100 protein-coding genes and 1 tRNA gene (2 of these 101 running past the window's edge) are annotated in these 113,838 nt (G+C 67.5%); 42 read left to right on the top strand and 59 right to left on the bottom strand.

The window, feature by feature from the left end:
- From purH to DACI_RS07840, 4 genes are all read right to left on the bottom strand, one after another.
- Positions 1-1,129 carry the 5' portion of a bifunctional phosphoribosylaminoimidazolecarboxamide formyltransferase/IMP cyclohydrolase gene (purH, locus tag DACI_RS07855; RefSeq protein WP_012203494.1) on the bottom strand. 470 nt of this gene lie to the left of the window's left edge, so only the first 1,129 of its 1,599 coding nucleotides appear in the window; its start codon is at positions 1,127-1,129; its stop codon lies off the left edge, out of view.
- Positions 1,130-1,173: 44 nt separating this feature from the next.
- A complete protein-coding gene (locus DACI_RS07850; RefSeq protein WP_013804037.1) occupies positions 1,174-1,407 on the bottom strand; it encodes a Fis family transcriptional regulator in 234 nt (77 codons plus the stop codon).
- Positions 1,404-2,474 (bottom strand): tRNA dihydrouridine synthase DusB, encoded by a 1,071-nt coding sequence (dusB, locus tag DACI_RS07845; RefSeq protein ID WP_012203493.1) that lies wholly within the window; start codon positions 2,472-2,474, stop codon positions 1,404-1,406. Before dusB ends, DACI_RS07850 begins: the two co-directional genes overlap by 4 nt.
- A gap of 143 nt (positions 2,475-2,617) precedes the next feature.
- Positions 2,618-3,232: a hypothetical protein gene (locus tag DACI_RS07840; RefSeq protein ID WP_012203492.1), complete on the bottom strand. Its 615-nt coding sequence runs from the start codon at positions 3,230-3,232 to the stop codon at positions 2,618-2,620.
- A 105-nt stretch (positions 3,233-3,337) separates the two neighbouring features.
- Between DACI_RS07840 and DACI_RS07835 the strand changes: the two genes are divergently transcribed.
- A complete protein-coding gene (locus DACI_RS07835; RefSeq protein WP_043780881.1) occupies positions 3,338-3,862 on the top strand; it encodes a YqaA family protein in 525 nt (174 codons plus the stop codon).
- A 41-nt stretch (positions 3,863-3,903) separates the two neighbouring features.
- Here DACI_RS07835 and DACI_RS07830 read toward each other — a convergent pair whose 3' ends face one another.
- Positions 3,904-4,827 carry a LysR family transcriptional regulator gene (locus DACI_RS07830; RefSeq protein WP_012203490.1) on the bottom strand — a complete coding sequence of 308 codons (924 nt, stop codon included), beginning with the start codon at positions 4,825-4,827 and terminating at the stop codon, positions 3,904-3,906.
- Positions 4,828-4,929: 102 nt separating this feature from the next.
- Between DACI_RS07830 and DACI_RS07825 the strand changes: the two genes are divergently transcribed.
- From DACI_RS07825 to DACI_RS07800, 6 genes are all read left to right on the top strand, one after another.
- A complete protein-coding gene (locus DACI_RS07825) occupies positions 4,930-5,634 on the top strand; it encodes a pirin family protein (RefSeq protein ID WP_012203489.1) in 705 nt (234 codons plus the stop codon).
- Positions 5,635-5,703: 69 nt separating this feature from the next.
- Positions 5,704-6,402: a hydrolase gene (locus DACI_RS07820; RefSeq protein ID WP_012203488.1), complete on the top strand. Its 699-nt coding sequence runs from the start codon at positions 5,704-5,706 to the stop codon at positions 6,400-6,402.
- A gap of 39 nt (positions 6,403-6,441) precedes the next feature.
- The gene (locus tag DACI_RS07815; RefSeq protein WP_012203487.1) at positions 6,442-6,714 is read left to right on the top strand and encodes a XapX domain-containing protein; all 273 of its coding nucleotides are present in this window, start codon (positions 6,442-6,444) and stop codon (positions 6,712-6,714) included.
- A 123-nt stretch (positions 6,715-6,837) separates the two neighbouring features.
- Complete coding sequence (locus DACI_RS07810) at positions 6,838-8,736, top strand: amidohydrolase (RefSeq protein ID WP_012203486.1); 1,899 nt, start codon at positions 6,838-6,840, stop codon at positions 8,734-8,736.
- 23 nt (positions 8,737-8,759) lie between these two features.
- Positions 8,760-9,203: a DoxX family protein gene (locus DACI_RS07805; RefSeq protein ID WP_174549386.1), complete on the top strand. Its 444-nt coding sequence runs from the start codon at positions 8,760-8,762 to the stop codon at positions 9,201-9,203.
- Complete coding sequence (locus DACI_RS07800; protein ID WP_012203484.1) at positions 9,193-10,854, top strand: MFS transporter; 1,662 nt, start codon at positions 9,193-9,195, stop codon at positions 10,852-10,854. The genes DACI_RS07805 and DACI_RS07800 overlap by 11 nt, the downstream gene beginning before the upstream one ends.
- Before the next feature lie 61 nt (positions 10,855-10,915).
- Here DACI_RS07800 and DACI_RS07795 read toward each other — a convergent pair whose 3' ends face one another.
- From DACI_RS07795 to mdlC, 9 genes are all read right to left on the bottom strand, one after another.
- Complete coding sequence (locus tag DACI_RS07795; protein ID WP_012203483.1) at positions 10,916-11,554, bottom strand: response regulator transcription factor; 639 nt, start codon at positions 11,552-11,554, stop codon at positions 10,916-10,918.
- Positions 11,547-12,647 carry a sensor histidine kinase gene (locus DACI_RS07790; protein WP_050771880.1) on the bottom strand — a complete coding sequence of 367 codons (1,101 nt, stop codon included), beginning with the start codon at positions 12,645-12,647 and terminating at the stop codon, positions 11,547-11,549. Before DACI_RS07790 ends, DACI_RS07795 begins: the two co-directional genes overlap by 8 nt.
- Positions 12,648-12,880: 233 nt before the next feature.
- Positions 12,881-14,200: a TolC family protein gene (locus DACI_RS07785; protein WP_043780878.1), complete on the bottom strand. Its 1,320-nt coding sequence runs from the start codon at positions 14,198-14,200 to the stop codon at positions 12,881-12,883.
- An 11-nt stretch (positions 14,201-14,211) separates the two neighbouring features.
- Positions 14,212-17,385, bottom strand: coding sequence for an efflux RND transporter permease subunit (locus tag DACI_RS07780; RefSeq protein WP_012203480.1), 3,174 nt, complete (start codon positions 17,383-17,385; stop codon positions 14,212-14,214).
- Positions 17,382-18,590, bottom strand: a complete 1,209-nt coding sequence (locus DACI_RS07775; protein ID WP_012203479.1) for an efflux RND transporter periplasmic adaptor subunit — start codon at positions 18,588-18,590, stop codon at positions 17,382-17,384. The genes DACI_RS07780 and DACI_RS07775 overlap by 4 nt, the downstream gene beginning before the upstream one ends.
- Before the next feature lie 447 nt (positions 18,591-19,037).
- Positions 19,038-20,036, bottom strand: coding sequence for a Bug family tripartite tricarboxylate transporter substrate binding protein (locus tag DACI_RS07770; protein ID WP_012203478.1), 999 nt, complete (start codon positions 20,034-20,036; stop codon positions 19,038-19,040).
- Positions 20,037-20,106: 70 nt separating this feature from the next.
- Entirely contained in the window at positions 20,107-21,081 is a 975-nt protein-coding gene (locus tag DACI_RS07765) for a Bug family tripartite tricarboxylate transporter substrate binding protein (RefSeq protein ID WP_012203477.1), read from the bottom strand.
- A 42-nt stretch (positions 21,082-21,123) separates the two neighbouring features.
- A complete protein-coding gene (locus DACI_RS07760; RefSeq protein WP_012203476.1) occupies positions 21,124-22,062 on the bottom strand; it encodes a ketopantoate reductase family protein in 939 nt (312 codons plus the stop codon).
- Between the two features lie 28 nt (positions 22,063-22,090).
- Entirely contained in the window at positions 22,091-23,737 is a 1,647-nt protein-coding gene (mdlC, locus tag DACI_RS07755) for a benzoylformate decarboxylase (protein ID WP_012203475.1), read from the bottom strand.
- A gap of 130 nt (positions 23,738-23,867) precedes the next feature.
- On the opposite strand from mdlC, the gene DACI_RS07750 reads away from it, so the two are divergent.
- Together DACI_RS07750 and DACI_RS07745 are read left to right on the top strand one after the other, a co-directional pair.
- Complete coding sequence (locus tag DACI_RS07750; RefSeq protein ID WP_012203474.1) at positions 23,868-24,797, top strand: LysR family transcriptional regulator; 930 nt, start codon at positions 23,868-23,870, stop codon at positions 24,795-24,797.
- Positions 24,798-25,233: 436 nt separating this feature from the next.
- Positions 25,234-26,016, top strand: a complete 783-nt coding sequence (locus DACI_RS07745; protein ID WP_012203473.1) for a 3-hydroxybutyrate dehydrogenase — start codon at positions 25,234-25,236, stop codon at positions 26,014-26,016.
- A gap of 27 nt (positions 26,017-26,043) precedes the next feature.
- On the opposite strand, the gene DACI_RS07740 is transcribed toward DACI_RS07745, so the two are convergent.
- The 10 genes from DACI_RS07740 to DACI_RS07695 all read right to left on the bottom strand — a co-directional run bounded on the left by DACI_RS07740 (position 26,044) and on the right by DACI_RS07695 (position 34,984).
- Positions 26,044-27,039, bottom strand: a complete 996-nt coding sequence (locus tag DACI_RS07740; RefSeq protein ID WP_012203472.1) for a tripartite tricarboxylate transporter substrate-binding protein — start codon at positions 27,037-27,039, stop codon at positions 26,044-26,046.
- A gap of 10 nt (positions 27,040-27,049) precedes the next feature.
- Positions 27,050-27,931: a carboxylating nicotinate-nucleotide diphosphorylase gene (gene nadC, locus DACI_RS07735; protein WP_012203471.1), complete on the bottom strand. Its 882-nt coding sequence runs from the start codon at positions 27,929-27,931 to the stop codon at positions 27,050-27,052.
- A gap of 124 nt (positions 27,932-28,055) precedes the next feature.
- The gene (locus DACI_RS07730) at positions 28,056-29,006 is read right to left on the bottom strand and encodes an NUDIX hydrolase (protein WP_013804059.1); all 951 of its coding nucleotides are present in this window, start codon (positions 29,004-29,006) and stop codon (positions 28,056-28,058) included.
- A 198-nt stretch (positions 29,007-29,204) separates the two neighbouring features.
- Positions 29,205-30,353 carry a PDDEXK nuclease domain-containing protein gene (locus tag DACI_RS07725; protein ID WP_012203469.1) on the bottom strand — a complete coding sequence of 383 codons (1,149 nt, stop codon included), beginning with the start codon at positions 30,351-30,353 and terminating at the stop codon, positions 29,205-29,207.
- Positions 30,354-30,784: 431 nt separating this feature from the next.
- Entirely contained in the window at positions 30,785-31,663 is an 879-nt protein-coding gene (locus DACI_RS07720; protein ID WP_012203468.1) for an SMI1/KNR4 family protein, read from the bottom strand.
- Positions 31,664-31,668: 5 nt separating this feature from the next.
- Complete coding sequence (locus DACI_RS07715) at positions 31,669-32,013, bottom strand: CbrC family protein (RefSeq protein WP_012203467.1); 345 nt, start codon at positions 32,011-32,013, stop codon at positions 31,669-31,671.
- Between the two features lie 33 nt (positions 32,014-32,046).
- Positions 32,047-32,364, bottom strand: coding sequence for a helix-turn-helix domain-containing protein (locus DACI_RS07710; RefSeq protein WP_012203466.1), 318 nt, complete (start codon positions 32,362-32,364; stop codon positions 32,047-32,049).
- Positions 32,342-32,731, bottom strand: a complete 390-nt coding sequence (locus tag DACI_RS07705) for a type II toxin-antitoxin system RelE/ParE family toxin (RefSeq protein WP_043780869.1) — start codon at positions 32,729-32,731, stop codon at positions 32,342-32,344. Before DACI_RS07705 ends, DACI_RS07710 begins: the two co-directional genes overlap by 23 nt.
- Before the next feature lie 222 nt (positions 32,732-32,953).
- Complete coding sequence (gene ychF, locus DACI_RS07700) at positions 32,954-34,048, bottom strand: redox-regulated ATPase YchF (protein ID WP_012203464.1); 1,095 nt, start codon at positions 34,046-34,048, stop codon at positions 32,954-32,956.
- Between the two features lie 69 nt (positions 34,049-34,117).
- Positions 34,118-34,984 (bottom strand): MOSC domain-containing protein, encoded by an 867-nt coding sequence (locus DACI_RS07695; protein ID WP_012203463.1) that lies wholly within the window; start codon positions 34,982-34,984, stop codon positions 34,118-34,120.
- Positions 34,985-35,157: 173 nt separating this feature from the next.
- Between DACI_RS07695 and DACI_RS07690 the strand changes: the two genes are divergently transcribed.
- The 5 genes from DACI_RS07690 to DACI_RS07670 all read left to right on the top strand — a co-directional run bounded on the left by DACI_RS07690 (position 35,158) and on the right by DACI_RS07670 (position 40,281).
- Positions 35,158-36,303 carry an FAD-dependent monooxygenase gene (locus DACI_RS07690; protein WP_170962085.1) on the top strand — a complete coding sequence of 382 codons (1,146 nt, stop codon included), beginning with the start codon at positions 35,158-35,160 and terminating at the stop codon, positions 36,301-36,303.
- 146 nt (positions 36,304-36,449) lie between these two features.
- Positions 36,450-37,166, top strand: coding sequence for a DsbC family protein (locus DACI_RS07685; protein WP_034390564.1), 717 nt, complete (start codon positions 36,450-36,452; stop codon positions 37,164-37,166).
- 129 nt (positions 37,167-37,295) lie between these two features.
- Positions 37,296-39,221, top strand: a complete 1,926-nt coding sequence (locus DACI_RS07680) for a M61 family metallopeptidase (protein ID WP_012203460.1) — start codon at positions 37,296-37,298, stop codon at positions 39,219-39,221.
- A gap of 74 nt (positions 39,222-39,295) precedes the next feature.
- Positions 39,296-40,075 carry an enoyl-CoA hydratase gene (locus DACI_RS07675; protein ID WP_012203459.1) on the top strand — a complete coding sequence of 260 codons (780 nt, stop codon included), beginning with the start codon at positions 39,296-39,298 and terminating at the stop codon, positions 40,073-40,075.
- A gap of 129 nt (positions 40,076-40,204) precedes the next feature.
- Positions 40,205-40,281: transfer RNA gene (locus tag DACI_RS07670), tRNA-Met, on the top strand.
- Positions 40,282-40,375: 94 nt separating this feature from the next.
- Here DACI_RS07670 and DACI_RS07665 read toward each other — a convergent pair.
- From DACI_RS07665 to DACI_RS07650, 4 genes are all read right to left on the bottom strand, one after another.
- Positions 40,376-41,578, bottom strand: coding sequence for a DUF1513 domain-containing protein (locus tag DACI_RS07665; RefSeq protein ID WP_012203458.1), 1,203 nt, complete (start codon positions 41,576-41,578; stop codon positions 40,376-40,378).
- Entirely contained in the window at positions 41,562-42,647 is a 1,086-nt protein-coding gene (locus DACI_RS07660) for an imelysin family protein (protein ID WP_012203457.1), read from the bottom strand. Before DACI_RS07660 ends, DACI_RS07665 begins: the two co-directional genes overlap by 17 nt.
- On the bottom strand, positions 42,647-44,158 hold the full coding sequence (locus DACI_RS07655; protein ID WP_012203456.1) for a di-heme oxidoreductase family protein: 1,512 nt from the start codon (positions 44,156-44,158) through the stop codon (positions 42,647-42,649). Before DACI_RS07655 ends, DACI_RS07660 begins: the two co-directional genes overlap by 1 nt.
- A gap of 104 nt (positions 44,159-44,262) precedes the next feature.
- Positions 44,263-45,459 (bottom strand): imelysin family protein, encoded by a 1,197-nt coding sequence (locus DACI_RS07650; RefSeq protein ID WP_043780863.1) that lies wholly within the window; start codon positions 45,457-45,459, stop codon positions 44,263-44,265.
- A gap of 727 nt (positions 45,460-46,186) precedes the next feature.
- On the opposite strand from DACI_RS07650, the gene DACI_RS07645 reads away from it, so the two are divergent.
- On the top strand, positions 46,187-47,344 hold the full coding sequence (locus DACI_RS07645) for an MFS transporter (RefSeq protein WP_224986381.1): 1,158 nt from the start codon (positions 46,187-46,189) through the stop codon (positions 47,342-47,344).
- A gap of 94 nt (positions 47,345-47,438) precedes the next feature.
- On the opposite strand, the gene DACI_RS07640 is transcribed toward DACI_RS07645, so the two are convergent.
- From DACI_RS07640 to DACI_RS07630, 3 genes are all read right to left on the bottom strand, one after another.
- A complete protein-coding gene (locus DACI_RS07640; protein ID WP_043783239.1) occupies positions 47,439-47,849 on the bottom strand; it encodes a hypothetical protein in 411 nt (136 codons plus the stop codon).
- A gap of 98 nt (positions 47,850-47,947) precedes the next feature.
- Positions 47,948-48,223 (bottom strand): hypothetical protein, encoded by a 276-nt coding sequence (locus DACI_RS07635; protein WP_012203452.1) that lies wholly within the window; start codon positions 48,221-48,223, stop codon positions 47,948-47,950.
- Positions 48,224-48,422: 199 nt separating this feature from the next.
- Positions 48,423-49,250, bottom strand: coding sequence for a TOBE domain-containing protein (locus tag DACI_RS07630; RefSeq protein WP_043780860.1), 828 nt, complete (start codon positions 49,248-49,250; stop codon positions 48,423-48,425).
- 103 nt (positions 49,251-49,353) lie between these two features.
- Between DACI_RS07630 and modA the strand changes: the two genes are divergently transcribed.
- From modA to DACI_RS07585, 9 genes are all read left to right on the top strand, one after another.
- Positions 49,354-50,115, top strand: a complete 762-nt coding sequence (modA, locus tag DACI_RS07625) for a molybdate ABC transporter substrate-binding protein (RefSeq protein WP_043780858.1) — start codon at positions 49,354-49,356, stop codon at positions 50,113-50,115.
- A gap of 151 nt (positions 50,116-50,266) precedes the next feature.
- Positions 50,267-50,947, top strand: coding sequence for a molybdate ABC transporter permease subunit (gene modB / locus DACI_RS07620; RefSeq protein WP_012203449.1), 681 nt, complete (start codon positions 50,267-50,269; stop codon positions 50,945-50,947).
- Complete coding sequence (modC, locus tag DACI_RS07615) at positions 50,944-52,074, top strand: molybdenum ABC transporter ATP-binding protein (RefSeq protein WP_012203448.1); 1,131 nt, start codon at positions 50,944-50,946, stop codon at positions 52,072-52,074. Before modB ends, modC begins: the two co-directional genes overlap by 4 nt.
- A 52-nt stretch (positions 52,075-52,126) precedes the next feature.
- Positions 52,127-53,059, top strand: a complete 933-nt coding sequence (gene fdhD, locus DACI_RS07610; protein WP_012203447.1) for a formate dehydrogenase accessory sulfurtransferase FdhD — start codon at positions 52,127-52,129, stop codon at positions 53,057-53,059.
- A gap of 73 nt (positions 53,060-53,132) precedes the next feature.
- Positions 53,133-53,531 carry a hypothetical protein gene (locus DACI_RS07605; RefSeq protein ID WP_043783237.1) on the top strand — a complete coding sequence of 133 codons (399 nt, stop codon included), beginning with the start codon at positions 53,133-53,135 and terminating at the stop codon, positions 53,529-53,531.
- Positions 53,532-53,698: 167 nt separating this feature from the next.
- Positions 53,699-55,027, top strand: coding sequence for a tRNA (N6-isopentenyl adenosine(37)-C2)-methylthiotransferase MiaB (gene miaB / locus DACI_RS07600; protein ID WP_012203445.1), 1,329 nt, complete (start codon positions 53,699-53,701; stop codon positions 55,025-55,027).
- Positions 55,028-55,230: 203 nt separating this feature from the next.
- Complete coding sequence (locus tag DACI_RS07595) at positions 55,231-57,519, top strand: tetratricopeptide repeat protein (RefSeq protein WP_043780855.1); 2,289 nt, start codon at positions 55,231-55,233, stop codon at positions 57,517-57,519.
- Complete coding sequence (locus DACI_RS07590) at positions 57,516-58,784, top strand: hypothetical protein (protein WP_043780853.1); 1,269 nt, start codon at positions 57,516-57,518, stop codon at positions 58,782-58,784. The genes DACI_RS07595 and DACI_RS07590 overlap by 4 nt, the downstream gene beginning before the upstream one ends.
- Positions 58,781-59,455 (top strand): DUF1266 domain-containing protein, encoded by a 675-nt coding sequence (locus DACI_RS07585; protein WP_012203442.1) that lies wholly within the window; start codon positions 58,781-58,783, stop codon positions 59,453-59,455. Before DACI_RS07590 ends, DACI_RS07585 begins: the two co-directional genes overlap by 4 nt.
- A gap of 48 nt (positions 59,456-59,503) precedes the next feature.
- On the opposite strand, the gene DACI_RS07580 is transcribed toward DACI_RS07585, so the two are convergent.
- From DACI_RS07580 to ffh, 3 genes are all read right to left on the bottom strand, one after another.
- Positions 59,504-59,908 (bottom strand): helix-turn-helix domain-containing protein, encoded by a 405-nt coding sequence (locus DACI_RS07580; RefSeq protein WP_012203441.1) that lies wholly within the window; start codon positions 59,906-59,908, stop codon positions 59,504-59,506.
- Between the two features lie 80 nt (positions 59,909-59,988).
- On the bottom strand, positions 59,989-60,543 hold the full coding sequence (locus DACI_RS07575; protein ID WP_012203440.1) for a C40 family peptidase: 555 nt from the start codon (positions 60,541-60,543) through the stop codon (positions 59,989-59,991).
- A gap of 106 nt (positions 60,544-60,649) precedes the next feature.
- Complete coding sequence (gene ffh, locus DACI_RS07570; protein ID WP_012203439.1) at positions 60,650-62,044, bottom strand: signal recognition particle protein; 1,395 nt, start codon at positions 62,042-62,044, stop codon at positions 60,650-60,652.
- A gap of 257 nt (positions 62,045-62,301) precedes the next feature.
- Here ffh and DACI_RS07565 point away from each other — a divergent pair, with 257 nt between their 5' ends.
- The 10 genes from DACI_RS07565 (at position 62,302) to DACI_RS31870 (ending at position 78,101) form a co-directional block, all read left to right on the top strand.
- The gene (locus tag DACI_RS07565) at positions 62,302-66,213 is read left to right on the top strand and encodes a response regulator (RefSeq protein ID WP_012203438.1); all 3,912 of its coding nucleotides are present in this window, start codon (positions 62,302-62,304) and stop codon (positions 66,211-66,213) included.
- The gene (locus DACI_RS07560; RefSeq protein WP_012203437.1) at positions 66,206-67,132 is read left to right on the top strand and encodes a GGDEF domain-containing response regulator; all 927 of its coding nucleotides are present in this window, start codon (positions 66,206-66,208) and stop codon (positions 67,130-67,132) included. The genes DACI_RS07565 and DACI_RS07560 overlap by 8 nt, the downstream gene beginning before the upstream one ends.
- A gap of 83 nt (positions 67,133-67,215) precedes the next feature.
- On the top strand, positions 67,216-68,031 hold the full coding sequence (locus DACI_RS07555; RefSeq protein WP_012203436.1) for a cytochrome C assembly family protein: 816 nt from the start codon (positions 67,216-67,218) through the stop codon (positions 68,029-68,031).
- The gene (locus DACI_RS07550; protein WP_012203435.1) at positions 68,028-68,288 is read left to right on the top strand and encodes a PP0621 family protein; all 261 of its coding nucleotides are present in this window, start codon (positions 68,028-68,030) and stop codon (positions 68,286-68,288) included. The genes DACI_RS07555 and DACI_RS07550 overlap by 4 nt, the downstream gene beginning before the upstream one ends.
- Before the next feature lie 2 nt (positions 68,289-68,290).
- Entirely contained in the window at positions 68,291-70,054 is a 1,764-nt protein-coding gene (locus DACI_RS07545) for a sensor histidine kinase (RefSeq protein WP_012203434.1), read from the top strand.
- The gene (locus DACI_RS07540) at positions 70,054-71,595 is read left to right on the top strand and encodes a sigma-54-dependent transcriptional regulator (protein ID WP_012203433.1); all 1,542 of its coding nucleotides are present in this window, start codon (positions 70,054-70,056) and stop codon (positions 71,593-71,595) included. The genes DACI_RS07545 and DACI_RS07540 overlap by 1 nt, the downstream gene beginning before the upstream one ends.
- On the top strand, positions 71,582-72,217 hold the full coding sequence (ampD, locus tag DACI_RS07535; protein ID WP_012203432.1) for a 1,6-anhydro-N-acetylmuramyl-L-alanine amidase AmpD: 636 nt from the start codon (positions 71,582-71,584) through the stop codon (positions 72,215-72,217). Before DACI_RS07540 ends, ampD begins: the two co-directional genes overlap by 14 nt.
- Before the next feature lie 530 nt (positions 72,218-72,747).
- Entirely contained in the window at positions 72,748-75,669 is a 2,922-nt protein-coding gene (locus DACI_RS07530) for a ribonucleoside-diphosphate reductase subunit alpha (RefSeq protein ID WP_012203431.1), read from the top strand.
- Between the two features lie 206 nt (positions 75,670-75,875).
- Positions 75,876-76,967, top strand: a complete 1,092-nt coding sequence (locus tag DACI_RS07525) for a ribonucleotide-diphosphate reductase subunit beta (RefSeq protein ID WP_012203430.1) — start codon at positions 75,876-75,878, stop codon at positions 76,965-76,967.
- A 177-nt stretch (positions 76,968-77,144) separates the two neighbouring features.
- Positions 77,145-78,101 (top strand): hypothetical protein, encoded by a 957-nt coding sequence (locus tag DACI_RS31870; RefSeq protein WP_012203429.1) that lies wholly within the window; start codon positions 77,145-77,147, stop codon positions 78,099-78,101.
- A gap of 97 nt (positions 78,102-78,198) precedes the next feature.
- Here the strand turns inward: DACI_RS31870 and DACI_RS07515 are convergent, their stop codons facing one another.
- The 7 genes from DACI_RS07515 to DACI_RS07485 all read right to left on the bottom strand — a co-directional run bounded on the left by DACI_RS07515 (position 78,199) and on the right by DACI_RS07485 (position 84,877).
- The gene (locus tag DACI_RS07515; RefSeq protein WP_012203428.1) at positions 78,199-79,101 is read right to left on the bottom strand and encodes a carbohydrate kinase family protein; all 903 of its coding nucleotides are present in this window, start codon (positions 79,099-79,101) and stop codon (positions 78,199-78,201) included.
- A 35-nt stretch (positions 79,102-79,136) separates the two neighbouring features.
- On the bottom strand, positions 79,137-80,564 hold the full coding sequence (locus DACI_RS07510) for a zinc-ribbon and DUF3426 domain-containing protein (protein WP_012203427.1): 1,428 nt from the start codon (positions 80,562-80,564) through the stop codon (positions 79,137-79,139).
- Between the two features lie 75 nt (positions 80,565-80,639).
- On the bottom strand, positions 80,640-81,530 hold the full coding sequence (gene prmA / locus DACI_RS07505) for a 50S ribosomal protein L11 methyltransferase (protein WP_012203426.1): 891 nt from the start codon (positions 81,528-81,530) through the stop codon (positions 80,640-80,642).
- An 84-nt stretch (positions 81,531-81,614) separates the two neighbouring features.
- Positions 81,615-82,979 carry an acetyl-CoA carboxylase biotin carboxylase subunit gene (gene accC / locus DACI_RS07500; protein WP_012203425.1) on the bottom strand — a complete coding sequence of 455 codons (1,365 nt, stop codon included), beginning with the start codon at positions 82,977-82,979 and terminating at the stop codon, positions 81,615-81,617.
- A 132-nt stretch (positions 82,980-83,111) separates the two neighbouring features.
- Positions 83,112-83,576, bottom strand: coding sequence for an acetyl-CoA carboxylase biotin carboxyl carrier protein (accB, locus tag DACI_RS07495; protein WP_012203424.1), 465 nt, complete (start codon positions 83,574-83,576; stop codon positions 83,112-83,114).
- Positions 83,577-83,721: 145 nt separating this feature from the next.
- On the bottom strand, positions 83,722-84,222 hold the full coding sequence (locus DACI_RS07490; RefSeq protein WP_034390512.1) for a TlpA family protein disulfide reductase: 501 nt from the start codon (positions 84,220-84,222) through the stop codon (positions 83,722-83,724).
- Between the two features lie 46 nt (positions 84,223-84,268).
- Positions 84,269-84,877: a hypothetical protein gene (locus DACI_RS07485; RefSeq protein ID WP_013804096.1), complete on the bottom strand. Its 609-nt coding sequence runs from the start codon at positions 84,875-84,877 to the stop codon at positions 84,269-84,271.
- Positions 84,878-85,121: 244 nt separating this feature from the next.
- On the opposite strand from DACI_RS07485, the gene mpl reads away from it, so the two are divergent.
- Positions 85,122-86,561 carry a UDP-N-acetylmuramate:L-alanyl-gamma-D-glutamyl-meso-diaminopimelate ligase gene (gene mpl / locus DACI_RS07480; RefSeq protein ID WP_012203421.1) on the top strand — a complete coding sequence of 480 codons (1,440 nt, stop codon included), beginning with the start codon at positions 85,122-85,124 and terminating at the stop codon, positions 86,559-86,561.
- Between the two features lie 74 nt (positions 86,562-86,635).
- Here mpl and DACI_RS07475 read toward each other — a convergent pair whose 3' ends face one another.
- Positions 86,636-86,953, bottom strand: a complete 318-nt coding sequence (locus DACI_RS07475; protein ID WP_012203420.1) for a hypothetical protein — start codon at positions 86,951-86,953, stop codon at positions 86,636-86,638.
- A gap of 259 nt (positions 86,954-87,212) precedes the next feature.
- Between DACI_RS07475 and DACI_RS07470 the strand changes: the two genes are divergently transcribed.
- Entirely contained in the window at positions 87,213-87,581 is a 369-nt protein-coding gene (locus tag DACI_RS07470) for a YqcC family protein (protein ID WP_034390510.1), read from the top strand.
- Positions 87,582-87,639: 58 nt separating this feature from the next.
- On the opposite strand, the gene DACI_RS07465 is transcribed toward DACI_RS07470, so the two are convergent.
- From DACI_RS07465 to rodA, 4 genes are all read right to left on the bottom strand, one after another.
- Positions 87,640-88,797, bottom strand: coding sequence for a 3-deoxy-7-phosphoheptulonate synthase (locus tag DACI_RS07465; protein ID WP_012203418.1), 1,158 nt, complete (start codon positions 88,795-88,797; stop codon positions 87,640-87,642).
- Positions 88,798-89,237: 440 nt separating this feature from the next.
- The gene (locus tag DACI_RS07460) at positions 89,238-89,858 is read right to left on the bottom strand and encodes a hypothetical protein (RefSeq protein ID WP_043780846.1); all 621 of its coding nucleotides are present in this window, start codon (positions 89,856-89,858) and stop codon (positions 89,238-89,240) included.
- Positions 89,859-89,951: 93 nt separating this feature from the next.
- The gene (gene tldD / locus DACI_RS07455; RefSeq protein ID WP_012203417.1) at positions 89,952-91,412 is read right to left on the bottom strand and encodes a metalloprotease TldD; all 1,461 of its coding nucleotides are present in this window, start codon (positions 91,410-91,412) and stop codon (positions 89,952-89,954) included.
- Positions 91,413-91,764: 352 nt separating this feature from the next.
- A complete protein-coding gene (gene rodA / locus DACI_RS07450; RefSeq protein WP_012203416.1) occupies positions 91,765-92,934 on the bottom strand; it encodes a rod shape-determining protein RodA in 1,170 nt (389 codons plus the stop codon).
- A 212-nt stretch (positions 92,935-93,146) separates the two neighbouring features.
- On the opposite strand from rodA, the gene DACI_RS07445 reads away from it, so the two are divergent.
- The 6 genes from DACI_RS07445 to ruvC are packed head-to-tail and all read left to right on the top strand — an operon-like array spanning position 93,147 to position 98,951.
- On the top strand, positions 93,147-93,731 hold the full coding sequence (locus tag DACI_RS07445) for a YqiA/YcfP family alpha/beta fold hydrolase (RefSeq protein ID WP_012203415.1): 585 nt from the start codon (positions 93,147-93,149) through the stop codon (positions 93,729-93,731).
- A 55-nt stretch (positions 93,732-93,786) separates the two neighbouring features.
- A complete protein-coding gene (locus tag DACI_RS07440; protein WP_012203414.1) occupies positions 93,787-95,865 on the top strand; it encodes a ribonuclease catalytic domain-containing protein in 2,079 nt (692 codons plus the stop codon).
- A 36-nt stretch (positions 95,866-95,901) separates the two neighbouring features.
- A complete protein-coding gene (locus DACI_RS07435; RefSeq protein WP_012203413.1) occupies positions 95,902-96,765 on the top strand; it encodes an energy transducer TonB in 864 nt (287 codons plus the stop codon).
- Positions 96,766-96,803: 38 nt separating this feature from the next.
- On the top strand, positions 96,804-97,661 hold the full coding sequence (gene aroE / locus DACI_RS07430) for a shikimate dehydrogenase (protein WP_012203412.1): 858 nt from the start codon (positions 96,804-96,806) through the stop codon (positions 97,659-97,661).
- A gap of 7 nt (positions 97,662-97,668) precedes the next feature.
- The gene (gene mtgA, locus DACI_RS07425) at positions 97,669-98,385 is read left to right on the top strand and encodes a monofunctional biosynthetic peptidoglycan transglycosylase (protein WP_012203411.1); all 717 of its coding nucleotides are present in this window, start codon (positions 97,669-97,671) and stop codon (positions 98,383-98,385) included.
- Positions 98,386-98,402: 17 nt separating this feature from the next.
- A complete protein-coding gene (gene ruvC, locus DACI_RS07420; RefSeq protein WP_012203410.1) occupies positions 98,403-98,951 on the top strand; it encodes a crossover junction endodeoxyribonuclease RuvC in 549 nt (182 codons plus the stop codon).
- Here the strand turns inward: ruvC and DACI_RS07415 are convergent.
- The 13 genes from DACI_RS07415 to mraY all read right to left on the bottom strand — a co-directional run.
- Positions 98,927-99,856: an alpha/beta fold hydrolase gene (locus DACI_RS07415; protein ID WP_012203409.1), complete on the bottom strand. Its 930-nt coding sequence runs from the start codon at positions 99,854-99,856 to the stop codon at positions 98,927-98,929. The two genes, ruvC and DACI_RS07415, sit on opposite strands and share 25 nt — an antisense overlap.
- Before the next feature lie 6 nt (positions 99,857-99,862).
- Positions 99,863-101,170, bottom strand: coding sequence for a coproporphyrinogen-III oxidase family protein (locus DACI_RS07410; protein WP_012203408.1), 1,308 nt, complete (start codon positions 101,168-101,170; stop codon positions 99,863-99,865).
- A gap of 395 nt (positions 101,171-101,565) precedes the next feature.
- Positions 101,566-101,742, bottom strand: coding sequence for a hypothetical protein (locus tag DACI_RS32340; protein ID WP_012203407.1), 177 nt, complete (start codon positions 101,740-101,742; stop codon positions 101,566-101,568).
- A 13-nt stretch (positions 101,743-101,755) separates the two neighbouring features.
- Positions 101,756-102,679: a UDP-3-O-acyl-N-acetylglucosamine deacetylase gene (lpxC, locus tag DACI_RS07405; protein ID WP_012203406.1), complete on the bottom strand. Its 924-nt coding sequence runs from the start codon at positions 102,677-102,679 to the stop codon at positions 101,756-101,758.
- 93 nt (positions 102,680-102,772) lie between these two features.
- Positions 102,773-104,011 (bottom strand): cell division protein FtsZ, encoded by a 1,239-nt coding sequence (ftsZ, locus tag DACI_RS07400; RefSeq protein WP_012203405.1) that lies wholly within the window; start codon positions 104,009-104,011, stop codon positions 102,773-102,775.
- Positions 104,012-104,130: 119 nt separating this feature from the next.
- Positions 104,131-105,360: a cell division protein FtsA gene (ftsA, locus tag DACI_RS07395; protein ID WP_012203404.1), complete on the bottom strand. Its 1,230-nt coding sequence runs from the start codon at positions 105,358-105,360 to the stop codon at positions 104,131-104,133.
- 84 nt (positions 105,361-105,444) lie between these two features.
- Complete coding sequence (locus tag DACI_RS07390) at positions 105,445-106,245, bottom strand: cell division protein FtsQ/DivIB (RefSeq protein WP_012203403.1); 801 nt, start codon at positions 106,243-106,245, stop codon at positions 105,445-105,447.
- Positions 106,242-107,222: a D-alanine--D-alanine ligase gene (locus DACI_RS07385; protein WP_012203402.1), complete on the bottom strand. Its 981-nt coding sequence runs from the start codon at positions 107,220-107,222 to the stop codon at positions 106,242-106,244. Before DACI_RS07385 ends, DACI_RS07390 begins: the two co-directional genes overlap by 4 nt.
- Positions 107,219-108,652, bottom strand: a complete 1,434-nt coding sequence (murC, locus tag DACI_RS07380) for a UDP-N-acetylmuramate--L-alanine ligase (RefSeq protein WP_012203401.1) — start codon at positions 108,650-108,652, stop codon at positions 107,219-107,221. Before murC ends, DACI_RS07385 begins: the two co-directional genes overlap by 4 nt.
- Positions 108,649-109,743 carry an undecaprenyldiphospho-muramoylpentapeptide beta-N-acetylglucosaminyltransferase gene (gene murG / locus DACI_RS07375; protein ID WP_012203400.1) on the bottom strand — a complete coding sequence of 365 codons (1,095 nt, stop codon included), beginning with the start codon at positions 109,741-109,743 and terminating at the stop codon, positions 108,649-108,651. The genes murC and murG overlap by 4 nt, the downstream gene beginning before the upstream one ends.
- Positions 109,740-111,005: a putative lipid II flippase FtsW gene (ftsW, locus tag DACI_RS07370; protein WP_012203399.1), complete on the bottom strand. Its 1,266-nt coding sequence runs from the start codon at positions 111,003-111,005 to the stop codon at positions 109,740-109,742. The genes murG and ftsW overlap by 4 nt, the downstream gene beginning before the upstream one ends.
- Positions 111,002-112,954 (bottom strand): UDP-N-acetylmuramoyl-L-alanine--D-glutamate ligase, encoded by a 1,953-nt coding sequence (gene murD / locus DACI_RS07365; RefSeq protein ID WP_012203398.1) that lies wholly within the window; start codon positions 112,952-112,954, stop codon positions 111,002-111,004. The genes ftsW and murD overlap by 4 nt, the downstream gene beginning before the upstream one ends.
- 4 nt (positions 112,955-112,958) lie before the next feature.
- A protein-coding gene (gene mraY / locus DACI_RS07360) for a phospho-N-acetylmuramoyl-pentapeptide-transferase (protein ID WP_012203397.1) crosses the window boundary here: on the bottom strand, positions 112,959-113,838 show its 3' portion. The gene runs 299 nt beyond the window's last position; only the last 880 of its 1,179 coding nucleotides appear in the window; its start codon lies off the right edge, out of view; the stop codon is at positions 112,959-112,961.

The following is a 113,838-nucleotide window of genomic DNA, read 5'->3' as shown; positions in this document are numbered from 1 at the left end:
GGCCCTGGTCCCAGGCGCGCTCGCCGCCGGCAGGCAGGGCGATCTTCATCAGGCGCACATTGACCTTGGGCTTGAAGATTTCCAGCGCCTCGGACGTGAAGTCGGGGGCCATCAGCACCTCGACGAACTGCTTGACCACGGCCTCGGCCGCTGCCTTGTCCACCGTGCGGTTGAAGGCGATGATGCCGCCGAAGGCGCTGGTGGGGTCGGTCTGGAAGGCCTTGGCATAGGCTTCGTGCGCGTCCTTGCCCACGGCCACGCCGCAGGGGTTGGCGTGCTTGACGATCACGCAGGCCGGCTGCTCGAAGCTCTTGACGCATTCCCAGGCAGCGTCGGCGTCGGCGATGTTGTTGTACGACAGCTCCTTGCCCTGCAGCTGCTCGCCCGTGACCAGGGAGCCGGGAGCCGGATACAGGTCGCGGTACAGGGCGGCCTGCTGGTGGCTGTTTTCGCCGTAGCGCAGGTCCTGCACCTTGGTGAAGTGGCCGTTGCTCTGGCCGGGGAAGGGGCTGCGCTCGGGCACGTAGGCTTCGGAGAGCTTCTCGTCCTCGAACTTCACGCTGGACAGGTAGTCGCTGATGGCGCCGTCGTACTGGGCGATGCGGTTGAAGGCGGCCACGGACAGCGCAAAGCGCAGCTTGTCGGACAGCTTTCCGCTGGCCTTGAGTTCACCCAGCACGGCCTCGTACTGGCCGGCGTCGGTGATCACGCCCACGTCGGCCCAGTTCTTGGCGGCAGAGCGCACCATGGCCGGGCCGCCGATGTCGATGTTCTCGATGGCGTCGGCCAGCGTGCAGCCGGCCTTGGCCACGGTGGCCTCGAAGGGGTACAGGTTCACCACCAGCAGGTCGATGGTGTCGATGCCGTGCTCCTTGAGGGCCGCCATGTGGGCGGGCAGCTCGCGGCGCGCCAGCAGGCCGCCGTGGACCTTGGGGTGCAGGGTCTTGACGCGGCCGTCCAGCATTTCGGGGAACTGGGTGACTTCGGCCACCTCGGTCACGGGCAGGCCGGCCTCGGCCAGCAGCTTGGCGGTGCCGCCGGTGGACAGCAGCTTGATGCCCAGGGCGTGCAGGCCTTGGGCGAATTCGACGATACCGGTCTTGTCAGAGACGGAGAGCAGGGCGTTCATGGGCGTCAGTGCAGGGAGTTTGAAGAAATGGAGATTCGTGCCGCTCAGAGCATGTCGTGCTCGAGCAGCTTCTTGCGCAGCGTGTTGCGGTTCAGGCCCAGCCAGTCGGCAGCGCGGGACTGGTTGTTGTCGGCCTGGGTCATCACCACTTCCAGCAGCGGCTTTTCGACCAGGTGGATCAGCATGTCGTACATGCCGTTGGGCTTTTCGCCGTCGAGATCGCGGAAATACCCCTCCAGGCTTTCACGCACGCATTGTTCGATGTTCTGGTTGCTCATACTGTCATTCCTGCGGGCTCTCCGAATTCGGCGCTTGTGGCGCCGGCATCGATGGCGGCCGGTATCCGGTCCATCCGTGCGCCCAGGGCGTCCAGATAGTCGGCCACTGCCTGCCATTGCACCGCGCAGTCCTCGATGGTGTTGATGTGTTGTCTGAATGCTTCACCGCCCGGCAGGCTGCGCAGGTACCAGGCGATGTGCTTGCGCGCGCTGCGCACGCCGGTGCCCTCGCCGTACAGGCTGTAGTGGTCCTGCAGGTGGTCCAGCAGCAGCCGGCGCAGCTCGGCCACCAGCGGCGGGGCCATGTGCTCGCCCGTGGCCATGAAGTGCGCGATCTCGCGGAAGATCCACGGCCGGCCCTGGGCCGCGCGGCCGATCATCACGGCGTCGGCGCCCGTGTAGGCGAGCACGTCGCGCGCCTTCTCGGGGCTGGTGATGTCGCCATTGGCCACCACGGGCACGCGCACCGCCGCCTTGACGGCAGCGATGGTGTCGTACTCGGCAAAGCCCTTGTAACCCTGCTCGCGCGTGCGGCCGTGCACGGTGAGCATCTGTATGCCCACCTCCTCGAAGCGGCGGGCCAGCACCACGGCGTTCCTGTGCGCGTCGCACCAGCCGGTGCGCATCTTCAGCGTGACGGGCACGCCGTGCGGGGCGCAGGCCTCTACAACAGCCTGGGCAATCTCCACGGCCAGGGCCTCGTTCTGCATCAGGGCCGAGCCGGCCCACTTGTTGCAGACCTTCTTGGCCGGGCAGCCCATGTTGATGTCGATGATCTGGGCGCCGCGGTCCAGGTTGTAGCGCGCGGCCTCGGCCATCATCTCGGCGTCCGTACCCGCGATCTGCACCGCGATGGGGCCGGGCTCGCCTTCATGGTTGGCGCGGCGCGAGGTCTTGAGGCTGTTCCACAGGTCCTTGCGCGATGTCACCATCTCGCTGACCGCGTAGCCCGCGCCCAGGGCCTTGCACAGCTGGCGGAACGGCCGATCCGTCACCCCGGCCATGGGGGCGACGAACAGGCGATTGGCCAGGGCATGGGGGCCTATGGACAGGGGTGGGGAGGACATCGGAAAAGCCGGAGAAAACGCGCGCGCCGAGCACAAAACGGGCGGCAACAAAGGACCAAGATTGTACCTGCCCAAATTTTCAGCAGGGCTAAAACCGGGCCGTCAAGACGGCCAAGCAGCGAAAACAAGACAGTGCGCAGTTTTCATGGTGTGGGCACGAAGGTGCGCACCTGGCCCGGAACGGCCTGCAGCCCGTAGGCACCGAGCCGGCCCTGCCACCAGCGGCGGTTGAATTGCACGTCGGGAGAGACCTGGTCGTCGGGCATGGGGCGCAGGCCGACCTTCTGCAGCCCGGCTTTCGGCTGCCCGGCTGCCTGCAGCCCAGCTGTCTGCGGCCCAGCCTCCAGTCCCAGGTCCAGCGCCTCGCCGTCGGCCAGCGGGCCGCGCACCACGGCCATGGCCTTGCGCCCGTCGGTCACCCAGGCGTCCAGCACCAGGGCCGGGCCGGGCTCGGACCCGGCCAGGCTCACGCAGCCTTGCAGACGCGGCTCCAGGCCCAGAGGCTCCAGCTCGCGCTGCAGTTGCTCCAGCCTGTCGCCCACGGCCGGGTCCGGCAGGGTGCAGCCCTTGGCCTGCAGCGCCTTGCCCCAGGCGGAGGGCGGTGCAGCCTGGGCGGGCGGCGCCTGGGCAGCGGCCTGAGCCACCACGGTGGTGTCCTTGCCCGGCGATGGCTGCAACGCAGCGCAGCCGGCCAGGCCGGCTGCTGCCATTCCCAATGCCGCGCATCCCGCCCATCCTGCAATCCGCCCTGTCTGCATGACGCCCCCTGTGCTTGTGGTTCTGGACCAGGCCCCACGATAGCTTCAGGCCGACAAGGCGTCAGCCAGCGCAGACCTACACTTACAGCACCTATGGAAGTCTGGATGCATCAACTGCTGAGCTGGCTGGCGCTGCCGCAGTTCGGCCTCAGCACCGTGTTCATCGTGGCCCTGATTTCGGCCACGCTGCTGCCGCTGGGCTCCGAGCCTGCGGTGGTCGGCCTGCTGCAGCTCAACCCCGATCTGTTCTGGCAAACGGTCTTCGTGGCCACGGCCGGCAATACGCTGGGCGGCGCCATCAGCTGGTGGATGGGCCTGGGTGCGCACAAGGCCTGGCGCGCGGCCCGCGAGCGGCGGCGCGCCGGACTGCCGGAGGATCTGCGGGCCAAGCCGCCCCGCGCCCTGTCCCGCCACGAGCGCCGCGCCCGCGTATGGCTGCGCCGCCTGGGTGCCAAGGCCTGCCTGCTGAGCTGGCTGCCCGTGGTGGGCGATCCGCTGTGCGCCGTGGCCGGCTGGCTGCGGTTGCCGTTCTGGCCCTGCGTGTTCTACATGGCCATCGGCAAGTTCCTGCGCTATGTGGTGATGACGGTGGTGCTGCTGCAGCTGCTGCCGGCCTCCTGGGCCAGCTGAGGCCGAAGCCCCCCCACCGAAGCCCTCCCCTTTTTTGCGATCTACGCCTGCGGCTCGCGCGCCCAGGGCGCCAGCGCGAAGTGCGCGGCCAGGAAATCGATCAGCGCCTGCACGCGCGCCGGCCGGGCGCGCCCCGGCGGCGTGACGATGTGCAGGGCGATGGAGGGCACCTGCCAGTCATCCATGCAGGTCTGCAGCGCACCCGATTGCAAATCTTCCCAGGCCAGGAATTCGGGCTGCAGGGCCAGGCCCAGCCCGGCGCGCAGGGCCGGCGCCAGGCCCTCGGCATTGTTCACGCGCATGGCCGTGGGCACGACCTGGGCGAACTCGCCCCGGCGCGCATGCACGAAGCGCCAGGCCTCGCCCAGGCGGCTGTGCACATAGCGCAGCGCGCGGTGCTGCGCCAGCTCGCGCGGATGGGAGGGGCGGCCGTGGCGCTCGAAGTATTCGGGTGATCCCACCAGCAGCAGGCGCACCGTGCACAGGCGCCGCGCCAGCAGGCTGGAGTCGGGCAGCGAGGAGATGCGCAGCGCGATGTCGAAGCCCTGGGCCACGACGTCGATCAGCTCGTCGCTGAAGTGCAGGTCCAGCGTGACTTCCGGGTGCTCGGCCATGAAGGCGGGCACGGCCGGCGCCAGGTGCGAGATGCCGAACGACATGGGCGCCGCAATGCGGATGGGGCCGCGCAGGCTTTTGGACTGCTCGCTGATCTCGGCCTCCACGGCCTCGCCCTCGGCCAGGATGCGCGCGGCGCGCTCCAGCGAGGCCTGGCCGCTGGCCGTCAGCGACATGCGCCGCGAGGTGCGGTGGAACAGGCTGGTCTTGAGCCGCGTCTCCAGCCGCGTGATGGCCTTGGAGATGGTGGGCTGGGAGACGCCCAGGTCGGCGGCGGCCTTGGCGAAGGAGCCCGTCTCGGCCACCTTGGCGAAGATGGCCCAGGCTTCGAGGTCAGGAAGTCTTGGCATGAAATTTTTGGAATAGATGTCTTTGCATATTTTCTATTCTCTTCTTGATCGGCAAAACATAAAGTTCATCCATCGCAACACACAACGCAGCAGGAGAACACCATGATCGAACGCCGTCCCTTCCAAGCCCTTGGCGGTGCCAACCACGGCTGGCTCGATGCCAAGCATCACTTTTCCTTCGCCGGCTACCACGATCCGGCCCGCATGGGCTGGGGCGCGCTGCGGGTGTGGAACGACGACACCATCGCCGCCGGCACAGGCTTCCCGCCCCATGCCCACGCCAACATGGAAATCATCACCTACGTCCGTGAAGGCGCCATCACCCACCAGGACAGCCTGGGCAACAAGGGCCGCACCGAAGCGGGCGATGTGCAGGTGATGAGCGCGGGCACCGGCATCCGCCACTCGGAATACAACCAGGAAAAGGACACGACGCGGATCTTCCAGATCTGGATCATGCCCGACGAGCGCGGCCAGCAGCCCCCGTCCTGGGGTGCCAAGCCCTTCCCCAAGGGCGAGCGCTCGGGCAGCTTCGTGGCCCTGGCCAGCGGTCTGCCCGGTGACGAGGACGCCCTGCCCATCCGCACCGCCGCCCGGGTGCTGGGCGCCACGCTGAAGGCCGGCGAGAGCACGGAGTACCGCATCGGCCGTGACCGCCTGGGCTACCTGGTGCCGGCCAGCGGCTCGGTGCAGATCGACGGCGTGACGCTGCAGGAGCGCGACGGCGCCGCCATCAGCGATGTGGACAGCTTCCGTGTGACGGCCCTGGCCGACACCGAGCTGGTGCTCGTCGACACGGCGCGCTGAAGCGCCCTGCCCGCCTCTTCCCAAGAAAACATTTCCCGTACCCCGTCCAACCCCTCACAGGAGATCACCATGACCGACCGCAAGTACCTCGAAGTCCTGACGCCCGCCAACAGCCAGATCATCTTCATCGACCAGCAGCCGCAGATGGCCTTCGGCGTGCAGTCCATCGACCGCCAGGTGCTCAAGAACAACGTGGTGGGCCTGGCCAAGGCGGCCAAGGCCTTCGGCATTCCCGCCACCATCACCACGGTGGAGACGGGCAGCTTCTCCGGCCACACCTATCCCGAACTGCTGGCGGTGTTCCCCGAGCACCCACTGCTGGAGCGCAGCTCCATGAATTCCTGGGACGACCAGAACGTGCGGGACGCACTGGCCAGGAACGCCGCCCAGGGCCGCAAGAAGATCGTGGTCTCCGGCCTGTGGACCGAGGTGTGCAACACCACCTTCGCCCTGTCGGCCCTGCATGACACGGACTACGAGATCTACATGGTGGCCGACGCCTCGGGCGGCACGTCGCTGGACGCGCACAACTACGCCATGGACCGCATGGTGCAGGCCGGCGTGGTGCCCGTGACCTGGCAGCAGGTGCTGCTGGAATGGCAGCGCGACTGGGCCCGCCGCGAGACCTACGACGCGGTGATGGACATCGTGCGCGAGCATTCCGGCGCCTACGGCATGGGCGTGGACTATGCCTACACCATGGTGCACAAGGCCGCCGAGCGCGTGCAGCATGGCGAGACCATGGGCCCGAACCCCGCCAAGGCCTGAGTACCAGCGCCGCCGCCGGCCCGCCAAAGGAGTCTCGCCATGAAGCTCTATGCACTTTCCCTGGGGGCCGGCCTGCTGGTCGGCGTGGTCTACAGCCTGCTGCAGGTGCGCTCGCCCGCACCGCCGCTGGTGGCCCTGGTCGGCCTGCTGGGCATCCTGGCCGGCGAGCAGATCGTGCCCGTGGGCCGGCATCTGCTGCAGGGCATGGACCTGCGCAGCGCCTGCAGCAAGACGCAGGCCACCGAGCATGTGCTGGGCCAGTTGCCCGGCCGCAAGAACGCCGATGCCGATGCCGATCGGCACCACGGCTGATCCCTCCCCTCTCTCCAAGAAAACTGCACCATGACCACGCGCAGAAAAGTCCTGGGCTCCGCTGCCACCCTTGCCATGGGTGGACTGCTGGGTTGCACCACCAACGCTCGCCAAGGAGCCTCCATGTCCGATTCCACGCCCGAAGTCATCTTCCACAACGGCCGCTTCACCACGCTGAACAAGGCCCAGCCCACCGCCACCGCCGTGGCCGTGAAGGACGGCCGGTTCATCGCCGTTGGCTCGGACGCCGAGGTGCTGGCCCTGGCCGGCAGCGGCACGCGCCGCATCGATCTGCAGCGCCGCAGCGTGCTGCCCGGCCTGTTCGACAACCACACGCACGTGATCCGTGGCGGCCTGAACTTCAACCTGGAGCTGCGCTGGGACGGCGTGCGCTCGCTGGCCGACGCGCTGGACATGCTCAAGCGCCAGGTGGCCATCACGCCTGCGCCGCAGTGGGTGCGCGTGGTCGGGGGGTTCACCGAGCACCAGTTCGTGGAAAAGCGCCTGCCCACCATCGACGAGATCAATGCCATCGCGCCCGATACGCCGGTCTTCCTGCTGCACCTGTATGACCGCGCCCTGCTCAACGCCGCCGCCCTGCGCGCCGTGGGCTACACCCGCGACACGCCCCAGCCTGCAGGCGGCGAGATCACGCGCGATGCCAACGGCAACCCCACGGGCCTGCTGCTGGCCAAGCCCAACGCCACCATCCTCTACAGCACGCTGGCCAAGGGCCCCAAGCTGCCGCTGGACTATCAGGTCAATTCCACGCGCCACTTCATGCGCGAACTCAACCGCCTGGGCGTGACCGGCGTGATCGATGCGGGCGGGGGCTTTCAGAACTACCCCGACGACTACGACGTGATCCAGAAGCTCAGCGACGCCAACCAGATCACCGTGCGCCTGGCCTACAACCTGTTCACGCAAAAGCCCAAGGAGGAGAAGGCCGACTTCCTCAACTGGACGCAAAGCGTGAAGTACAAGCAGGGCAACGACTATTTCCGCCACAACGGCGCGGGCGAGATGCTGGTGTACTCGGCCGCCGACTTCGAGGACTTTCGCCAGCCGCGCCCCGACATGCCCCCCAGCATGGAGGGCGACCTGGAGGAAGTGGTGCGCGTGCTGGTGCAGAACCAATGGCCATGGCGCCTGCACGCCACCTATGACGAGACCATCTCGCGCGCGCTCGATGTGTTCGAGAAGGTGCACCGCGACACGCCCATCGACGGCCTGAACTGGTTCTTCGACCATGCCGAGACCATTTCGGACAAGTCCATCGACCGCATTGCGGCGCTGGGCGGCGGCGTGGCCGTGCAGCACCGCATGGCCTACCAGGGCGAATATTTCACAGAACGCTACGGCGCACGCGCCACCGAGGCCACGCCGCCCGTCAAGAAGATCCTGGAGCGCGGCGTGAAGACCTCGGCCGGCACGGACGCCACGCGCGTGGCCTCCTACAACCCCTGGGTGTCTCTGTCGTGGATGGTGACGGGCAAGACCGTGGGCGGCCTGCAGATGTACCCCCAGCGCAACCTGCTGGACCGCGAGACCGCGCTGCGCATGTGGACCGAGAACGTGGCCTGGTTCTCCAACGAGGAAGGCCTGCGCGGCCGCATCCAGGTGGGCCAGCTGGCCGACATGATCGTGCCCAGCAAGGACTACTTCGCCGTGCCCGAGGACGAGATCTCCTTTCTCACCTCCGAGCTCACCGTGGTGGGCGGCCGCGTGGTCTATGGCGCAGGCCCCTTCCAGCAGCATGACGACAACCCGCTGCCGCCGGCCATGCCTGACTGGTCGCCCGTGCGGCGCTTTGGCGGCTACGGCGCCTGGGGCGAGCCCGAGGGCGCGGGCAGGAACTCGCTCAACCCCGCGCGCTACCGCAGCCTGGCGGCGGCCTGCGGCTGCGGCACCAGTTGCGGCATGCACGGCCACAGCCATGCCGACGCATGGGCATCGAACGTGCCGACCTCGGACCCCCGAAGCTTCTTCGGCGCGCTGGGCTGCTCCTGCTGGATGGCCTGAGGACCACACGCATGACACCCGCCATGACCCAAGCCAGTACGTTCTCCGGCCGCCTTGCGGCCACCGCACGCCCGGTGTTCGGCAGCCAGGCCGTGCGCCTGGTGGCCTACCTGGGCCTGTGCGCCGCCTATCTGCAGGGCGGCCTGGTCAAGCTCACCGACTTTCCCGGTGCGCTGGGCGAGATGGCCCACTTCGGCCTGTCGCCGGCACCGCTGTTCGCGGTCCTGGTGATCGCGCTGGAGCTGGGCGCCTCGGCCATGATCATCACCGGCCGGCTGCGCTGGCTGGGCGCCCTGGCGCTGGCCGCGTTCACGCTGCTGGCCACCTTCGTCGCGCTGCGCTTCTGGGAGCTTCCCGCAGGGCAGGAGCGCTTCATGGCGGCCAATTCCTTCTTCGAGCATCTGGGCCTGGTCGGCGGCTTCCTGTTCGTCGCCTGGCATGACCTGGGAGAGCGCCATGACCGCTGATTCGACCCGGCCCGCAGCCACTGCCTCCGGCAGCTTCGCGCCGCTGCGCCAGCCCGTGTTCGCGGTGCTGTGGGCGGCCACGGTGCTGGGCAACATCGGCAGCTTCATGCGCGATGTGGCCAGCTCCTGGATGGTGACCGAGCTGTCGGCCAGCCCGGCCGCCGTGGCCCTGATCCAGACGGCGGCCACGCTGCCCATCTTCCTGCTGGCGATTCCGGCCGGCGTGCTGTCCGACATCCTGGACCGCCGCCGTTTCCTGATCGGCATCCAGATCCTGCTGGCCGCCGTCAGCGCCAGCCTGCTGCTGCTGGCACGCACCAACACGCTGACCGTGGAGTACCTGGTGGCGCTGACCTTCGTGGGCGGCATAGGCGCGGCGCTGATGGGGCCGACCTGGCAGTCCATCGTGCCCGAGCTGGTGCCGCGCAGCGACCTCAAGAACGCGGTGGCGCTGAACTCGCTGGGCATCAACATCGCACGCGCCCTCGGCCCTGCGGCCGGCGGCCTGCTGCTGGCCAGCTTCGGCGCGGCGGCGGCCTACGGCGCGGACGTGGCCAGCTATGTGTTCGTGATCGCCGCGCTGGTCTGGTGGAAGCGCCCCAAGGCCGAGGCATCGGCCCTGAACGAGCAGTTCTTCGGCGCCTTCCGCGCAGGCCTGCGCTATGCCCGCTCCAGCCGCGAGCTGCATGTGGTGCTGCTGCGCGCCGCCGTGTTCTTCCTCTTCGCCAGCTCGGTCTGGGCCCTGCTGCCGCTGGTGGCGCGGCGCATGCTGGGCGGCTCGGCAGGGTTTTACGGCGTGATGCTGGGCGCCGTGGGCGCAGGCGCCATCCTGGGTGCGCTGGTGCTGCCGCGCCTGCGCAAAAGGCTGGATGCCGATGGCCTGGTGCTGCTGTCCTCCGTGCTCAGCGCCGCCGTGATGGCTGCGCTGTCCACCGCGCCGCCGCAATGGGCCGCCGTGCTGCTGATGCTGGTGCTGGGCCTGGGCTGGATCATTGCGCTGACCACGCTCAACGGCGTGGCCCAGGCGGTGCTGCCCAACTGGGTGCGCGGCCGGGGACTGGCCATCTACCTGATGGTGTTCAACGGCGCCATGGCGGGCGGCAGCCTGGCCTGGGGGCTGTTCGCGCAGGGCGTGGGCATTCCCACGGCGCTGCTGATCGGCGCGGCAGGCCTGGTGGCCATCTCGCTGGTGTTCCACCGCATCAAGCTGCCCACGGGCGAGGCGGACCTGCAGGCCTCCAACCACTGGCCCGAGCCGCTGCTGGCCGAGCCCGTGGCCCATGACCGTGGCCCGGTGATGATCCAGGTGGAGTACCAGGTGCGCCGCGACGACCTGCCAGCCTTCATCGAGGCCATGCAGCATGTCGCACGCGAACGCCGCCGCGATGGCGCCTATGCCTGGGGCATTGCCGAGCACACGGGCGAGCCGGGCCGGGTGATCGAGTGGTTCCTGGTGGAGTCCTGGGCCGAGCATCTGCGCCAGCACCAGCGCGTGTCCAGGGCCGATGCCGATCTGCAGGCCCAGGCGCTGCGCTTTCACATCGGCCCCGGGCGGCCCGTGGTCCACCACTTCCTGGCGCTGGATGCCGCCAGTGCCGCCAGTGCCGCGAGCGGGCATGCGCAGGTACCGGCGCACGGCCACGCCCACTGAAGCGTTGCGGCAGGCCTGCCCCTGCCCTGCGCCCGGCCTGCGCCCGGCCTGCCAGGACACCTCAGCGGATATCCAGCCGCTCCAGTGCACGCACCAGGTCGGCCAGCGTGCGCACCTGCATCTTGCGCATGGCCTGGCCACGCCGCACCTTCACCGTGATCTCGCTCACGCCCAGGTCCGCCGCGATCTGCTTGTTCAGCAGGCCGCGCACCACGCCCACGACCACGTCCTGCTCGCCCGGCGACAGCGATTGCCAGCAGGCGCGCAGCGCCTGTTCACCGGCCTCCAGCGCGCGGCGCTGGCGGTCCAGGGCAATGCCCTGCTGGATGGCGTCCAGCAGGTCCTGGTCGCGGAAGGGCTTGGTCAGGAACTCGATGGCGCCGGTCTTCATGGCCTCCACGCTCATGGGAATGTCGCCATGGCCGGTGATGAAGATGGTGGGCAGCTTCAGGCCCATCTCCAGCATCTGGCGCCGGAAATCCATGCCGCTTTGGCCCGGCATGCGGATGTCCAGCACCAGGCATGCAGGCCCCGCGGGCGGCTGCCGCTGCCAGTGGTCCAGAAACTCGCGCGTGGCGCCGAAGGCGCGCACGCACAGGCCCACCGAGGCCAGCAGGTCCTCGATGGCGGCACGCACCGAGGCGTCGTCATCGACGATGTAGACAAGTGCCTCGGCCTCGGCCGTGGAGGGTTCAACCATGGCGCAATCCCGTGGAAGACCTGTCGCCCGTGGCCGGGGCGCAGGCAATGGTGATGTGAAAGACCGTGCCGCCGCGCATGTCCTCGCGGTCCGTGGCCCAGATGCGGCCGCCGTTGGCCTCGGCCATGTGGCGGCAGATGTTCAGGCCCAGGCCCATGCCGTCGGGCTTGGTGGTCCAGAAGGCATCGAACAGGTGGGTGCGGGCCAGGGGCGACAGGCCTTCGCCCGCATCGGCCACGGTCAGCACCAGTTGCTGGCCCAGGGCCTGGGTGGTGACGGTGATGCGCCGCTGCGCGGCGGGCGTGCCCTGCATGGCATCCATGGCGTTGAGCAGCAGGTTGGCCAGCACCTGCTGGATATGCACGCGGTCGGCCCAGGCCGGCTGCAGCGCGGGCGCCAGTTGCAGGTCCAGGGCCACGCCGCGCCGGTCCAGCTCGGCATCCGACAGGCGCGCCATCTCGCGCACGGCGTCGTTGAGGTCGAAGGACTGGCGGCTGGGCGCCTCGCCGCGCGCCATGCTGCGGATGCGGGCAATGACATCGCTGGCGCGCTGCGCATCGCCCAGGATGCGCTCCAGCGCCTGGCCGGCCTTGGCCAGATTGGGCGGGTCCTGGGCCAGCCAGCGCTGGCAGGCATTGCCGCTGGTGACGATGGCCGCCAGCGGCTGGTTGACCTCATGGGCGATGGAGGCCGTCAACTGCCCCAGGCTGGTGGTCTGGGTGATGCGCATCAGCTGGGTGCGCGCCTCATGGGCCGCGTTCTGGGCCGCCACCATCTTCAGGCCCAGATAGGCCGTGATGGCAATGGCCAGGATGCTGATCACCATGTTGATCAGTCCGGTGCGATAGGCACCGGCAGGCGTGAGCGCGAAGCTGGCCAGGGTCAGCACGATGCACAGCGCCGTGAGGCCGATGACCACGCGCGGGCTGAACCAGCGCACCGCCACCAGGATGATGGCGGTATGGAACACGGCGGCCGCCACGGCGTAGTCGGTCAGCGTGTCCAGCGCGAAGATCGCGGCCATGGCGGCCGCCATGGCCGCCAGGATCAGGGCGCGGGGCCAATGGGGAAAGCGGCGCAGAGCGGTGGTCATGGCGTGCAGGGAAAAGGAATGGACTGTCAGCTGCCAATTCTCATTCAAGAAGGCTCTGCACCTGAATGCAGGCTATACCCGAACCGTACGATACTGGCGCGACCCAAAACAAGGGACACCGAGGAAGGGCCTGGGCCGGCCGCGCCGCCCCGCACCGAAGGTGTCGTCCCCCTCCCGCGTAGCGAGAGAGGGCGCCGTGCATACGGGGGAAGCCGCGCAGCGGCTCAGGGGGTTCACAACACTGGTCGCCGGCCCACGCTCAGTTGGAGCTCCACCGTGGCCTTGGCCAGCTCGGTCTCTGCTTCCAGCGATCCCAGGTAGGCGTCGTCGGCCGAGCGCTGGGCGGACAGCAGCTCCAGCAGCGAAGCCTCGCCATGCCGGTAGGACAGGCGTATGCCCTCGAGCACGCGCTGTGCATCGCGCAGCACGCCGTCGCGGTAGCGCTGCACGTTCTCGCGCGCGGCGGTCAGGCGAAAGCGTGCGCCGCGCACATCGGCCTCGGCCCGGTTCTGGGCCTGCTGCAGGGCCAGCATGGCCTGGGTCACGGCCGCCTCGGCCTGCACCAGATCGCCCCGGTCCAGGCGCGACAGCGGCAGCGGCACGCTGACCGAGACCGACAGCGTGCGCGAGCGCCCGCCGCCATCGAAGGGATTGCCCTGGGCATCGGTGCCGGCCGCCGTGGACGGCACGGCGGCCATGCCCACGGCCAGCGTGGGATTGACCCAGCGGTTGGCCCGGGCCAGGCCCGCGTTGTCGCGCGCATGCTCGAGCGCCGCCTGGGCGATGCGCACCTCGGCGCGCGACTGCAGCGCCTGGGCGACCAGGGCATCGGCATCCTCCAGCCCCGAGTCTTCGGCCAATTCCATGAAGCCGCATTGCAGCGTGTCGCTGGCAAAGACTTCGGACAGGCGGCGCCCCAGCGGGACGGACAGTGCCAGCCGCGCGGTCTGCGCCTCGGCGCGCGCCTGCACCACCTCGGCCTGGAAGCGGTCGCGCTCCACGCGCGACTGCAGCCATTCCACGCCGCCGATGTCGCCGGCCTTGCGCCGCAGCTCGTTGGCCTGCACCACATCGCCCAGCGCCTTCAGCGTCTGCTGCTTGCGCTCCAGCGCCAGCGAGTCGCGGCAGGCCTGGGTGTAGTCCTGGGCGGCATCGGAGAACAGCTGGCTGCGCACGCCTTCAAGGCCGGCCTCGGACAGGCGCACCTGGCTGCGTGCGGACTGGATGCGCGCGGCGCGCTTGCCGCCTGTCTCCAGCTCCATGCTGATCTCGTAGTTGCGCGTGGTGGGCCGGGGCTGGCCGGTGCGCACCTGCTCGCGCGAGGCGCCCAGCGTGAGGCTGGGGTCGGGGCGTATGCCGGCGATGCCGATGCCGGCACGCGCGGATTCCACGCCCTGCTCCTCCGAGCGCAGCAGGGGGCTGTGCTGCTCCACGGCGTTGAGGTAGTCGGAAAAGCGCAGGCCGGCGGACGGCGCCGTCTGCGCCTGGGCTGCGGCGCCAAGGCACAGCAGCAGGGCCAGGGCCTGCCTGGGGAAGAAAGGGGTCGTTTGCATGGCGACTCGCATCAATGGGGTTGGCTCGTTGCGGTGCGATGCCCGCCCTCGTCCTCGGCGGCATCCAGATCGCCGCTCTCACTGCGTTCAGCGGCGCGGCGCTGGCGGCGCTCGGCCGCGCGGGCGGCACGGGCCTCGATCACGTAGTAGAGGTTGGGCAGCAGCAGCAGGGTCAGCAAGGTGGCGCTGAACAGGCCGCAGACCACGACCGTGGCCAGGGGCCGCTGCACGTCGCTGCCCAGGCCCGTGGCCAGCATGGCCGGCGTGAGGCCGAAGGCGGCGACGGTGGCCGTCATCAGCACGGGGCGCATGCGGCTGGAGGCGCCTTCGAGCACGGCTTCGCGCAGGCCCAGGCCGTCCTCGCGGCGCAGGCGGTTGATCTGCGAGACCATGAGCACGCCCGAGAGCACGGCCACGCCGAACAGCGCGATGAAGCCCACGGCGCTGGAGACGTTGAGCGTCATGCCGCGCAGGTGCAGGCCCGCAAAGCCGCCGATCATGGCCAGCGGCACCACGCCCAGCACCAGCAGCGGCTGGCGCATGTTGCCGAACTCGCCGAACAGCAGCACCAGCATGATGCCCAGCGTCAGCGGCAGGATCATGAGCAGCCGCGCCTCGGCACGCTGCAGGTTCTCGAACTGGCCGCCCCACTCGATGTGCAGCTTCTGGCGGTCGTAGTCCAGGTGCTGGTCGATGGCGGTGTGCGCATCCTTGAGGAAGCCCGCCAGGTCGCGGCCGCGCACATTGAGCTTGACGAGGATGTGGCGCTCCCCGCCCTCGCGCACGATGACGCTCTGGCCCACGGTGGTGGTGATGCGCGCCACGTCGGCCAGCGGCACCTGGGCGCCATTGGCGGCCGACAGGCGCAGCGCGCCGATGGCCTCGGGGCTGCTGCGCGTGTCGGGCGTGAAGCGCACGGCCATGTCGTAGCTGCGCTCGCCCACGTAGAGCTGGCCGATGGAGGCCCCGCCCACGCCGGTGGAGATGAGCTGCGCCACGTCGGAGGCATTGATGCCGTAGCGCGCGGCAGCGGCGCGGTCCAGCGCAATGCGCAGGTTCGGCAGCGGCGGCTCCACGTCCACGGCCACGTCGGCCGCGCCGGGCACTTTCTCCAGCACAGCCACCAGTGCATCGGCCACGCGCCGGTCCTCGGCCAGATCCTGGCCGAAGACCTTCACCGTGAGATCGCTGTGCGCGCCCGACAGCTTGTCCTGCACGCCGTCGATCATGGGCTGCATGAAGCCCACGGAATAACCGGGCAGCTGGTCGAAGCGCGCGGCCATCTTCGCGATCAGCTGCTGCTTGGTCAGGCCCGACTTCCATTCGCCATAGGGATGCAGGCCCACGCTGGCCTCGATGTGCGAGGGCGTCCAGTAGTCCGTGCCGTCATCGTTGCGCCCGGTCTGGGTGACGATGTAGGAGACCTCGGGGAACTCCAGCGCGGCGCTGCGCAGCGCGTCGGCCATGTCGCGCGCCTTGTCCAGCGTGATGCCGGGCGGCATCTGCACCTGCAGCCAGATGGAGCCTTCGTCCAGGTACGGCAGGAAGTCGCGGCCCATGGTGCCGGCCAGCACGCCCAGCGCCAGCAGCGAGGCCACCACCGCCCCCGCCAGCCAGCGCACGCGGCCCACGGCCACGCCCAGGAAGCGGTCATAGGCCGTACCCAGCCGGTGCAGCACGGGGTTGTGGAAGATCTTGCGCGGCCTGCGGAAGGCCAGCCAGGCCAGGGCTGGCGTGAGCAGCAGGGCCACGGCCAGCGCCCCCACCAGGGCCGCGCCCACCGCGCTGGCCATGGGCGAGAACAGCTTGTACTCGATGCGCTCGAAGGCGAACAGCGGCAGGTAGGCGGCCGCGATCACGCACATGCCGAAGAAGATGGGCCGCGCCACCTGAAGCGTGGCCGTGATGGCGTCCCTGGGCGTGAGCGGCCGGTTCTGGTCGGCCTCACGGCGCCGCAGGATGTTCTCGACCACGACCACGGCGCCGTCCACCAGGATGCCGAAGTCGATGGCGCCCAGCGACAGCAGGTTGGCCGGAATCTTCGCATGGTGCATGAAGATGAAGGCCAGCAGCAGCGCCATGGGAATGGTCAGCGCCACGATCAGCGCCGCGCGCGGACTGCCCAGGAAGACCAGCAGCACCAGGGTGACGACGATCAGCCCTTCGGCCAGGGTCTTGCCCACGGTGTGGGTGGTGCGCTCGATCAGCGTGGTGCGGTCCAGGTAGGGCACGACCTTCACGTCGGGCGGCAGCAGCTTGCCGTTGAGCTCCTCCACGGCGGCATGGATGCCCTCCAGTGCCTGCGAGGGGTTGGAGCCCTTGAGCAGCAGCACGATGCCCTGCAGGGTGTCGGAGTTGCCGTCCTTGCCCAGGATGCCGCGCCGCTCCACGTTGCCGTAGGTCAGCCGCCCCAGGTCCTTGACCAGCACGGGCGTGCCGCTGTCCGTGGTCTTGACGACCACGTTGCCCATGTCGTCCAGCGAGCCCAGCAGGCCCACGCCGCGCACCACATAGGAGACATCGCCCCGGTCGATGACGCTGCCGCCGCCGCTGGCGTTGTTGGCATTGATGGCCTCGATCACCTGGGACAGCGCCAGCCCGTACTGCAGCAGCCGCGCCGGGTCCAGCTCCAGCATGAACTGCGTGGTCAGGCCGCCGAAGTTGGTCACGTCCACCACGGACTGGGCCTTCTTCAGGCGCGGGATCACCACCCATTGCTGCAGCTCGGACAGCTCGCGCAGGCTGCGCACGGGGCTTTCCAGCGTGTAGCGGTAGACCTCGCCCGTGGGCGAGCTGTAGGGGTCCAGCCCGGCGCGGGCGCCATAGGGCAGCGTGACCTCGTCGATGCGCTCCTTCAGGCGCTGGCGCGCCCAGTAGCCGTCCACGCCGTCCTCGAAGACCACGGTGATCAGCGACAGCGCGAACAGGCTGCGCGAGCGCAGCACGTGCATGCCGGGCGTGGCCAGCAGGGCACGCTCCAGCGGGATGGTGATCTGCTGCTCTATCTCCTCGGCCGCCAGGCCTGGCACCTGGGTGACGATCTGCGAGGTCACGTCGGCAATGTCGGGATAGGCCTCCAGCGGCAGCTGCTTCCAGCTGAACACGCCATACAGGGCCGCGAAGCAAAAGACCAGCCAGACCACGCCGCGGCGCGAAAAGCCGATGTTGACGATGCGCTCGATCATTGCAGCAGCACTCCCCCGTTGACCACCACGCGCTCGCCGGCCGCCAGGCCCGAGAGGATCTCGGCCTGGCCGTCCTGCTGCGCGCCGACCTGCACGTCGCGCGGCTCGAAGCGCCAGCCGCCCTTGTCCACGAAGACGCGCGTGCTGACCTGGCCCTGCAGCAGGGCTGCGGCCGGCACCATCACGGCCTGGCGCGCCGGGGCGTCGAATCCCACGCGCGCAAACATGCCGGGGCGCAGCCGCCCTTCGGGGTTGTCCACGGCCACGCGCACCTTGACGCTGCGCGTGGCGGTGTCCACCAGCTCGCCCACGTACTGCACGCGGCCCTGCAGCTGCAGGTCGGGATAGGCGGCCAGCGCGATGTGGGCCTGCTGGCCCACGTCCACATGGGCCAGGTCGCGCTCGCTGACGCTGGCGCTGAGCCAGACCTTGCGCAGGTCGGCCACGGTCATGACGGAGGCATTCACATCGTTCCAGTAGCCCCCCTGCGACCCCGCCATCTCGACCACGCGCCCGCTGATGGGCGACTTGACCACGTAGCTGCCGCGCGAGCCTTCCTGCACGGCCGCACCCAGCTGGGACAGGTGGTCGGAGGCGGCGCGCGCATCGGCACCTGCTGCGGCCAGCGACTGCTGCGCGGCCTCGTAGTCCTTGCGCGCGGCGATCTCGGCATCGAACAGCAGCTTCTGGCGGTCGAATTCCTGGCGCGCGTGCAGCAGCGCGGCCTGGGACTTGGCGTGCTCGGCACGCACGCTGGAGATCTCGGAGGAGTCCATGGTGATCAGCGCATCGCCGGCCTTCACCGCATCGCCCAGCTGGTGGTGCAGGCGCACCAGGCGGCCCGCCACGGGCGGCGTGATGCGGACCAGCTTTTCAGGCTCGGCCTCGATGGTGGCGGGGGCCGACAGGCGGGTCTGCAGCGGCTGCAGCGCGATCTCGGCCACCTGCAGGCGCTCGCGCAGCGGCGAGCCTTCGGGCACCACGATGAGGTTGCCTTCGCGGCGCACGGGGGCCGGCTGCGGGGCGGCGGTGGCTGCATGGGTGGCTGCCGTGGGCTCGGCCGGCCCGTTGCAGGCGGCCATGGCCACGCTGATCAGCAGCCCGCCCACAGGCCAGGCGGCCGCCAGCAAGGGATGGCGCTGGTGCAGGCCATGGGGTTGACCATGGGGTCGGCCTGATCGTTCAGAAGCGAGAAAGCGGGTCATCCTGAGGTCTCCGGGTGCCACGGACCCGCGCAGACCTCTCGCCCCTTCAGGCGATCACAGGCCTCCGCCCGGGTCCGGGCAGATCAAGAAATGGAAGAAGGGAAAGACGGAAAGGGGCGGCGCGGCAGCGCCTGGCAGGATCGGGATCGGAATCAGGATCGGGGTCCATGGGGTACTCCTTTGCGTGTGGGTGGCGCAGTCCCCGTGCAGGCCGGGAGCCCTGTTTGCTGCAGTGCAATATGTGCCCGGAATTATCAAAGGCGAAAGTGCCTGCGGCCAGCCTTTGTTGGGAAGGCTGGCCTGTTCATTGGTGGATGCGGGATATACCTTCGTATAGAAGATGGCCGGCACAAGCCCCGATCGGCCCGGCCCCCTCGGCCCGGCCCGGAAAGCAAAAAGCCGCCAGCGCGGAGCGGGCGGCTTGCGGGCGATGGCCTGCGGGAAAGCTCAGTCCACTTTCAGGCCGATGGCTTTCACCAGTTCGCCAAAGCGCTCGCGCTCGGTGGCGTGGTGGTCGATGAAGGCCTTGCGGCTCAGCGGCGCGGGCGTGGCGCCCAGGGTGAGGATGACGTCGTTGACGTTCTTTTGCTCCAGCGCCTTGGCCACGGCAGTGCGAACGGCCTCGATCACCGATTCGGGCGTGCCCGTGGGCGCGTAGATGCCGAACAGCGTGTCCGCATCAAAGCCAGGCAGGCCGCTTTCGGCCAGCGTGGGCACGTTGGGGTACTGCGGCGAGCGGTGCGGGCTGCCGATGGCCAGCAGGCGCAGCTTGCCGGCCTCGACCTGCTTGAGGCCCGGACCCGGGTCGAACCAGAACTGCAGCTGCCCGCTGAGCACGTCGCTGAGCGCCGGGCCCGCGCCCTTGTAGGGGGCGTGCACGGCATCGACACCGGCCATGCGCTTGAACATCTCGCCGGCCAGGTGCGGCGAGCTGCCCTGGCCCGGCGAGCCGTAGGACAGCTTGCCGGGGTTGGCCTTCAGGTGCTTGATGAAGTCGGCCACGTTGGTGGCGGGCACGGCGGGATTGGTCTCCAGGAACACATGCACGCGCGCCACGGCAGCCACGGGCGTCAAGTCCTTTTCGGGATTGAAGGCCAGCTTGCTGTAGATCATCGGGTTGATGGTGATGGCCCCGCCCGAGCTGAGCAGCAGCGTGTAGCCATCCTTGGGCGCGCGCACGGTCTCGCTGATGCCGATGTTGCCGCCCGCGCCGGGCTTGTTGTCCACCACCACCGACTGGCCCAGCACCTGGGACATGGTGGGCGTGATGGCGCGCGCCAGCACATCGGCCGCGCCGCCGGGCGCGAAGTTCACCACCAGGCGCACGGGGCGCTCGGGCCATTTGTCGCCGGCCTTCTGCGCCAGCGCAGGGACCGAGGCCGTCGCGCCCAGCAGGGCCAGCAGGCCCAGGCGGCGCCAGCGGCTGAAGGGGGTTGTCTTGTGCATGAGCTATGTCTCCTTGGGTTATGAGTTCTTGAAAACGGTGAGGGCGCCTGAAGCAGCAGCGGCGCAACGATCAATCCAGCCGTATGCCCGCCGACTCGATGACCTGGCCCCAGCGCCGGCTTTCGCTGCGCCAGTAGTCACGCATCTGCGCAGGCGTGCCGGGCAGCGGCTCCAGCGACAGCGCCTCGAAGCGCGCCAGCACGGCAGGCGAGCGCAGCGCCTGCTGCAGCGCCACGGACCAGGCCTGTACGGTGGCGTCGTCCGTGCCTGCGGGTGCGACCAGGCCCTGCCAGGCATGGGCCTCGAAGTCCTTGACGCCCTGCTCGGCCAGCGTGGGCACGGCCGGATGGCTCTTGAGCCGCTCGGCGCTGGCCACGCCGACGACGCGCAGCTTGCCGGCCGCAATGTGCTGGGCCGCCGCCGCGCTGTCGGCCAGCATGAAGGGGATCTGGCCGCCGATCACGTCGATCAGGGCCGGCCCCGCGCCGCGATAGGGCACATGGGACATCTTCAGGCCCAGGCGCTGCGACAGCAGTTCGGTGGCCAGGTGGTGGGGCGTGCCCAACCCCGGGCTGCCGTAGCTGACGGGGCCTGGCTGGGCCTTCACCCACTGCGTGAACTCCTGCAGGTTGTGCACCGGCAGCTGGTTGCCGACCACGAGGAACAGCGGAAAGCGCGCCAGCAGGCCGATGGGCACGAAGTCCTTCTCGGCGTTGTAGGCCAGCTTGCGAAACAGGTGAGGGTTGGCCGCCAGCGTGGCGAAGTCGGCCGTGAAGACCAGGCTGCCCAGCTCGCGCGTGCGCGCCGCGTATTCGGCGGCGATGTTGGTGCCGGCCCCGGGCTTGTTCATGACGACCACGGTGCGGCCCAGGGCCTTGCCAAAGGACTCGCCCACGGTGCGCGCCACGGCGTCCGAGCCGCCGCCTGCGGCAAAGCCCACCACCCATTCGACGGGCTTGCCGGTCTGGGCGTGTGCCGTGCCCATGCCCAGCAGGGGCGGGGCGCCTATGGCCAGTGCGGCCTTGAGTGCTTGTCTGCGCAGCATCTTGTCTCCTTCTTGTAGTGGCTCGTTTTGCCTTGAGCGCGTTCAGCGCGGTGCGACGGCGCCCGCGTTCCCGGACAGGCTGACCAGTGCGTGCAGCGTGCGCGTCACGGGCACGGCAATGCCCAGGCGGTCGGCCACCTGCAGCACGGCGCCATGGATGGCGCCCGTCTCGGTGGCACGGCCGGCCAGCAGGTCCTGCAGCATCGAGGGCTGGTGGCCCCGGTGGTGGTCAAGCGCATCGCGCACCGCCGCGCCCACGCGCTCGGCGCTGGCGGCGACGCCATGGGCATGGGCGACGGACAGCACCTCGTCCAGCACGCGCTGCAGCAGGGCCTCGCCCTGCGGATTGGCCAGTCCGTCCACGGTCTGGCGCGTCACGGCGCACACGCCGTTGAAGGCGGCATTGAAGGCCAGCTTTTCCCAGATGGCTTCCTGCACCTGCGGGTCGATGCTGCAATGCATGCCTGCGCGGTTGAGGTCTTCCGCCAGCAGGTCGAAGACCGCGCTGCGCTGGCCGTCGCAAGGCATGAAGCGGATACCGCCCTGCCCCATGGAGCTGACCTCGCCCGGCGACATCACGCGCGCAGGCCAGGTGGTCACGCCCAAGGCGATGCGTTCGAGCGGCACCATTTCACGCAACACATCGGCATGGCCTATGCCGTTTTGCAGGCTCAGGAAATGCGTGTCCGGCCCGATGAGATGGGCAATGCCCTGCAGCGCGGCCCGCGTATGGGCCGACTTGGTGAAGACCAGCCACAGCGCGGGCCCTGCCGTGAGCTGCTCGGCCCGCGCGGCACGCACGCGGGCCTGCAGCAGCCCCTCATCGGTGTGGCAGCGCGCGCCATCACGGTTCAGGGCCTGCAGCAGCTCGTCGTTCACGTCGACCAGGGTCACGTCCAGGCCGATGCGGGCCAGCCGCGCACCGAACAGGGTGCCCATGGCGCCTGCGCCGAGGATGCCTATGCTTCTTGTGTTTTCCATTGCCGTGTCTCCTGCAGGGGGCTTCGCCTCAGGCGACCTCGACCTCGACCACGATGGGCTTGGGATGGGCCAGCGCGCGCTCCAGCACATCGGCCAGCTCGGCCGCGTTCTCCACATGCACGCCGTCGCAGCCCTGGCCACGGGCCAGCGCCACGAAGTCGATGTCGGGCAGTTCCGTGCCCTCGACCTTCTCGCCCTCGCGGTAGCCGAAGACATGGGCGAAGTCCTGCAGCGCCGCGTAGCGGCGGTTCTTGAGGATCACGAAGCTGATGGGCAGGCGCAGCTGGGCTGCGCTCCAGAGGGCCTGGATGGCATACATGGCCGAGCCATCGCCGATGACGGCGACCACCTTGGCCTCGGGCTTTGCCAGCGCCACGCCCACGGCGGCCGGCATGCTGTGGCCCAGGCCGCCGCTGCACATGGTGTAGAAGGTGCCCGAGTGGAAGATGGGCAGGTAGGTCTGGATGGTGGAGCGCGAGCTGGGCGCCTCTTCCACCACGATGCTGTGGCGGTCGCGCACCTGGGCCAGCGTGTGCATGGCAAAGGCCACCGACATGCGATCGCCTGCGGCGGGCGCGGCCGGCACGGGCGCTGCGGGCCGGGGTGCGGGCGCCTGGCGCGGTGCGGGCGCGGGGCGCTGCAGCAGCTCCTCCACGCCCATGCGCACATTGCCCACGGCGGCCGTGCCCACAGGGGCCCAGGCGGCAATGGCCGGGTCTTCGATCAGCTGGTAGAGCGCCGTGCCTTCGGGGATGTGCGGGCCCTCGCCTTCCACGTGGTACGTGAAGGCGGCCGCGCCCACGGCGAAGACCACGTCATGGCCGGACAGCAGCTGCACGATGCGCTCGCGCATGGCGGGCAGGAAGCCGGCGAACAGGGGATGGTCCTCGGGGAAGCTGCAGCGCCCGCTCATGGGGGCCACGAAGACGCGGGCCTGGTGGCGCTCGGCCAGCGCGACCACGGCATCCCAGCCCTGGGCCCGGTCCACGGCCGCGCCCACGACCAGGGCCGGGGCACGCGCGGCGTCCAGCGCCTGGCCGATGAGGTCCAGCGTGCGCGGATCGGGCCGCGTCTCGAAGCCCACATGGCGCAGCGTGACGGGCTCGGCCGGCTTGTCCCAGTCATCGGCGGGAATGGAGACCAGCACGGGGCCGCGCGGCTCCTGCATGGCGATGTAGTAGGCGCGCGCCAGCGCCTGGGGCACGTCTTCGGCGCGCGCGGGCTCGCAGCTCCACTTCACATAGGGCTTGGGCAGCTCGGCGGCCTGGCTGGAGTGCAGGAAGGGGTCGAACTGCAGCAGCGAGCGCGCCTGCTGACCCGCCGTGATCACCAGGGGCGTGCGGTTCTTGAAGGCCGTGAAGATGTTGGCCATGGCGTGGCCCACGCCCGCAGCCGAGTGCAGGTTCACGAAGCTGGCATTGCGCGTGGCCTGGGCATGGCCGTCGGCCATGCCCACGACGACGGTTTCCTGCAGGCCCAGCACATAGGAGAAGTCTTCGGGGTAGTCGCGGAACAGCGGCAGCTCGGTCGAGCCCGGGTTGCCGAAGATGCGCGTCATGCCCAGCTCGCGCAGCATGGCGATCACGGCATGGCGCACGGTGTAGGTCGCGGTGGAGGTCGCGGTGGAAGAGGATGCCTCGGCGGGCTGGCTGCGCGGTGTGGTGGGTGCTTGCAAGATGGGGTCTCCTGGGAAATGGGCCGGCCGCCCGGTGCGTGCCGCGCGGTGGCCATGGAAGTCGGTGCCCATGGTGCAGGCGCTTATGATTTCCAGCAATTGAATAAACTATCTAAGAGATATTCACCAAATGGATATCAAGAACCTGGACCTCAACCTGCTGCGCGTCTTTGACGCCGTGTACCGCCACTGCAGCGTCAGCCGCGCGGCCGAGGAGCTGGGCATGTCCCAGCCCGCCGCCAGCCAGGCCGTGACGCGGCTGCGCCTGCTGCTGGGCAACCCGCTGTTCGAGCGCGCGCATGCGGGCGTGCGCCCCACTCCGCGTGCCGAGCGCCTGGCGCTGGCCGTGCGCCAGGCGCTGGAGGTGCTGGAAGTCGCCATGTCCGAGGCCCAGAGCTTCGAGCCACTGCAGGCGCGCCAGCGCTTTCGCATCCACCTGAGCGACATCGGCGAGGCGCGCTTTCTGCCGCCTCTCATGCAGGCGCTGCACCAGCGCGCCCCGCATGTGCAGCTGGAGACCCTGCCCATGCCGCTGGACGGCATTGCCGATGCGCTGGACCGGGGCACGCTGGACATCGCCATCGGCTTTCTGCCGGGTGGCACGCGGACCCGGCAGACCGTGCTGCTGTCCGACCACTACGGCGTGCTGCTGCGCAGCGGCCACCCCGCGCTGGCGCACCTGCCCGAAGGCGCGCCACTGGCGCTGGCCACGCTGCGCCAGCTGGATTTCGCGGCGGTGCGCTCGCATTCGGAGACGCTGCGCATCCTGCAGGCGCTGCGGCTTGATGAGCGCATCCGCCTGTCGGCCGCGCATTTCATGGCCGTGCCCTCCATCGTGGGCAAGACCGACCTGGCGGTGATCATGCCGGCCGAGATCGCGGCCGGCTTTGTCGAGCGCGGCGGCTATGCGGTGCGCGATGCCGACCTGCCCGATCACCACTTTGACGTGTCGCTGCACTGGAGCTGGCGCTTCGAGCAGGAACCGGCCAAGCGCTGGCTGCGCGAGCTGGTCTGCGAGCTGTTCCAGCAGCCCCGGCACCGCGAGGCCGCCGCGCCCTGAAGGGCCCGCCGTCACGGCCATGACTTGCGGGCTGCCAACACTAGAGCGTGTTATGCACTTTTACGTGCCCGCGAAAGCCGGGAAAGGGGTCCGGAACGAGGCGTAGCACGCGCCGCGGTTGCCACACCGCAAGCGGGCTGCAACGAAGGGCCGGGCCCCTTTCCCGGCTTTCCCTTCGGGTTGGCTCTGCGCGCAGGCGCTCGCGGCGTTGCAGCGCTTGCCAAGGCATGAGCCTTGGCGGCGCACTGCGCCTTGCGATCACCAGCGCGCAGAGCCAACGCGGGTACTTAAAAGTGCATAACACGCTCTAGCCTGCCGACTCAGTTTCGTCTAAGAAACCGGCGCCAGACTGGTCCCTGCGCCGACAAGGGCACGCGGCCGGCCCGCCGAAGATGGGCACCGGCCTGTTTCATCCACTCTCCAGGAAAGACTCACCATGCAACTCAAGGACAAGGTCGCCTTCATCACCGGCTCGGCCAGCGGCATCGGCAAGGAGATCGCCACGCTGTTCGCCAGCGAGGGCGCGCGCATCGTCATTGCCGACCTCAACAAGGAGGCGGCCGATGCCACGGCGGCCGAGCTGCGCGCCACGGGAGCGCAGGCCATGGGCGTGGCCGTGGACGTGACCGACGAGGCCCAGGTCAACGCCTCGGTCGAGGAGGCCGCCCGGGCCTTCGGCGGCATCGACATCCTGGTCAGCAATGCCGGGATACAGATCGTGCATCCGGTGGAGGAATTCAGCTTCGCCGACTGGAAGAAGATGCTGGCCATCCACCTGGACGGCGCCTTCCTCACCACGCGCGCCTGCCTCAAGCACATGTATGCGCAGGGCCGCGGCGGCAGCGTGATCTACATGGGATCGGTGCACTCCAAGGAGGCCTCGCTGCTCAAGGCGCCCTATGTCACGGCCAAGCACGGCCTGATCGGGCTGGCCAAGACCGTGGCCAAGGAAGGAGCCAAGCACGGCGTGCGCGCCAATGTGATCTGCCCGGGCTTTGTGCGCACGCCGCTGGTGGACAAGCAGATTCCCGAGCAGGCCCGCACGCTGGGCATCAGCGAGGACGAGGTCATCAAGAACGTGATGCTCAAGGAAACCGTGGACGGCGAGTTCACCACCACCGAGGACGTGGCCCGCGTGGCCCTGCTGTTCGCGGGCTTTCCCAGCAATGCGCTGACCGGCCAGTCTCTGGTGGTCAGCCACGGCTGGTTCATGCAGTAAGTCGCCAGTCGGCCCCTCCATCGGCCCTCAATCGGCCTTCAGGCCCAGCGCACGCGTCACGGCGGCATAGCGGTCGATGTCGGCCGCGATCAGCGCCTGGAATTGGCCCGGTGTCTGCCGCGCCAGGGTGTAGCCCTGGTCGCGCAAGCCAGCGCTGACGGCGGGATCGGCCAGCGCCTGCTCCAGCGTGTCATGCAATGCCTGCACCGTGGCCCGTGGCGTGGCGGCAGGTGCCAGCAGGCCGTGCCACTGCTCCACCGCAAAGCCCGGCAGGCCGCGCTCGGCCACCGTGGGAACGCCGGCCAGCTGCGGCAGTCGCTGCGGCGCCGTGACGGCCAGGGCGCGCACGCGGCCTGCAGCGATCATGGCCGCAGCACTGCTGGCCGTGACCATGCCCGCCGCCACCTGGCCTGCCGCCACGGCCGTGATGGCCGGGCCGCAGCCCTTGTAGGGCACATGCTGCACAAAGCGCTTCGCGTCGCGGGCCAGCATCTCGCCGGCCAGGTGCTGGGGCGTGCCGTTGCCGCAGGAGGCGAACAGCAGCGGCCGTTCCTGGCGCGCCTGGGCCAGCGCATCCTCCAGCGTCTGCAGCGCGCTGTCCGCAGGCACGACCAGCACCGAGGCAATGGAGCCTGCGTTGAACACTGCCGTGAAGTCCTTGCGCGGGTCGAAATCCAGGCGTTCGTAGACACCGGGGTTGATGGCGAACGAGCTGTTGGCCATCAGCAAGGTGCTGCCGTCCGCTGCGGCCTGGGCCACGGCATGGGCGCCAATGTTGCCGCTGGCGCCGGGCCGGTTCTCCACCACCACGGGCTGGCCCAGGCGCTGCTGCAGCTGCTCGCCCAGGCGCCGCGCCAGCAGGTCCGTGCCGCCGCCCGGCGGAAACGTCACGACGATGGTGATGGGCCGCTCCAGGCGCGTGCCGGCCTTGCCCGGCGCCGCCAGCCACAGCCCCGATGCGCCAGCCAGCAGCGCGCAGGCCGCCAGCGTCCAGAGTCTCCGCCCGCGCAAAGAAAATGCCATGACCGAGTCCTCAGGTGTCGAGGCCGATGTCGAGAACCCGGGCGCTGTGCGTGATCCAGCCCACGGCGATCTGGTCCACGCCGGTCTCGGCCACGGCGCGCGCCGTCTCGGGCGTGATGCGGCCCGAGGCTTCGGTCACCGCGCGCCCGCGCGCCATGGAGACGGCCGTGCGCAGCGTGTCCAGGTCCATGTTGTCCAGCAGCACCACTTCCACGCCCAGGGACAGCGCCACCTCCAGCTGCTCCAGCGTGTCCACCTCCAGCTGGATCTGCACCATGTGGCCCACGCCTGCGCGCGCCCGGGCCAGGGCCTCGGCCACGCCGCCGGCCAGCGCGATGTGGTTGTCCTTGATCAGCACGGCATCGTCCAGGCCGAAGCGGTGGTTGCTGCCGCCGCCCACGCGCACGGCGTACTTCTGCAGCGCGCGCAGGCCCGGCATGGTCTTGCGCGTGCAGGTCACGCGTGCGCCCGTGTCGGCGATGGCCCGCGCGATCGATGCCGTGGCCGTGGCCACGCCGCTCAGGTGGCACAGGTAGTTGAGCGCCACGCGCTCGGCGGTGAGGATGGCGCGCGCGCTGCCGTGGATGCGCGCGATCTCCTGGCCGGGCGCCAGTTCGCTGCCATCGCGCAGCACCGGCTCGAAACGCGACTGCGCATCCAGCGCACGGAACGCCAGCCGCGCCATGTCCAGCCCGGCCAGCACGCCCTCCTGGCGCGCCACCAGGCGCAGTTCGGCCTGTGCGTCGGCAGGGACGATGGCATCCGTGGTCAGGTCGCCCGCGCGGCCCAGGTCTTCCAGCAGGGCCGAGCGCACCAGCGGCTCCAGCATCAGGTCGGGCAGCGGCGGCACAGGCAGGCGGGCACTGAGGGCATTGGCAGTATTAATGCTCATTTTGAGTATATGTAGGTCAAAAAAATGTGGCGCGCGGCCTTGCGGGCTTGAGCGAGGAACTTATGCTAGATACGAGCATAAGTGCTGTCAAGCCATTGTCACAATCGGGCAAGTGCCGTGCAGCTCAGGGAGAACCGTCGATGCCCTTGGCCAGGGGCAGCTTGCTGCCCGAGATGGCCCGCTCCAGCAGCACATCGCTGCGAAAGCGGAACAGCTTGGCCGGCCGGCCCGCAGAGCCCACCGTGAGCTGGCCGGTCTCCTCGACCAGATCCTGCTGCTCGATCAGGCGGCGGAAGTTCTGCTTGTGCAGCCCGCGCCCGGCCAGGGCCTCCACGGTCTGCTGCAGCTGCAGCAGCGTGAACTCGGGCGGCATCAGCTCGAACACCACGGGCCGGTACTTGATCTTGGCGCGCAGCCGCGCCATGCCCGTGGCCAGGATGCGGCGGTGGTCGTGGTGCATGGCCTCGCCAGGCAGCATGGCGGCCGCGCCATGGACGCGGTGGGCCGCCTCCTGCACCAGCCCGGCCTCGTACAGCAGCTCGTAGCGCTGCAGCACCATGTCCTCGTTCCAGGGCCCGCCGTCCAGGCCGAAGGCGATGTCCGCGCGCTGGCGCCGCAGCGCACGCTGGGCGCCGCGCGCCTCGGCCATCCAGGCATGCAGGCGCGGAGCGATGTGCGAGCGCAGCAGGGCCGGCTCGCCGCCGCGCCAGTCTTCCCAGGGAAAGTAGCGGTACCAGTCCTGCCAGACGGCCTGCCCCGCGCTGCGGTCCGCGGATTCGCGCGTCAGCCCCAGGTAGCTGACCGAGATCACGCGCGCCCCGCTGGCATCGGTGCGATCGCCATCGGCAAAGGTGTAGAGCTGCTCCATGTAGCCCAGCGGGTGATGGGTCTGCTCCTCCACCCAGGCGCGCAGGCCAGCCTGCAGCGAACGGTGTCCCACCTCGAACGGCCCCGCCGGCAGCAACTGCCCGTCCGCCGTTGTCAGCACGCGCGGCGTGCCCTGGGTCACCGCCGCCAGCACGGCGACGAGTTCGGCATGGATGGGAGAGGCTGCGGGACTGGTGGGGTGGGGCACGAAGGTGAGGGAGGTCGGTTGGCGGGATGGGTGATTATGGTGGGTTGCAGGGGCAGCTTCGAGCCCGGCACAGCAGACCGCCACAGGCCATCAGACGGTCAAATTCAACCTGTTGAGCGCTGGCGTGTTTTTCTATCGCATGACTACCCGCGGCGTTCGAGCTGTCGCAGGTACTTTTCCAGCAGCCCGGCGGTGTGCTCATTCATGCCCGCCTCCCAGCTCGCGCTCGATCTGTTCGATGCTGGGCAGGCTGCTTTGCAGGGTTTCCGGCAAGGCACGGGTGAGCTCGAAACCGGAAACGCCGATGGGCTTGTCCACGCCGCGCAGCGCATACTCGGCCAGCACGTGATTGGGTTTCTGGCACAGGATCAAACCGATGGTGGGTTGGTCGGTTGCGTGTCGCAACCTGTCGTCCACAACGTTGCAGTAGAAGTTCATCTTGCCCGCGTATTCAGGCTTGAAATCGCCCCGCTTGAGGTCGATGACCACGTAGCAACGCAGCTTGAGATGGTAGAACAGCAGGTCTATGTAGAAATCGTCTCCGGCAAGGTCCAGGTGATATTGGCGCCCCACGAAGGCGAAGCCCTGGCCCAGCTCCAGGAGAAATTTTTCCAGATGGGTGATCAGACCGGTTTCCAACTCACGCTCATGGAAACCTGATTCCAACGTCAGGAAGTCGAACAGGTAAGGGTCCTTGAGCGTTTGCTGTACCAGGTCGGAATCCGGCGGAGGCAGGCGCAAGGCGAAGTTGCTGGCAGCTCTGCCTTGTCGCAGGTGCGCGGCTGTTTCGATCTGCATCAGCAGGACACTTCGGCTCCAACCGTTTTCGATGGCTGCGCACATGTACCAATGGCGTGCGCCCGGCTCCTTGACCTTGGCGATCAGCTCGGCATGGTGGCCCCACGGCAGGGACAGCAGAACATCAGCAGCAAACACCTGTGCGCCATCTGCCGCCACCCCCGGCGCCAGGCGGCTTTGTGCCACAGCCTGTGGCACTTTTTCGCCGGGGGCAAGTTGTGCCACGGCCTGTGGCACTTTCTCCGTGCTCCCGGCTGTGGCGGCCAGAGAGGGATACTCGCGATAAAAAGCCAGCATGCGCTTGATGTTGCGCTCGGAAAAACCTTTTTCCTCCGGCAGTTCGTTGTGCAGATCCTTGGCCAGCCGAGGGATGACTGCGGCACCCCAGCCTTCCCGTTTCTGGCGCTGGTCGATCAGTGCCCCGATATCCCAATACAGGCGGATCAATTCGGCATTGACCGCCAGCATGGCATGCGTCTGGGCATGGCGGACACGCTGCTTGATATCGGCCAGCAGCGCCGGATAGTCGGCGGGCAGGTGGGTACTCATACTTCGCCCCCGCTGGTGGCCCTGAGTGCGGCCGGAGAGAGTTCTTCGCGCACCTCGGTCCGGGCGTCACATCCAGCCTTTTCCATAGCCTGCGTGATGAACTTGGTACAGATATCGCGTTCGCCAAGCGCCTGCTTATCCATAGGACGTGATTCCTTTCTTGCTGGCGTTACCTTGCTCGGGCCTGTCTTTTCACCCTGTCGGGTGACGACGGGTCATCTTACGGCGCTCGCTCCGAAACAGCCTGGGCCTCTGCAGAGCGATCCGGCACGATCGGAAGCTCAATGTCCAGGCACCCCGCGGGACATCTGCCTTGCATTCCCGCAGAAGAGTTCGGCACGGATGGGAGGGGCTGCGGAACTGGAGGGTGGAGGCGGTCGGTTGGCGGGATGGATGACTATGGTGGGTTGAAGGCGCCGGTCTGCCCCCGGTCAGGCTTGCGCGTTCACACTGCCGCCGATGTACTGGTCCACCATGGCCTTGGCCTGTCCCAGGCTGCAGCCATGCTCGCTCTGGCAGGCCCTGATGGCCGCCATCTTCTGCAGGGGATCGGCGGCGAGGGTGCGCCAGTCGATCTTTGCGGGCTCTGGCGCAAGGCCATGCCGCGCGCCTCCCTCCTCCACCGAACGCACCTCCCAGCGCGCCACGACGGGAAAGGAAAGGTCCACGGCAGGCAGCCGGCCCAGTTCGACCGCCAATTCATCCTGTGAAATCAATGAAGCCACCTGGCGAACACGCGCTCGGGGCCCGTCGCGCCAAGGCCTGATCTCCAAGGGGCGCCGGCAGAAATCCTGCAGATAGTCACCCAACTCCTGCGTCATGAAGCGCGCGGCCTGCGCGACATCGGCCCGCAACAGTTGCAAAGCCTCCGGCTGCGAGAAGTCATCCAGCTGATCGCTCAGGTCCGCAAAGGCCTGCAGAAATCCCGCGCAGACAAAGTCATCGAAGCAGGCGTGCGAAACACTGCTGGCCTCGTCATCGTGCAACACCAGCGCCACGCCCACGCCATGCGTGTCCAGCGGCGTCAGGCACCAGGCATCGCCGGCGCCCGACTGGGCGAATGGCAGAAAGCTCCGGCCGTTCTGTGCGCCAGGATGAAGCCAGCCCTCGATGATTTCCCGGCTGGCTTCGGCGTCTATCCATTCGAAGTCCTGCCAACTCATGAACAAGGGCGGGTCCTGCAGGCAGCGCTGGCGCCAGGTGGCAGCCCAATCCGGACCGTAGACGGTCTTTCCCGATGCCAGGAGGTCGCTCAACAGCGGCGGCAGCACAATGTCGGTCTGGGTGGAGAGGTTGGCGTAGGTGGTCATTGGATTCATCCCACGTCCATATGCAGCCGATGCCGGCCACAATGCACGCACTGGAAAAGGCAGCCGGAAATCATGCCGTCCGTGGACATGCGCTCCAGCATCCACTGCGCATCGTTCCTGTAGCTGCCTTCGATGTCGGGCAGGACTTCAGCGAGGAAAGGCTCGACGGCCTGCCTGTCGGCGTGACCCAGGAAGACACAGGGCGTGTTGCAGTGCGTGAGCCACACAGGCTGCTGCCAGGCCCTGTAGCCGGGCGTGCGCTGCGCGATCTCCAGCAGCAGTTCCCTGGCGATGGTGGGCTCGGGGTCTGCCGGATCAGGCGACACGCCTTCGATATCGGTTCCAGGCATGAAAAAGCCGCGCACAAGCGCGGTTCATCCCACTCAGGCAATCGCTTGGATGCCGCTCTTTTCCACAACCGTCAGCAAGCGCAAGGCAGGGCCACCGGGCTTCTTGACGCCACGTTCCCAGTCAGAGACCAGGTTCTTGCTCACATTCAGATAGAGCGCAAAAACAGGCTGGGACAGATGTTCGCGCTCGCGCAAGGCCCGGATGCGTTCGGGAGGCATGGGCACCACAGGCGTCAGGCAGGCCGCATCGAACTCGCGCATGGTCTGCCTATCGATGGCGCCAACGCTGTGCAGTGCTTCCATGGTTTCATGGATGGCTGCAGAAGCATCACTTCGGTATTTCTTTGTCATGATCATGTACCTCTGAAAAATGCCCGTTGCCGATCAACACGGTCAGTTGCTCCTCTGACAAGCCCAGCACATGGCCTGCGGCCTTCCTGAACTGCGCTTCATCGTCCTTGTCAATGTTGTCGCGGTCACTCTTGGCGAACCCATAGACGAAGAACGCTCGTTCCGCCGTGCGGTATAGAACGACGGTACGAAACCCGCCCGACTTGCCCTGCCCAGGACGCGCCACACGCTGCTTGATGACGCCACCGCCCAGGTCGGCGTCGATCAAGCCCTGCTCAGCCCGCTCTATGGCCTGCACCATCGACTTGTCCGATATGTCCTGCTTGCGGGCATACCGCGCGAACCAAGCATTCTTGAAAATGCGCATGCCGTACCCTCCACATGGATTTATATCACACCCAGTGTGATACATCAAACACCTCAGCAGGCCGCCATATCTGACAACGGCACAAGTACGTCACCATGAAAAACGGCGCTTCATGTTGTTACACGAAGCGCCGTCAGACAGCACCTGATCGATTGCCTTCAGCTCATCTTGCGCGAACCATCATGAAACAACGCGAGCAGGTGAGAACCATGACAGCAGCTATCACACGTTGAACAGGAAGTTCATCACGTCGCCATCCTTGACGACATATTCCTTGCCTTCGGCGCGCATCTTGCCCGCGTCCTTGGCGCCCTGCTCGCCCTTGAAGGCGATGAAGTCGTCGAAGGCGATGGTCTGGGCGCGGATGAAGCCGCGCTCGAAGTCGCCGTGGATGACGCCTGCGGCCTGGGGGGCGGTGTCGCCGACCTTGATGGTCCAGGCGCGCACTTCCTTGACGCCGGCCGTGAAGTAGGTCTGCAGGCCCAGCAGGCCGAAGCCGGCGCGGATCAGGCGGTTCAGGCCCGGTTCTTCCAGGCCCAGTTCCTGCAGGAACATGTCGCGGTCCTCGTCGCTCATCTCGGCCATTTCGGCTTCGATCTTGGCGCAGATGGCCACGACGGGAGCGCCCTGCGCCTCGGCATAGGCCTTGAGGCTGTCGAGCAGCGGGTTGTTCTCGAAGCCGTCTTCGCTGACGTTGCCCACGAACATGGCGGGCTTGGCGGTGATCAGGCAGAACTGCTTGAGCAGGGGCGCGTCTTCCTTGGAGACGGGCACCGTGCGTGCGGGCTTGCCCTGGTCCAGGGCAGCCTGGATGGGGGTCAGCAGCGCCACCACCTTGGCGGCTTCCTTGTCGTTGCCCGACTTGGCGGCCTTGCTGTAGCGGTTCAGCGCCTTCTCGACGGTGGCCAGGTCGGCCAGGCACAGCTCGGTCTGGATGACCTCGATGTCGGCGATGGGGTCCACCTTGTTGGCCACGTGGATGACGTTCGGGTCTTCGAAGCAGCGCACCACGTTGACGATGGCGTCGGTCTCGCGGATGTGGGCCAGGAACTGGTTGCCCAGGCCTTCACCCTTGGAGGCGCCGGCCACCAGGCCCGCGATGTCCACGAATTCGACGATGGCCGGGACGATGCGCTCGGGCGTGATGATGTCGGCCAGCTTCTGCAGGCGCGGATCGGGCACTTCCACCACGCCGGTGTTCGGCTCGATGGTGCAGAAGGGATAGTTCTCGGCGGCGATGCCGGCCTTCGTCAGCGCGTTGAAGAGAGTGGACTTGCCCACATTGGGCAGGCCCACGATGCCGCATTTGAGGCTCATGGCAGGGCTTTCTACAGGGATTCTGGGGACAAACCCCGTATTTTAGTCAACCGGGCATTTCCTGTCGTTTCAGGCGAACTGCCAGTCGCCGGCCACGGACTGGCCAACGACCAGTTCGGCTCCGTCGTGCAGACCTTCCAGCACGGCATTCATGCCGAAGGTGATGGCGCCATCGACACGGTCGTCCTGGCGGTAGGTACGGATGGCATCACCCACGGCGGTGCCCTGCACGGCCGTGACGGGGTCGATGTCGGGAATGGGGCAGCGTGTGCAGGGCTTGGCCATGCGCAGCCGCAGGCCCTGGGCATCGAGCACGTCGAGCCCGTCGACCCGGTCCTCGTCATGGGCCTCCAGGCCTTCGATCACGATGTTGGGGCGAAAGCGCCGTGCGTCCACCGCGGCGTGGCCGGCCGCCTGCAGGCGCTGGTTGAGTTCATCCACGGCCGCCTGGCTCAGTACCAGCAGCGGATAGCCGTCCGCGAAGTGCACAGGTGCGGCCTCGCCCCCGGTCCAGCGCGCGCTGGTGCGGCGCGGCGCCGCCGGGTCGAAGCGCACCAGGGAGCAGTCCGTGCCCAGGGCCTGCGTCAGCCAGCGGGCGGCTTCGGGGCCCATGTCCCAGGCCTGCACCCAGTCCGACCAGACGCGCGCCCGGCGCTCCGGCCCCGTGGCCTGCAGCGCGATGCGCAGCGGCGGCTGCTGGGGAAAGTGCAGCACCAGGTGCCCGGCCTCCAGCTCGGGGCGTATCCAGGCCATGCGCGGATGGTCGCGCTGGGTCAGGAATTCGCCCTGCGCATCGACCACCATCCAGTGGCGGTCCCAGGCCAGGCCGGTAGCGCCGACCTGCGTCTTTTGCAGCGTAATGCCCGCGCAGGATTTGACGGGATAGACCCACAACTGGGCAATGCGGCCCTGCACGTCTCGTTCTTGGTCAGACATCGGATATCTCTTTTGGGGGAATCTGGGGTGCCGGGGCACCCGGGGCACGAATGGCGCCACGCGATGGGCGGCAATATGCCAGATGGCGACGCAGGCTGCGGCAGGTCATGCCAATGCCGGAGTTTGCGCCAGTTGGAATCCCCGGCATGGCCCGGACTCCTACAATGCCGGCCATGGCGCAAACCTTTGATGTATGTATACGCGGGGCCGGCATTGCAGGCCGGACCCTGGCTCTCCTGCTGGCCCGGGAACGGCTGCGCGTGGCCCTGGTGGTGGCCGCGCCGACAGGCAACGCGCCCGATGTGCGCGCCTACGCGCTCAATGCCAGCGCACGCGGCCTGCTGGACAGCCTGCGTTGCTGGCCCGATGACCAGCACGCCACGCCCGTGACGCAAATGGAAGTCTTTGGCGACCTGGACGGCCATGTGCTGTTCGACGCAGCCAGCCAGGATGTCGAGGCCCTGACCTGGATCGTCGATGTGCCCGCGCTGGAGCAGCGCCTGGCCGAGGCCGTGCGCTACCAGCCCATGGTCGAGGTGGTGGAGCAGCCCGTGGCCGCGCCGCTGACGGCCATCTGCGAGGGCCGCGCCAGCCGCACGCGCAGCGAGTTCGGCGTGGACTTCGCCGTCACGCCCTATGCACAGCACGCCATCGCCACCCGGCTGCACTGCGAGCTGCCGCATGGACAGGTGGCGCGACAGTGGTTCACGCCCGAAGGCATCCTGGCCCTGCTGCCGCTGGACGGCCCGCAAGGCCACAGCGTGGCCGTGGTCTGGTCCATCGCCCGCGAGCTGGCCGACGGCTGGCTGGCCGCCGACACACAGGATTTCACCGCGCGGCTGGAAGCCATCAGCCAGGGCGCGCTGGGGCGGCTGGAGCTGAGCGCACCGCGCATGGCCTGGCCGCTGCAGCAGGCCGTGGCCGACCACTGGTGCGGCTCCATGCCCGACGGCGATGCACGCTCGGCCCGCAGCTGGGTGCTGGTGGGCGACGCCGCCCACAACGTGCACCCGCTGGCAGGCCAGGGCCTGAACCTGGGCCTGGGCGATGTGCAGGCGCTGGCACGCGTGCTGCAGGAGCGCGGCTACTGGCGCAGCACCGGCGATCTGCGCCTGCTGCGCCGCTATGAACGCGAGCGCAAGGCCGCGCTGGCGCCCATGGGCCTGGCCATGGACGGGCTGCAGCAGCTGTTCAGCCGCTCCGAGGTTCCGGTGCAGATGCTGCGCAACTGGGGCATGAAGGGCTTCGAGCGCTTCGGCCCGCTCAAGGACTGGATGGCGCGCCAGGCCATGGGCCTGGACCCGCGCAGCGGCGCCTGAGCCTGGAGCCAAGCCGATCCCGTGCCGTTGAACCCTTTGCCGTTTTGCGACTCGTACCCCTGCTCCGTGGCGCCCCGCGCCGCGCAATCCCCCTCAACCACGGCGCGGCCGGCCTGAACGCGGCCCCGCCCACCCACCGCATTGCCATGAAACTCTTCGCCTGCCTGCTGACGGCCGCCAGCCTGACCTGGAGCCTCGGTGTCCATGCCCAGGACGCCAACCTGCGCAAGACGCTGACCGAGCGCATTCCCCAGCTGGAAAAGATCGACGAAATCCGTCCCACGCCCATGTCCGGCCTGTTCGAAGTGCGCATCGGCACGGACCTGTTCTACACGGACGCCAAGGGCAACTACCTGATCCAGGGCGAGCTGATCGACACCAAGGCGCGCCGCAATCTCACCGAAGACCGCATGAACCAGCTGACGGCGGTGGACTTCAAGCAGCTGCCGCTCAAGGACGCCGTGACCATCGTCCACGGCAAGGGCGAGCGCAAGATGGCCGTGTTCGAAGATCCCAACTGCGGCTACTGCAAGCGTTTCGAGCGCGACCTGCAGACTGTGGACAACGTCACCATCTACCTGTTCCTGTACCCCATCCTGAGCCCCGACTCGGCCGAGAAGTCGCGCAACATCTGGTGCGCCAAGGACCAGGCCGGTGCATGGGCCGACCACATGCTGCGCGACAAGGTGCCGGCCGCCGCCCAGTGCGACACCTCGGCCGTGCAGCGCAACCTGGCCTTTGGCCGCAAGTACAAGATCACGGGAACGCCCACCGTCATCTTCACCAACAACACCCGAGTGCCTGGCGCCATCAGCGCCCAGGAAGTCGAGAAGAACCTGGCCGCAGCCGCAGCCGCGCGCTGACCGCCACCGGGCGGGCCCGGCGCCATGGACGCCGGGCCCGCCCACCTGATCCCCTCGGCCGGAGCTTCCCGGCTCCAGCCCGCCGCAGCGGGCCCGGGCAGCCTCCAGGCCACACCTGCAGGAGCCCGAATGACCTCTCCCCTCGCCGCCACCGCCGCTGCCACTGCCGCAGCGGACATCCACTACCGCGTGCAGGCCCTTGATGTGGACGCGCACCTGTTCAGCGTGCAACTGCACATCGCCCGCCCGGCCGCTGGCCAGACCCTGTCGCTGCCGGTCTGGATTCCCGGCAGCTATCTGGTGCGGGAATTCTCCAAGAACCTCCAGGGCCTGTCTGCCGAGCAGGACGGCCGCCCCGTCACGCTGACCCAGCAGGGCAAGAACCTCTGGCAGGCCGATTGCGCAGCCGGCGTGCCGCTGGTGCTCCACTACCAGTTCTGCGCCTATGACAGCTCGGTCCGCACGGCCTGGCTGGACCGCCGCCGCGGCTTTTTCAACGGCACCAGCCTGTGCCTGCGCGTGCACGGCCAGGAAGACAGGCCGCACACGCTGCAGCTGCTTGCGTCGGACGCCACCGCATCGTGGCAGGTGGCGACCGGCCTGGACGCCGTGGACACCGATGCGCGCGGCTGGGGCCTGTACCGCGCCGCCCACTACGACGAATTGGTGGACTGCCCCGTGGAGATGGGCAGCTTCTGGCGCGGCGACTTCGTGGCCGCGGGCGTGCCGCACAGCTTCATCGTGGCGGGCGCCGCGCCCAGCTTCGACGGCGCGCGCCTGATTGCCGATGCACGCAGGATCTGCGAGACCGTGCTGGCCTTCTGGCACGGTACGGGCGAGCAGGCCACGCCCGCGCCCATGCAGCGCTACGTGTTCATGCTCAACGTGGTCGATGACGGCTATGGGGGCCTGGAGCACCGCAATTCCACGGCCCTGATCTGCGGCCGGCGCGACCTGCCGCGCGTGGGCGAGCGCAAGGCCGCCGAGGGCTACACCACCTTGCTGGGCCTGATCAGCCACGAGTACTTCCACACCTGGAACGTCAAGCGCCTGCGCCCGGCCGAATTCGCACGCTACGACTACGGGCAGGAGAACTACACCGAGCTGCTGTGGTTCTTCGAAGGCTTCACCAGCTACTACGACGACCTGCTGCTGCGCCGCGCCGGCCTGATCGACAACGCCCAGTACCTCAAGCTCATCACGCGCACCATCAACCAGGTGCTGCAGACGCCGGGCCGACACCTGCAGTCCGTGGCCCAGGCCAGCTATGACGCCTGGGTCAAGTACTACCGCCAGGACGAGAACACGCCCAACCAGACCGTCAGCTACTACACCAAGGGCTGCCTTGTCGCGCTGGCCCTGGACCTGCAACTGCGCCGCGAAGGCCGCAGCACGCTGGACGACGTGATGCGCGCGCTGTGGCAGCGCTGCCAGGGCGGTCCCATGCGCGAGGCCGACGTGCTGGCCGTGCTGCAGGACCTGGGCGGGCGCAGCTTCGCGCCCGAAATCACGCAATGGGTGCACGGCACCGACGACCTGCCGCTGGCCGAACTGCTGGCCGCGCACGGCGTGCAGGCCAAGGCCGAACCGGCGCAGACTGCCCAGCGCCTGGGCCTGCGCGTGCAGGAAAGCCAAGGCATCACCATCAAGACCGTGCTGCGCGGCAGCCTGGCCGAGCGCGCAGGCTTCATGGCGGGCGACGAATGGCTGGCCATCGAGCTGCCCACCGGCGCCGAGGATTCACAGCCCGCGCGCTGGCGCATCACCCGGCTGGACGACGTAGCTCTTTATGCAGGCACGGCCCTGGACATCGTCGCCTGGGTGGCCCGCGACCGGCAGATCCTGGCCTTGACCCTGCCCTGGGGCTCGGGCCTGCTGTCCGAGGCCGCCGCCATGGTGGAGAAAACGGACAACGGCGATGCAAAAGCTGCCACATCCGGCACCCTGGCGGCGCCCGCCCCCAGCAATCTCGGACTGGAAATCACGGACGAGGAGACCGCTGGACGCTGGCTGGCCGGGCACACGGGCAGCGCGCAGGCGCCTGCCACGCCCTGAACGGCGCATGCCGCCCCGCGCCGCCGGCCGGTTATTCTTGAGGATCACGACGACAACCCCAGCAGGAGACTCCCTTGGCCTATGAAATGATTGAAGTTCGCGTCGAAGCCGACAAGGTCGGCATCATCACGCTCAACCGCCCCAAGCAGCTCAACGCGCTCAACGACCAGCTCATGGACGAGCTGGGCCAGGCCCTGCAGGCCTTCGATGCCGATGAGGCCATCGGCTGCATGATCATCACCGGCAGCGAGAAAGCCTTCGCGGCTGGCGCCGACATCGGCGCCATGGCCAAGTACAGCTTTGCCGACGCCTACAAGGGCGACTACATCACGCGCAACTGGGAAGCCATCCGCTCCATCCGCAAGCCCGTGATCGCCGCCGTCAGCGGCTTTGCCCTCGGCGGCGGCTGCGAGCTGGCCATGATGTGCGACTTCATCATCGCCGCCGACAACGCGAAGTTCGGCCAGCCGGAAATCAAGCTGGGCGTGATCCCCGGCGCCGGCGGCACGCAGCGCCTGCCGCGCGCCGTGGGCAAGTCCAAGGCCATGGACATGGCCCTCACGGCCCGCATGATGGACGCCACCGAGGCCGAGCGCGCCGGCCTGGTCAGCCGTGTCGTGCCCTTCGACAAGCTCATGGACGAAGCCCTGGGCGCCGCCATCATCATCAGCGGCTTCTCGCAGATCGCCGTCATGGCGGCCAAGGAATCGGTGAACCGTGCCTTCGAGGGCTCGCTGGCCGACGGCGTCATGTTCGAGCGCCGCCTGTTCCACGCGCTGTTCGCCACGCAGGACCAGAAGGAAGGCATGGACGCCTTCGTCAACAAGCGTCCCGCCAGCTTCAAGCATCTCTGAGCGGGCTGAAAGTCGCGCTACAATGCGCGTCTTCCGGCAAGGCGCAGCAAGCCTCTCGCAAAGAAATTTCGAGAAATTTGCACAACTTGCCGGATGGGCCGAAAATTCTGCATATAATTTAGGTCTTACGGCGCTTTAGCTCAGTCGGTTAGAGCGATGGAATCATAATCCACAGGTCCGCGGTTCGAATCCGTGAAGCGCCACCAAACAAAGAAAAGGGTCTACGTGCAAACGTAGACCCTTTTTCCGTTGGCGCTGCACTCCGCCAGAGCGCGCCGCTTGCGGCGCCGCCTCCGGCTGCTAGCTGCCGCGCTCCAACCCGATCCAGTGGTTGTCCAGCGCCATTCCAGGCACCGGCACCGTGCGCAGCACCTGGCCGCGCTGGCGCAATTGGGCCTGGCGTGCGCCGCCCATCCACAGCGCGGGCTCGGCAGGCAGGGGCCGGCCCTTGGCATCCAGCGAGACGCTTGCATTGGCCACGCAGTACACGCCCGGCATGGCATCGCCGCGCAGCCAGCGGCCACTGGCCTGGCCGCTGTCGGGCACCTGCCACCAGGTGACGGTGTTCACGCGCGGGCAGCTGACGGCAAAGAGCTGGCCGTCGCAGCCTATGTCTCCGCCATAGCCGGCCAGGGGCTCGCGCCCTTCGGGCAGGGGCACGGCATGCAAACGGTGGCCATCGAACAGGGCCAGCACGGGCGCGGCGGCGCGCGCTTCGGTGTCGCGGTGCTCGGCCTGCAGCGCAATGCCCAGCCAGCGGCGTGCGGGCGCGTGGGCGACCTGCGGGCCCCAGGCCAAGTGGCGCAGGCTCAGGCGGTTGTCGTCCAGCTTCCACAGGCCGGCACGGGCGCCGCCTTCGGCCGGCAACAGCCGCGCGATGGACGAATCCATGTGGTCCAGCTGCAGCTTGCGCCGGCCGGTTTCGGACTGCGTGGGAATGCCGCCATTGGCGACCATCAGCGTGCCGTCGGCGTCCAGCAGCAGCTGGTGCGGATCCATGCCGCCCGTGCGCCATTCGGCGATCTTCTCCAAGGTGATGGCATCGCGCACGCCGATCAGGCCCTGGGCATCTTCCAGATCGGTCTCGGTGGTGTAGAGATGGCGGCCATCGGCGCTTTCGATGACATGGCCGTTGAAGAAGCGGTCGGGCTCGATCCACTGCCACTGCGCATCCTCGGCGGCCTGTCCCGGCTTCAGGCGCACCAGCCAGTCACCGGGGCGGCGGCTGGCGAAGACCACAGAGCCGTCGCGCAGCGCGGCCATGCCATGGGCGCGCGTGGGCACGTCCAGGGCCTGCAGCACCTGCAGCGGCCTGTCCACCTGCGCACTGGCCTGCACGATGCCGACACGCATCTGCTCGCCCTGCATCCAGGCCGCAGCCAGCGACCGTGCCGGTCCAGACGGCCTGGCCGCATGGGAGGTTGCCAGCGGCATGGCAGCCAGCAGCCCCATGCCCTGCAGCCAGCGGCGGCGATTCAGCGCCTGCTCAATCCCCGTCGGCATCCGAGAACCCGATGTTGACTTCCAGCGCAGGCGCCACCTCGCCTTCCATGAGGCGCTTGAGGCGCGACAGCGGCTTGGTGGCGGCATCGACGGCCTTGGCGCTCGGCTCGGTCAGGGCGCGCATGCCGGCATCGGCCTCGTTGACGGCCTTGAGCCAGCGGTCGGCCAGCGGGTTGAGGCCACGGCCGCGCAGGTAGGACTCGATGGGCACGATGTCCACGCCGGGCTGGGGCACCTTGCGGTCCACGCTCACGGCCAGCGTGCGCAGGCCCTGCCAGTGCGCGCGCCAGATCTCCAGCGTGCTGCCGCTGGCGAGATGCTCCCAGGCGGGCGGTTTGCTGCCCGCACTGCCCGCACTGCGCAAAGGCTTTTCCATGTCCGCCCAGCGCAGGCGCTCCAGGCCGCCCACCCACTGGTTGATGAACTCGGCCATGGCTTCGGTGGTGGCATCGCCGTCCTCGGACCAATCCTGGGCCGCGAGCTTGGCAAAGCCGTTGCTGAGGATGCCCATCTCGGCGCCGATTTCCTCCGCCACCAGGGTGGCATAGGCGCAGGCCGGCGTCTGCGGCTCCACGGGCTGGGTCCACAGCAGGTTCTCGAGCGCCGGGTATCCCTTGGCGGGTGCGCCGATGCGCTCCATGGCAGCCAGATCGGCGGGGGCCGACTGTATGGCCTTCTTGAGCAGGGCCGGGCGCATGGGGCGGAAGTCCACCAGACGTGCCGAGCGGCGCTCCACCAGCGGCCCCAGGGCCACGGCCGAGAGGCTGCTCCACTGTCGCGACGATTGCACATAGGCCTGGCGCGCCGTCTGCAGCGTGGCGGCAGCCGATCCCGCAGGTGCCGTGCAGTGCGCGCGCAGCGCCTGGCTCAGCGCCTGGGCGGATGCCTGCGCGGCCTTGGCCTGGGGCGAGAACCATTGGCCGTACAGCCCCTGCACGGCGTGGGCCGTGTTGTAGAAGGGAATGGCCATGTTGGCATCCACTTCCTGGGCATGGACAGGGGCGGCGGCCAGCAGCGCCAGCGCGGCGGCACAAAGGATTTGGCGAGGGGTCATGCGCATGTCTTGCATCAGAGGGACTCCACAAATTTGACCAGGGCTTCACGGTCTTCGGCGCTGAGCTGGCGCACCTGTTCGCGCGCGGCTTCGGCCTCGCCGCCGTGCCAGAGGATGGCTTCGAGCACGCCGCGCGCACGGCCGTCGTGCAGCAGGCGCTGGTGGTTGTTGACATCGGGCAGCAGGCCTATGCCCCACAGCGGCGGCGTGCGCCACTGGCGGCCTGAGGCCTTGAAGTCGGGCCGGCCATCGGCCAGCGCATCGCCCATGTCGTGCAGCAGCAGGTCGGTGTAGGGCGCAATGGTCTGGCCCGACAACCCCTTGCTGCTGAGTGCCGGCGACAGCGCGGGAAACAGCTCCCCACCCGTCTTGTACGAGGGCCGGTGGCACTGCGCACACTGGGCCTGGTGGAACAGTGCCTCGCCACGGCGCACGGCCGGGTCGCTGGCGTTGCGCCGTGCAGGCGGCGCCAGCGTGGCCTGGTAGAAGATCACGTCGTCCAGCACGCGGTCCTCGATCTCCACGCCCTCGGCGCCGTTGCCGTTGGGCGCGGCCAGGCAGTCCTTTTGTGCGGGAGTGCAGGTCTGGTGCGGGAAACGCTTCGATGTGATGCCGATATCGCCCAGGAAGGCCGAGGCCGTCTGGTGGGCAATGGAGGCCACGTTGGCCTTCCAGCCGAAGCGGCCCAGCATCATGCGTTCGCCGTAGGCATCCCAGACATAGTTGGGCTGGCCCTTGATGGGGCCGCCCAGGGCCGCCTGGGCGGCAGCGTTGGCCAGGATCTCGGACTCCGGGATGTGCTCCAGCAGGCCCAGGCCGATGACCTGGGGCGCAATGCGCGGGCTGGTCATCAGGTTGGCGGCCAGGGGGCCGTAGTTGAGCGCAGCCAGCTCGTAGACCGGCTTTTCCAGCGTGTAGGCCGTGCCGTCGGCAAAGCGGCCATGCACCTGTTCGTAGCGGATGCGCAGCTGGCCCTCGCCCTTGACGCCCAGCACGCCCTCGGTGTTGAACTGGTCACCATAGACCGGGTCCGGCACCGGGCTGCCGTGCGGGCCTTCGCCCGGAATGGACAGCCGCATGAGCAGGCCCGCGAAGGGCTGGGGCTTGAGCGGGTTGTGGAAGTCGGGCGGCTGGGCACGGCCGTCCTGCACATGGCAGCCGCCGCAGGAGCGCGCCAGGAAGTGCGGGCCCAGGCCATCGCGCGCCGTGGTGGAGGCCGGCGCCTGCACCCAGTTGCGCTTGAAGAAGGAGTTGCCGATGACGAAGCGCGTGCGCTCTGCATCCTCCAGGTTGGCGGCGGGCAGCGAGAAGGCGTTGCGGCCCGTGGCGTGGACCGTGGTCTGGCCACCCGGGGGCAGGGGCTCGCCGGGTGCCGCGAACAAAAGAGCTGGATCGGGAGCTGGATCGGGAGCAGGCTGCGGTGCTGGCGCGCGCGCTGGCGCGGCAGCCACCGTGTCCTGCTGTTGGGCCGAGCAGCCCATCAGGACCAGGGAAGCAGCGACCAGCAGCGATGGGGAGAGATTCATGGGTGGGGACGTCCCTGGAAAAGCCAGGGCCGCCGAACCCTTTCGGGGGCGGCGGCCTTGGCACATGGGCGCAGGAATGGATGGACGCTGGCGTGGATGTTCCGTTAGTTGGCCTTGGGGTCCACCAGGTTGAGCTGGGTGATGCCGACGGCATTGGCCGCCTCCACCAGGTCCTTGCTCTGCTGGACCAGGCTGTCGATGGTGGCCTGGATCTTGGCGCGCGAGGCCGAGTCGCGTGCGCCCTGTATGGCCTGGTCGAACGGCGCGGGAATGGCCTGGGCCGCCTGCACCGACTGCGTGATCTGGCGCGTGGTCCTGTCGGCCAGCGCGCTGTCCTTGGAGGCCACCCAGTCCTTGATGCCCGGGCCTTGCAGCTCGCTGCCATCCAGGCGCTTGTAGCTGCCCTGCCAGACGTTGAGGATGCCCTGGGCATTGGTCACCGCATCGCGGTGCGTGTTGTCCGAGAAGCAGGAGTGCTCGTCTTCCTGGTCGCGGCTGGCCAGGGCCACTTCCAGGCGCTCGCCGGCCAGCTCGCCGCGCGACAGCGAACCCAGGCCCACGAAGATGCGGCGCAGCGCGTCGTCGGGCTTTTTCTCGAACTGGGCGCGGAAGTTCTTGGGCGAGCCGGGCTTCCACTGGTCGGCCACGGACTGCAGGTCCTCGATCAGCAGCGCGGTCACCACCTTCAGGTACTCGCGGCGGCGGTCGGCATTGGACTTCTTGCCATCGACGAAGTCGGTGTACGGACGCGCGCCCGGCCCCTTGTCGTTCAGGTCCTGGCCCCAGAGCATGAACTCGATGGCGTGCCAGCCGGTGGAAACATTCTCCTCGCCGTCATGCTCATTGAGCTCGGCCAGGCGCTTCTTCGTGATGGCTTCCTTGCGGTTGTTGATGATGCCGGCGTTGGGGTTGCCTTCCACATAGTCCACATAGGACTCATCCATGGGCCAGGCGTTGATCTGGCCTTCGGGGCCTTGATCGTTGTCGATGGGGCCGGCGTAGAAGCGGAAGGCCTCGGTCTGGCCGTAGTACTCCCGGGCATCCAGCCAGGCCTTGCGTGCCTGGTTCAGGCCCTGCTCGCTGGGCGCCGCCAGAAAGGCCGCAATGGCTTTCTGCATGGTCTTGGCGGAGCTGATGGAGTCCGAGTAATTGGCGTGCACCAGGGTGCCGTAATGCTTGACCACCTCCGCAACGGAGAGGCTCTTCTTCACGGGCTGTTGAACGGTGCCGGCGGCTGCGGCCTGGCTCATCGGGGCGGCCGCGCCCAGGGCCAGGGCGGCTGCAATCAGGATGGGATGCATGGCAGAAAGGATCGGAGGTTGGAGAACTCGGAATGCCAAACTGTAATGAGAATTGTTTTTATTGGCAAAACCTGCGAGATATCGCCGCACTGCGCAGCAAGGTCATAGACGGACCCGGGCAGAAATGGGGCGCGCCAGCGGCGCAATGGCCGCAGCGGGCGCCAGCCTAGCACGAGCCCCCTTGGCGCCCCGGCCAAAGACCCAGCGCCCTGGCATAAGCCCCGCAGCTTGCCTTGGCTGGCGACTTGCCTTACCATTGCGCCCGCTCGCATGGGCCGCCCTCTCCTCGCAGGGCCTGCCCACCGCCTCCAAGCCCTGATCGCCCGGCCGATTTCAGGGCTTTCGCTTTTTGCAGAAGCGGTCTTTTGGCGCTGCACCTTGCGCTCTGTCTTTGCGCGCAGCCCCTGCCATGCCCCGGCATGCCGGCCGCCCAGCTTGTTTTCCCACCAGGATTTCCCGTGCCCATCGCCACTCCAGGATGCCGCACACGCGCAGCGTGCCCGCACGCCGGCCCAGCCGGCGGCGCAGGCGTTTTGCGTGGTGCCGCTCCCCAGCGAGAGCGCGCGCCGTCCTGGCTTTCAAGGATTTTCACGTGACCACCACTTCCTCCGGGGCGCTCGCAGCCAATGCTGCCGGCGCCAGCACAGACACGCATGTCGGCACACATGCCACCCAGGTCAACGGCTACAGCTGGAAGGCCCTGGCCGGCTCGGCCGTGGGCTATGCCATGGACGGCTTCGACCTGCTGATCCTGGGCTTCATGCTGTCGGCCATTTCGGCCGACCTGCACCTCACGCCGGGCCAGGCCGGTTCGCTGGTGACCTGGACGCTGATCGGTGCCGTGTTCGGCGGCATCTTCTTCGGCCTGCTCAGCGACCGCTACGGGCGCATCCGCGTGCTGACCTGGACCATCATGCTGTTCGCAGTCTTCACGGGCCTGTGCGCCTTCGCCCAGGGCTACTGGGACCTGCTGGCCTACCGCACGATTGCGGGCATCGGCCTGGGCGGCGAGTTCGGCATCGGCATGGCACTGGCCGCCGAGGCCTGGCCCGCACGCCACCGCGCCCGCGTCTCGTCCTACGTAGCCCTGGGCTGGCAAATGGGCGTGCTGGGCGCGGCGCTGCTGACGCCGCTGCTGCTGCCCCTCATCGGCTGGCGCGGCATGTTCCTGGTGGGCGTGATACCGGCCGTGGTGGCCTGGGTGATCCGCAACAAGCTGCACGAGCCCGAAGTCTTCGTGAAGCGCCAGCAGTCCGCCACGCCCTCGGCCCGCGTGCCGGTGCTGCAAAGCCTGAAGCTGCTGGTGAAGGACCGCGCCACGACCAAGGTCAGCCTGGGCGTGATCGTGCTGACCTCGGTCCAGAACTTCGGCTACTACGGCATCATGATCTGGATGCCCAGCTTCCTGTCCAAGCAACTGGGCTTCAGCCTGACCAAGTCCTCGATATGGACTGCCGTGACCGTGGTGGGAATGATGGTCGGCATCTGGGTCTTCGGCCAGCTGGCCGACCGCATCGGACGCAAGCCCAGCTTCCTGATCTTCCAGCTGGGCTCGGTCATCATGGTCGTGCTCTATTCGCAGCTGTCCGATCCCACGGCCATGCTCTGGGCGGGGGCCCTCATGGGCCTGTTCGTCAACGGCATGATGGGCGGCTACGGCGCCGTGATGAGCGAGGCCTACCCCACCGAGGCCCGCGCCACCGCGCAGAACGTGCTGTTCAACATCGGCCGCGCCGTGGGCGGACTGGGCCCGGTGGTGATCGGTGCGCTGGCCATGAGCTATTCGTTCCAGGTGGCGATCGCCCTGCTGGCGGCCATCTATGTGCTGGACATGCTGGCCACGGCCTTCCTGATCCCCGAACTCAAGGGACGCGAGCTGTCCTGAGCGGCTCAGATTCTCCGGCTCGGAACGATGCCCCACAATGCAAAGAGCTGCCGATGGCAGCTCTTTTTTTGTCCGGCAACCGGCGTGCCCAGGCTCAACCGCCTTCGCTGCACTCCAGGTTTTCGATGCGGTCTGCCGCCTCGCGGATGTCTTCCTGGAACATCTGGTCTCCCAGCATCACGGAGACCTGGCCCTCAAAGCCGCGCAGCTTGATCAGCGCGGCCTCGTAGCCGCCGCTGCCCATGCGCTTGAGGCCGCACAGCGCATAGAGCTTGGCCACGGGAGATCGACGCGGATCGTCGATCACCGACAGCAGGACGGCATTGGCCTCGGGCCGCCTGAGCATGGCCTCCAGGTGCCGCTCCGCAGGCGAGATCTCGCCCGCGAACCCGACCAGCCCCAGGTTGAACTGCGAGGCGTCCAGCGGCGCCGGGTCCAGCGGACGGGCCATGGCCGGGGTGGACAGGAACAGGCAGATCAGGGCGGCGGACAGGGTGGTCTTCATGGCAGGGGCAAGGCCGTGGATGGCCTGGTGAGGCAGTCGAAAAGGATCTTCGATGCAAAGCGTGGCAGCAGGTTCCCACACCACCGCTTTCACCGCCTTCATCCGCCAAACAGCCACCCTGCGGCCAGCGTGCCGGCATAAAACAGCAGCAGGGTCACAGGCACCAGATGCCAGCCCCAGACCCGGAACCACCAGTGATTGAACCAGGTCACCAGCGCACCGATGACGGCGCAGATGGCCAGCGCATCCAGCCGCTGCCGAAAACTGTCAGCAACACCTTCGGACGCGAAGAAGATGAACGCCGCGATGAAGGAACACAGCAAGGCGGTGTAGACCGCCACTTTCTCTTGCCTGCGCAATTTCAGGATGCTCATGGAGGGCCAGGGAGGTTTCGATGATTCGGTCGCCAGAAAAGCCCGCGCCGCCAGAGCGCGCAGGTTTCACAGCGGCGCAATTCTTCGTATACCGCCCTGAATACGCCATCAGACCCGTCCGAATCTGCAGCCACTGCTGCGCATGCGCAACGCGCTGCTGCTCCTTCAACGCTCCATCCGCTCCATCCGTTCCACCCGCTCAATCAGCCACGGCCAGCACCACGGCGGACTCCGGCACTGTCAGCCAGACCTTGCGCCCTGCGCGCAAGGTCCAGGACTCGCCCTCTGCCGGCTCGGCCGCGTAACCCACGCCGCTACCGCCCCAGGGCAGTTGTGCCACCACTTCACGCGGCCCCGCCCTGTCGGCCCGGGCCACGCGCTGCACCTGGGCGGGCCAGGCATTGGCCTGGGCATGCACATCGGAGCGTGGCGCCGAAGGCAGCACCTGCACGGCTGCGGCCTTGCACAGCGCCATCAGGGGCAGGCCCGGCGCCAGGCCCAGCAACTGGGCGCTTTCTTCGGTGATGCGTGCGGCAATGCCTGATGCATCCCCGCCGCCGTCGGGCAGCAGCCAGACGCGGACCTGGGCGCCCTGCGCCTGCAGGGCACCAACCCGGCAAGGCCACAGATTGCGCATGCTGGTGCGCAGGCCCAGCCCCAGCCCGGGAGCCGCCGGAGAAACGCCAGCGGGCCCGCCAAAGCGCTGCAGCACCTGCGCGCGCGCCTGCTCCAGCGCATCGGCCATGGCCAGCAGGGACTGCCCGGCCTCGGTGATGCGCGCGCCACCACCGCCGGCGCCGCCCACCGAGCGCTCCACCAGGGCACGGCCCGCCAGATTGGTCAGCACATCCAGCGCCTGCCAGGCCGCCTTGTAGCTGACACCCGCCTCGCGCGCGGCCTGGGAAATCGAATGCCCTGCCGCGATATGCCGCAGGATGGCGATGCGCCGATCGGCCAGGTCATGGCCCAGCGCGGGCACCAGGTCTGAGGGAGAAGCGGGGGTTGCGGCAGTCATGCGCAGCATCATGCCCGCCAAGCGTTATTTCCCGCCAAGCAAAACGCCTGCACCCTGCATGCGCATTTTCAGGTCGTTACACTGCGCTATTCACCAACGGAATAGCGAGAGACCCATGAACGTGAACCAGCCCCTGCGTGCCACCGCCTTCGCCGCCCTTGCCCTGTTGGGCTGGGCCGCCGCGCAGGCCGCCGAAGTGTCGGTGGCCGTCGCCGCCAACTTCACGGCGCCCATGCAGAAGATCGCCGCCGAGTTCGAGAAGGACACCGGCCACAAGGCCCTGCTGTCCTTCGGCGCCACGGGCAAGTTCTATGCGCAGATCGTCAACGGCGCGCCCTTCCAGATCCTGCTGGCCGCCGACGACACCACGCCCGAGAAGATCGCCAAGGAAGGCCGCGGCCTGCCCGATTCGCGCTTCACCTACGCCATCGGCCAGCTGGTGCTGTGGAGCCCCAAGGCCGGCTATGTGGACGACAAGGGCGAAGTCCTCAAGACCGGCGACTACAAGCACATCGCCGTGGCCAATCCCAAGCTCGCGCCCTACGGCACGGCAGCCATGGAAGTGCTGAACAAGCTGGGCATCACGGCCCAGGTGCAGCCGCGCATCGTCATGGGCGAGAACATTGCCCAGACCTACCAGTTCGCGGCCACGGGCAATGCCCAGCTGGGCTTTGTGGCCCTGTCGCAGGTGATGGAAAACGGCAAGCTGCGCGAAGGCTCGGCCTGGCAGGTGCCCGGCTCCATGCACGAGCCCATCCGCCAGGACGCCATCGTGCTCAACAGCGGCAAGGACAACGAAGCCGCCGCCGAGCTGATCAAGTACCTGCGCGCCGACAAGGCCCGTGCCATCATCCGCTCCTACGGCTATAGCTTCTGACACCTGTTGAGGCGCGCTTGCGCGCCTTCCCTCTCTCCTGGGGAGGGGTCGGCCGGCACGGGCCCGTGCTCAGCGTCGCTGAGCCGGGCCGCGCCGGCTTCGTGCGTTGAGTGAGATCCAACAGCGCTGCGAACCACTGAATTCTTCCCGCATGATTCTTACCGCCGACGACTACGCCGCCATACGGCTGACGCTGAAACTTGCCAGCGTGACCACGGTGGTGCTGCTGACGCTGTGCACGCCGCTGGCCTGGTGGCTGGCGCATACGCGCTCGCGCTGGCGCGGGCCGATTGGCGCCGTGGTGGCGCTGCCCCTGGTGCTTCCGCCCACGGTGATCGGTTTTTACCTGCTGGTGACCATGGGTCCCAACGGCCCCGTGGGGCAGCTGACGCAGGCGCTGGGGCTGAGCACCCTGCCCTTCACTTTTCCGGGCCTGGTCATCGGTTCGCTGGTCTATTCCATGCCGTTCACGGTGCAGCCGCTGCAGCGCGCCTTCGAATCCCTGGGCACGCGGCCCATGGAGGCTGCGGCCAGCCTGGGCGCGGGGCCGCTGGACCGCTTCTTCACCGTGGCGCTGCCGCTGGCGCGGCCGGGCTTCATCACGGCGGCCGTGCTGACCTTTGCGCACACCGTGGGCGAGTTCGGCGTGGTGCTGATGCTGGGCGGCAATATTCCCGGCGTGACGCGCGTGGTCTCGGTACAGATCTACGACCATGTGGAGGCCATGGAGTACGCCCACGCCCACTGGCTGGCGGGCGGCATGGTGGTGTTCTCCTTCCTGGTTCTTCTGGCCCTGCACCTGTTGCAGCCGCGTGAGGAGCGCCGCGCATGATGACCGCCTTCTCTGCCTCCCGGATGTCCGACGCCGCGCACTCCCATCCCTCCTCGGAAATCATCGCAAACCTGGCGCTGGAGCGTGCCGACTTCCGCCTTGACGTGCAGCTGCAGCTGCCCGGGCGCGGCGTCACCGCCCTGTTCGGCCCCTCGGGCTGCGGCAAGACCACCTGCCTGCGCGCCTTGGCGGGGCTGGAGCGCGCGCGCGGCCGCGTCGCCGTCAACGGCGAGGTCTGGCAGGACGATGCGGCCAGCCAATGGCTGCCCACGCACCGCCGTGCGCTGGGCTATGTGTTCCAGGAAGCCAGCCTGTTCCCGCACCTGACCGTGCGGCGCAACATCGACTACGGCATGCGGCGCACGCCGGCCGCACGGCGCAAGGTATCCCAGGACCAGGCCTTGTCCCTGCTGGGCATAGGCCACCTGATGGACCGCATGCCCTCCACCCTGTCGGGCGGCGAGCGCCAGCGCGTGGCCATTGCGCGGGCGCTGGCCACCAGCCCGCGGGTGCTGCTGATGGACGAGCCCCTGGCCGCGCTGGACGCCCAGCGCAAGGCCGAGGTCCTGCCCTACCTGGACCAGCTGCGCCGCGAACTCGACATTCCCGTCCTCTACGTCAGCCACTCCATCGACGAGGTCGCGCGCCTGGCCCAGCACCTGGTGCTGCTCAAGGCAGGCGGCATCGTCGCCGCCGGCGCCACCAGCGAGCTGCTGGCACGGCTGGACCTGCCCCTGAGCATGGGCGACACGGCAGCGGCCATGGTCAGCGCACAAGTCCAGCAGCACGATCCCGATGCACACCTGAGCACGCTGTGCTTCGATGGCGGGCGCCTGCGTCTTGTCATGGCCTGCCCGCGCCCCATCGGCGAAACCGTGCAGTTGCGCGTGCAGGCACGCGATGTGAGCCTGAGCCTGCAGCACCCGCAAGACAGCAGCATCCTCAACATCCTGCCTGCCACCGTGCAGGAGCTGCGCGAGGACGGCCCGGGCCAGGTCATGGTCTCGCTGCAGCTGGGCCCGTCCCGCCTGCTGGCGCGCATCACCCTGCATTCCGCCCGGCAGCTGGGCATTGCGCCGGGCATGCATGTCTTCGCCCAGATCAAGGGCATGGCATTGCTGGACTGAGCACGCGCGGCGGCGCCGATATCATGCGGAAGCCGCCTGCGCGGCCCACGCCATGAACGCCACCACCGAACACGCCCCCGCACCCGTCCCCGCCCCAGACGCAGGCCCCGGCGCAGCAGATGCTGCATGCGCCGCCCCGCCTGCCATTGCCGCGCTGCGCACGCATGCGGTGGCGCGCCACCGGCTCGGTGAAGGCGGCGCCGTCAGCATCCAGGCCGAACCGCAGGTGCTGGCCAGCGAAGTCCCCATCGCCCTGGTGTTCAATGGCATCTCTCACGCCGTGATGATGGGCACGCCCTCGGACCTGGAAGACTTTGCGCTGGGCTTTGCGCTCACCGAAGGCATTCTGGACAGCGCTGCCGACTGCTACGGCATCGAGGTGCGCACCGTGGCTGCACAGGCCGCAGGCCTGCCGGCCGGCATGGACGGCATCGAGGTGCAGCTGGACGTGGCTTCGCGCTGCTTCGCCCGCCTCAAGGACCGGCGCCGCAGCATGAGCGGGCGCACGGGCTGCGGTGTCTGCGGCGTGGACAGCTTCGCGGCGCTGGACCTGTCCTTCGATCCGCTGCCCGCGCACGACTGGATCGCCCGTGTCGATGCCGACACCGTCTGCGCAGCCATCGCGGCACTGCCGCCGCTGCAGTTGCTCAACGCCGAAGCCGGCGCCGTGCATGCCGCAGGCTGGGCAGGGCTGGACGGGCAACTGACGGATGTGCTCGAAGACGTGGGCCGCCACAACGCACTGGACAAGCTGGTCGGCCGCCTCTCCCGCACAGGCCGCCTGGGCGAGGCCGGCTTTGTCGTGCTCTCCAGCCGCGGCAGCCATGAGCTGGTGCGCAAATGCGCCAAGGTCGGCATCGCCGCCCTGGCCACCATCTCCGCGCCCACGGCCATGGGCGTGCAGATGGCCGAACTGATCGGCCTGCGCTTCTGGGGCCTGTGCCGCCCGCCCAAGGCGGTGCTGTATGCGCCGGGCCGCACCTGAACCAATGCCCGAGTGCCGCGCCTGCGCGGCGGCAAGTTCGTAGAATCGCGGGTTCAGCCCCTGGATGTACACCATGAACCGCTGCAAGCCCCATTTCTCTCCCGTCCGCCGCCTGTGTGCCGGCGCCCTGCTCGCCGGCCTGGCCTGCGCCAGCCTGGGCGTGGCCGCGCAGGGCCTGCCGTCCAACGAGACGCGCAATTTCCCGCCGCAGGCCCAGTTCGGCGAGCTGGTCGTGACCCAGTTCCCCGAGGTGGAGATCGACGGCAAGACCATTCGCACCAGTCCGGGCTTTCGCCTGTTCAGCCCTGAACGCACGCTGGTGCAGGCCATCAATTACCAGGGCAGCAAGCTCGTGGTGGGCTATGTGATCGAGCCGCAGACGCAGTGGCTGCACCAGGCCTGGATCCTGACCAAGGCCGAGGCCGACAAGCACTACAAGCCCAAGTCGATGCTGCAGCGCATCTTCAACTGAGCACCGCGCACACCACAGCAAGCGCACAGCACGTACACGGCTGACGCGGCCCGCGCCTTGCGGGGCGCAGCGGCCCGGCCATGGGGCACGCCGCCCCCTGGCCGAGCCACCTTCATTTTTTGCAGACCGCCGCTTGCAGTGCGGCGGCTGCCTGACGGAACCCCACCATGTCCAAGAAAGTCTTTATCAAAACCTTCGGCTGCCAGATGAACGAGTACGACTCGGACAAGATGGCCGATGTGCTGGGCGCAGCCCAGGGCTACGAATCCACCGATGACCCGGAGCAGGCCGACCTGATCCTGTTCAACACCTGCTCGGTGCGCGAGAAGGCGCAGGAGAAGGTGTTCAGCGACCTGGGCCGCTACAAGCACCTGAAGGAACGCGGCGTGCTCATCGGCGTGGGCGGCTGCGTGGCCAGCCAGGAGGGCGAGGAAATCATCAAGCGCGCGCCCTATGTGGACGTGGTCTTCGGCCCGCAGACCCTGCACCGCCTGCCCGAGCTGCTCAATGCACGCGCCGCCAAGCACAAGCCCCAGGTCGATATCAGCTTTCCCGAGATCGAGAAATTCGACCACCTGCCGCCCGCGCGCGTGGAAGGCTCCTCGGCCTTCGTCTCCATCATGGAAGGCTGCTCCAAGTACTGCAGCTACTGCGTCGTGCCCTATACGCGCGGCGAGGAAGTCAGCCGCCCGTTCGAGGACGTGCTGATCGAGGTCGCCGGCCTGGCCGACCAAGGCGTGAAGGAAGTCACGCTGCTGGGCCAGAACGTCAACGCCTACCTGGGCAAGATGGGTGACACGGCCGAGATCGCCGACTTTGCCCTGCTGCTGGAGTACGTGTCCGAGATCCCCGGCATCGAGCGCATCCGCTACACCACCAGCCACCCCAACGAGTTCACGCCGCGCCTGATCGAGGCCTACGCTCGGCTGCCCAAGCTGGTCAGCCACCTGCACCTGCCCGTGCAGCATGGTAGCGACAAGATCCTCATGGCCATGAAGCGCGGCTACACGGCCATGGAATACAAGAGCACCATCCGCAAGCTGCGCGCCATCCGGCCCGAGATGGCCATGAGCAGCGACTTCATCGTGGGCTTCCCCGGCGAGACCGAGGAAGACTTCCAGAAGATGATGAAGCTCATCCACGACGTGCGCTTCGACAACAGCTTCAGCTTCATCTTCAGCCCCCGCCCCGGCACGCCGGCCGCCAACCTGCACGACGACACGCCGCACGAGGTCAAGCTGCGCCGCCTGCAGGAGCTGCAGGCCGTGATCAACAACAACATCAAGGACATCAGCGACGAGCGCGTGGGCACGGTGCAGCGCCTGCTGGTGGAAGGCCTGTCCAAGCGCGATGGCAGCGAACTCATGGGCCGCACCGAGTGCAACCGCGTGGTCAATTTCCCGGGCAACGAACGCCTGATCGGCCAGATGATCGATGTGAAGATCACCGAGGCCCGCACCTTCACGCTGCGCGGCGAAGTCGTGGTGCGCCACTGAGCCCAACCCGGCCCCGGCGGCCCAGCGACCTCCTGCGTAACCAAAGCCCGGCAATGCCGGGCTTTTTTGCATGTAACAGGACGTGAAAACAGCCCGACCACTCTGGCATGGTGCCGGCTGGCCCGCTAGCATCGCGGGGTCGCCGCCCTGAGGTCCGTCGGCCTGCATGGCTTTTCCAGCTTCGCTTGCTTGCTATCGATTCCATGAACACCTCCCAGCCCGCCACCGCCCAGGCCGTCCTTGAGGGCGAAGCCCTGCATGCCTTCATGGACCAGGCGCACGACCTGCTGCAGCAGGAGGATGATGCCAGCCCCATCGCCCCGGCCGAACGCCAGGCGGCCGTCATGGAGCTGCTCTCGCAGCAGCGCTTCGCCCCGGCCACGGTGGGCGAGCTGGAGCGTCTGCACGATCTCTGGCTGGACCTGGAACGGCCCGAAACCGCCAACGCACTGCTGCGCGAACACCGCGCTGCCACGCTGCAGCCCTTGCAGGGCGACAACCACCTGCTGGCCACGGCCAGCCTGGCGCTCAGCGACATCCAGAGCCGGCTGCGCTTTGACCGTGAAGGCGGCGTGGCCCTGCTCGCGCCCGCTGCCGATCTCATGGGCCGGCTGCCGCACACCGGCGAGCCCTACCGCTACTGGAACGGCTGGCACTACCTGGCCCGCGAAGCCCAGGCCTGGGAACTGGCCGAGCAAGGCGTGGACCTGCAGCGCAGCCACGAACGCAGCGATCCGGATGGCGAGGCCTCCCCCGCGCGCCGCGACGCGCGTGCCTGCCTGCGCAAGGCCGAGCTGGCCCGCCTGCGCGGCGATGTGCCCGCCACCGTGCGCCAGGTGCAGGCCGCCACGGCGCTGCTGACCCAGGCCGATGCAGAGCAGAACGTGGACTTCGACGACTGGCTGCACCTCGCGCGCGAGGTCCTGCCGCTGGCCCCGCAAAGCGTTCCGGCCGTGCTCATGGCGGCGGAGCAGCACCTGGCCCGCACCGAAAGCCCCGCCGCATCGCAGGCGGTGCGCACGCACCGCAAGGTCCATGCGGCCCGGCTGCAGGCCATGGCCTGCCATGCCATGGGCCAGCCCGAGGCCGCGCTGCAGCTGGCTGCGCTGGGCCGCTTCGGCCTGGTGGATGACTCCGACGATGCCTTCAGCGGCCTGGTGCTGCAGTGGCTGGAAGAGGCGGGGCGCCTGGCCGATGCGGCGGACCTGGCGCTGGAAAGCGTGCTGCACAGCCGCCCCGGATCGGCCCGTCAGGGCTATGAACTGGCCTTGCGCAGAGTGGACAGCGACACCGCCCATGCACCGGCCTGGGCGCTGATCCTGGCCTGGGCGGGACTGGATTCCGACATGCAGGAGATCCTGGAAGACAGCCCGGCTGCTCCGCGCAGCGCCGACGACTACCTGGCCCTGGCGCGCACCCAGGCGCCCGGCCACCCTCTGCTGGACCTGATCGACGGCTGGCGCCTGGCCAAGGACCGCCAATGGGAGCAGGCCCTGCCTCTGCTGGAGCGCGGCGTGACCGACCAGCCCCGGCACGCCAACTCCGAGCTGCTGCCCATGCTCTGGGCCGCGCGCTTCGCCGTGCTGCCCGCCGCGCAGGCGCTGCAGCGCCCCTTTGCGCAGGGCCATGGCGCCCACTGGTGCTATGCAGCGGGCGTGACCCTGGACGACGAGGACGACCTGGCCGCCCTCATGGGCGAAGGCCGGCAGGTGCCGGGCGACGAGGTGCGCGAGCCGCTGGTGCAGCGTTACTACGAAGAGGGCCTGGCCCGCTTCGAGGCCTTCTGGGCCACCGGCCAGGGCCGGTACAAGGACGCGCACCTGCACGTCTACTCCATGCTCTGCAACAACCTGGCCATCAAGTACCGCTCGCAGCAGCGCTATGACGAGGCGGCGGCCCTGCACCACAAGGGCCTGTCCAGCAGCCCCTTTGCCGAACACCACGACGGCCTGCTGTGGTGCGCCATCCGCCGTGACGACCGCCCCGGCATCGTCACGGCGGCCGAGCAGCTGTGGCACTTCACCCAGGACTACGGCTACAGCCGCCACTGCCCCACGGACTACTTCCCCAGCGCGGCGCTGGCGCTCTACCAGCTGGGCCGCGCAGGCGAAATCGGCATCTGGCTGGAGCGCCTGGACCAGTGGTTCGAGGAACTGGACGAGGACGACCAGCGCGAACAGCGGCGCGACTACCTGGCCTCGCTGATGTCCCTGCTCGACTTCTTCTCCGAAAACCATGGCGAACTGGTGCGCCCGCGCCTGGACGCCCTGCTGCCCGAAGTGCGCGCCCTGGGCGAGTGCTACACGCTGCGCCGCCTGGCCTGCGCCATGGAAAGCTGCGGCCCCATCGACCAGGCCGTGGCCCTGCACCGCGAGGCCATCGCCAAGCTCACGCCCGACGACGGCGAGGCCGAGCACAGGATGGCAAAGGACGGCCTCAAGCGCTGCCTCAAGCTGCGCTCGGACAGCAAGCCCTGGTGGAAGCTGTGGTGAACCCGGGCGCCGGTGCCAACGCCGCCAGTGCCTATCGGCCGCGCGACGTGGTCAATGCGCCGGCCATCAAGCAGCGCATCCGCGAGCGCAGCGCTGCACGCGGCGACAGCGAGGAGATCGCCGCCTGGCTGGCCAACCACTTCTACCGCCATGTGATCGGCAACCTCGACGCCGATCCGCCTGCCGTGCAGCCCGTGTCCACGCAGGCCGAGCTGCTGCGCCTGCACCGGCGCGCCGAGCCTGCCGCCTGGGCGCTGGAGCGCCTGCGCGAACATGCGGCCCGCCAGCCTCTATCGCCGGACAGGCCGGCGGCCGATGGCAGCGCGCCGCTGTGGTGGGTGGAGCCCGACAGCGCGCCGCTGTGGTGGGTGGAGCCCGACAGCGCCCCCCTGCTGGCGCTGGAGAGCCGGCTGCTGGAGTTCCTGTCCACCCGGCGCGGCACCGCGCTGGAGGGCAAGCTGCAGCGCATCAACTGCCCGCAGGCGCTGGCGCGCTGGACGCTGGAGCACCTGGCCTTCGCCCGGAGAAGCGACAGCGGCTGGGCCGAGCACCGGCCCGGCGCCGTGCGCCCGCTGCTGCGTGGCCAGCTGGGTGTCTTCGTCGAATTCGATGCCCAAAGCCCGGACCTGCGCGCCGAAATGGCCTATGAAAGCCAGATGATGCGCCACTGCCTGGGCCAGTTCAGCGAGCGCGGCGCACTGCGCGGCGGCTATGGCGAGCACTACGCCGAAGCCTGCGAGCAGGGCCGGCTGCGGCTGTTCAGCTACCGCACGGGCACGGCCCAGCCGCGCATCACCGTCAGCGCCCAGGTTCGGGACGACGGGCGGCTGCGCATCGACCAGATCAAGGGCAAGCAGAACCGCCCGCCGATTGCGCGCTACCTGGCTGATGTGCTGGCCCTGCTCAATCACCTCGATACCGACGGCGAGGCGCCGGCGGACGCCCTGGCCATGGGCATCGTGCGCCGACCGGCACAGCTGCTGGCCACGGGCAGCGCGGCTGCCTGGTGCGCGGCCAGCGAGCTGCACACCGAGGCCGAGCAGCTGTGGCTGCTGCAGTCCCACCCGGCACTGCTGGAGCAGTTGGACATCCGGTCGCCCCTGATGCAATGGCTGGTCGCGGCACGCCGCGACACCGTGCCCGTGCCCGCCTTCGAGCGCATGCCGCGCAGCACGGCCCTGCAGCAGTCGCTGGAGCTGGCGCGCCGCCGGGCGGGATCACCGGCAACACCGGGAACACCGGGCAGGACAGGAAATCCGCGATGAACGCCTTCACCCTTGTTGTGCTGTCTGCATTGGTCTGGTGGGCAGTGCGCGCCGGCCTGCGGCGCATGCGTGCGTCGCGCCAACGCGGCGACTTCAGCAGCTACCGCAGCGGTGACGCCGCACTGGACTGGGCCCTGGCCCTGGCCCATCCCATGGCCTTTCACGCCATTCAGGGCGGCTTTGCGGACCGGCAGCTCAACGGCGCCGACTCCGCCCTGACCACCCAGCTGCGCCCCATGGTGCTGCACCACCTGGGCCTGCGCACCGACCTGGACGATGCCCAGATCGCGCGCCAGTTGCCCGACGGCCTGCGCCAGCGCTGGTTCACGCTGGACCTGCAGCGCCTGCAGGCCGGTGACGATCCCCATGCCGCCATGGCCTTTGCCTGCGCGCGCGTGGCCTTCCATGTGCGCTGCGCCTGGCTGCTGGGCTGGGTGGACGAGGCCCTGCACCAGCAGATCCTGCACCTGAACGCATGCCGCGCGCGGGACTGCTTTGACAGCTGGCAGGCCTTCGGCCAGGCCTACGCACGCGGCCGCAGCCAGTGGCTGGCCCGTGGCCGCGCCGACGTGCTGGGGTGCAGCGTGACGCCCGAGCAAGTGCAGCAGTGGGTGGCCGATCCGCGCCACCCCTGGCATGCCATGCCCTGGCAGCAGCAGGCCGTCCGGTGACTGCCGCCAGGCGGGTGCGCCGCCTGCCCTTCCTGCCCTGCCCGGTGCTCAGCCTTCGCCATGCACCTTGGCGAAGGTGAGGATCACCTCCCGCACCACCTGGCGCTGAGGCGCGGGCAGCTTCAGAAAGGCATCGAAGGTTTCGCGTTCGAGATAGCCCACGCCCGGCTCCTGGCATTCGAGCGGCGACGGCAGGGACGGCGGGGACCGGTGGGCCGACTCGCCATAGCGCAACACATCGGGCTCGACCTCGAGCAAACCCGCCAGCAGCACCAGCTTGTCCTGCTCGGGAACGGCCTCGCCGTTCAGCCAGCGCGAGACCGCCTGGAATGAGATCGGCGGCCCCCAGTAACTGGAATTGAACAGCTTCAGAAGCACGCTGGGCCGGGGCTCCAGTCCCGCAGCCTCGATGGCCTGGCGCAGGCGCAGTGCGAATTCGAGCTTGTTACGCATTCCGACACCCTGGATTTCCCTGGAATCTTGATTGACTCATCGATTGAAGACCCGGCTCAAACCCGTCGCCCGGCCAGCGTTCAGGCGAAGATGCTGCGCGCCTCGGTGAAGCGCTTGGCGAAATAGGTGTTGTCCATGCGCACGCGCTGCACCGTGCCGCCGCTGGACGGTGCATGCACGAACTGGCCGTTGCCCACGAAGATGCCCATGTGCGAATAGCGCGCGCCCAGGGTGTTGAAGAACACGAAGTCGCCGCGCTGCAGGCTGCGGCTGCCCACGGGATTGCTGAACTGCGCCCACTGCGCCGTGGTGCGCGGCAGGCGGTTTTCGGTGATGCCGCCCACGGCCCACTGGATCAGGCCGCTGCAGTCGAAACCGCCTTCGGGCGAATTGCCGCCATAGGTATAGGGCGTGTTGACCACAAGCATGGTGCGCGCCAGCAAGGCCTCGCGCAATTCGCCGTCCAGATTGAGCGCCTGCGGCGAAGGCACCGGCGCCGGGCCCGAGCCTTTGCGCGGAGCGGAAGAGCAGCCAGCCAGCAGCACGGCGGCCGCCAGCAGACCCCAGTCACGGCGCGAGAGCCGCGCCCCGGTCACCGGAGACACCGCAAGGGAAGTCGAAACACCAGCCTTCATGGCGCTGCATGTTCTCACAAAGCCCTCGCGGCCAAAAGAAAAGCCGCAGGCTGCGCTGCGGCTTGGCGGGAAACAGCGCGCGGCCAGGCGGCTCAGGCGGTGCCCATCAGAACGGGAGCTTGGGCATGCCGCCGCCACCGCCCATCATTCCCTTCATGGCCTTCATGCCGCCCATGCGCTTCATCATCTTCATGAGGCCGCCGCCCTTCATCTTCTTCATCATCTCCTGCATCTGCTCGAACTCCTTGAGCAGGCGGTTGACTTCCTGGACCTGCACGCCCGCGCCGTCGGCAATGCGCTTCTTGCGCGTGGCCTTGATGATCTCGGGCTTCTTGCGCTCCTTGGCGGTCATGGAGCAGATGATGCCTTCCTTGCGGCGGATCTCGCGCTCGGCCTTGTCCATGTCCACCTGGCCGGCCTTGGCCGTGAGCTGGGCCGGCAGCTTGTCCATGAGGTTGGACAGGCCGCCCATCTGCTTCATCTGCTGGATCTGGGCCAGGAAGTCGTTGAGGTCGAAGCCGTCGCCGCTCTTGACCTTCTCGGCCAGCTTCTGCGCGGCCTCCATGTCCACGCCCTTGGTGACCTGCTCGACCAGGGCCACGATGTCGCCCATGCCCAGCACGCGCTGCGCGTGGCGGTCGGCGTCGAACACCTCCAGGCCGTCGATCTTCTCGGACACGCCGGCGAACTTGATGGGGGCGCCCGTGATCTGCCGCACCGACAGCGCCGCGCCACCGCGCGAGTCGCCGTCGAGCTTGGTCAGCACGATGCCGGTCAGGGGCAGCGCTTCCTTGAAGGCCTTGGCCGTGTTGATCGCATCCTGGCCCTGCATGGCATCGACGACGAACAGGGTCTCGACCGGCTTGAGCGTGGCGTGCAGATCCTTGATCTCGGCCATCAGCAGCTCGTCGATGGCCAGGCGGCCGGCCGTATCGACCAGCAGCACGTCAAAGAAGTGGCGCTTGGCGTAGTCCAGCGCGGCCACGGCGATGTCGTGGGGTTTCTGGTCGGGCGTGGAGGGGAACCACTCGGCACCGGCCTGGGCGGTCACGGTCTTGAGCTGCTCGATGGCGGCGGGGCGGTACACGTCGCCCGACACGGTGAGCACCTTCTTCTTGCGCCGCTCGATCAGGTGCTTGGCCAGCTTGGCCGTGGTCGTGGTCTTGCCGGCGCCCTGCAGGCCGGCCATCAGGATGACGGCCGGCGGCTGGGCGTTGAGGTTGATGTCGGCCACGCCCTCGCCCATGGTGGCGGCGAGTTCCTTGTTGACGATGGACACCAGCAGCTGGCCCGGCTGCAGCGAGCCCAGCACCTCCTGGCCCAGCGCCTTTTCCTTGACGCGCGCAACGAAGTCGCGCACCACGGGCAGGGCCACGTCGGCCTCGAGCAGGGCCATGCGCACTTCGCGCAGCATGTCCTGCACGTTGGATTCGGTGATGCGGGCCTGGCCGCGCATCTCCTTGACGAGTCGCGAAAGTTTGTCGGTCAGAGCGGAGGCCATAAGCGGGGAGGAACTGGAGTCGTCGGAAAGGAAAAGGTGTGCTGCAGCGAGCCAGCCGGGGCCAGGTGGCCAAGTGGGGCCGGGTCGCGGCACGGACCCTGCAGATCCCGATGATTCTACCCGCTGCCCCTGCCGGGGTAAGTACCGGCCTTCCGTGCCCCACGGCAGGCACCGGCCAGCAGTAACATGCGCAATGTTTCCATAGTTTATGGCTATCAAATTCCGCAATGCTGGCTTGCTACCGCCTGGGAGTCTTCATGCCTGATACGCCGTATCGCCAGTTCCTGGACCGTGTGCCCGACGGTTTTCTTCTGTTTGACGAGCAGGGCGGCCTGCTCGATGCCAATGCCCAGGCCTGCGCCAGCCTGGGCCATCACAAGGCCGCCATGCTGGGGCTGGGCATCATGGACCTATGGCTGGACCCGGATGGACGGCCGCGTGATTTCTGGCGGGACATGGTCGTGGACAGCCAGGCCCTTCTGCGAGGCCGGCTGATCCGCCGCGATGGCAGCAGCTTGCCCGCCGAGATCCATGTCCATTGCCTGTCACTGTCGGGCAGGCGGCTTTTCTTCACTACCTGGCACGACCTCAGCGAGCGCACCGGCCAGGACGAGCAGATCGGCCAGCCCAATGCGCAGCTTGAGCCGCACCTGCAAAACCGCACCTGGCCGTGGCAGGACTCGACGCGCCTGCTGGAGACCGTGATGCGCGAGACGCCCGACCTGGTCTTCGCCAAGGACCGGCAGGGCCGCTACACCTTCGCCAACCCCGCCACAGCGCGCTTTGCCGGACGCGCGCCCGAAGACATCGTGGGCAAGACCGACCAGGAGCTTTTCTCCGACAGCAGCTTCACCGACAGCGACCGCCGGGTGCTGGACAGCGATGCGCCCGTGGTGATGGACGATCATTTGCTGGTCGACGGGCAGCGCCGCATCTTCCAGTCCACCAAGATTCCCTATCGCGATGCCGAGGGCCGGACCGTGGGCGTGCTGGGCATTGCGCGCGACATCACCCTCATGCGCCAGACCGAGTCCCAGCTGCAAAAAAGCTACGACGTGCTGCGCCAGGCCGAACAGCTGGCGCGCCTGGGCAGCTGGACATGGGAACTGGACACCGGGCACTTTCAGGCTTCGGAGATGATGTATGTGATGAACGGCCTGGACCCCCAGGGTCCGCCACTGACGCGCCATGCCCTGCGCGCCATGCTCGGGCCGCAGGATCTTGCCCGGCTCACCGCTGCCGTGGATCTGTGCATCAGCACCGGCCAGTCCTACAGCATCGATGTGGTCCAGCGCTGCCCGGACGGCCGGCAGTTCGCTGCCCGCCTCATGGGCCGGGCCCTGCGCGACGAGCAAGGCCGCATCGTCGCGCTCAGCGGCACGCTGCAGGACCTGTCCGAACGCGAGGACGCGCGCATGCGCCTCGAAGCCCTGGCCGACAACCTGCCCAGCGGCGCCATCTACCGCCTGGAAGGCGGCTTGACACAACTGCGGCTCAGCTACATCAGCGCCGGCATAGAGAACCTGATCGGCGTGCCGGCCCACGCCATCATGGCCGATCGGCAGGTCTACCTGAATGCCATCCATCCCGAGGACCTGCCGCTCTACCAGGGGATGATGCAACGCTCGATCGATACGCTGCGGGTCTTCGATTGCCGCTTTCGCGTGATCAGGCCCGACGGAGAGATCCGCTGGCTGCGCTGCCGCTCGGCTCCCCGGCGCTGTCAGGAGGGCATGGTCTGGGACGGCATCATGCTGGACATCACCCGCGAACGCGAGGCCGAGCAGGCGCTGCAGCAGGCCAAGGAAGCCGCCGAAGCGGCCGAACGCGCCAAATCGGATTTCCTGGCCATCATGAGCCACGAAATCCGCACACCCATGAATACCGTCATCGGCATGACGCGCCTGGTGCAGCAGACCGCGCTGACATCGCGCCAGCGCGGCTACCTGGAGAAGGTGGAGCGCTCGGCCAGCGCCCTGCTGGCCGTGATCAACGACATCCTCGATTTCTCCAAGATAGAGGCGGGCATGCTGGTGCTGGAGGAGGTGGACTTCGCCCTTGACGATGTGCTGGAGACCGTGACGGCCTCCACGGCGCTGCGCGCAGAGGAAAAGGGGTTGGAAGTGGTCTATGCGCTGGACCCGCAGCTGCCGCCCCGTTTGCGCGGCGACCCAATGCGCCTGGGCCAGGTGCTGACCAACCTGGTCGGCAACGCCGTCAAGTTCACCGAGCATGGCGAGGTGGTGATCTCCCTGCATCTGGCGCCGCCGCCGGTGGACGCGCCTGCGGATGCCGATGCGGACACCACGGCAGCGCCCCTGCACCACCTGTGCGTGAGCGTGCGCGACACCGGCATAGGCCTGGATGCATCGCGGGCCGAGCGGCTGTTCCAGCCCTTCACCCAGGCCGACATCCAGACCACGCGCCGCCACGGCGGCACCGGCCTGGGCCTGGCCATCTGCCACAGGCTGGTGCAGCTCATGGGCGGCGAGATCGGCGTGCGCAGCCAGCCCGGCCAGGGCAGCGACTTCCGCTTCACGGCCAAGGTCCGGCTTGCCACGGATGCGCTGCCGGACGGCCACGACAACCTGGGCAGCACCGGCGTTCTCATCGTCGATGACAACGCCAGCGCGCGCGAGGCGCTGGCCGCCATGGTGCGCAAACTGGGCATGCGCTGCGATACGGCGGCGGACGGCATGCAGGCGCTGCGCATGCTTCAAGAGGCCGCACGCCAGGAATCCCCCTATGGCCTGGCCCTGCTGGACTGGCGCATGCCCGGCATGGACGGACTGGAGCTGGCACGCCGCATGCGCGAGCGACAGGACCTGGTCAAGACCCCGGCCGCGCTCATGGTCACGGCCTTCGGGCGCGACGAAGTGCAGCTGCGTGCCGCGCAGTTTGGCCTGCGGGGCCTGCTGATCAAGCCCCTGACCGCATCGGCATTGCGGTCCTCCATCCGTGAGGCGCTGCGGGACCCCGAATCGACCCAGCCTCAAGACCCGGCGGCCGGCCCGTCGCCACAGCAGCGCTACCCGGGCCTGCCTGGGCGCAGGGTGCTGGTGGTGGATGACAACGTGCTCAACCGCGAGGTGGCCACCGAGCTGCTGGAGCAGGCCGGCATATCGGTACAGACTGCGCAAGACGGTCTGCAGGCGCTGCAGCTGCTCGACAGCCAGCCTTTCGATGCCGTGCTCATGGACGTGCACATGCCCGGCATGGACGGCCTCAGTGCCACGCGTGCCCTGCGCACGCGCAGCGCGCTGCGGCATCTTCCGGTGATCGCGCTGACTGCACAGGCCTATGTCGAGGAGCGCGCCCGGATCGAGGCCGCAGGCATGAATGCCCATCTGACCAAACCCGTTGACGATGTGCTGCTGTACGAGACGCTGCAGCGCTGCCTGCGCGCAGCCCCCCCGACAACGGCAGCGCCTGCGCCGGCCCCGCCCTCCCGGCCCACGCCCCCAGCCCCTGCCCCGGCCTGGGATCCTGTGCAGCTGCGGCAACGCCTTGCCAGCCAATCGCCGCGCATGCAGCATGCGATCGAAGGCTTTGCCCAGGACTTTGCCGATGCGCCGCAACAGCTGCGCCGCGCCGCGCGCAGCGGCAACTGGGCAACCGTGGCGTCGCTGGCGCATACCTTCAAGGGCAGCCTGGGCTACCTGGGCGCGAACCTGCTGGAGCAATGGTCGGCCATGGCCGAGACCGGCGCGCATGCCTGCATGTCAGGCGACGGCAAGGGCGGGAATGCCCGGCCCAGCGGTGATCTGCCATCCCTGGTGCAGGCGCTGGCCGATGGGCTGCAGGGCCTGCTGGCGGAAATCGCCGTGCGGTCCAGGCAGGCGGCCTTGCCACCCCTGGCCACGGTGTCCAGCGCTGCGCCCTCGCAGCAGCGGCAGCGGCAGCAGCGGCAGCGGCGGCCGATGACCGCAGAGGAAGTCTCATCCACGCTGGCTCGGCTGCGGCGGCAGATTGCCGACAGCGACTATGCCGCCGTGGCCGAACTGGAACGGCTGCGGCCCCTGGTCAGCGGGCGCCATGCGTCCGTGCTGCAGCGCATCCAGCGCTGCACCGAGTCCCTGGAAACCGAGGCGGCGCTGCAGGCGCTCGATCAGCTGGCGCGGAGCATGGCCGCGAACCGGATGGCCCCACAGGGAGCTGCAGATGCTTGACGCCCTGACCGGGTCGGAGCTGCCCACGGTCCTCATCGTGGACGACGAGCGGCTGAACCGCAGCATGCTGGCCGAGCTGCTCAGCCCCCACTACCGAGTGCTGCTGGCCAAGGACGGCCCTGGCGCCCTGGTGATCGCCCACCGCGAAGCCCACCGCCTGCAGCTGATCCTTCTGGACCTGGCCATGCCCGGCATGAACGGCTACGAGGTGCTGGGTGCGCTGCGCGCGCAGGAGCGCACCGCCCATATCGCCGTCATCTTCATCACCGGACAGAGCAATGCCGAGGCCGAGGAATACGGCCTGCGCCTGGGCGCGGCCGACTATGTCTCCAAGCCCATACGCCCCGCCGTGGTCGAGGTGCGCGTGCGCAACCAGATACGGCTGGCCCTGCAGCGCCAGGCCCTGGAACGCCTGGCCATGGTGGACGGGCTGACCGGCCTGGCCAACCGGCGCCACTTCGACGACGTGCTGGAGCGCGCCTACCGCCGCAGCCTGCGCACGGGCGAGCCCGTGGGCCTGGCTCTCATTGATATAGACCACTTCAAGCAATACAACGACTGCTATGGCCATGTGCAGGGGGACGAGGCGCTCAAGGCCGTGGCCGCCACGCTGCAGCGCCATGCGCGCCGGCCCTACGACCTGGCAGCGCGCTTTGGCGGCGAGGAATTCGCGCTCATCCTCCCCGGCGAAAGCGATGCGCCGGCCATGGCCGAGCATTTCCGCCAGGAAGTGCTGCGCCTGTCCATCGCCCACGCCGCCTCTCCCACGGCGCCGCAGCTCACCGTCAGCTGCGGCGTACTCACCGTGCGGCAGCCGTCTGCCGCGCCTTTGGAAACCTGGCTGCAGAAGGCGGACGGCCTGCTCTACCAGGCCAAGGCCCAGGGGCGCAATCGCATCGAGGCAGCCGTGGAGCCCTGAAAATGCGCGCCGAACCACGGCATGGCACCCGGATTCTGAGCCTGCACAACCGGCGGCGGGAAAGCCACAGCTATCATTGAAAGATGCTCTCCGTCCCCCTGATTTCCGCCAACGTATCGCCCCTGGGCTGGATGCTGGCGCTTGCCGCAGCCGTGGCCTATGCCGTGCCGGCCGCCGGCGCCCGACGCATCAGCCAGGCCGGCGCCCGCATTGCCCTGCGCCTGGCCTGGGTGCTCCACGCACTGGCCCTGGCCTGGGGCCTGCTCGGGGAGCAGCCTCACTTCGGCTTCGCACCGGCCCTGTCCATGACGGCCTGGCTGGTGCTCACCGTCTATGGCGTCGAGCAGCAGCTGTTCCCCAAGATGCGCGCGCAGCTGGCGCTGTCCGCGCTGGGCACGGCCGCCGTGCTCATGGCCGCGCTGTTTCCGGGAACGCCCCTGCATGTCAACGCCTCGCCCTGGCTGCCGCTGCACCTGGCACTGGGCATTGCCTCCTACGGACTGTTCGCGGCCGCCGTGGTCCACGCCTCGCTGATGACACGCGCCGAGCAGCACATGCGGCTGGGCGGCGGCGGCCATGACAGCGGCCTGCCGCTTCTCACGCTGGAGCGCCTGACCTTCCGCTTCGTGTCCGCAGGCTTTGTGCTGCTCACGGCCACGCTGGCCGCAGGCTGGCTGTTCGGCGAACAGCTCTACGGCAAGGCCTGGGTCTGGAACCACAAGTCTGTGTTCTCGCTGCTGTCATGGCTGACCTTTGCCGTGCTGCTGATCGGCCGTGCGCGCTTTGGCTGGCGTGGCCGCAGCGCCGTGCGCATGCTCTATGCAGGCGCCCTGCTGCTGCTGCTGGCCTATGCGGGATCGCGCTTCGTCATGGAAGTGCTGCTGGAGCGCACCACATGAAGTACCTGCTGGTCCTGATCGTCATCATCATTGCCGTAGGCGTCTGGCGCAGCCAGCGCCGTGCCGAGGCCCGCGAGCGGCGCCAGGCCGCTGCGCCACGCAACCCGGCCAACCCTGCCAATGCGCCGCTGGCGGCACCGCAGGACATGGTCGAGTGCGCGCACTGCGGCCTGCACCTGCCGCGCAGCGAGGCCATCGAGGCGGCCGGCCGCAGCTACTGCAGCGCAGAGCACCGCACCCTGGCGCAACGGCGCTGAGCATGCAGGACGCGGCCCCCCCCCAGCCACCCACCATCGACGAGGCCGCGGCGCAGTCGCCGCACGACGCCAACGCCCCCTTTGTCCGGCTATGGCAGGGCTTCCTGACCGGCCGCGTGCTCATCGCCACTGCGCTTTTGCTGCTGCAGCTGGCGCTGCTCAGCGTGCAGCCCGGCGGCAATTCCCTGGTCTGGCTGGTCTGCCTGGGCTACCTGGGGCTGACGCTGCTGCTGCGGCTGACGGCACGCGCCCAGCCGCCCTCGCCCCGCGCAGGCGTGCACTGGCTGCCCGTGATCGGCGTGGACATCGCGGTCATCTGCCTGCTGCAGATGCTGCAGACCGGGCCGCTGAACTACTCGGCCCTGCTGGCCATTCCCATCCTGATCTCGGCCGTGCTGGGCAATCTGACTCTGGCCCTGGCCACCACGGCCAGCGTCACGCTGCTGACCCTGGGCTGGGTGGCATGGCAGGACGTGGCTGGCCGCATAGAAAGCACCCAGGCCTACTACCAGGCCAGCTTTGCCTGCGCAGGCTATTTCGCGGTGGCCTATCTGACGCACGAGCTGGCACGCCGCGTGCGGCGCGAACGCCACCTGGCCCAGCACAGCAGCCGCAAGGCCCAGACGCAGGAACAGGTCAATGCCCTGGTGATCCGCCACCTGGGCGAAGGCGTGCTGGTGGTCGATCCCCAGTTCCGCGTGCAGCAGGCCAACCCGGCCGCGCTGCACCTGCTGGGGCTGGCCGACGCGCATGCCCTGCCCTTTGCCCTCAAGGAGCATTCCGGCTGGCAGCGGCTGCAGGACGCCGTGGCCCAGAGCTTTGCCCAGAACCTGCCCATCTCGGCCGCCATCCATCTGCAGTCCATCGGCCAGGAAGGCATGACGGGCCTGCACCTGCGCACCTGGCTGACCGAGGTCGCCACCCCATCCGACGCCGCCGACGCGGCCGAGCCCGCACTGCTGCAGCAGCTGTGCGTGGTCTTTCTGCACGACCTGCGCGAGATGGAGGCGCGGCTGCGCACGGAAAAGCTGGCGTCCATGGGCCGCATGTCGGCCGCCGTGGCCCACGAGATCCGCAATCCGCTGGCCGCCATCACCCAGGCCAATGCCCTGCTGGCCGAGGATCTGGCGCAGGACCCGGCCCAGCAGCAGCTGTGCCGCATCGTGGGCCAGAATGCCGAGCGCCTGGCACGCATCGTCGAGGACGTACTCAACATCGCCCGGGCCCAGCAGCACATTGGCGAGGCGCATGCTGGTCTGCTGGCCCTGGACCAGCATGTGGCCCAGGTTTGCCAGGAATGGCAGGCCCAGGGCCAGCCCGCGCACAGCATCCAGCTCCTGCTGGACGCCAGGGACAAGACCGTGGTGTTCGATGGCGAGCATCTGCGCCGCATCCTGGTGAACCTGCTGGACAACGCCCGGCGCTACCGCAGCAATGCCCACGAGCCTCACACGCTGCAGGTGCTGACCGGCGCGCCGGCCGGCGGCCAGATCTGGCTACAGGTCTGGAGCGACGGCGCCGCGCTGGAGCCCACGGTGCAACGCCATCTGTTCGAGCCCTTCTTCTCTTCGGAAAGCCGCTCCAGCGGCCTGGGCCTGTATATCTGCCGCGAGCTGTGCCAGCGCTACGATGCCAGCATCAGCTACCAGCGGCTGTCGCGGCCCACGCCGCACGGCCCTGTCGAGGGCAATGCCTTCAGCATCGTGTTCCGTGCCGGCCCGGCCTCGGCCCTGCCGGCCTCCCTGTTTGATCAGATTGTGGTGTGATGCCTTTGAACTCCCTGCCCGCTGCCGCATCGATCCTTGTCGTGGACGACGAGCCGGATCTGCGCACCCTCTATGAACTGACCCTTCTGCGTGAAGGCTACCGCGTGGAGACCGCCGCCAGCGTGGGCGAGGCGCGCGAGCAGTTGCAGACCCAGCGCTTCGACGTGGTCATCACCGACATGCGCCTGCCCGACGGCATGGGCATGGAACTGCTGCAGGACCTGCGCAGCCAGCAGCGGCGCGAGCGCTGCGTGGTCATGACGGCCTACGGCTCCGCCGAGAACGCCGTCGAGGCCCTGCGCTCAGGCGCCTTCGACTACCTGACCAAGCCCGTGGACCTCAAGCAGTTCCGCCTGGTCGTGGCCTCGGCCGCCCAGGGCGTGGGCGGTGTGCCGGCCCCGGGGGTGATGCCGGCGCGCAGCCCTTCGGTCTCTCCCGCCGCCAGCCCGGTGCTCAACGGCAGCGGCGCACTGGACGCCATGGTGGGTGACTCCCCCGCCATGCAGGCCGTCAAGCAGCGCATTGCCAAGGTGGCCCGCGGCATGGCGCCGGTGCTGGTGCATGGCGAGTCGGGCACGGGCAAGGAGCTGGTGGCCCGCGCGCTGCATGCCTGCAGCCAGCGCGCCCACGGTCCCATGGTGGCCGTGAACTGCGGCGCCATTCCCGAAAACCTGCTGGAGGCGGAGTTCTTCGGCGCGCGCAAGGGCTCCTATACCGGCGCCACCCAGGACCGCGACGGCTACTTCCAGGCGGCGCGCGGCGGCACCTTGTTTCTGGACGAGATCGGCGACCTGCCCCTGGCCATGCAGGCCAAGCTGCTGCGCGCCATCCAGGAGCGCCGCGTGCGCCCCCTGGGCTCCGCACAGGAGGAAGCGGCCGATGTACGCATCGTCAGCGCCACCCACCGCGACCTGGCTGCCGATGTGCAGCAGGGGCGCTTCCGGCAGGACCTGTACTACCGCCTCAATGTCATCGAGGTACTGCTGCCCCCGCTGCGCGAGCGCCGCGAAGACCTGCCTGCCCTGTGCCGCGCCCTGCTGGCACGGCTGTCGCAGGAATCCGGCCTGCCCATGCCCGAGATCGACGAGCTTTCAGTGCAGCAGATCGCCCGCCTGCCCCTGCCCGGCAATGTGCGTGAACTGGAGAACCTGCTGCACCGCGCCATCACGCTGGGCGAGGACGGGCCGCTGCGCATAGATCCCGAGATGCAGCTGCCCTGCGGCACTCCGCCTGCACCGCCCGCACCGCCTGCATCCGCCTCGCCCTCTCCTTCGCTCTCGCCTTCGCGCCCCGTGCCGCCAGGCGGCCCGCTATCGCCAACCGATGCCGACCTGCCCCGTGACCTGCAGGCCTGGCTGGACGAGCGCGAGCGCGGCATCCTGGTGCAGGCGCTGCAGGAAAACGGCTTCAACCGCACGGCCACCGCCGCGCGCCTGGGCCTGAGCCTGCGCCAGATCCGCTACCGCATCGACCGGCTGAACATCGCCCTGCCCGGCGATGCCAGCGCGGAGACGGACGGAGGCGGCCATGGCGAGTCCTGATCCACAGGCGCAAGCCACCCAGGCCCCGGCCTGGACCTGGCAAGGCGGCTGGCTGCAGCAGGCCCGCCACCTGCCCTCGCCCAACTTTGGCGAGCGCCCGGCCCAGGCGCTGATCGATCTGGTCGTCGTGCACTCCATCAGCCTGCCCCCGGGCGAGTACGGCACGGGTGCGGTCCAGCAACTGTTCACCAACCAGCTCGACTGGGACGCCCATCCTTACTACCAGGGGATACGCGGCCTGGAGGTGTCGGCGCATTTCTTCATCACGCGCCAGGGCGAGGTCTGGCAGTTTGTGGACTGCGATGCGCGCGCCTGGCATGCAGGCGCTTCCTGCTGGCGGGGCCGCGACCGCTGCAACGACGACTCCATCGGCATAGAACTCGAAGGCCTGGAGGGCCTGCGGTTCGAGCCGGCCCAGTACGCGGCGCTCGATGCCCTGTGCAACGCCATCGCGGCGCGCTACCCCGTGGCCCATCTCGCAGGCCATGAGCACATCGCGCCGGGCCGCAAATGCGATCCGGGCGCAGGCTTCGACTGGCACCGGCTGCGCGGGCTGCTGGCCCATCACCCCGCCACGGCGAACTGGCAGTTGCCGCCCGGCGCGGGCCAGCCCTCCACGTAAGCGCACACCCTCATCGCAGGCACCGCCAGGTCTTGCGCAAAATCCCGCTTGTCCACAGGCAGAGGACAAAGGCTCTGTCAATCCAGAAAGCAACCGATGTGGCGCGCCCGGCGCACGCACCGACTGCCTGATCATTTTTTACAAATTCACGCATGTGTCGCAGCCCCACTGTCCATGGGGCTTTCAGCGGTCCGACCGGCGCAGGGCCAAGGCTGCCGCGGCTTGCGGCGGACCATCGCCCGCAAGCCACGGCGCAGCGGGCCTTTGCTGCTATTGGCTTGTAGGTTGCGCACCCGTTTGGCGCAGCGCAAACAGCGGTTTTCCGGCCGTGAGTACCCCGTGTACATGAGACGGCGATACACTACAGGTAGTGCCTGAGAGCACGCCGGACACCATATCTAGTGTTCAAAAGCTGTGCACACCCTGTGAAAACGGTGTGTACATCCGGCCATCGATTCCATCTCCCAGCAAGCCTGCCCCCAGTGCAGGTCCGCGTCCGTTCTATCCACAAACACCCGTTGAGGAAACTCATGCAAGAAGCACTGAATTCTTTGGCTCCCGCTGCGCACGGTGATGCTGCCAATCCTTCCTCCGCCCATCACCTGTCCGTGCAGGACGGCTACCAGATCATCCGCCGCAGCGGCGATGTGGTGCCCTTCACGCCGCAAAAGATCGCCGTCGCACTGACCAAGGCCTTCCTGGCCGTGCGCGGTGCCCAGGGCGCGGCCTCCGCCAGCGTGCGCGAGACCGTGGACGAGCTGACCCAGGCCGTGGTTCGCGCACTGCTGCGCTCGCGTCCGGGCGGCGGCACCTTCCATATTGAAGATGTGCAGGACCAGGTCGAACTGGGCCTGATGCGCGGCGGCCACCACGACGTGGCACGCGCCTACGTGCTGTACCGCGACCGCCGCAACCAGGAACGTGCCGAGCAAAAGAAGGCCGCCGAGGCCGCTGCCGCTGCTGCCGCCGCACCGGCGCCCGTGCTGCATGTGACCGACAACGGCCAGCGCGTGCCGCTGGACCAGGCCCGCCTGCTGGCGCTGATCGAGGCGTCCTGCCGCAACCTCAACGCCGATATCCAGGCCGCCCCCATCGTCGCCGAGACGCTGCGCAACCTGTACGACGGCGTGCCGATCGAAGAAGTCTTCAAGGCCTCCATCCTGGCCGCTCGCACGCTGATCGAAAAAGACCCCGACTACACCTACGTCACCGCCCGCCTGCTGCTGCACACGATCGTGCGCGAGGTCATGGGCCGCGACGTGCAGCCGGCCGACATCCAGGCGGCCTACGCAGAGTACTTCCCCGGCTTCATCCGCAAGGGCGTGGACAACGAGCTGCTCAACCCCGAGCTGCTGAACTACGACCTGCCCCGCCTGGCTGCCGCCATCAAGGCCGAGCGCGACGAGCAGTTCGACTACCTGGGCCTGCAGACCCTGTACGACCGCTACTTCCTGCACGTGCGCAAGACGCGCATCGAGCTGCCCCAGTCCTTCTTCATGCGCGTGGCCATGGGCCTGGCGCTGCAGGAAGAGGACCGCAATGCGCGCGCCATCGAGTTCTACGAGCTGCTGTCGTCCTTCGACTTCATGAGCAGCACGCCCACGCTGTTCAACAGCGGCACGCTGCGCTCGCAGCTGTCTTCCTGCTACCTGACCACGGTGCCCGACGATCTGGACGGCATCTATGAGTCCATCAAGGAAAACGCCCTGCTGTCCAAGTTCGCCGGCGGCCTGGGCAACGACTGGACGCGCGTGCGCGCCCTGGGTTCGCGCATCAAGGGCACGAACGGCGAGTCGCAGGGCGTGGTGCCCTTCCTCAAGGTGGTCAACGACACGGCCGTGGCCGTGAACCAGGGCGGCAAGCGCAAGGGCGCCGTCTGCACCTACCTGGAGACCTGGCACCTGGACATCGAGGAATTCCTCGAACTGCGCAAGAACACCGGCGACGACCGCCGCCGCACGCACGACATGAACACGGCGAACTGGATTCCCGACCTGTTCATGAAGCGCGTCATGGAAAAGGGCCACTGGACCCTGTTCTCGCCCTCCGATGTCGGCGACCTGCACGACCTCTTCGGCGCCGCCTTCGAGCACGCCTACACGGCCTACGAAACCAAGGCCGACAACGGCGAACTCAAGCTGTTCAAGCGCATCCCGGCCATGGACCTGTGGCGCAAGATGCTGTCCATGCTGTTCGAGACCGGCCACCCCTGGGTCACCTTCAAGGACCCCTGCAACGTGCGCTCGCCCCAGCAGCACGCCGGCGTGGTGCACTCGTCCAACCTGTGCACCGAGATCACGCTGAACACCAGCGACACCGAGACCGCCGTCTGCAACCTGGGCTCGGTCAACCTGGCGCGCCACATCGTCGATGGCGCCATCGACCACGGCAAGCTGCGCAAGACCATCACCACGGCCATGCGCATGCTGGACAACGTGATCGACATCAACTACTACGCCGTGCAGAAGGCCAAGGACTCCAACCTGCGTCACCGCCCCGTGGGCCTGGGCCTGATGGGCTTCCAGGATGCGCTCTATGAAATGCGCATCGCCTACGCCAGCGACGCGGCCGTCGAGTTCGCCGACCAGTCGATGGAAGCCATCTGCTACTACGCCTACTGGGCCTCCACCGAGCTGGCCAAGGAACGCGGCCAGTACTCCAGCTACAAGGGCTCGCTGTGGGACCAGGGCATCCTGCCGCTGGACACGCTGAACCTGCTGGAGAAGGCACGCGGCGGCTATGTGGAAGTGGACCGCTCCTCGCGCCTGGACTGGGATGCCCTGCGCGCCAAGATCGGCCAGCACGGCATGCGCAACTCCAACTGCGTGGCCATCGCGCCCACGGCGACCATCTCCAACATCGTCGGCGTCGATGCCTCCATCGAGCCCTCGTTCGGCAACCTGTCGGTCAAGTCCAACCTGTCCGGCGAGTTCACCGTCATCAACCAGTACCTGGTGCGTGACCTGAAGCGCCTGGGCCTGTGGGACGACGTGATGGTCATGGACCTCAAGCACTTCGACGGCTCGCTGCGCCCCATCGACCGCGTGCCCCAGGACGTCAAGAGCCTGTACGCCACCGCCTTCGAGGTCGAGCCCACCTGGCTGGTCGAGGCCGCTGCGCGCCGCCAAAAGTGGATCGACCAGGCCCAGAGCCTGAACATCTACATGGCCGGTGCATCGGGCAAGAAGCTGGACGACACCTACAAGCTGGCCTGGCTGCGCGGTCTGAAGACCACCTACTACCTGCGCACCACCAGCGCCACCAACATCGAGAAGTCCACGGTGCAAAGCCGCGTGCTCAACGCCGTGCCCTCGGCCGCCGCCGCACAGCCTGCCGCCGTGAACACCTCCAGCGCCCTGGAAGCCGCGGCAGCCGCCGCGCGCGCCCAGGCACCGGCGACGGACATCAAGTTCTGCGCCATCGACGATCCCGGCTGCGAAGCCTGCCAGTAAGCCGCGCAGCGCGGGGCCTCGCCACGGCGCAGGCCCCGCGCCCTGCCCGCCAGCCAGCGCCATGCGCAGGATCTTCGCCATGGACCTTGGGCCTGCTCAACACGCCAGGCCACCCATGGTCCTACATTGACCGGAGCAGAAAGAGAGGACTCTTTCGCACCGAATGAACTGAACATATGCCCCAGGGCATGCCGGAGAAATTTGCAATGCTGACCTTTGACGACGACGCCACCCTCTCGAACACGCCCAGCGGCGCGGAGGCTGCGCCGAGCACCACACACAAGCGCGTGAATGCCGCCGACAAGCGCATCATCAATGCCAAGACCGACGTCAATCAGCTGGTGCCGTTCAAGTACAAGTGGGCCTGGGAAAAGTACCTGGCCACCTGCGCCAACCACTGGATGCCGCAGGAAGTGAACATGAACCGCGACATCGCCCTGTGGAAGGACCCCAACGGCCTGACCGAGGACGAGCGCCGCATCATCAAGCGCAACCTGGGCTTCTTCGTGACGGCCGATTCGCTGGCCGCCAACAACATCGTGCTGGGCACCTACCGCCACATCACGGCGCCCGAGTGCCGCCAGTTCCTGCTGCGCCAGGCCTTCGAGGAAGCCATCCACACCCACGCCTACCAGTACATCGTGGAGTCGCTGGGCCTGGATGAGGGCGAGATCTTCAACGCCTATCTCGAAGTCCCCTCCATCCGCGACAAGGACGAATTCCTGATCCCCTTCATCGAAGCGATCATGGACCCCGCCTTCAAGACCGGCACCTTCGAAACCGACCAGACCCTGCTCAAGTCGCTGATCGTTTTTGCCTGCCTGATGGAGGGCCTGTTCTTCTACGTGGGCTTCACGCAGATCCTTGCGCTGGGCCGCCAAAACAAGATGACCGGCGCCGCCGAGCAGTACCAATACATCCTGCGCGACGAGTCCATGCACTGCAACTTCGGCATCGACCTGATCAACCAGCTCAAGCTCGAAAATCCACAGCTGTGGACACCCGAATTCAAGGAAGAAATCACGGCGCTTTTCGTCAAGGCCGTCGAGCTGGAATACCGCTACGCAGAGGACACCATGCCGCGCGGCGTGCTCGGAATGAACGCATCGATGTTCAAGGGCTACCTGCGCTACATCGCCAACCGCCGCGCCACGCAGATCGGCCTTGAGGCCCTGTTCCCCAACGAGGAAAACCCGTTCCCCTGGATGAGCGAGATGATCGATTTGAAGAAGGAACGTAACTTCTTTGAGACACGCGTCATCGAGTATCAAACCGGCGGCGCACTTTCCTGGGATTAATCGCTTCTCTGCAGGCACAATGCGAACCATGACGCGCTTCACGCTTTTGCAATACCGATGGTGTTGCGGCGTGGGGCGTCTCCGTGTTCATTGCGATGCGTCACTCCACATCGCTTTGGATCGCTTCGGAGCCCCGTACCCCGAAGTGTTTTGTGCAAATCAACGAAGGAGAAGATGATGGCAACTGCGAAGAAGACGGCCTCCACCAAGGCCCCCACCGACAAGAAAACCACTGCCAAAAAGGCGGCTGCTCCCAAGGCTGAAACCGTGAAGAAAACCACGGCCACTGCCAAGGCAGCACCCGTCAAGAAGGCTGCTGCACCTGCTGTGAAGAAGGCCGCAGCTCCTGCTGCCAAGAAGGCCGCTGCACCTGCTGCAAAGAAGGCTGCCGCTCCTGCCAAGAAGGCTGCTGCTCCTGCTGCGAAGAAGGCTGCCGCTCCTGCCAAGAAGGCTGCTGCTCCTGCTGCGAAGAAGGCTGCCGCTCCCGCCAAGAAGGCTGCTGCTCCTGCTGCGAAGAAGGCTGCCGCTCCCGCCAAGAAGGCTGCTGCTCCTGCTGCGAAGAAGGCTGCCGCTCCTGCCAAGAAGGCTGCTGCTCCTGCTGCAAAGAAGGCTGCCGCTCCCGCCAAGAAGGCTGCTGCTCCTGCCAAGAAGGCTGCTGCTCCTGCTGCAAAGAAGGCTGCCGCTCCCGCCAAGAAGGCTGCTGCACCTGCTGCCAAGAAGGCTGCCGCTCCCGCCAAGAAGGCTGCTGCACCTGCCGCAAAGAAGGCCGCTGCTCCTGCCAAGAAGGCTGCTGCTCCTGCTGCCAAGAAGGCCGCTGCTCCCGCTGCCACAAAGGCTGCTGCACCTGCCGCGAAGAAGGCCGCTGCTCCCGCCAAGAAGGCTGCCGCTCCTGCTGCTGCCAAGAAGCCCGCTGCAGCCGCCAAGCCTGCCGCAGCGCCCGCCAAGGCCGCAGCAGCTCCTGCCGCTCCCGCCAAGAAGGCTGCAGCCCCGAAGAAGGCCGCTGCCCCCAAGAAGGCCGCAGCAGCTCCCGCCGCTGCCGCGCCTGCAGCTCCCGCTGCCGCACCCGCGCCCATCGCGCAAACCCGCCTGGCTCCCCAAGCCGCATGGCCCTTCCCCACAGGCAACAAGCCCTGAGACTTTTCCGGTCTCAAAGCAAAAAGCCCGGCTCTTTGGAGTCGGGCTTTTTTCATTGTGAAGCCGGCGGCTGCGCCGCCGGCCGGTGATCCCGGCTTCAGGGCTGGGCGAAGTCCAGCACGTAGTTCTGCGGGCCACGGCTGGCAATCTTGAGCGCGCCCAGGCGGTTGCCCAGTTCGGCGCAACGCACCAGGTCCCAGCCACGCTCCAGGCCGAACAGCATGGCGCCACGCCATGCATCGCCACATCCCGTGGGATCGACCACGGCGGCGGGCTGCACCGGCGCCACCAGGGTCTTGGCGCCTTGCACCCAGACCTCGCAGCCCTCTGCCCCCAGCGTCACCACCAGGCCTTGCACCTGCCCGGAAATCTGCTCCAGGCTCCAGCCCGTGCGCTCGCTGAGCATGCGGGCCTCGTAGTCGTTCACGGCCACCCAGTCAGCCTGCTCGATGAAGCTGCGCAGCTCCTGTCCATCGAACATGGGCAGGCCCTGGCCTGGATCGAACACAAAGGGAATGCCGGCCGCCTTGAACTGCTGGGCATGCTCGAGCATGGCCTGGCGGCCATCGGGCGCAATGATGCCCACGCGCACCTGCTCCTTGAGCTCTGGCGTGATGCGGTTGCCGTGGGCCTGCATCATGGCGCCCGGGTGGAAGGCCGTGATCTGGTTGTTGTCACGGTCCGTCATGATCATGCACTGGGCCGTGTGCGTGTCCTGCAGCTGGCCGATGTGCGCGGTCTGCACGCCCAGTTCGTCGAGACGCTGCACATAGTCGGCGCCGTCGCTGCCCACCATGGCCATGGGCCAGGCATCGCCGCCCAGCAAGCGCAGGGCGTAGGCGATGTTGCCGGCGCAGCCGCCGAAATCGCGGCGCAGCGTGGGCACCAGGAAGGACACATTGAGGATGTGCAACTGGTCAGGCAGGATCTGGTCGGCAAACCTTCCCTCGAAGGTCATGATGTTGTCGAACGCAAGCGATCCGCAGATGAGAGCGGCCATGGTGTGTCTCGGCTTTCTTGAAAAGTCAGGGGGATTCAGGGATAAAAAACCAGGGCGCGATAGCCGGCCACGGCCGCCTCCAGGCCTTGCACTTCGACCGGGGCCGTCACGCTCCACTCGCCATGGCCCTCGATCTGCACGGGCGCGCCGAACTGGTCAAGCCGGATCACGCGCCGCAGCAGCAGCTTGTCCTGGGCATCGGTGAGCGTGAGTTCGACAGCGGGCATGGCCACGGGGAAGTCGGAACGGTTCTCCAGGCTCAGGCTCCACTGGTACTGGCCGCTGCGCGGCAACTGCCGAAAGCCCGAACTGCTGATCACCACATCGCCGATCTGGCGGCGTGGCTGCAGCTCGCAGCCCGCCATGGCGCACAGGGCCTGCAGCGCGGGCGCCAGTGAAGGATGCTGCACGGCCAGCGCATCGCGCTGGCCCCACATGACCTGGCCTGCCAAGGCGCCCACGCCCAGCAGGCTGCCCAGCACAAGCGCCACGCGCACGGCAGGCCGGCGCCAGAAGGCTTTGCGCCGCGCCTGGCGCACAAAGCCGGGCTCGGCCTCGGGCAGCGCGGCCGCAGCCTCACCGCTGCCGTCGCCATCGCTGTCGGGCCAGCGGGAGAACTCCGGCGAAGGCACGGAGGCCTGCACCTGCGGCTCCGATTCCCGCAGCAGGCCGGTTGGCACGGACGGCGCAGGCGCATCGGATGACTTGTCGGATGGCTTGTCAGATGGCTTATGGGGCCGTGTGAACGGCGCGCCTTCCTCATCCTCTGCCGGTGCGGGCACAGGAGCCGCCTTGTCAGGCTCGGGTCCGAGCAGGCCGTCAATGGCCTGCTCGGCCTGGGCGGCGGGCGGGGACTTCGGCGCGGCCCGGGACGCAGCCAGGATCTCGTCCACCAGCGACGCTCCAGGCAGCGCGCTGCCCGACTCTTCGGCGGCGCTGGCGGAGGGGTCCTTCGCGGTCACAGGGGGCGAAGGCGGAGCCTGTGGAGCCGGTACCTCGGCCGGCGGCATGGACGGCGAAGGCTCGGCCCTGGCAGCCGCAGCCGTGGTTGCGGTGGATACCGCAGGTGCGGCAGGTGTGGCAGGTACGGAGGGCGCAACAGGTGCAACAGGTGCAACAGGTGCAACAGGTGCAACAGGTGCAACAGGTGCAGCAGGCCCCGATGCGCCCCGCCCCGGCAATCCGCTCGGCGCCGTCGGCAGCCACATGGATTCCCTGAATTCGCGGATGTCATCGTCCTCGAATTCGGCCGGGTTGTGCGCTGCCCCGCCAGCCACCGGAGTGCCGGCCACCGAGGTGCCGGCCGCGTTCACAGGTGCCGTGGGCAGGGGCTGCAGATCCTCGGAGGCATCGAATACTTCATGGCAGACGCCGCAGCGCACCCACCCCTGCGAAATTCGCAGCTGGTCGGCCACCACTTTGAAGCGGGTTCCACAGGCAGGACAGCGGGTGACTTGGCTCATCAGCGATCGATTGTAGGCAGCTGCTCGCGGCCCGCGCCACGAAGGCGGCGGCCGCGCGGGGACTCGGGCCGGAAATCAGGCCGCGCGGCGCGCGGTCATCAGGATCCAGCCATCTTCGCTGTCGGCCACTTCCAGCGCCAGGTACGGCGCATAGGCCTCCTTGAGCTCGTCGGCCTGGCGCTCCAGGATACCGGCCAGCACCAGGCTTCCACCTGCTGCCACGCGGCCGCACAGCAGCGGCGCCAGCACCTTGAGCGGCGTGGCCAGGATGTTGGCCAGCACGGTGCGGTATTCGCCGTTGCCGGCATCGGGCAGACCCGCCTTCAGTTGCACGGCGTTGGCATCGGCGTTGTAGCGCGTGGACTCCACGGCAGCCGGGTCGATGTCCACCGCGTCGATGTCGGTGGCACCGAACTTGGCTGCGCCAATGGCCAGGATGCCCGAGCCGCAGCCGTAGTCCAGCGTGCGGCCAAGACTGCCTTGGGGCTGGCGGGCGATCCAGCGCAGGCACATGCGCGTGGTCGGGTGCGTGCCCGTGCCAAAGGCCAGGCCCGGGTCCAGGCGGATGCTCACGCGCGCCTCGGGCGGCAGCTCGTGCCAGGTGGGAACAATCCAGAATTCGGGCGTGATGTCCACCGGGGCGAACTGCGATTGCGTCAGGCGCACCCAGTCCTGCTCCGGCACCTGCTTGACGGCGATGATGCTGCAGCCCTCGAAGAAGTCCTGGGGCAGCAGCAGATCACGCGCCTCTTCGGCCGCTTGCTGCGAGGGGAACAGCGCCACCAGGCGGCTGCGCTGCCAGCCGTCCTTGGGCGGCGGCATGCCGGGCTCGCCGAACAGGGCTTGCTCGGCCTCGGTCTGCGCGTCGGCATCCTCCACCGATACGCTCAGGGCGTCCAGCGCATCCAGCGCATCGCTGACGGTCTCAACCCGGTCTTCCGGGCACAGCAGGCTCAACTCGAACATGGGCCCATCCTTTTCTATGCAATAAATGAAAATGCTGGCCGCCGTCGCCGGGGGCCAGCATGCAGGGTCAATCGGGCGACCTGCTCAACGCTTGTTGGCGTTGCGGTGCGCCAGCCACTCTTCCAGGTAATGGATGTTGGTGCCGCCTTCCATGAACTTGGCGTCCACCATCAGATCCTGATGCAGCGGGATATTGGTCTTGATGCCTTCGACCACGGTCTCCAGCAGCGCCGTGCGCATGCGCGCCAGCGCCTGCTCGCGCGTGTCGCCGTGGACGATGATCTTGCCGATCATGGAGTCGTAGTTCGGCGGCACGAAGTAGTTGTTGTAGACGTGCGAGTCCACGCGCACGCCGGGGCCACCGGGGGCATGCCACATGGTGATGCGGCCCGGCGACGGCATGAAGTTGTAGGGATCCTCGGCATTCACGCGGCACTCGATCGCATGGCCCTTGAGCTGGGCATTGATCTGGCGCTGGGTGAAGGGCAGCTTCTCGCCTGCGGCCACCATGATCTGGGTGCGCACGATGTCCACGCCCGTGATCAGTTCGGTCACCGGATGCTCCACCTGCACGCGGGTGTTCATCTCGATGAAGTAGAACTCGCCGTTTTCAAAGAGGAACTCGAAGGTGCCGGCGCCACGGTAGCCCAGCTTCTTGCAGGCAGCGGCGCAGCGCTCGCCGATCTTCTCGACCAGGCGGCGCGGAATGCCCGGAGCAGGCGCTTCCTCGATGACCTTCTGGTGGCGGCGCTGCATGGAGCAGTCGCGCTCGCCCAGGTAGACCGCGTTGCGGTGGTTGTCCGCCAGGATCTGGATTTCCACATGGCGCGGGTTCTGCAGGAACTTTTCCATGTAGACGGCCGGATTGCCGAAGGCCGCACCGGCCTCGGCCTTGGTCATCTGCACGGCATTGATCAGCGCCGCCTCGGTATGCACCACGCGCATGCCACGGCCACCGCCGCCGCCTGCGGCCTTGATGATCACCGGATAGCCCACGGCCTTGGCGATGCGGCGGATCTGCACGGGATCGTCAGGCAGCTCGCCATCCGAGCCGGGCACGCAGGGGACGCCCGCCTTGATCATGGCCTGCTTGGCCGAGACCTTGTCACCCATGGTGCGGATGTTCTCGGGCGTGGGGCCGATGAAGGTGAAACCGCTCTTTTCCACGCGCTCGGCAAAGTCGGCGTTCTCGCTGAGAAAGCCGTAGCCGGGGTGGATGGCCTCGGCGTCGGTCACCTCGGCGGCCGAGATGATGGCCGGCATGTTGAGGTAGCTCAGCGGCGAAGGCGCGGGGCCGATGCACACGGCCTCATCGGCCAGCTTGACGTACTTTGCGTCACGGTCGGCCTCGGAATACACCATCACCGCCTTGATGCCCAGTTCACGGCAGGCGCGCTGGATGCGCAGGGCAATCTCGCCCCGGTTGGCAACCAAAATTTTCTTAAACATGAAGGTCCTCGCGACTTGGTGCCTGCGCCGGTACGCAGGCCGAAGCCGTCAGTTGAGCCAATTGCTCTGTCGCGCCGCGGCATGCGTTCGCGCCAGGGCGTCGTGCCGCTTGCGGCATCGCTCGCCTGCAGGTTACTCGATCACGAACAGGGGCTGGCCGTACTCTACCGCCTGGCCGTTTTCGCCCAGGATGCGCGTGATCGTGCCGCTCTTGTCGGCTTCGATCTCGTTGAGAATCTTCATCGCCTCGATGATGCAGATGGTCTCGCCTTCCTTGACCTGGTTGCCCACTTCCACGAAGGGCTTGCCGCCAGGGCTGGAGGCGCGGTAGAAGGTGCCGACCATGGGCGACTTCACCACGTGGCCGGAGACGGCTGCCTCGGCCGGTGCCGCCACGGGCGCTGCGGGGGCAGCGGCGACGGGTGCCGCCATCGGCGCGGCCATGGGAGCCTGCATGGGCGCTGCCACATAGTGCTGCACCACGGCGCCTTCGCTCTTGACGATCCGGACCTTGCCCTCTGCTTCGGTGATCTCCAGTTCCGACACGTTCGATTCGGACACCAGATCAATGAGGGTCTTGAGTTTTCGCAAATCCATGGGAGCTCCAGCGGCTAACAACTAAATAGGGCGCGAATTTACTCCAATTTCGCCCTTCTGCGTGCTTTGAGGCATATTTTTCATCAACGTCGCCATGGAATTCAGGGCATTTCCTGAGCTTTCACAGCTTCGACGATGCGAAAAATCAGCCTTTTGCGCTCCAGGAAGCCAGATCTTCGGTAGTAAGCTCACCTATTTTACGTTGCTGCACCATGCCATCTTCGCCGAGCAGCACGGTGAAGGGCAGTCCGCCCTGCAGATTGCCCAGCGAGCGGGTCAGGCCCAGACCGCCTTCCACCGCCAGCGCCACAGGGAAACGCAGGGGTGTGCGACCCAGGAAGCGCTGCACGGCCTCCGGCTTGTCCACGGCCAGGCCAATGACCTGAATACCATGTTGGTTTTGGCGCGCCGAGAAGGCATCGAGCATGGGCAGCTCGCGCACGCAGGGCGGGCACCAGGTGGCCCAGAAATTGACCAGCACCGGCTTGCCGCGCCAGCGCGACAGCGTCATGGCCGAGCCATCGGGCGTGATGAAGCGCTGCTGCCACAGCTGCTCTTCGGCACTGGCATCCATGGCGTGCGGCTGAAAACGCCACCACGCAAAACCTGCCCCACCCAGGCCCGCGGCGGCGGCAACGCCGCCCATCAGCCAACGGCGGCGGGAAGATGTGTTTTGCCCTGCATCCACTGAATCAGCCACGGTCGGCCTCCTCTTCATCCTGATCCAACAGCCTGCGCAGCGCCTCGGCGCTGCCGCGCGGGCTGCGCCCCTGGCCGTCGGGCTTGAGTGCGCCACGCAGATCATCATGGTCATACACCAGCAGATGCACGCCCACGGACTCGTTCAAAGGGCGGCAGAAGGCGTGGATGCTCAAGGCCTCCACGGCCTGCCCCGTAAAGCCGGTGACGGTGCTGGGCTCGTACTCCACATGCTGGTTGATCAGCGCGATCTCGGCCGACTTGGGGTCGTCGCAGAACAGCTGCAGGTAAATATCGGACAGGCGGGTGGCTGTGCCGCGCCAGACGGCGCCGGCCAGATGGGGCCGGAACTCGGCCAGGCGGTCCATCCATTGCAGGGCCAGTTCGCGCAGGGCCTGCAGTTCCTGGGGCTGGGTGTCGGCGCAGAACAGGGCAATGTATTCGCGCACGGCCTCTTCCACCAGGTCGTTGCCCGGCAGCGCGGTGCGCGCGGGCAGCCCCAGTTGGCGAAGTGCGCGGTGCTTGGCAGCCCCCCATTCCAGCCCTTCCTCGACCACGAGGCGGGCCGCGGTCTGGGCAATTTCGGCAGTGGCTTGGTCCATGGCTTTCCGATCCGCTGTATCCCTACATATATATAAGAGGCCTTCCCTGCGGAGGGCCCCGGGCCATTGTGACCCAAGCCACGGCACCGCCGGCCGCAGACGGGCTTTGCACGTTCCAGCCAGCGCCTTGCAACGGCGATTTCGCAACCTTGTGTTTCCGGGACCCGGTGCCTGCTGGGCCGCAAGCTCCTGTTTTTGCAGGACAGCCCTCCCGGACATGACGGCAACCGTAGAATGCCCGGCCATGCACATACATATTCTGGGCATCTGCGGCACCTTCATGGGCGGACTGGCCGCACTGGCGCGCGAGGCTGGGCACCGCGTCACAGGCTGCGACGCCGGCGTCTATCCGCCGATGAGCGATCAGTTGCGTGCACTGGGCATCGACCTGATCGAGGGCTACGGCGCCGACCAGATGGCCCTGCAACCCGACATGTATGTCGTGGGCAACGTGGTCAGCCGCGCGCGGCTGCCCGACGGCAGCCCCAAGTTCCCGCTGATGGAGGCGATTCTTGAAAGCGGCGCCCCCTACACCAGCGGTCCGCAATGGCTTTGCGAACAGGTGCTGCACCATCCGTCCTGCCCGCGCCATGTGCTGGCCGTGGCCGGCACCCACGGCAAGACGACCACGACGTCGATGCTGGCCTGGATTCTCGAATGCGCAGGCCTGGCTCCGGGCTTTCTGGTCGGCGGCGTGCCACTGGACTTCGGCGTCTCGGCCCGCCTGGGCGCATCCAGCCGCCCGACGCCAGGCCAGGGGCCGGCCGGCGCGGAGCCCGTCTTCGTCATCGAGGCCGATGAATACGACACGGCCTTCTTCGACAAACGCAGCAAGTTCGTGCACTACCGCCCGCGCACGGCCGTGCTCAACAACCTGGAGTTCGACCACGCCGACATCTTCGAGGACCTCGGCGCCATCGAACGCCAGTTCCACCATCTCGTGCGCACCGTTCCCGCCTCCGGGCGGCTGGTGGTCAACGGCATAGAGGAAAGCATCACCCGCGTGCTGCACCAGGGCTGCTGGAGCGAGGTCTCCAGCTTCGGTTCGGTGGTCAGCGATTTCAGTGCCCAGGGCGATCCCGGCGCCTTCGACGTGCTGCACCGTGGCCACAAGGTCGCGCGCCTGGAATGGGCACTGACCGGGGAGCACAACCAGCTCAATGCGCTGGCCGCCATTGCAGCGGCCGAGCATGTGGGCGTGACGCCGGCGCAGGCCTGCGAAGCGCTGGCGCGCTTTCAGAACGTCAAGCGACGCATGGAGCTGCGCGGCATGGCGGGTGGCGTGTCCGTCTACGACGACTTCGCCCACCATCCCACGGCCATCCGCACCACGCTGGACGGCCTGCGCCGCAAGCTCGGCAGCCAGGCGCGCATCCTGGCGGTGTTCGAGCCGCGCAGCAACACCATGAAGCTGGGCACCATGAAGTCGCAACTGCCCTGGGCCCTGGAAAGCGCCGATCTGGTGTTCTGCCACACGGCCGGCCTGGACTGGGATGCTGCCGAGGCGCTGCGCCCCCTGGGCGTGGGAGCCGGCCACAAGGCACAGGTGGCTGCAGACATCGATACGCTGATCGGGCAGATCCGCGCAGCCGCCCGCACCGGCGACCACGTGGTGTGCATGAGCAATGGCGGCTTCGGCGGCATTCACCCCAAGCTGCTGGCGGCGCTGCAGGCCGCAGGCTGAACCGGGCACAGCCCCCAATGAAAGAAGCCCGGGTCATGCCCAGGCTTCTTTGCTGTATCGCTATCTGTCCGTCGTCAGTAACTGATGGACATGGCCGGCACATCGACACGGATCAGCGGCTTGGACAGCACGGCCTGGGCGGCCACGGCATAGCTGTTGCGCCATTGCTCGTCGTCGAACAGCCCGGAGCGCGAACGCGCCGCACGCGCCACCACCACCAGCTTGTCGGCCAGCAGAACCTTGCCGCTGGCGCGCAGGGGTTCGCAGTCCATGGAGATGAACTGCTGGTCCAGCCAATGCCGTCCTTCATCGGAACTCATGGGGGTGAGCCCGCTGGTGTCCGTGCGGTACTCTTGTCCGGCATCCAACACCACAATCACTTCGCTGCGCATGGAACTCCTCTCTTCATTACGGGATACGGCCCTGTGCCTGCTCATGCAGACAGGGCTGTCACTCATGCCCTGAGCTTAACCGCAAGCGCCTTTTCCACACCCCGGGCAAGCTGACATGCCTCAAGTGCCAGAGACTGGCACCGGCGCTGGAGTCGGCACTGCCGCCAGCAGGTGTTTCAAGGCCTGCCAGCGCCTGCCCAAAGGTGCAAACGTACAATGGCCGACAGATTTGGCCCCGTTTTTTCATGGACCTCACCGCATGACAACCGACACCACGCACCAGAAACTGCTCGACCAGTTGCAGCAACTCGAAGACGAGTTGCGCAGCCAGAGCCTCTGGTCGGCCGTGGCGCCCAGCCCTGAGGCCATGGCATCGACCATGCCGTTCATGTACGACACGCTCAAGCTGCAGGAATGGCTGCAGTGGGTTTTCCTGCCCCGGCTGCGTGCCGTGGTCGATGCCCGCGGCCAATTGCCCTGCCAAAGCCATGTGCATCCACTGGCCGAGCATGAATGGAGCCAGCCCGTGGCATTCGACAAGCGCCAGTTGCTGGTCCTGCTGCTGGGCATAGACGACACGCTGAACCAGGGCGGACTGACCCCGCCGGACGCCACGCCGCCACACTGAACAAGAAAACCGGGACATGGAAAAAACGGGGCATGCCTGCCCCGTTTTCTTTTCCGGCTCAGGCGGCAACCAGGGCCGCAGCCGGCTCGGGATGCTTGACGCGGCGCTGCTGCACGGCGTCGGACAGCTCGGCCAGCGTTGCCAGGGAATCATCCCAGCCCAGGCAGGCATCGGTGATGCTCTGGCCATAGGTCAGCGCAGCCACCTCATCCTTGCCGGGCGTGAACTTCTGGGCGCCGCCCACGAGATGGCCTTCGATCATCACGCCGAAGACGCTGCGCGAACCGCCGCTGATCTGTCCGGCGATGTCGCGTGCCACATCCTTTTGGCGCTCGTGCTGCTTGGAGCTGTTGGCGTGGCTGCAGTCCACCATCAGCGTGGGAGGCAGGCCGGCCTTTTCCAGATCCTCGCAGGCAGCGGCCACGTTGGCCGCGTCGTAGTTGGGGGTCTTGCCGCCGCGCAGGATGACGTGGCAATCCTGGTTGCCCGCCGTGTTCACGATGGCAACCTGGCCATTCTTGTGCACGGACAGGAAGTGGTGGCCGCGGCTGGCCGACTGGATGGCGTCGGTGGCGATGCGGATGTTGCCGTCCGTGCCGTTCTTGAAGCCGATGGGCGCCGAGATGCCCGAGGCCAGTTCACGGTGGACCTGGCTTTCCGTGGTACGCGCACCGATGGCGCCCCAGCTGATCAGATCGGCAATGTACTGGGGCGAGATCACGTCCAGGAACTCGCTGGCGGCCGGCACGCCCAGGCGGTTGATGTCGATCAGCAGTTGCCGCGCAATGCGCAGGCCTTCGTCGATGCGGTAGCTCTGGTCCAGGTAGGGATCGTTGATCAAACCCTTCCATCCCACGGTGGTGCGCGGCTTTTCGAAGTACACGCGCATCACGATCTCCAGCGTGTCCTTGTACTGCTCGCGTATGGGCGCCAGGCGGCGTGCGTACTCGATGGCGGCCGCCGGATCGTGGATGGAGCAGGGGCCGACGATGACCAGCAGGCGGTCATCCTCGCCAGCCATGATGTTGTGGATGGTGCGGCGGGTGTCGCCGATCAGGGTTTCGACGGCCGTACCGCGGATGGGGAAGAAGCGAATGAGGTGCTCGGGAGGGGGCAACACGGTGATGTCCTTGATACGTGCGTCGTCGGTTTGGCCAGTCTTTTGGGAACCGCCGCGATACCAGGAATCGGCGAGGGAAGCTTGATGAGCAGTCATTGCTTGCTTTCGTGAGGAAAGATGGATCGTGGAAAACGGAGCGAAGAATCGGGAGGGAAAAACAAAAAACCGCCGGGCTTTACAGCTTCGGCGGTTTTGAGGGAGGTTTGTTCGGGTGCGCGCGCTTACCTCTCTTCCGCCGGGGAGGAGAACCAAAAGTAAAAGTAGAAGGAGGCACGGGCTTGCATGGGGATCGAATGTAGCACAGTCATTTTTCGCAGTGCAACATGGACATGAGGGCGGGGAAGCTGCCCTTCACCGTGCCACAGAGAGAAAGCAAAAAATCATTGACGCAATAAAACTGCTTTTTTCTAAGTTTCGCGCAAAAATTCTTCAGGCATATGCAGAAAATCACGATGCCATGCAGTTTTATTGCCATCAGCCATGAAAACGTGCAAACCCCGGGAAATGATGCATCTGCGCGTCACGCAAGGGCGCGATCAACGCCGCAGCAACGCGTCACGCAGCCTGCGCAGGGCCCGGCGCACGGCGCTCAAGGGTTGCCATCGGCGCGCCTTGTAACCAGACAGGATGGCAGTCACATCGGCTTCGCCGGCCACGGCAGCGGATTCGGCAAACATGTCCGTCAGCAGGCATGCATCGCCCAGCAGACGCCAGCCCAGGCGCTCGCAGCGGCGGAAGTGCTCGGGCTCCTGGGCATCGCCCACCAGCACGGACTGCTGCCAGGCGTGGACGGCCTCCCTGAAGCCTTTGAGCAGACGCTGGTAGGCAGGAAATTCGTAGAGAGCATGCCAGCCCGTGGCCAGCGTGGTGAGAAAGTGCTGGTGGTCCAGCACCGCCAGGTCAAGCTGCTGTATGGCGTCTTCGACCGCGGGGCGCGGGCTGCCCGCATAGCGCACGCGCACGGACTCGTCCAGCGCGACGGCCAGCAAGGCCAGTTGCTGGTGCATGGGCTGCAGGTCCCCCACGATCAGCTCATGCTGCCAGAAGCGGCTCAGCCGCGACTCGCCGGCCCAGGCACGCCATTGCTTCGGCAGGCTGCGCAGGGGATGGACGGAGGTCCGCGGGCCTGGCCGGGAGGAAAAGGAAAGCTGGGTCATGGAATCGGCGCCGGGCGGCGCCCACCGAACGCGGCGGGCCGCGTCAGGCAGGACAGGGCCCGGCCTGCCGTGCAGGGCGCGGGCATGGGACCGTCAGGCCGTGCCGCCCACCGTCAGGCCGTCGATGCGCAGCGTGGGCTGGCCCACGCCCACAGGCACGCTCTGGCCTTCCTTGCCGCAGGTGCCAACGCCGCTGTCCAGGCGCATGTCGTTGCCGATCATGGTGATGTGCTTGAGCGATTCCGGACCGCTGCCCACGATGGTCGCGCCCTTGACGGGGTACTGGATCTTGCCGTTCTCGACCCAATAGGCCTCGCTGGCGGAGAACACGAACTTGCCGCTGGTGATATCGACCTGGCCGCCGCCGAAGTTGGTGGCGTACAGGCCCTTCTTGATCGAGGCCACGATTTCCTGCGGCTCCCGGTCGCCACCGAGCATGTAGGTGTTGGTCATGCGCGGCATGGGAATGTGGGCATAGCTTTCGCGGCGGCCGTTGCCCGTGGGCTTGACGCCCATCAGGCGGGCATTCATCGCGTCCTGGATGTAGCCCTTGAGGATGCCGTCCTCGATCAGCACATTGCTCTGGCTGGTGCAGCCTTCGTCATCGACGTTGAGCGAGCCGCGGCGATCGGCCAGCGTGCCGTCATCCAGCACGGTGACGCCCTTGGCAGCCACGCGCTGGCCGATGCGGCCGCTGAAGGCGCTGGCGCCCTTGCGGTTGAAGTCGCCTTCCAGACCGTGTCCCACGGCTTCGTGCAGCAGCACGCCAGGCCAGCCGGGGCCAAGCACCACGGTCATCTCGCCAGCCGGCGCGGGACGGGATTCCAGGTTGGTGAGGGCCGCGCTCACGGCCTCGTCCACGTACTGGGTGATCTGCTCGTCGCTGAAATAGGCCAGCCCGAAACGGCCACCGCCGCCGGCAGAGCCCACCTCACGCCGGCCCTTTTGCTCGGCGATCACGGTAACCGACAGGCGCACCAGCGGCCGCACGTCGGCCGCCAGCGTGCCATCGGCACGGGCCACCAGCACCACGTCGTACTCGCTGGCCAGGCCGGCCATGACCTGGACCACGCGCGGGTCCTTGGCGCGGGCCAGTTTCTCGACCTTGCCCAGCAGCTCGACCTTGGCCGTGCTGTCCAGCGTGGCGATGGGGTCCAGGCCGGGATACAGCGAGCGGCTTTGCGCAATCTTGGGAGCATTGGCGCGCACGCGCTTGCTCTGGGCCGCGCCCGAGATGGAGCGCACGGTGCGCGCGGCATCCAGCAGCGAGGCTTCGGAAATATCGTCGGAATAGGCAAATGCCGTCTTCTCGCCACTGACCGCACGCACGCCCACGCCCTGGTCGATGCTGAAGCTGCCGGTCTTGACGATGCCCTCTTCCAGGCTCCAGCCTTCGGCGCGGGTGTACTGGAAGTAAAGGTCGGCGTCGTCGACCTGGTGGCTGCGGATCTCGGCCAGTGCGCGCGCGAGATGGGTTTCATCGAGCCCGAAGGGCTCAAGCAGCAACTGGCGCGCTGTGGCCAGGCGTTCAATGGTGGGTTCGCGGGAGATCATTCACGCATTGTAGAGAGCCGGCCATGCCCTCGCCGTGCAACGGCTGCGGCCAGCGGCTTGCCAACCCACAAAAAAGAACGGAATGCCGCTCCACCAGGCTGAGCGGCATTCCGTAGGCATGCATCCGCGTGGATGGCGAACATGCTGGCCCATGTCCGCGCTTGCTTTGTAGCCTGCCCTGGCGGCGGTGGCAAGTGAGCAGACTCCCGCAGAAACTATCAAAAAAGGAGCAACCAGCGCTTTTGGAGCCTCATTTTCCAAGCCAAATCGCAGGAAGGAATGCGACGCCCGATACCGCAGGCATCCAGACTCTTTGACATTTGCGGGAGCCTTTGGCACCGCAAAGTGCGATTCAGAGCGGCCCGCCGCCCTCGCCCGGCAACTGCCGCTGCGAGCGCGCCACCGACATCAGCACGCCCAGCGCCAGCCCCAGCGTGACCATGGCCGTGCCGCCATAGCTGATGAAGGGCAGCGGCACGCCGACCACGGGCAGGATGCCGCTGACCATGCCCATGTTCACGAAGGCATAGGTGAAGAAGATCATGGCCACGGCTGCCGCCATGAGCCGCGCGAACAGCGAGTTGGCCTGGATGGCGATGGCCAGCCCGCGCCAGACCAGCAGCAGGAACGAGACGATGATGAACAGGTTGCCGACCAGTCCGAACTCCTCGGAATAGGCCGCGAAGATGAAGTCGGTCGTGCGCTCGGGGATGAACTCCAGGTGGGTCTGGGTGCCCGCCATGAAGCCCTTGCCCCAGACACCGCCCGAACCGATGGCGATCATCCCCTGGATGATGTGGAATCCCTTGCCCAGCGGATCGCGTGTGGGGTCCAGCAGGGTGCAGACACGGGTTTGCTGGTATTCATGCAGCACGGGCCAGCGCACGCCGTCGGCGCATAGCTGGGGCTCGTACAGCACGATGAGCGTGATGCCGATGGCGCCGGCGAGCACGGGCGGCACGATGAGTTTCCAGGGCAGGCCCGCGAAAAAGATCACGGACAGGCCTGCGGCCATCACCAGCAGCGAGGTGCCCAGGTCGGGCTGCTTCATGATCAGCCCCACGGGCACCAGGAGCAGGACCATGGCGATCACAAAGTCCGTGCCGCGCAGCTGGCCCTCGCGGCGCTGGAACCACCAGGCCAGCATCAGCGGCGTGGCGATCTTCAGCAGTTCGCTGGGCTGGATCACCACGCCTACGTTGACCCAGCGCTGCGCCCCCTTCTTGGTGATGCCGAACAGCGCCACCGCCACCAGCAGCGCCACGCCCAGCATGTACAGCGGCACGGCCACCTTCATGAGCTGCTGCGGGGGAATCTGGGCCACGACGAAGAGGATGGCCGCCGCGATCAGCATGTTGCGCCCATGGTCGGTGAAGCGCGTGCCGTGGTCGAAGCCCGAGGAGTACATGGCGACCAGCCCCGCCGACGCCAGCATGCCCACGAACAGCAGCAACCAGAAGTCAAAGCCCCGCAGCAGCGGGGCAACACGTTGCCAGAGGGAGGGCTTGTCGAATTCGGTCACGGGGATGGTCGGTCGCGGGCACGGGCCGCCATTATCCCGTGGCGCATGCGGCCGAGCCCGGCGCAGGGTTGCCCACGGAGGCGGTTGTCATCCAGCTGTCGGCCCGGGCCTTCCCTGCTGGGCGCCGCCTGCCGCAGCGGCCACAATGGGCCATGAGCCGTCCGGGCCGCATCCCGCGCCCGGCCCCAGCAACGCAAAGGAGAGCGCCCGCCATGACCACCACCCATTTGCTGTACCTGCACGGCTTTCGCTCCTCTCCCCAATCCAACAAGGCCCGGCGCCTGGCCGAGCATGTGGCCACGCGCCATCCCCATGTGCGCTGGTGGAGCCCGCAACTGCCCCCATCCCCGCGCGAAGCGGCTGCCCTCATTGCCGATGGCATCGGCAGCTGGCCGCGCGAGACCATGGCCGTGATCGGCTCCTCGCTGGGCGGCTACTACGCCAGCTGGGTGGCCCAGCTGGCGCGCTGCCGCAGCGTGATGATCAACCCGGCTGTCAACCCGGCGCGCGATCTTGAAAAGTACATCGGCGAGCAGACTTCCTGGCACAACCCGGAGGAGCGTTTCTTCTTCCGCCGCGAATACATCGAGGAGCTGCGCGCGCTGGACACGCGCCACATGACACCGGCCGCTCCCGAAATGCTGCTGGCGGCCGAGGGAGACGAGGTGCTGGACTGGCGCGAGATGAGCGCACGCTATCCGCATGCGCTGCAGATCATCCAGGAGGGCGGCGATCACGCGCTGAGCAACTTCGAGGAGTACTTGCCTCAGCTGGACGAGTTCCTGAATCTGGCCTGATGCCGCGCAAGACTGCGCGGCAGCTGCCAGCCGCAGCATGGGAGAATGTCGGGCTATGCACGCATTGTTTGAAGAATCCGGCAAGTTCTTGGCCGGCCGCATCCTCTCCGAAGCCGACACCTCCGCCCAGGTGGAGCTGGACTCGGGCAAACGGGTCAAGGTCAAGTCGGCCAACATCCTGCTCAAGTTCGACAAGCCGGCGCCTGCCGAACTGATCGCCCAGGCGCAGGCGCAGGCCGCCCAGATCGATCTGGACCTGGCCTGGGAATTCGCCCCCGAGGAGGAATTCGGCTTTGCCGACCTTGCACGCGACTATTTCTCGGACAAGGCCACGCTGGCCGAGCAGGCCGGCGCGCTGTTCCGTCTCTACGATGCACCGCACTACTTCCGCCGCTCCGGCAAGGGCCGCTTCAAGAAGGCGCCGGCCGAGATCCTGCAGCAGGCGCTGGCCGGCATAGAGAAGAAAAAGCAGATCCAGGCCCAGATCACTGCCTGGGCCGAACAGCTGGGCGCCGGCGAATGCCCCGGCCCCATTCGCGAGCAGCTCTACAAGATCCTGTTCCGCCCCGACAAGAACGCCGCCGAATACAAGGCCGTGGTCGAGGCCAGCCGCGCCACGCGCCTGGCACCGCTGGACCTGCTGCACAGGGCCGGCGCCATTGAATCGGCCTACGAGTTCCACTGGAAGCGCTTCCTGTTCGACCACTTCCCCAAGGGCACGCAGTTCCCGGCCCTGCAGGCACCCCAGCCACCGGCCGACCTGCCGCTGGCCGAGGTCCAGGCGTTTTCCATCGATGACTCGGCCACCACCGAAATCGACGATGCGCTGTCGGTGCGCGGCCTGGGCACGGGCACGGTCACCGTGGGTATCCACATTGCCGCGCCCGGTCTGGCCATCGTGCCGGGCACGCCGCTGGACCAGCTCGGCCGCTCGCGCCTGTCCACCGTCTACATGCCCGGCTACAAGATCACCATGCTGCCCGACGAGGTGGTGCAGATCTACACGCTGGACGAAGGCCGCGCCAACCCCGCCGTGTCGCTGTACGTCACCGTAGACGAGGCCACGCTGGAGACCACGGCCAGCGAGACGCGCCTGGAGCGCGTGCCCGTGCAGGTCAACTTCCGCCATGACAAGCTGGACCACATCGTCACCGAGCAGTGGCTGGCCGACCCCTCCTTCGAGGTCGAGGGCACGCCCGAAGTGCTGCAAGGCAAGCGCGCCGAACTGACGTTCCTGCAGCGCTGGGCCAAGCACCTGAAGGCTGGGCGCGAACTGGTGCGCGGCAAGCCCGAGAACTTCAACCGCCCCGACTACAACTTCCGCCTCGTGGGCAACGGCGGCGCCGAGCCTCGCGGCAACGAGCAGGTGGAGATCAGCGTGCGCAAGCGCGGCGCGCCGCTGGACCTGATCGTGGCCGAGGCCGCCATCGTGGCCAACAGCACCTGGGGCGGCTGGATGGCCGAGCTCGGCGTGCCCGGCATCTACCGCAGCCAGGCCAGCCTGGCGCCCGGCATCAAGGTGCGCATGTCCACCAAGGCGCAGCCCCACGCAGGCATCGGCGTCAAGAGCTATGCCTGGGCCACCTCGCCGCTGCGCCGCTACGTGGACCTGGTCAACCAGTGGCAGATCATTGCCTGCGCGCGCCACGGCAAGACCGCCGCCCTGGCCGCGCCGTTCAAGCCCAAGGATGCCGAGCTGTTCGGCATCATCAGCAGCTTCGACGGTGCCTACAGCGCCTACAACGGCTACCAGGCCGGCATGGAACGGTTCTGGACGCTCAAGTACCTGCAGCAGCACGCCATCACCGAGCTGACGGCCACCGTCATCAAGGAAGGCATGGGCGGCGGCCTGCTGGTGCGCGCCGATGACCTGCCCCTGGTCTTCCCCGTGCTGGGCGTCACCGGCCTGCCGCGCGGCGCCCATGTGCGCGTGCGCCTGGGCGAGATCGACGAGATCGCGCTCGATGTCTCGGGCACGCTGATCGAGCGCCTGGATGGCGATGCGGCGGCCGCTGCCGATGGCGCCGAAGACAGCGCCGAGGATGACGAGGAAGCCGTGGCCGGCCCCATCGCCATCGCCGTGGACATGAACGAGACCGATGGCACACCGGCGGCCGACCCCGCCCAGCCCTGACCTGCCTCACATCCGAGCAACTGCCCCAGATCTGACGTGAAACTGCCTACCGCCCTCCGTTCCCTGAGCACGCTGCAGTTGGCACTGGGCGTTTCCATCGCCCTGCATGCCGGGTTGTTCTCGTTCCGGTTCATCGACCCGGAGCGCTTCGACCGCGTGTTCCAGGACACGCCGCTGGAAGTCATCCTGGTCAATGCCCGCGCCAACGAGCAGCCCGACAAGGCACAGGCCATCGCGCAGACCTCGCTGGCCGGCGGCGGCGAGGCCGACAAGGGCCGGGCCTCCAGCCCCATGCCCTACTCGGCACTCACGGCCGTGGGCGACGACTTCGAGGAACGCCAGCGCCAGATCGACTCCATGCAGGAACAGCAGACCGTCTTGCTGACGCAGTTGCGCAAGCAGGTCGCGGCCCTGCCGCCGCTGGACCCGCGCGAGGCGGCCAAGCAGACCAAGGAGCAGCAGGCCCAGCAGGAAAAGCGCCAGCAGCTGGTCAAGCTGCTGGCCGAGATCGAAAAGCGCATCAACGAGGAAAACGCCCGCCCCAAGAAGCGCTATATCAGCCCGTCCACGCGCGAGGCCGTCTATGCCATCTACTACGACGGCCTGCGCCGCAAGGTCGAGGACAAGGGCACGGAGAACTTCCCCGAGCAGGCCGGCAAGAAGCTCTATGGCGAGCTGGTCATGATCCTCACCGTCAACCACGACGGCCGCGTGCTGTCCACCGAGATCGTGCAGGGCTCGGGCAACCGCCTGCTGGACACCCGCGCCGAGGCCATTGCGCGTGCGGCCGGCCCCTTCGGCCATTTCGGCCCCGCCATGCGCGCCAAGGCAGACCAGATCGCCGTGGTCTCGCGCTTCAAGTTCACCCGCGAGCAGACGCTGCAGACGACCGTGCAGTAGCGCCCTCTTCTTCTCTTCGCGCACTCTCCTTTTCCGACATGACTTCCGCCGCCACCTCCTCCGACCGCTACTGCGTCATGGGCAACCCCGTCGCGCACAGCCGTTCGCCCTGGATCCATGCCCGCTTTGCCGAACTGTGCGGGCAGGACCTGCACTACGAGCGCCAGCATGTGGAGCTGCAAGGCTTTGCCGAGGCCGTGCGCGGCTTCGTCGCGGCAGGCGGACGCGGCTGCAATGTCACCGTGCCCTTCAAGCTGGAAGCCGCACAGCTGGCCACCACCTCCAGCGAGCGCGTGCAACTGGCCGGCGCCGCCAACACCCTGGTGCTGGCGGCGGACGGCATCCATGCCGACAACACCGACGGCCTGGGCCTGGTGGCCGACATCGTGCGCAATGCGGGCGTGCCGCTGGCCGGGCGCGACCTGCTGCTGCTGGGCGCGGGTGGCGCCGCAGCCGGCGCACTGGGCTCGCTGCTTGCCGAGCGCCCGCGCCGCATCGCCGTGGTCAACCGCACCTTCGAGCGCGCCCAGGCCCTGGTGCAGCGCCATGCCGCCATCGCCGCGCACCATGGCGTGGAACTGGTGGCGCTGGAGCAGCAGGCCGTGGATGAGGATTTCGACGTGGTCATCAACGCCACCGCCAGCAGCCTGGCCGGTGCCGAGGTGCCCGTGCCGGCCCGCGTGCTGCGGCCTGGCAGCCTGGCCTACGACATGATGTACGGCGCCGCAGCCCAGGGCTTCCTGCAATGGGCCGAGCACCATGGCGCCCAGGCCCGCGACGGGCTGGGCATGCTGGTGGAGCAGGCGGCCGAATCGTTCGCGCTGTGGCGCGGCGTGCGCCCCCCGTCGGCCCAGGTGCTGAACGAGCTGCGCGCCCATATTGCTCAAGGCGGCTGAGCGCTTTATGAAATCCCTGGCACGCGCCCTGCTGCTGGTGCTGTGCGCCGGCCTGCTGCTGCAGCTGTTCTTTGTGCTGCGCATTGCGCTGATGGTGGTGGTCGATCCTGAATCCACGGCCTTTCAGCGCTCCGAGGCATGGCAGATGCTGCGCAGCTCCGAAGGCCTGCACTGGAGCCAGCAATGGCTGCCCTACGACCGCATCGCGCCCACGCTCAAGCGCGCCGTCATCGCCTCCGAAGATGACAGCTTCACCGAACACCACGGGGTGCAATGGGAGGCCATCGAGAAGGCCTGGCAGCGCAACCAGCGCGCCGAAGCCCGTGCCCAGAAGGCAGACAACGGCAAGGCGCCCAAGATCTACGGCGGCTCCACCATCACCCAGCAGCTGGCCAAGAACCTGCTGCTGTCGGGCGAACGCAGCCTGCTGCGCAAGGGCCAGGAACTGGTGCTGACCCAGCTGCTGGAACTGATGCTGAGCAAGCAGCGCATCCTGGAGATCTACCTCAACAGCGTGGAATGGGGCCAGGGCGTATTTGGCGCGGAGGCTGCAGCCCGCCACTACTTTCGCAAGAGCGCCTCACAGCTCAGCGCGGCCGAGGCCGCACGCCTGGCCGTGATGCTGCCCCAGCCCAAACGCTTCGAGAAGCTGCCCAACTCCGGCTATCTGTTGCAGCGCACGCGCACGGTCATGCAAAGAATGCCCAGCGCCGTCATCCCCTGAACGGCTACAGTCACGCCATGCGCATTCTTGGAATCGACCCCGGGCTGCAGACCACGGGATTCGGCGTGATCGACGTCGACGGCCACCGCCTAGCCTATGTGGCCAGCGGCACCATCCGCACCACCGGCATCGCGCTGGGCGACCTGCCGGGCCGGCTCAAGCTGCTGTTCGACGGCATCTCGGAAGTCGCCAGCCGCTACCAGCCCGACACCTCGGCCGTGGAAATCGTCTTCGTCAACGTCAACCCCCAGTCCACGCTGCTGCTGGGCCAGGCGCGCGGCGCCGCGCTCACGGCCCTGGTCAATGCAGGCCTGCCGGTCGCCGAATACACGGCGCTGCAGATGAAAAAGGCCATGACCGGCCACGGCCGCGCGGCCAAGAGCCAGATCCAGGAAATGGTGCGCCGCCTGCTGCAACTGCCCGGCCTGCCCGGCACCGACGCAGCCGACGCCCTGGGCCTGGCCATCACCCACGCCCATGCGGGCGCCGCCATGTCGAAGATGGCCGAGGTCACGCAGCTGCAGCGCCGCCAGCATGCCGTCTACAAGGGCGGAAGAGTGTATTGAGGCGCCTCGGAGCACTGCGCTCCGTCTCCCGCGAGACCGTGAGCAGGCTCTAAGGATGATGCGGCGCCGATCCTCAGCTTCATCCACTGCGCGATCCGTGGATATACGTCGGACTGCGCGTTGCCCGCCATCAACAGCCGGCTGTGACTGTAGTCCTCCTGAAAACAGGTGGCCTTGCCGCACAGCAGGAATTCGATGTCCTTACCTCCAAAAGCCCTGGCTAGAGCTTCGCACCCCTGCCAAGGGGCGATCACACGGTCGGCAGATCCCGCAAGCGCCAGAACGGGAATACGAACCTCGGTTAGCCTGCGCAAATAGTCCATGCCGTCATAACCGACGAATTTGCGCTGCAGGTTCCAATAGCACCACTGGCGCATCAGGCGGGCGCTTTCCCTCTCGGGACCGACCATGCCGCTCGCGGTAAGCCATTGTCTGCGGGCAATCCAGGCCCTGTAGCCCTTGATTGCAGCCCACGACGCAAAAGTTGCCGCCGCATGGGTCACCTGGGCGGCAAGCAGCACTAGGCCAGCCAGATACGCATGCGCCCGATCGGGCCGACGCGCAGCCCAGATGGCAGCGGCAATACCTCCACCGCTATGCCCTATGAGCGTCAAGCGCCGCCCCTCCTCTTGACGATGAATCTCACCGAGAGCGCTTTCAATGTCCTCTTCGGCCACCGTTTCTAAGTCGTAGTCGTGGGTGGTTGGCGGATTCAGCCCATGCCCGCGCCAATCAAACAGCCAAACGCCATAACCTTGTAAAGCGAGGAATCTACCTAGTCTCTTGCATGACGTGACGTTAGAAAACGTGCCATGCGTCACGGCCACCACTGGCCCCTCCGAAGGGCCGATGCGCGTCAGCACGATGACATGGCCATCCCTGGTCGGTACATAGATTTTCTGCATGCGCCGTCAACCTTTTGAAATCTGGATGAAGCGCTTGCCTTCAGCCTGAATTGCATCGCGGCCCATACGCATCTCCTGCAAGCGGGCATGCGAGAACAATGATTGAATCATCGGAATCAAGAACCGCCCCAGACCCACCATGCGAATGGTAGACTCAGATTTCTCTATCCATTGCCGTGCATCCAGTTCATCCCATATGGGCGCATAGTCTTGGACTACCTCCGTACCAAATGCCTGCTCATAGGTAGTCCGATCAATCTTCATAGTCTGCAATTGTTGAAATATATAGACCAAACGAAGATCCTCCGGCGTATATTCGAAGTATTTTTCTACTGGCAAAATACCAGCATCAATGCATTCGAAGTAGCCCTGCATTGAGCGCTTGTTCATCTGTATCCAGTTTGGCCCGCCTTCATTTGGCCAAGTCATGCAGCCACTGATGGCCGCATAGCCGATGCCGACCATGTTGCAGGTCACCGCCATCACACCCTCGGTATCCTTTTGAAGAAATTCGCGAAGCTGCTGCTCATATTGATAGCGCTCGGCATTTTCATGCGAAAATCTCCCCGCCTCACTTTCGATGCGCTCCCAATCGTAAAGCGTTGCCTGACGGAAGCCACGCGATCCCAGATAGCTGCAAGCAGCTTCATACATCTCGTACGTATTCTCGAACGAGGGCAACAGATCTCGCTGCTGTCGGCTGAAATCACTTCGACCAGCGATATTGAGTTGATATAGCGTGATATGGCGCACACCGAGATCGCAGACTTCACGAAGATCGCGCAACATGTCATGCAAGGTTTGCTCAGGCCAGCCATAAATGAGATCTACATTGACGGAAAGGCGTGCAGCATTGAACTCTTCCAGGGCGCTGATCACCTGCTCATGGGTCTGCCTTCGACCACTGTATCGAATGAGCCTGTCGCTCATCTGCTGCACCCCCATGCTGACTCTGTTGAAACCCGCCTCTTTTATGGCTTGAACCTTGTCATGGTTGAAAAGTTGGGGAATACCTTCAAGCGTTCGCTCCACGCCTTCCGACGGTTCACCAAAAATACGCCTAGTGATATTCATTAGCCGAATATAGTCCTCGGCGTGCAACAAATTTGGAGTGCCTCCCCCCACATAAACAGATGAAAGCCTATCATGGCGAAGATGACACGCCATCATCTGCGCCTCTTTCTCCAGATAATCGAGATATTTCAACATGGCGCCATTCCCGCCATAGTCCTGCGTGGGGAATAGACAGAAACCGCAATGATTTGGTGTAGTAGGCAGGCAATAAGGTATGCCTATATAGAAATTGGCATTCATTGAACGGGTATTGCTTGATTCTCTGCGCGCCTCCCAACGATCATTTTCCTCCCCATTCGAGCCCCTCCAATACAACGGACTCGGGTGGGCATGCAACACCTTGTTGCTCTGAGGACGTCTCATTTCTTCATTAATGAATCGATGGGCCTGTTCTCGGGTAATACAGCTGATATGCATGAAGTCTCCTTTAGCATTTTTTGCCCCGGCAGGCACTTTCCACAAGCGCCCGCCAGGTACCAAAAAGCTAAAAGATTCATGAGAATCGATAAATAGGACAGCTCTGAAAATATGAAGAAAAAGATCAGATATATCCTATTGAACCCCACGCGTACTACGGTCTGGGTGTTTTCACCAAGCCCTGCCGAGTAGCTGAAGCCTGGAATCCGCTCAAGGTCTCAGACGATGCGTCCAAAGAACAGCACGGCGAAGAAGGTCACGCCGGCAATCACGGTCCACTTGAGGATGATGAAGCCCCAGCGCTTGTAGTGCGGTCGGCCCGTGCCCAGGTAGAACGCGAAGGAGACGGCCGAGGCCAGCAGCAGCAGGGTGGCCAGCCAGCGGAAGATCAGCATGGCGGCGCTCGCCTCACCAGGCCCGCGCGGGCTGGGCGAAGCCCTTGGGTGCCTGGCGCTCGCTGTCGAAGCTGACCAGTTCCCAGGCGTCGGGCTGGGCCAGCAGGGCACGCAGCAACTGATTGTTCATGCCGTGGCCCGAGCGAAAGGCGCTGTAGGCGGCCAGCAGCGGCCTGCCGATCAGGTACAGGTCGCCGATGGCGTCGAGGATCTTGTGCTTGGCGAACTCGTCGTCGTAGCGCAGGCCGTCGCTGTTGAGCACCTTGTAGTCGTCCATGACGATGGCGTTGTCCATGCCGCCGCCCAGCGCCAGGCCATGGCTGCGCAGCATTTCCACGTCCTTGGTGAAGCCGAAGGTGCGCGCGCGTGCGATGTCGCGCGTGTAGTTGTCCTCACCCATGTCGAACTCCACACACTGGCCCGTGGAGTCTACGGCCGGATGGGCAAAGTCGATCTCGAAGCGCAGCTTGAAGCCGTGGTAGGGGTCGAAGCGTGCCCACTTGAGGTTCTGGCCCTCGCCCTCGCGCACCTCGACGGGGCGGATGACCCGGATGAAGCGCTTGGGAGCCTTCTGCAACTCGATGCCCGCGCTTTGCAGCAGGAACACGAAGGAGGCGGAGGAGCCGTCGAGGATGGGCACTTCCTCGGCGGTGATGTCTATATAGATGTTGTCGAGCCCGAGGCCGGCAATGGCCGACATCAGGTGCTCCACGGTATGCACCTTGGCGCCGCCGGTGCCGATGGTGGAGGCCATGCGCGTGTCGGTGACGGCTTCGGCCGAGATCGGGATGTCCACAGGCTCCGGCAGGTCCACGCGACGGAACACGATGCCGGTGTCGGGCTGCGCGGGTCGCAGCGTCAACTCGACGCGCTGGCCGCTGTGCAGGCCCACGCCAACGGCACGGGTGATCGTCTTGATGGTGCGTTGTTGGAGCATCCGGCTATTTTAGAACGCGGCAGCCGTGCGCAGGGCATGGCCCTGGCACGGCTTTCGCTATCACGGCTATGCAGCGACCGTATGGGCCGCTGCTCAGTCAGCCTGCTTGCGCAGGAAGGCCGGGATTTCCAGATCGTCCATGCCGCCGGAGGCCAGGGCATCGACGCGGGCAGCGGCCTGCGTGCGGTTGGTACGCCAGACGCTGGGGACCGACATGTTGTTGGCATAGTCGGCACCGCCAGCGGCACCGCCGACCAGGCCGCCGGCTGCCGTGGCGGCACCCATGGAAGCCGAGGGCAGCTGGTAGCTCATGTTGTCGGTACCGGTGCGCAGACCGCCCTGCACCACCTGCATGTTCTGGCGGCGTGCGCTGGGGCGCGACAGGCCGGTGGCGACCACGGTGACGCGGATCTCGTCGCCCAGGGTGTCGTCGTAGGCGGCGCCGTAGATCACGTGCGCATCGGGCGAGGCGTAGGCATTGATGGTGCTCATGGCCAGGCGCGACTCGGACAGCTTGAGGCTGCCCTTGGCGGCCGTGACCAGCACCAGCACGCCCTTGGCGCCCGACAGGTCGATGCCTTCCAGCAGCGGGCAGGCCACGGCCTGCTCGGCGGCGATGCGCGCGCGGTCGGGGCCGGCGGCCTTGGCCGTGCCCATCATGGCCTTGCCGGGCTCGCCCATGACGGTGCGCACGTCTTCGAAGTCGACGTTCACATGGCCGTACTCGTTGATGATTTCGGCAATGCCGCCCACGGCGTTCTTGAGAACGTCGTTGGCATGGGCGAAGGCCTCGTCCTGCGAGATGTCGTCACCCAGCACGTCCAGCAGCTTCTCGTTGAGCACGACGATCAGCGAATCGACATTGGCTTCGAGCTCGTTCAAGCCGCTGTCGGCATTGGCCATGCGTCGGCCGCCTTCCCACTCGAAGGGCTTGGTGACCACGCCCACGGTGAGAATGCCCATTTCCTTGGCCACGCGCGCGATCACGGGCGCAGCGCCCGTGCCCGTGCCGCCGCCCATGCCGGCCGTGATGAACAGCATGTGCGCGCCTTCGATGGCGGTGCGGATGTCGTCCTCGGCCATTTCGGCAGCCTCGCGGCCCTTGTCGGGCTTGCTGCCCGCGCCCAGGCCGCTGCCGCCGAGCTGGATGGTGCGGTGGGCGCTGCTGCGCAGCAGCGCCTGCGCGTCGGTGTTGGCGCAGACGAATTCCACACCCTGCACGTTGCGCGCAATCATGTGCTCGACGGCATTGCCGCCGCCGCCGCCAACGCCGATCACCTTGATCTGCGTACCCTGGTTGAACTCTTCAACTTCAATCATGTCGATGGGCATGTTGGTTCTCCTGTAGCTCTCTGTAAGTGGTCACCACCGTCTGGGGAAAATTCTGTCTTCTGTCCGGTATTCGGAAGCCGGTGGGCGGGCCGGTAATGCGCAGTCGATGAAAGCACATATCAAAAGTTCCCCACGATGAAGTCTTTGAAACGGCCAAAAGCGGTCTTCATCGACCCACTCTTTTGTGCCACCTTGAAACCGCGCAGGCGAGCCAGGCGGGCCTCTTCGAGCAATCCCATCACGGTGGCGGCGCGGGGTTGGGCCACCATGTCTGCCAGAGCGCTCGAATACTTGGGGATGCCGCGGCGCACGGGCTTGAGGAAGATGTCCTCGCCCAGTTCCACCATGCCCGGCATGACGGCGCTGCCGCCGGTCAGCACGATGCCCGAGGACAGAACTTCCTCGTAGCCGGAATCGCGCACCACCTGCTGCACCAAAGAAAAGATCTCTTCCACGCGCGGCTCGATCACGCCGGCCAGCGCCTGCTTGCTGATCATGCGCGGGCTGCGGTCGCCCAGGCCCGGCACTTCTACCTGGGCGTCGGGGTCGGCCAGCAGTTGCTTGGCATAGCCGCTTTCGACCTTGATGTCCTCGGCGTCCTTGGTCGGCGTGCGCAGCGCCATGGCGATGTCGCTCGTGATCAGGTCGCCCGCGATCGGGATGACGGCCGTGTGCCGGATGGCGCCGCCCGTGAAGATGGCCACGTCGGTGGCGCCCGCGCCGATATCGACCACAGCCACGCCCAGCTCGCGCTCGTCGTCGGTGAGCACGGCCTGGCTCGATGCCAGCGGGTTGAGCAGCAGCTGCTCGACCTCCAGGCCGCAGCGGCGCACGCACTTGATGATGTTCTCGGCCGCGCTCTGCGCGCCCGTGACGATGTGGATCTTGGCCTCCAGGCGGATGCCGCTCATGCCGATGGGCTCGCGCACTTCCTGGCCGTCGATCACGAATTCCTGCGGCTCGACCAGCAGCAGCCGCTGGTCCGAGGAGATGTTGATGGCCTTGGCCGTCTCCATCACCCGCGCCACGTCGGTGGCCGTGACTTCCTTGTCCTTGATGGCCACCATGCCGCTGGAGTTCAGGCCGCGGATGTGGCTGCCGGTGATGCCGGTGCACACGCGCTGGATCTTGCAGTCGGCCATCAGCTCGGCCTCTTTCAAGGCCTGCTGGATGCTCTGCACGGTGGCGTCGATGTTCACCACCACGCCCCGCTTGAGTCCGTTGCTCGGGGCCACGCCGAGACCGGCGAGCTTGAGTTCGCCGTTGTACAGGACCTCGGCGACCACGACCATGACCTTGGCCGTGCCGATGTCCAGTCCGACGATCACATCTTTGTATTCTCTTGCCATATCAGCATCCGCCCCCGGTTGGTTCTGTCCTGTCGCTGTGTCGCTGCATGGTGTGCGTGTACATAGGTCTTTCCTCCCTCGTCTTCAGCGTCGGGGACGCACTGCAGCCGGCGCCTTGGCCGTGCCGGTGGTCACACCGCGCAGCCTCAGCGCATATCCGTCTTCGTAGCGCAGGTCGGCCGACTCGATGGCGTCGGCCTTGCGCTTGTATTGGGTCGTGATCTGGGGCAGCGTGCGCACGAAGCGCTGCACGCGCTGCAGCACGGCTTCCACGCTGCCGCCACCCAGTTCGATCTGTGCATCATTGGCCAGCCTGAGCTGCCAGCTTCCGCGCGCATTGAGCGTGAGCCCGTCGATCTCCACATCCAGCGGCCCCAGGGCCGGCACCAGCAGCCGGTACATCTGCAGCATCTGCGGGGCGCTGTCCTCGGGGCCCTGCAGGCGCGGCAGGCCGTCGCGGTCGAGCTCGCCCAGGTTGGCCTCGAAGACCTCGCCAAAGCTGTTGACCAGGCCGGTGCCCGAATCGGGGCCCCAGAAGGCCTCGGCCACATGCTCGTGCAGGATGACGCGCAGGCTGTTGGGATAGTCGCGGCGCACCTGCGCCTCGCGCACCCAGGGAACCTGCTCGAATGCCGCCTTGGCGCCCTTGAGGTCCACGGTGAAGAAGTTGCCGGTGAGCACGGGCGCCACGTTGGCGCGCAGCGTCACCGTGTTGTTGTGCACCAGCTCGCCCTCGACCACGATGCGGCCGATGTTGAAGGCCGGGTGGCGCAGCGCCCACCAGCTCACCGCTGCCAGCCCCAGCGCAGCCACGCCCACGAACAGGACCGTGGCGGTCACGTTCATGAGCTTGACGTCGAAGGGGGCCGGCAGGGAGTAGCTCATGCGTGCTCCTGCTCCGGTTGCGCGGCGTCCAGCGCGGCGCTGGCCAGGATGCCCAGGCAGAGGTTCTCGTAGCTGACACCGATGGCGCGGGCCGACATGGGCACCAGCGAGTGGCCCGTCATGCCCGGCGAGGTGTTGATCTCCAGCAGGAAGGGCTTGCGATCGCTGGCGCGGATCATGATGTCGGCGCGCGACCAGCCGCGGCAGCCCAGCGTGCGGAAGGCCCGCACGACGATGCGCCGGATCTCGGCCTCTTCCTCGGCGGGCAGTCCGCTGGGGCAGTGGTACTTGGTGTCGTCGGTGAAGTACTTGTTCTGGTAGTCGTAGTTGCCTTCGGGGGCGACGATGCGGATCACGGGCAGCGCATGGGCGCCCTCGCCCGTGCCGAGCACGGGGCAGGTGGTCTCGTCGCCCTCGATGAACTCTTCGCAGAGCACTTCGGGGTCGTAGCGGGAGGCCAGCACATAGGCCTGGTCGCATTCCTCGGCCGTCCAGACCTTGGTCAGGCCGATGGTCGAGCCCTCGCGCGAGGGCTTGACGATCATGGGCGCGCCCAGCGCCTGCAGCGCGGCGCGCGTCTCGCCTGCGCTGGCGACCAGACGCCAGTCCGGCGTGGGCAGGCCCTCGAAGCGCCAGATGCGCTTGGTCATGATCTTGTCCATGGCGATGCTCGAGGCCATCACGCCGGGGCCCGTGTACGGGATGCCCAGCAGCTCCAGCGCGCCCTGCACCGTGCCGTCTTCGCCGTAGCGGCCGTGCAGCGCGATGAAGCAGCGGTCGAACCCTTCCTTCTTCAACTCGCCCAGGTCGCGCTCGGCGGGGTCGAAGGCATGGGCGTCCACGCCATGCGACAGCAGGGCCTTGAGCACGCCCGTGCCCGACATCAACGAGACCTCGCGCTCGGCCGAGCGGCCGCCCAACAGCACGGCCACCTTGCCCAGGGCCTTGACATCGATCTGGGTGCCGAAGCCGCTCATTGCGCAGCTCCCTGCTGCGCCTGCAGCTCTTGTTTCTGAAGCATTTCAACCAACTTTCCGGGCACGGCGCCAATCGAGCCTGCCCCCATGCACAACAACACGTCGCCATCGCGGGCATTGACGGCAATGGCCGCCGGCAGCTCGGCAACGTTTTCCACAAACACCGGCTCGACACGGCCGGCCACGCGCAGGGCGCGTGCCAGCGAGCGGCCGTCGGCCGCCACCACGGGCGCCTCGCCGGCCGCATAGACCTCGGTCAGCAGCACGGCGTCGGCCAGGCCGATGACCTTGACGAAATCCTCGAAGCAGTCGCGCGTGCGGCTGTAGCGGTGCGGCTGGAATGCCAGCACCAGGCGACGGCCCGGGAAGGCGCCGCGCGCGGCCGCCAGCGTGGCCGCCATCTCGACGGGGTGGTGGCCATAGTCGTCGATGACGGTGAAGCTGCCGCCGTCGGCAGCCGCCAGTTCGCCATAGCGCTGGAAGCGCCGGCCCACGCCCTTGAAGCTTTCGAAGGCACGCAGCAGCGCGTCGTCGGAGATCTCCAGCTCCATGGCCACGGCCACGGCCGACAGGGCGTTGAGCACGTTGTGCTCGCCCGGCAGGCTCAGCACCACGTCCAGGTCGGGATAGCTCTGGCCGTTGCTGCGGCGCACTGTGAAATGCATGCTGCCAGCTTCGGCGCGCACGTTGAGGGCGCGCACCTGTGCGTCCTCGGCAAAGCCGTAGGTGGTCACGGGGCGGGCCACCTGGGGCAGGATCTCGCGCACGGCCGGGCTGTCCACGCAGACGATGGCGCGGCCATAGAACGGCATGCGGTGCAGGAAATCGACGAAGGCGCCCTTGAGCCTGCCGAAGTCATGGCCGTAGGTTTCCATGTGGTCGGCGTCGATGTTGGTGACGACGGCCATCACGGGCAGCAGGTTCAGGAAGGAGGCATCGGACTCGTCCGCCTCGACCACGATGTAGTCGCCCTGGCCCAGCTTGGCGTTGGCGCCCGCGCTGTTGAGCTTGCCGCCGATGACGAAGGTCGGGTCCAGCCCGGCCTCGGCCAGCACGCTGGTCACCAGGCTGGTGGTCGTGGTCTTGCCATGGGCGCCCGCGATGGCGATGCCCTGCTTGAAGCGCATGAGCTCGGCCAGCATGAGCGCACGCGGCACGACGGGAATCTTGCGCTCGCGCGCGGCCAGCACCTCGGGATTGTCGGACTGCACGGCGGTGGAGGTGACGACGGCGTCAGCCCCTTCGATGTGCGCGGCCGCATGGCCGACGTGGGTGGCGATGCCCAGGCCGGCGAGCCGGCGCAGCGTGGCGCTGTCGGACAGGTCCGAGCCCGAGATGGCGTAACCCAGGTTGTGCAGCACCTCGGCGATGCCGCTCATTCCGGCGCCGCCGATGCCGACGAAATGGATGTGATGAATGGCGTGCTTCATGCGGCCAGTTCCTCACAGGCGGCGACCACCTCGGCGGTGGCATCGGTCTTTTGCATTTTCTTGGCTTTTCCAGCGCGCTCCAGCAGCGTCGCACGCTGCATATTTTGTAGCATTTCGGCCAGACTTTGGGCAGTCAGTGCGCTTTGTTGCATCAACCATCCACCACCGGCATCGACCAGGAAACGCGCGTTCGTGGTCTGGTGGTCGTCCACGGCGGACGGGAAGGGCACATAGATGGCTGCGGCGCCCACGGCCGCGATCTCGGTGACCGTGCTGGCGCCCGCGCGGCAGACGATGACATCGGCCTCGGCAAAGGCGCGCGCCGTGTCGTCGATGAAGGGCGTGAGCTCGGCCGCGACGCCTGCGGCAGCATAGTTGGCGCGCAGGGCATCGATCTGCGCGGCGCCGCTTTGGTGCAGCACGACGGGCCGCACATCGGCAGGAATCAGGGCCAGCGCCTGGGGCACGATCTCGTTGAGCGCCTTGGCGCCCAGGCTTCCGCCCACCACCAGCAGGCGCAGCGGACCGCTGCGGCCCGCAAAGCGCTGCTCGGGCGCAGGCTGCTCGGTGAAGGCCTGGCGCAAGGGGTTGCCGACCCAGCGGCCCTTGGGGAATACGTTGGGGAACGCGGTGAAGATGCGGTGGGAGACACTGGCCAGCACCTTGTTGGCCATGCCGGCCACGGAGTTCTGCTCATGCAGCACCAGGGGCTTGCCGGCCAGCACGGCCATCATTCCACCGGGGAAGCTGATGTAGCCACCCAGGCCCACGACCACGTCGGGCTTGACGCGGCGCACCACGGCCAGCGCCTGCCAGAAGGCACGCAGCAGGCGCATGGGCAAAAAGGCCAGGGTCATGATGCCCTTGCCGCGCACGCCCGAGAACTCGATGGTCTCCAGCGGGAAACCCTGGGCGGGCACGATGCGCGACTCCATGGAGCCGGGCGCGCCCAGCCAGCGCACGTTCCAGCCACGCTCGCGCAGGGCCTGGGCCACGGCCAGGCCCGGGAAGATATGTCCGCCCGTGCCGCCGGCCATGATCAGGGCCGTGCGCTGGCGTTGCGTGCCTTGGGAGATGGGCTGCTGCGTCATGCATGCCCTCCCTTCATCAGCAACTTGTTCTCGTAGTCCACCCTTAACACCACCGCTATCGCTATCAGATTCATCAAAATGGCCGAGCCGCCGAAACTCATCAGGGGCAGCGTCAGCCCCTTGGTCGGCAGCGCGCCCAGGTTCACGCCCATGTTGATGAAGGCCTGGAAACCCATCCAGATCGCAATGCCCTCGGCCACCAGGCCGGAGAACACCCGGTCCAGCGCAATGGCCTGCCGCCCTATGAGCATGATGCGGCGCGTGAGCCACAGGAAGGTGACGGCGATCAGGAGCACGCCGACCAGGCCGAATTCCTCGCCGATCACGGCCAGCAGAAAGTCGGTGTGCGCCTCGGGCAGCCAGTGCAGCTTCTCGACGCTGCGGCCCAGGCCCACGCCGAAGATCTCGCCGCGACCGATGGCGATCAGCGCATGCGACAGCTGGTAGCCCTTGCCCAGGGCGTGCTTTTCGTCCCAGGGATTGAGGTAGGCAAAGATGCGCTCGCGCCGCCATTCGGAGGTGGCGATGATCAGCACGAAGGCCAGCACCACCAGGGCCGCGATCAGGAAGAACATGCGCGCATTCACGCCGCCCAGGAACAGGATGCCCATGGCGATCACCACGATCACCATGAAAGCGCCCATGTCGGGCTCGGCCAGCAGCAGCACGCCGACCAGCACCACGGCCAGCCCCATGGGCAGCACGGCGCGGAAGAAGCGCTCCTTGACCTCCATCTTGCGCACCATGTAGTCGGCCGCATAGATGAGCACGGCGAACTTGGCCAGTTCGGACGGCTGGAAATTCATGATGCCCAGCGACAGCCAGCGCCGCGCGCCGTTGACCACTGTGCCCACGTGCGGGATCAGCACGGCCACCAGCAGGACCAGGGACACCAGGAAGAGCTTGCGCGCCATGCGCTCCCAGGTGGCCATGGACACCTGGAAGGCCAGCAGCGCGCCGACGAAGGCCATGCCGATGGACATGGCATGGCGCATCAGGAAATGGGTGGGCGCGATCTTGCCGAAGCGCGGATTGTCCGGCATGGCGATCGACGCCGAATACACCATGATCAGGCTCCAGGCCAGCAGGCCTATGACCACCCAGATCAGGGCCTGGTCCAGGCCGAGCACGCTGGCCGGCGTCTGCGTGGGCCGGTGGTACTGGGGACCGCCCAGGCGCACGGGCAGCACGTCGATGGCCTTCTCCTGCGCACCTCCGAACCAGGAGCGCATGCGGCCCAGGACCTGCGATACGGCGGTCATGCAGCACCTCCGAGTTCATGCCCGGCATCCAGCGCCAAGGCGCGCACGGCATCGACGAACTGGTGGGCTCGGTCCTCGTAGTTGCGGAACATGTCCAGGCTGGCACAGGCGGGCGACAGCAGCACGGCATCGCCCTCATGGGCGCGCGAAGCGGCCAGCTCCACGGCGTCGGCCATGGTGGTGGCATCGACCAGGGGCACGCCGCAGTCCTGCAGGGCGGCGCGGATGCGGCCGGCGTCGCGGCCGATCAGCACGGCCGTGCGCACATGGCGCGACACGGGCGCGACCAGCGGAGAGAAATCCTGGCCCTTGCCGTCGCCACCCAGGATGACCACGATGCGGTGGTCAGGGCCCAGGCCGGACAGCGCGGCCACGGTGGCGCCCACGTTCGTGCCCTTGCTGTCGTCGTAGTACTCCACGCCGTTGACGCGGCCAATGGGCTGGACGCGGTGCGGCTCGCCCCGGTACTCACGCAGTCCATAGAGCAGCGGCGCCAGCGTGCAGCCGCCCGCGCTGGCCAGGGCCAGGGCGGACAGGGCGTTGATGGCGTTGTGCCGGCCGCGGATGCGCAGTGCGTCGGCAGGCATGAGGCGCTGGATGTACAGGTCTTCGGCGTTCTTGCCCTTGGCGGTTTCGTCGGCCTCATGGGCGCGCACCAGCCACGTCATGCCGCTGACCACTTCCAGGCCGAAGTCGCCGGGGCGGCGCGGCATGTCGCCGCCGAAGGTGATGTGGGCGCGCTGCTGGGGCTTTTGGCGCTTGCCCGGCGGCACCACGGGCGCCGGCAGCATGCGCATGACCTCGGGGTCTTCGCGGTTGAGCACCATGGTGCCGCTGCTGCCGAAGATGCAGGCCTTGGCATCGGCATAGGCGCGCAGGCTGCCGTGCCAGTCCAGGTGGTCCTGGGTGATGTTGAGCACGGCGGCGGCCGTGGGCTCGAACATCTGCACGCCATCGAGCTGGAAGCTGGACAGCTCCAGCACCCAGGCCTGGGGCAGCGTTTCGGCATCGATGGCCTGGGTCAGCGTGTCCAGCAGCGTGGGGCCGATATTGCCGGCCACGGCCACCCGCAGGCCCGCATGCTCCAGCAGTTGGCCGGTCAGCGAGGTGACCGTGGTCTTGCCATTGGTCCCGGTGATGCCCAGCACCGTGGGACGGTAGCCATGGGCCGCGGACAGAGCCTTGAGCGCCATGGCGAAGAGATCGAGCTCGCCGCCCACGGGCAGGCCCTGGGCGCGCGCGGCATCGACCACGGGCGCCACGGCGGCCGGGCTCAGGCCGGGCGAGCGGTAGACCAGACCCAGGCTCTGGCCGTCCACCAGCTGCGCCGTGAACTCGCCGGGCACGAAGCGCACCTGGGGCAATTCGTTGGACAGCTGCTGCAGCTGGGGCGGCGCCTGGCGCGTATCGGCCACGATGACCTCGGCGCCGCAGCGCACGCACCAGCGTGCCATGGCCAGGCCCGAGGCGCCCAGACCCAGCACGAGCACGCGCTGGCCCTGCAGGTGCTGGACTTGCTCGCCGGGCCAGCCGGCAGCCACGGGCGGCAGCACCTGTTCGGATTCAACCGCCTCTTCGGCGGCAAGGGGCGTGACCTCGGCATCGGAGGAGTCGGAGATGCTGGGGTCCGCAAAGATCTGGGCCACGAAGGCGGCAGCATCCTTGGCCGCCGTCAGCGTGGCGATGTCGGGCACGGGCTCGGTCAAGGCCACAGGCACCTGCGGCAACTGCGACACCTCGGCGGCCGGAAGCTCCGCCTCGCCGTCGCCGGCTGGCGCGGGAGCCGGTGAATCGTCCAGGACCGGGTCCGCAACCACCTGCCCCTCGGGAGCGAGGCCCGGCATTCCGGCCGGGTCCGCCAGCTCGACAAGCTCGGCAGGGGACGCCGGCACGGCGGGCTCGGTGGCCGGCAGTGCGTGGAGGTCGGTCTTGAAGTCTTCGGTGTTCATGCACTCACCTCAGCTTCAGCGTGGACAGGCCCAGCAGGCACAGCAGCATGGTGATGATCCAGAAGCGGATCACGACCTGGGTCTCCTTCCAGCCACTCTTTTCGAAGTGGTGGTGCAGCGGCGCCATCTTGAGCAGGCGGCGTCCCTGGCCATAGCGCTTCTTGGTGAACTTGAACCAGGTGACCTGCAGCATCACCGACAGCGCCTCCACCACGAAGATGCCGCCCATGATGGCCAGCACGATTTCCTGGCGCACGATGACGGCAATGGTGCCCAGCGAGGCGCCCAGCGCCAGCGCCCCCACGTCGCCCATGAACACCTGGGCCGGGTGGGCGTTGAACCAGAGGAAGGCCAGGCCCGCGCCGGCCATGGCCGCGCAGTACACCAGCAGCTCGCCCGAACCCGGGATGTGCGGGAACAGCAGGTACTTGGCGTAGCCGGCATTGCCGGTGACGTAGGCGAAGATGCCCAGGGCCGAGCCCACCATGATCACGGGCATGATCGCCAGGCCGTCCAGCCCGTCGGTCAGGTTCACGGCGTTGCTGGCGCCCACGATGACCAGGTAGGTCATGATCACGAAGCCCAGCACGCCCAGCGGGTAGCTGACTTCCTTGAAGAAAGGCACGAGCAGGCCCGCCTTGGGCGGCAGGTCCAGCGCAAAGCCGGACTGCACCCAGGTGACGAACAGCTCGAAGACCTGGGCATTGGAGTTCTCGGAAATGCAGAACACCAGGTACAGCGCGGCCAGCAGGCCGATGACGGACTGCCAGAAATACTTCTCGCCCGAGCGCATGCCTTCGGGGTCCTTGTTGACCACCTTGCGCCAGTCGTCCACCCATCCGATGGTGCCAAAGCCCAGCGTGACCAGCAGCACGATCCAGACG

This window comes from Delftia acidovorans SPH-1 (assembly GCF_000018665.1).
GTDB lineage: Bacteria > Pseudomonadota > Gammaproteobacteria > Burkholderiales > Burkholderiaceae_C > Comamonas > Comamonas acidovorans.
Note: the sequence above shows the minus strand (reverse complement) of the source record. Positions and strands in the feature narration are given on the sequence as shown.

Excerpts from the sequence above, each read along its gene's own strand:
- mpl (WP_012203421.1), top strand. The coding sequence starts at position 85,122 with ATGCACATACATATTCTGGGCATCTGCGGCACCTTCATGGGCGGACTG.
- mtgA (WP_012203411.1), top strand. The coding sequence starts at position 97,669 with ATGAAATCCCTGGCACGCGCCCTGCTGCTGGTGCTGTGCGCCGGCCTG.
- DACI_RS07410 (WP_012203408.1), bottom strand. The coding sequence starts at position 101,170 with ATGAATGCCAATTTCTATATAGGCATACCTTATTGCCTGCCTACTACA.
- DACI_RS07690 (WP_170962085.1), top strand. The coding sequence starts at position 35,158 with ATGGCGCAAACCTTTGATGTATGTATACGCGGGGCCGGCATTGCAGGC.
- DACI_RS07415 (WP_012203409.1), bottom strand. The coding sequence starts at position 99,856 with ATGCAGAAAATCTATGTACCGACCAGGGATGGCCATGTCATCGTGCTG.
- DACI_RS07760 (WP_012203476.1), bottom strand. The coding sequence starts at position 22,062 with ATGGAAAACACAAGAAGCATAGGCATCCTCGGCGCAGGCGCCATGGGC.
- DACI_RS07715 (WP_012203467.1), bottom strand. The coding sequence starts at position 32,013 with ATGCCTGGAACCGATATCGAAGGCGTGTCGCCTGATCCGGCAGACCCC.
- accC (WP_012203425.1), bottom strand. The coding sequence starts at position 82,979 with ATGTTTAAGAAAATTTTGGTTGCCAACCGGGGCGAGATTGCCCTGCGC.
- DACI_RS07745 (WP_012203473.1), top strand. The coding sequence starts at position 25,234 with ATGCAACTCAAGGACAAGGTCGCCTTCATCACCGGCTCGGCCAGCGGC.
- DACI_RS07550 (WP_012203435.1), top strand. The coding sequence starts at position 68,028 with ATGAAGTACCTGCTGGTCCTGATCGTCATCATCATTGCCGTAGGCGTC.
- DACI_RS07750 (WP_012203474.1), top strand. The coding sequence starts at position 23,868 with ATGGATATCAAGAACCTGGACCTCAACCTGCTGCGCGTCTTTGACGCC.
- DACI_RS07555 (WP_012203436.1), top strand. The coding sequence starts at position 67,216 with ATGCTCTCCGTCCCCCTGATTTCCGCCAACGTATCGCCCCTGGGCTGG.
- DACI_RS07465 (WP_012203418.1), bottom strand. The coding sequence starts at position 88,797 with ATGACTGCTCATCAAGCTTCCCTCGCCGATTCCTGGTATCGCGGCGGT.
- nadC (WP_012203471.1), bottom strand. The coding sequence starts at position 27,931 with ATGAGCATTAATACTGCCAATGCCCTCAGTGCCCGCCTGCCTGTGCCG.
- prmA (WP_012203426.1), bottom strand. The coding sequence starts at position 81,530 with ATGTTCGAGTTGAGCCTGCTGTGCCCGGAAGACCGGGTTGAGACCGTC.
- DACI_RS07540 (WP_012203433.1), top strand. The coding sequence starts at position 70,054 with ATGCCTTTGAACTCCCTGCCCGCTGCCGCATCGATCCTTGTCGTGGAC.
- DACI_RS07710 (WP_012203466.1), bottom strand. The coding sequence starts at position 32,364 with ATGACAAAGAAATACCGAAGTGATGCTTCTGCAGCCATCCATGAAACC.
- DACI_RS07775 (WP_012203479.1), bottom strand. The coding sequence starts at position 18,590 with ATGACCCGCTTTCTCGCTTCTGAACGATCAGGCCGACCCCATGGTCAA.
- DACI_RS07640 (WP_043783239.1), bottom strand. The coding sequence starts at position 47,849 with ATGAAGACCACCCTGTCCGCCGCCCTGATCTGCCTGTTCCTGTCCACC.
- DACI_RS07560 (WP_012203437.1), top strand. The coding sequence starts at position 66,206 with ATGCTTGACGCCCTGACCGGGTCGGAGCTGCCCACGGTCCTCATCGTG.
- DACI_RS07440 (WP_012203414.1), top strand. The coding sequence starts at position 93,787 with ATGCACGCATTGTTTGAAGAATCCGGCAAGTTCTTGGCCGGCCGCATC.
- aroE (WP_012203412.1), top strand. The coding sequence starts at position 96,804 with ATGACTTCCGCCGCCACCTCCTCCGACCGCTACTGCGTCATGGGCAAC.
- DACI_RS07765 (WP_012203477.1), bottom strand. The coding sequence starts at position 21,081 with ATGCTGCGCAGACAAGCACTCAAGGCCGCACTGGCCATAGGCGCCCCG.
- lpxC (WP_012203406.1), bottom strand. The coding sequence starts at position 102,679 with ATGCTCCAACAACGCACCATCAAGACGATCACCCGTGCCGTTGGCGTG.
- DACI_RS07630 (WP_043780860.1), bottom strand. The coding sequence starts at position 49,250 with ATGATGCTGCGCATGACTGCCGCAACCCCCGCTTCTCCCTCAGACCTG.
- miaB (WP_012203445.1), top strand. The coding sequence starts at position 53,699 with ATGTCCAAGAAAGTCTTTATCAAAACCTTCGGCTGCCAGATGAACGAG.
- DACI_RS07525 (WP_012203430.1), top strand. The coding sequence starts at position 75,876 with ATGCTGACCTTTGACGACGACGCCACCCTCTCGAACACGCCCAGCGGC.
- murC (WP_012203401.1), bottom strand. The coding sequence starts at position 108,652 with ATGAAGCACGCCATTCATCACATCCATTTCGTCGGCATCGGCGGCGCC.
- DACI_RS07545 (WP_012203434.1), top strand. The coding sequence starts at position 68,291 with ATGCAGGACGCGGCCCCCCCCCAGCCACCCACCATCGACGAGGCCGCG.
- DACI_RS07385 (WP_012203402.1), bottom strand. The coding sequence starts at position 107,222 with ATGAGCGGCTTCGGCACCCAGATCGATGTCAAGGCCCTGGGCAAGGTG.
- tldD (WP_012203417.1), bottom strand. The coding sequence starts at position 91,412 with ATGATCTCCCGCGAACCCACCATTGAACGCCTGGCCACAGCGCGCCAG.
- modC (WP_012203448.1), top strand. The coding sequence starts at position 50,944 with ATGATGACCGCCTTCTCTGCCTCCCGGATGTCCGACGCCGCGCACTCC.
- ampD (WP_012203432.1), top strand. The coding sequence starts at position 71,582 with ATGGCGAGTCCTGATCCACAGGCGCAAGCCACCCAGGCCCCGGCCTGG.
- DACI_RS07665 (WP_012203458.1), bottom strand. The coding sequence starts at position 41,578 with ATGCCGACGGGGATTGAGCAGGCGCTGAATCGCCGCCGCTGGCTGCAG.
- ftsZ (WP_012203405.1), bottom strand. The coding sequence starts at position 104,011 with ATGCCCATCGACATGATTGAAGTTGAAGAGTTCAACCAGGGTACGCAG.
- fdhD (WP_012203447.1), top strand. The coding sequence starts at position 52,127 with ATGAACGCCACCACCGAACACGCCCCCGCACCCGTCCCCGCCCCAGAC.
- DACI_RS07785 (WP_043780878.1), bottom strand. The coding sequence starts at position 14,200 with ATGCAAACGACCCCTTTCTTCCCCAGGCAGGCCCTGGCCCTGCTGCTG.
- DACI_RS07605 (WP_043783237.1), top strand. The coding sequence starts at position 53,133 with ATGAACCGCTGCAAGCCCCATTTCTCTCCCGTCCGCCGCCTGTGTGCC.
- DACI_RS07645 (WP_224986381.1), top strand. The coding sequence starts at position 46,187 with ATGGACGGCTTCGACCTGCTGATCCTGGGCTTCATGCTGTCGGCCATT.
- DACI_RS07780 (WP_012203480.1), bottom strand. The coding sequence starts at position 17,385 with ATGATCGAGCGCATCGTCAACATCGGCTTTTCGCGCCGCGGCGTGGTC.
- DACI_RS07770 (WP_012203478.1), bottom strand. The coding sequence starts at position 20,036 with ATGCACAAGACAACCCCCTTCAGCCGCTGGCGCCGCCTGGGCCTGCTG.
- DACI_RS31870 (WP_012203429.1), top strand. The coding sequence starts at position 77,145 with ATGGCAACTGCGAAGAAGACGGCCTCCACCAAGGCCCCCACCGACAAG.
- ffh (WP_012203439.1), bottom strand. The coding sequence starts at position 62,044 with ATGGCCTCCGCTCTGACCGACAAACTTTCGCGACTCGTCAAGGAGATG.
- DACI_RS07840 (WP_012203492.1), bottom strand. The coding sequence starts at position 3,232 with ATGCAGACAGGGCGGATTGCAGGATGGGCGGGATGCGCGGCATTGGGA.
- DACI_RS07650 (WP_043780863.1), bottom strand. The coding sequence starts at position 45,459 with ATGCATCCCATCCTGATTGCAGCCGCCCTGGCCCTGGGCGCGGCCGCC.
- DACI_RS07685 (WP_034390564.1), top strand. The coding sequence starts at position 36,450 with ATGAAACTCTTCGCCTGCCTGCTGACGGCCGCCAGCCTGACCTGGAGC.
- DACI_RS07580 (WP_012203441.1), bottom strand. The coding sequence starts at position 59,908 with ATGCGTAACAAGCTCGAATTCGCACTGCGCCTGCGCCAGGCCATCGAG.
- accB (WP_012203424.1), bottom strand. The coding sequence starts at position 83,576 with ATGGATTTGCGAAAACTCAAGACCCTCATTGATCTGGTGTCCGAATCG.
- DACI_RS07510 (WP_012203427.1), bottom strand. The coding sequence starts at position 80,564 with ATGAGCCAAGTCACCCGCTGTCCTGCCTGTGGAACCCGCTTCAAAGTG.
- DACI_RS07575 (WP_012203440.1), bottom strand. The coding sequence starts at position 60,543 with ATGAAGGCTGGTGTTTCGACTTCCCTTGCGGTGTCTCCGGTGACCGGG.
- DACI_RS07835 (WP_043780881.1), top strand. The coding sequence starts at position 3,338 with ATGCATCAACTGCTGAGCTGGCTGGCGCTGCCGCAGTTCGGCCTCAGC.
- DACI_RS07830 (WP_012203490.1), bottom strand. The coding sequence starts at position 4,827 with ATGCCAAGACTTCCTGACCTCGAAGCCTGGGCCATCTTCGCCAAGGTG.
- murG (WP_012203400.1), bottom strand. The coding sequence starts at position 109,743 with ATGACGCAGCAGCCCATCTCCCAAGGCACGCAACGCCAGCGCACGGCC.
- DACI_RS07695 (WP_012203463.1), bottom strand. The coding sequence starts at position 34,984 with ATGTCTGACCAAGAACGAGACGTGCAGGGCCGCATTGCCCAGTTGTGG.
- DACI_RS07795 (WP_012203483.1), bottom strand. The coding sequence starts at position 11,554 with ATGGTTGAACCCTCCACGGCCGAGGCCGAGGCACTTGTCTACATCGTC.
- DACI_RS07470 (WP_034390510.1), top strand. The coding sequence starts at position 87,213 with ATGACAACCGACACCACGCACCAGAAACTGCTCGACCAGTTGCAGCAA.
- modB (WP_012203449.1), top strand. The coding sequence starts at position 50,267 with ATGATTCTTACCGCCGACGACTACGCCGCCATACGGCTGACGCTGAAA.
- DACI_RS07390 (WP_012203403.1), bottom strand. The coding sequence starts at position 106,245 with ATGAGCTACTCCCTGCCGGCCCCCTTCGACGTCAAGCTCATGAACGTG.
- ftsW (WP_012203399.1), bottom strand. The coding sequence starts at position 111,005 with ATGACCGCCGTATCGCAGGTCCTGGGCCGCATGCGCTCCTGGTTCGGA.
- DACI_RS07825 (WP_012203489.1), top strand. The coding sequence starts at position 4,930 with ATGATCGAACGCCGTCCCTTCCAAGCCCTTGGCGGTGCCAACCACGGC.
- DACI_RS32340 (WP_012203407.1), bottom strand. The coding sequence starts at position 101,742 with ATGCTGATCTTCCGCTGGCTGGCCACCCTGCTGCTGCTGGCCTCGGCC.
- DACI_RS07680 (WP_012203460.1), top strand. The coding sequence starts at position 37,296 with ATGACCTCTCCCCTCGCCGCCACCGCCGCTGCCACTGCCGCAGCGGAC.
- DACI_RS07740 (WP_012203472.1), bottom strand. The coding sequence starts at position 27,039 with ATGGCATTTTCTTTGCGCGGGCGGAGACTCTGGACGCTGGCGGCCTGC.
- ychF (WP_012203464.1), bottom strand. The coding sequence starts at position 34,048 with ATGAGCCTCAAATGCGGCATCGTGGGCCTGCCCAATGTGGGCAAGTCC.
- DACI_RS07810 (WP_012203486.1), top strand. The coding sequence starts at position 6,838 with ATGTCCGATTCCACGCCCGAAGTCATCTTCCACAACGGCCGCTTCACC.
- DACI_RS07705 (WP_043780869.1), bottom strand. The coding sequence starts at position 32,731 with ATGCGCATTTTCAAGAATGCTTGGTTCGCGCGGTATGCCCGCAAGCAG.
- DACI_RS07475 (WP_012203420.1), bottom strand. The coding sequence starts at position 86,953 with ATGCGCAGCGAAGTGATTGTGGTGTTGGATGCCGGACAAGAGTACCGC.
- DACI_RS07790 (WP_050771880.1), bottom strand. The coding sequence starts at position 12,647 with ATGACCACCGCTCTGCGCCGCTTTCCCCATTGGCCCCGCGCCCTGATC.
- DACI_RS07635 (WP_012203452.1), bottom strand. The coding sequence starts at position 48,223 with ATGAGCATCCTGAAATTGCGCAGGCAAGAGAAAGTGGCGGTCTACACC.
- modA (WP_043780858.1), top strand. The coding sequence starts at position 49,354 with ATGAACGTGAACCAGCCCCTGCGTGCCACCGCCTTCGCCGCCCTTGCC.
- DACI_RS07805 (WP_174549386.1), top strand. The coding sequence starts at position 8,760 with ATGACCCAAGCCAGTACGTTCTCCGGCCGCCTTGCGGCCACCGCACGC.
- DACI_RS07800 (WP_012203484.1), top strand. The coding sequence starts at position 9,193 with ATGACCGCTGATTCGACCCGGCCCGCAGCCACTGCCTCCGGCAGCTTC.
- DACI_RS07485 (WP_013804096.1), bottom strand. The coding sequence starts at position 84,877 with ATGGACCAAGCCACTGCCGAAATTGCCCAGACCGCGGCCCGCCTCGTG.
- murD (WP_012203398.1), bottom strand. The coding sequence starts at position 112,954 with ATGAACACCGAAGACTTCAAGACCGACCTCCACGCACTGCCGGCCACC.
- DACI_RS07460 (WP_043780846.1), bottom strand. The coding sequence starts at position 89,858 with ATGACCCAGCTTTCCTTTTCCTCCCGGCCAGGCCCGCGGACCTCCGTC.
- DACI_RS07490 (WP_034390512.1), bottom strand. The coding sequence starts at position 84,222 with ATGGGCGGCGTTGCCGCCGCCGCGGGCCTGGGTGGGGCAGGTTTTGCG.
- DACI_RS07530 (WP_012203431.1), top strand. The coding sequence starts at position 72,748 with ATGCAAGAAGCACTGAATTCTTTGGCTCCCGCTGCGCACGGTGATGCT.
- DACI_RS07565 (WP_012203438.1), top strand. The coding sequence starts at position 62,302 with ATGCCTGATACGCCGTATCGCCAGTTCCTGGACCGTGTGCCCGACGGT.
- dusB (WP_012203493.1), bottom strand. The coding sequence starts at position 2,474 with ATGTCCTCCCCACCCCTGTCCATAGGCCCCCATGCCCTGGCCAATCGC.
- ftsA (WP_012203404.1), bottom strand. The coding sequence starts at position 105,360 with ATGGCAAGAGAATACAAAGATGTGATCGTCGGACTGGACATCGGCACG.
- DACI_RS07725 (WP_012203469.1), bottom strand. The coding sequence starts at position 30,353 with ATGAGTACCCACCTGCCCGCCGACTATCCGGCGCTGCTGGCCGATATC.
- DACI_RS07720 (WP_012203468.1), bottom strand. The coding sequence starts at position 31,663 with ATGACCACCTACGCCAACCTCTCCACCCAGACCGACATTGTGCTGCCG.
- DACI_RS07595 (WP_043780855.1), top strand. The coding sequence starts at position 55,231 with ATGAACACCTCCCAGCCCGCCACCGCCCAGGCCGTCCTTGAGGGCGAA.
- DACI_RS07850 (WP_013804037.1), bottom strand. The coding sequence starts at position 1,407 with ATGAGCAACCAGAACATCGAACAATGCGTGCGTGAAAGCCTGGAGGGG.
- DACI_RS07660 (WP_012203457.1), bottom strand. The coding sequence starts at position 42,647 with ATGCAAGACATGCGCATGACCCCTCGCCAAATCCTTTGTGCCGCCGCG.
- DACI_RS07655 (WP_012203456.1), bottom strand. The coding sequence starts at position 44,158 with ATGAATCTCTCCCCATCGCTGCTGGTCGCTGCTTCCCTGGTCCTGATG.
- DACI_RS07445 (WP_012203415.1), top strand. The coding sequence starts at position 93,147 with ATGACCACCACCCATTTGCTGTACCTGCACGGCTTTCGCTCCTCTCCC.
- DACI_RS07585 (WP_012203442.1), top strand. The coding sequence starts at position 58,781 with ATGAACGCCTTCACCCTTGTTGTGCTGTCTGCATTGGTCTGGTGGGCA.
- ruvC (WP_012203410.1), top strand. The coding sequence starts at position 98,403 with ATGCGCATTCTTGGAATCGACCCCGGGCTGCAGACCACGGGATTCGGC.
- DACI_RS07515 (WP_012203428.1), bottom strand. The coding sequence starts at position 79,101 with ATGGCCGCTCTCATCTGCGGATCGCTTGCGTTCGACAACATCATGACC.
- DACI_RS07815 (WP_012203487.1), top strand. The coding sequence starts at position 6,442 with ATGAAGCTCTATGCACTTTCCCTGGGGGCCGGCCTGCTGGTCGGCGTG.
- DACI_RS07820 (WP_012203488.1), top strand. The coding sequence starts at position 5,704 with ATGACCGACCGCAAGTACCTCGAAGTCCTGACGCCCGCCAACAGCCAG.